Source organism: Micromonospora sp. WMMB235 (assembly GCF_001855515.1).
GTDB classification, from domain to species: Bacteria; Actinomycetota; Actinomycetes; order Mycobacteriales; family Micromonosporaceae; genus Micromonospora; species Micromonospora aurantiaca.
In genome coordinates, this window is the sequence record NZ_MDRX01000001.1 from 5,782,501 (window position 1) to 5,896,734 (window position 114,234).

The 114,234-nt window shown below is 72.6% G+C and carries 107 protein-coding genes, 2 rRNA genes and 1 riboswitch (2 of these 110 cut by a window edge); of the genes, 75 read left to right on the plus strand and 34 right to left on the minus strand.

What is annotated here, in order from left to right; genetic code table 11:
* Together BFV98_RS25750 and rrf are read left to right on the plus strand one after the other, a co-directional pair.
* A 23S ribosomal RNA gene (locus BFV98_RS25750) occupies positions 1–3,017 on the plus strand (it extends 93 nt beyond the left edge of the window).
* Positions 3,018–3,096: 79 nt separating this feature from the next.
* A 5S ribosomal RNA gene (gene rrf / locus BFV98_RS25755) occupies positions 3,097–3,213 on the plus strand.
* Between the two features lie 671 nt (positions 3,214–3,884).
* Here the strand turns inward: rrf and BFV98_RS25760 are convergent.
* On the minus strand, positions 3,885–4,562 hold the full coding sequence (locus BFV98_RS25760) for a hypothetical protein (RefSeq protein WP_013288028.1): 678 nt from the start codon (positions 4,560–4,562) through the stop codon (positions 3,885–3,887).
* Between the two features lie 69 nt (positions 4,563–4,631).
* Here BFV98_RS25760 and BFV98_RS25765 point away from each other — a divergent pair, with 69 nt between their 5' ends.
* The 3 genes from BFV98_RS25765 to BFV98_RS25775 are packed head-to-tail and all read left to right on the plus strand — an operon-like array spanning position 4,632 to position 9,173.
* Positions 4,632–7,250, plus strand: coding sequence for a valine--tRNA ligase (locus BFV98_RS25765; RefSeq protein ID WP_013288027.1), 2,619 nt, complete (start codon positions 4,632–4,634; stop codon positions 7,248–7,250).
* Between the two features lie 58 nt (positions 7,251–7,308).
* Positions 7,309–8,643 (plus strand): folylpolyglutamate synthase/dihydrofolate synthase family protein, encoded by a 1,335-nt coding sequence (locus BFV98_RS25770; protein ID WP_071098049.1) that lies wholly within the window; start codon positions 7,309–7,311, stop codon positions 8,641–8,643.
* The gene (locus tag BFV98_RS25775; protein WP_143025358.1) at positions 8,640–9,173 is read left to right on the plus strand and encodes a DUF4233 domain-containing protein; all 534 of its coding nucleotides are present in this window, start codon (positions 8,640–8,642) and stop codon (positions 9,171–9,173) included. Before BFV98_RS25770 ends, BFV98_RS25775 begins: the two co-directional genes overlap by 4 nt.
* A 71-nt stretch (positions 9,174–9,244) precedes the next feature.
* On the opposite strand, the gene BFV98_RS25780 is transcribed toward BFV98_RS25775, so the two are convergent.
* Positions 9,245–10,609, minus strand: coding sequence for a VOC family protein (locus BFV98_RS25780; RefSeq protein ID WP_071098051.1), 1,365 nt, complete (start codon positions 10,607–10,609; stop codon positions 9,245–9,247).
* 145 nt (positions 10,610–10,754) lie between these two features.
* Here BFV98_RS25780 and ndk point away from each other — a divergent pair, with 145 nt between their 5' ends.
* Positions 10,755–11,180, plus strand: coding sequence for a nucleoside-diphosphate kinase (gene ndk, locus BFV98_RS25785; RefSeq protein WP_013475497.1), 426 nt, complete (start codon positions 10,755–10,757; stop codon positions 11,178–11,180).
* A gap of 60 nt (positions 11,181–11,240) precedes the next feature.
* Here ndk and BFV98_RS25790 read toward each other — a convergent pair whose 3' ends face one another.
* Positions 11,241–11,681: a carboxymuconolactone decarboxylase family protein gene (locus tag BFV98_RS25790; RefSeq protein ID WP_013288022.1), complete on the minus strand. Its 441-nt coding sequence runs from the start codon at positions 11,679–11,681 to the stop codon at positions 11,241–11,243.
* 197 nt (positions 11,682–11,878) lie between these two features.
* Between BFV98_RS25790 and BFV98_RS25795 the strand changes: the two genes are divergently transcribed.
* From BFV98_RS25795 to BFV98_RS25805, 3 genes are all read left to right on the plus strand, one after another.
* Positions 11,879–13,438, plus strand: coding sequence for an alkaline phosphatase (locus BFV98_RS25795; RefSeq protein WP_071098053.1), 1,560 nt, complete (start codon positions 11,879–11,881; stop codon positions 13,436–13,438).
* A gap of 398 nt (positions 13,439–13,836) precedes the next feature.
* Positions 13,837–16,983, plus strand: a complete 3,147-nt coding sequence (gene ileS, locus BFV98_RS25800) for an isoleucine--tRNA ligase (RefSeq protein WP_013288020.1) — start codon at positions 13,837–13,839, stop codon at positions 16,981–16,983.
* 157 nt (positions 16,984–17,140) lie between these two features.
* A complete protein-coding gene (locus tag BFV98_RS25805) occupies positions 17,141–17,848 on the plus strand; it encodes a 1-acyl-sn-glycerol-3-phosphate acyltransferase (protein ID WP_013288019.1) in 708 nt (235 codons plus the stop codon).
* Between the two features lie 4 nt (positions 17,849–17,852).
* Here the strand turns inward: BFV98_RS25805 and BFV98_RS25810 are convergent, their stop codons facing one another.
* The gene (locus tag BFV98_RS25810; RefSeq protein ID WP_071098055.1) at positions 17,853–19,721 is read right to left on the minus strand and encodes a hypothetical protein; all 1,869 of its coding nucleotides are present in this window, start codon (positions 19,719–19,721) and stop codon (positions 17,853–17,855) included.
* A 205-nt stretch (positions 19,722–19,926) separates the two neighbouring features.
* Between BFV98_RS25810 and BFV98_RS25815 the strand changes: the two genes are divergently transcribed.
* From BFV98_RS25815 to BFV98_RS25860, 10 genes are all read left to right on the plus strand, one after another.
* A complete protein-coding gene (locus BFV98_RS25815) occupies positions 19,927–21,912 on the plus strand; it encodes a TIGR03960 family B12-binding radical SAM protein (RefSeq protein WP_013288017.1) in 1,986 nt (661 codons plus the stop codon).
* Positions 21,913–22,081: 169 nt separating this feature from the next.
* Positions 22,082–22,519, plus strand: a complete 438-nt coding sequence (locus tag BFV98_RS25820) for a hypothetical protein (protein WP_013288016.1) — start codon at positions 22,082–22,084, stop codon at positions 22,517–22,519.
* A gap of 13 nt (positions 22,520–22,532) precedes the next feature.
* Positions 22,533–24,008, plus strand: coding sequence for a hypothetical protein (locus BFV98_RS33015; RefSeq protein ID WP_071098057.1), 1,476 nt, complete (start codon positions 22,533–22,535; stop codon positions 24,006–24,008).
* A 10-nt stretch (positions 24,009–24,018) separates the two neighbouring features.
* Complete coding sequence (gene mycP, locus BFV98_RS25830) at positions 24,019–25,443, plus strand: type VII secretion-associated serine protease mycosin (RefSeq protein WP_030275354.1); 1,425 nt, start codon at positions 24,019–24,021, stop codon at positions 25,441–25,443.
* A 322-nt stretch (positions 25,444–25,765) separates the two neighbouring features.
* Positions 25,766–26,485: a TIGR03936 family radical SAM-associated protein gene (locus BFV98_RS25835; protein ID WP_083395316.1), complete on the plus strand. Its 720-nt coding sequence runs from the start codon at positions 25,766–25,768 to the stop codon at positions 26,483–26,485.
* A gap of 130 nt (positions 26,486–26,615) precedes the next feature.
* Entirely contained in the window at positions 26,616–29,885 is a 3,270-nt protein-coding gene (locus BFV98_RS25840; RefSeq protein WP_030274600.1) for an Rne/Rng family ribonuclease, read from the plus strand.
* A gap of 302 nt (positions 29,886–30,187) precedes the next feature.
* Positions 30,188–30,502 carry a 50S ribosomal protein L21 gene (gene rplU / locus BFV98_RS25845; protein ID WP_013288011.1) on the plus strand — a complete coding sequence of 105 codons (315 nt, stop codon included), beginning with the start codon at positions 30,188–30,190 and terminating at the stop codon, positions 30,500–30,502.
* Positions 30,503–30,513: 11 nt separating this feature from the next.
* Entirely contained in the window at positions 30,514–30,768 is a 255-nt protein-coding gene (gene rpmA / locus BFV98_RS25850; protein WP_013288010.1) for a 50S ribosomal protein L27, read from the plus strand.
* 90 nt (positions 30,769–30,858) lie between these two features.
* Positions 30,859–32,310, plus strand: a complete 1,452-nt coding sequence (gene obgE / locus BFV98_RS25855) for a GTPase ObgE (RefSeq protein WP_013288009.1) — start codon at positions 30,859–30,861, stop codon at positions 32,308–32,310.
* Between the two features lie 59 nt (positions 32,311–32,369).
* Positions 32,370–32,819: a GNAT family N-acetyltransferase gene (locus BFV98_RS25860; RefSeq protein ID WP_013475503.1), complete on the plus strand. Its 450-nt coding sequence runs from the start codon at positions 32,370–32,372 to the stop codon at positions 32,817–32,819.
* Positions 32,820–32,822: 3 nt separating this feature from the next.
* Here BFV98_RS25860 and BFV98_RS25865 read toward each other — a convergent pair whose 3' ends face one another.
* On the minus strand, positions 32,823–33,482 hold the full coding sequence (locus tag BFV98_RS25865) for a DUF6766 family protein (protein WP_030274605.1): 660 nt from the start codon (positions 33,480–33,482) through the stop codon (positions 32,823–32,825).
* A gap of 85 nt (positions 33,483–33,567) precedes the next feature.
* On the minus strand, positions 33,568–34,032 hold the full coding sequence (locus BFV98_RS25870; RefSeq protein ID WP_030274607.1) for a DUF4383 domain-containing protein: 465 nt from the start codon (positions 34,030–34,032) through the stop codon (positions 33,568–33,570).
* Positions 34,033–34,241: 209 nt separating this feature from the next.
* Here BFV98_RS25870 and BFV98_RS25875 point away from each other — a divergent pair, with 209 nt between their 5' ends.
* The 3 genes from BFV98_RS25875 to BFV98_RS25885 are packed head-to-tail and all read left to right on the plus strand — an operon-like array spanning position 34,242 to position 36,146.
* Complete coding sequence (locus BFV98_RS25875; RefSeq protein WP_013288005.1) at positions 34,242–35,027, plus strand: hypothetical protein; 786 nt, start codon at positions 34,242–34,244, stop codon at positions 35,025–35,027.
* 31 nt (positions 35,028–35,058) lie between these two features.
* Positions 35,059–35,511 (plus strand): phage holin family protein, encoded by a 453-nt coding sequence (locus BFV98_RS25880; protein WP_013288004.1) that lies wholly within the window; start codon positions 35,059–35,061, stop codon positions 35,509–35,511.
* Positions 35,508–36,146, plus strand: coding sequence for a DUF3618 domain-containing protein (locus BFV98_RS25885; RefSeq protein ID WP_013288003.1), 639 nt, complete (start codon positions 35,508–35,510; stop codon positions 36,144–36,146). Before BFV98_RS25880 ends, BFV98_RS25885 begins: the two co-directional genes overlap by 4 nt.
* 64 nt (positions 36,147–36,210) lie before the next feature.
* Here the strand turns inward: BFV98_RS25885 and BFV98_RS25890 are convergent, their stop codons facing one another.
* Positions 36,211–37,296 carry a glycosyltransferase family 2 protein gene (locus BFV98_RS25890; protein ID WP_071098059.1) on the minus strand — a complete coding sequence of 362 codons (1,086 nt, stop codon included), beginning with the start codon at positions 37,294–37,296 and terminating at the stop codon, positions 36,211–36,213.
* Between the two features lie 116 nt (positions 37,297–37,412).
* Positions 37,413–38,696 carry a cytochrome P450 gene (locus BFV98_RS25895; protein WP_013288001.1) on the minus strand — a complete coding sequence of 428 codons (1,284 nt, stop codon included), beginning with the start codon at positions 38,694–38,696 and terminating at the stop codon, positions 37,413–37,415.
* Positions 38,697–38,934: 238 nt separating this feature from the next.
* Between BFV98_RS25895 and BFV98_RS25900 the strand changes: the two genes are divergently transcribed.
* Positions 38,935–39,321 (plus strand): hypothetical protein, encoded by a 387-nt coding sequence (locus BFV98_RS25900; RefSeq protein ID WP_013288000.1) that lies wholly within the window; start codon positions 38,935–38,937, stop codon positions 39,319–39,321.
* 7 nt (positions 39,322–39,328) lie between these two features.
* On the opposite strand, the gene BFV98_RS25905 is transcribed toward BFV98_RS25900, so the two are convergent.
* Positions 39,329–39,547, minus strand: coding sequence for a DUF397 domain-containing protein (locus BFV98_RS25905; protein ID WP_013287999.1), 219 nt, complete (start codon positions 39,545–39,547; stop codon positions 39,329–39,331).
* Between the two features lie 66 nt (positions 39,548–39,613).
* On the opposite strand from BFV98_RS25905, the gene pepN reads away from it, so the two are divergent.
* The 10 genes from pepN to BFV98_RS25955 all read left to right on the plus strand — a co-directional run bounded on the left by pepN (position 39,614) and on the right by BFV98_RS25955 (position 51,083).
* Positions 39,614–42,130, plus strand: coding sequence for an aminopeptidase N (pepN, locus tag BFV98_RS25910; RefSeq protein WP_013287998.1), 2,517 nt, complete (start codon positions 39,614–39,616; stop codon positions 42,128–42,130).
* Positions 42,131–42,212: 82 nt separating this feature from the next.
* A complete protein-coding gene (nadD, locus tag BFV98_RS25915; RefSeq protein WP_013475510.1) occupies positions 42,213–42,809 on the plus strand; it encodes a nicotinate-nucleotide adenylyltransferase in 597 nt (198 codons plus the stop codon).
* 110 nt (positions 42,810–42,919) lie between these two features.
* Entirely contained in the window at positions 42,920–43,324 is a 405-nt protein-coding gene (gene rsfS / locus BFV98_RS25920) for a ribosome silencing factor (protein WP_013287996.1), read from the plus strand.
* Positions 43,321–43,968 (plus strand): histidine phosphatase family protein, encoded by a 648-nt coding sequence (locus BFV98_RS25925; RefSeq protein ID WP_013287995.1) that lies wholly within the window; start codon positions 43,321–43,323, stop codon positions 43,966–43,968. Before rsfS ends, BFV98_RS25925 begins: the two co-directional genes overlap by 4 nt.
* A gap of 48 nt (positions 43,969–44,016) precedes the next feature.
* On the plus strand, positions 44,017–44,871 hold the full coding sequence (locus BFV98_RS25930) for a DegV family protein (RefSeq protein ID WP_013287994.1): 855 nt from the start codon (positions 44,017–44,019) through the stop codon (positions 44,869–44,871).
* A gap of 9 nt (positions 44,872–44,880) precedes the next feature.
* Positions 44,881–45,657, plus strand: coding sequence for an SDR family NAD(P)-dependent oxidoreductase (locus BFV98_RS25935; protein ID WP_013287993.1), 777 nt, complete (start codon positions 44,881–44,883; stop codon positions 45,655–45,657).
* Positions 45,658–46,159: 502 nt separating this feature from the next.
* Positions 46,160–46,945 (plus strand): helix-hairpin-helix domain-containing protein, encoded by a 786-nt coding sequence (locus tag BFV98_RS31605; RefSeq protein WP_369830090.1) that lies wholly within the window; start codon positions 46,160–46,162, stop codon positions 46,943–46,945.
* A gap of 188 nt (positions 46,946–47,133) precedes the next feature.
* Positions 47,134–49,485 carry a ComEC/Rec2 family competence protein gene (locus BFV98_RS25945; RefSeq protein ID WP_071098999.1) on the plus strand — a complete coding sequence of 784 codons (2,352 nt, stop codon included), beginning with the start codon at positions 47,134–47,136 and terminating at the stop codon, positions 49,483–49,485.
* 123 nt (positions 49,486–49,608) lie between these two features.
* Positions 49,609–50,589 (plus strand): DNA polymerase III subunit delta, encoded by a 981-nt coding sequence (gene holA / locus BFV98_RS25950; protein WP_013287990.1) that lies wholly within the window; start codon positions 49,609–49,611, stop codon positions 50,587–50,589.
* Complete coding sequence (locus BFV98_RS25955) at positions 50,586–51,083, plus strand: hypothetical protein (RefSeq protein WP_071098061.1); 498 nt, start codon at positions 50,586–50,588, stop codon at positions 51,081–51,083. The genes holA and BFV98_RS25955 overlap by 4 nt, the downstream gene beginning before the upstream one ends.
* Before the next feature lie 480 nt (positions 51,084–51,563).
* Here BFV98_RS25955 and rpsT read toward each other — a convergent pair whose 3' ends face one another.
* The gene (rpsT, locus tag BFV98_RS25960; protein WP_013287988.1) at positions 51,564–51,830 is read right to left on the minus strand and encodes a 30S ribosomal protein S20; all 267 of its coding nucleotides are present in this window, start codon (positions 51,828–51,830) and stop codon (positions 51,564–51,566) included.
* A gap of 205 nt (positions 51,831–52,035) precedes the next feature.
* Complete coding sequence (locus BFV98_RS25965; protein ID WP_071099001.1) at positions 52,036–53,040, minus strand: phosphotransferase family protein; 1,005 nt, start codon at positions 53,038–53,040, stop codon at positions 52,036–52,038.
* Positions 53,041–53,179: 139 nt separating this feature from the next.
* On the opposite strand from BFV98_RS25965, the gene BFV98_RS25970 reads away from it, so the two are divergent.
* From BFV98_RS25970 to BFV98_RS26000, 7 genes are all read left to right on the plus strand, one after another.
* On the plus strand, positions 53,180–53,716 hold the full coding sequence (locus BFV98_RS25970; RefSeq protein ID WP_013287986.1) for a DUF4240 domain-containing protein: 537 nt from the start codon (positions 53,180–53,182) through the stop codon (positions 53,714–53,716).
* 126 nt (positions 53,717–53,842) lie between these two features.
* Positions 53,843–55,720 carry a translation elongation factor 4 gene (gene lepA, locus BFV98_RS25975; protein ID WP_013287985.1) on the plus strand — a complete coding sequence of 626 codons (1,878 nt, stop codon included), beginning with the start codon at positions 53,843–53,845 and terminating at the stop codon, positions 55,718–55,720.
* Positions 55,721–55,941: 221 nt separating this feature from the next.
* Positions 55,942–56,229, plus strand: a complete 288-nt coding sequence (locus BFV98_RS25980) for a GlsB/YeaQ/YmgE family stress response membrane protein (protein WP_013287984.1) — start codon at positions 55,942–55,944, stop codon at positions 56,227–56,229.
* A gap of 253 nt (positions 56,230–56,482) precedes the next feature.
* Complete coding sequence (locus tag BFV98_RS25985) at positions 56,483–56,767, plus strand: GlsB/YeaQ/YmgE family stress response membrane protein (RefSeq protein WP_013287983.1); 285 nt, start codon at positions 56,483–56,485, stop codon at positions 56,765–56,767.
* Positions 56,768–56,990: 223 nt separating this feature from the next.
* Positions 56,991–58,283, plus strand: coding sequence for a sugar ABC transporter substrate-binding protein (locus tag BFV98_RS25990; RefSeq protein ID WP_013287982.1), 1,293 nt, complete (start codon positions 56,991–56,993; stop codon positions 58,281–58,283).
* On the plus strand, positions 58,280–59,266 hold the full coding sequence (locus BFV98_RS25995; protein WP_071098063.1) for a carbohydrate ABC transporter permease: 987 nt from the start codon (positions 58,280–58,282) through the stop codon (positions 59,264–59,266). The genes BFV98_RS25990 and BFV98_RS25995 overlap by 4 nt, the downstream gene beginning before the upstream one ends.
* Entirely contained in the window at positions 59,263–60,096 is an 834-nt protein-coding gene (locus BFV98_RS26000) for a carbohydrate ABC transporter permease (protein WP_013287980.1), read from the plus strand. The genes BFV98_RS25995 and BFV98_RS26000 overlap by 4 nt, the downstream gene beginning before the upstream one ends.
* Positions 60,097–60,109: 13 nt before the next feature.
* Here the strand turns inward: BFV98_RS26000 and BFV98_RS26005 are convergent, their stop codons facing one another.
* Positions 60,110–60,970, minus strand: a complete 861-nt coding sequence (locus BFV98_RS26005) for a hypothetical protein (RefSeq protein ID WP_030274634.1) — start codon at positions 60,968–60,970, stop codon at positions 60,110–60,112.
* Positions 60,971–61,081: 111 nt separating this feature from the next.
* Positions 61,082–61,867, minus strand: coding sequence for an enoyl-CoA hydratase-related protein (locus BFV98_RS26010; RefSeq protein WP_013287978.1), 786 nt, complete (start codon positions 61,865–61,867; stop codon positions 61,082–61,084).
* Between the two features lie 19 nt (positions 61,868–61,886).
* Here BFV98_RS26010 and hemW point away from each other — a divergent pair, with 19 nt between their 5' ends.
* Complete coding sequence (gene hemW, locus BFV98_RS26015) at positions 61,887–63,110, plus strand: radical SAM family heme chaperone HemW (RefSeq protein WP_176921728.1); 1,224 nt, start codon at positions 61,887–61,889, stop codon at positions 63,108–63,110.
* A gap of 39 nt (positions 63,111–63,149) precedes the next feature.
* On the opposite strand, the gene BFV98_RS31610 is transcribed toward hemW, so the two are convergent.
* Positions 63,150–63,761, minus strand: coding sequence for a DUF4870 domain-containing protein (locus tag BFV98_RS31610; protein WP_083395317.1), 612 nt, complete (start codon positions 63,759–63,761; stop codon positions 63,150–63,152).
* A gap of 232 nt (positions 63,762–63,993) precedes the next feature.
* Between BFV98_RS31610 and hrcA the strand changes: the two genes are divergently transcribed.
* The 3 genes from hrcA (at position 63,994) to BFV98_RS26035 (ending at position 66,971) form a co-directional block, all read left to right on the plus strand.
* Entirely contained in the window at positions 63,994–65,016 is a 1,023-nt protein-coding gene (gene hrcA, locus BFV98_RS26025; RefSeq protein WP_013287975.1) for a heat-inducible transcriptional repressor HrcA, read from the plus strand.
* A gap of 73 nt (positions 65,017–65,089) precedes the next feature.
* Entirely contained in the window at positions 65,090–66,235 is a 1,146-nt protein-coding gene (dnaJ, locus tag BFV98_RS26030) for a molecular chaperone DnaJ (RefSeq protein WP_030274641.1), read from the plus strand.
* A gap of 1 nt (position 66,236) precedes the next feature.
* Entirely contained in the window at positions 66,237–66,971 is a 735-nt protein-coding gene (locus BFV98_RS26035) for a 16S rRNA (uracil(1498)-N(3))-methyltransferase (RefSeq protein WP_071098066.1), read from the plus strand.
* Positions 66,972–67,096: 125 nt separating this feature from the next.
* On the opposite strand, the gene BFV98_RS26040 is transcribed toward BFV98_RS26035, so the two are convergent.
* The gene (locus BFV98_RS26040; protein ID WP_013475523.1) at positions 67,097–67,858 is read right to left on the minus strand and encodes an SDR family NAD(P)-dependent oxidoreductase; all 762 of its coding nucleotides are present in this window, start codon (positions 67,856–67,858) and stop codon (positions 67,097–67,099) included.
* A gap of 93 nt (positions 67,859–67,951) precedes the next feature.
* Here BFV98_RS26040 and BFV98_RS26045 point away from each other — a divergent pair, with 93 nt between their 5' ends.
* The 8 genes from BFV98_RS26045 to BFV98_RS26080 all read left to right on the plus strand — a co-directional run bounded on the left by BFV98_RS26045 (position 67,952) and on the right by BFV98_RS26080 (position 75,358).
* The gene (locus BFV98_RS26045) at positions 67,952–68,296 is read left to right on the plus strand and encodes a histidine triad nucleotide-binding protein (protein ID WP_013475524.1); all 345 of its coding nucleotides are present in this window, start codon (positions 67,952–67,954) and stop codon (positions 68,294–68,296) included.
* Positions 68,293–69,669 carry a serine hydrolase gene (locus BFV98_RS26050; protein ID WP_013475525.1) on the plus strand — a complete coding sequence of 459 codons (1,377 nt, stop codon included), beginning with the start codon at positions 68,293–68,295 and terminating at the stop codon, positions 69,667–69,669. The genes BFV98_RS26045 and BFV98_RS26050 overlap by 4 nt, the downstream gene beginning before the upstream one ends.
* Before the next feature lie 134 nt (positions 69,670–69,803).
* Positions 69,804–70,862, plus strand: coding sequence for a PhoH family protein (locus tag BFV98_RS26055; protein ID WP_030274645.1), 1,059 nt, complete (start codon positions 69,804–69,806; stop codon positions 70,860–70,862).
* Between the two features lie 39 nt (positions 70,863–70,901).
* Positions 70,902–71,375 carry an rRNA maturation RNase YbeY gene (gene ybeY, locus BFV98_RS26060; protein WP_013287968.1) on the plus strand — a complete coding sequence of 158 codons (474 nt, stop codon included), beginning with the start codon at positions 70,902–70,904 and terminating at the stop codon, positions 71,373–71,375.
* Complete coding sequence (locus tag BFV98_RS26065; protein ID WP_174361814.1) at positions 71,351–72,760, plus strand: hemolysin family protein; 1,410 nt, start codon at positions 71,351–71,353, stop codon at positions 72,758–72,760. Before ybeY ends, BFV98_RS26065 begins: the two co-directional genes overlap by 25 nt.
* A complete protein-coding gene (locus BFV98_RS26070; protein WP_013287966.1) occupies positions 72,753–73,139 on the plus strand; it encodes a hypothetical protein in 387 nt (128 codons plus the stop codon). Before BFV98_RS26065 ends, BFV98_RS26070 begins: the two co-directional genes overlap by 8 nt.
* Entirely contained in the window at positions 73,136–74,032 is an 897-nt protein-coding gene (gene era, locus BFV98_RS26075; RefSeq protein ID WP_013287965.1) for a GTPase Era, read from the plus strand. The genes BFV98_RS26070 and era overlap by 4 nt, the downstream gene beginning before the upstream one ends.
* A 150-nt stretch (positions 74,033–74,182) precedes the next feature.
* Positions 74,183–75,358 (plus strand): acyltransferase, encoded by a 1,176-nt coding sequence (locus BFV98_RS26080; RefSeq protein WP_071098067.1) that lies wholly within the window; start codon positions 74,183–74,185, stop codon positions 75,356–75,358.
* A 65-nt stretch (positions 75,359–75,423) separates the two neighbouring features.
* Here the strand turns inward: BFV98_RS26080 and BFV98_RS26085 are convergent, their stop codons facing one another.
* Positions 75,424–76,257, minus strand: a complete 834-nt coding sequence (locus tag BFV98_RS26085; protein WP_255368249.1) for a DUF4097 family beta strand repeat-containing protein — start codon at positions 76,255–76,257, stop codon at positions 75,424–75,426.
* A gap of 102 nt (positions 76,258–76,359) precedes the next feature.
* Here BFV98_RS26085 and recO point away from each other — a divergent pair, with 102 nt between their 5' ends.
* From recO to BFV98_RS26105, 4 genes are all read left to right on the plus strand, one after another.
* Positions 76,360–77,232, plus strand: coding sequence for a DNA repair protein RecO (gene recO / locus BFV98_RS26090; RefSeq protein ID WP_030274647.1), 873 nt, complete (start codon positions 76,360–76,362; stop codon positions 77,230–77,232).
* A 32-nt stretch (positions 77,233–77,264) separates the two neighbouring features.
* Complete coding sequence (locus tag BFV98_RS26095) at positions 77,265–78,041, plus strand: isoprenyl transferase (RefSeq protein WP_030274649.1); 777 nt, start codon at positions 77,265–77,267, stop codon at positions 78,039–78,041.
* Positions 78,042–78,109: 68 nt separating this feature from the next.
* Positions 78,110–78,295: a hypothetical protein gene (locus BFV98_RS26100; RefSeq protein WP_013287960.1), complete on the plus strand. Its 186-nt coding sequence runs from the start codon at positions 78,110–78,112 to the stop codon at positions 78,293–78,295.
* Positions 78,296–78,416: 121 nt separating this feature from the next.
* Positions 78,417–78,641 (plus strand): hypothetical protein, encoded by a 225-nt coding sequence (locus tag BFV98_RS26105; RefSeq protein WP_013287959.1) that lies wholly within the window; start codon positions 78,417–78,419, stop codon positions 78,639–78,641.
* Between the two features lie 27 nt (positions 78,642–78,668).
* On the opposite strand, the gene gndA is transcribed toward BFV98_RS26105, so the two are convergent.
* Positions 78,669–80,111 carry an NADP-dependent phosphogluconate dehydrogenase gene (gndA, locus tag BFV98_RS26110; protein WP_013287958.1) on the minus strand — a complete coding sequence of 481 codons (1,443 nt, stop codon included), beginning with the start codon at positions 80,109–80,111 and terminating at the stop codon, positions 78,669–78,671.
* A 367-nt stretch (positions 80,112–80,478) separates the two neighbouring features.
* Here gndA and BFV98_RS26115 point away from each other — a divergent pair, with 367 nt between their 5' ends.
* Entirely contained in the window at positions 80,479–80,775 is a 297-nt protein-coding gene (locus BFV98_RS26115; protein ID WP_071098071.1) for a hypothetical protein, read from the plus strand.
* A 240-nt stretch (positions 80,776–81,015) separates the two neighbouring features.
* On the opposite strand, the gene BFV98_RS26120 is transcribed toward BFV98_RS26115, so the two are convergent.
* The 3 genes from BFV98_RS26120 to BFV98_RS26130 form a co-directional block, all read right to left on the minus strand.
* The gene (locus BFV98_RS26120; protein ID WP_030274655.1) at positions 81,016–81,816 is read right to left on the minus strand and encodes an energy-coupling factor transporter transmembrane protein EcfT; all 801 of its coding nucleotides are present in this window, start codon (positions 81,814–81,816) and stop codon (positions 81,016–81,018) included.
* Positions 81,813–83,246, minus strand: coding sequence for an ABC transporter ATP-binding protein (locus BFV98_RS26125; RefSeq protein ID WP_071098073.1), 1,434 nt, complete (start codon positions 83,244–83,246; stop codon positions 81,813–81,815). The genes BFV98_RS26120 and BFV98_RS26125 overlap by 4 nt, the downstream gene beginning before the upstream one ends.
* Before the next feature lie 96 nt (positions 83,247–83,342).
* Positions 83,343–83,933 (minus strand): ECF transporter S component, encoded by a 591-nt coding sequence (locus tag BFV98_RS26130; RefSeq protein ID WP_013287954.1) that lies wholly within the window; start codon positions 83,931–83,933, stop codon positions 83,343–83,345.
* Between the two features lie 75 nt (positions 83,934–84,008).
* Positions 84,009–84,115, minus strand: a riboswitch (TPP riboswitch).
* A 76-nt stretch (positions 84,116–84,191) separates the two neighbouring features.
* Between BFV98_RS26130 and BFV98_RS26135 the strand changes: the two genes are divergently transcribed.
* The 4 genes from BFV98_RS26135 (at position 84,192) to BFV98_RS26150 (ending at position 88,448) form a co-directional block, all read left to right on the plus strand.
* Entirely contained in the window at positions 84,192–85,028 is an 837-nt protein-coding gene (locus tag BFV98_RS26135) for an alpha/beta fold hydrolase (RefSeq protein ID WP_176921729.1), read from the plus strand.
* The gene (locus tag BFV98_RS26140; RefSeq protein WP_013287952.1) at positions 85,025–85,774 is read left to right on the plus strand and encodes a sugar isomerase domain-containing protein; all 750 of its coding nucleotides are present in this window, start codon (positions 85,025–85,027) and stop codon (positions 85,772–85,774) included. Before BFV98_RS26135 ends, BFV98_RS26140 begins: the two co-directional genes overlap by 4 nt.
* Before the next feature lie 91 nt (positions 85,775–85,865).
* Complete coding sequence (locus BFV98_RS26145; protein ID WP_013287951.1) at positions 85,866–86,366, plus strand: DUF6328 family protein; 501 nt, start codon at positions 85,866–85,868, stop codon at positions 86,364–86,366.
* Positions 86,367–86,474: 108 nt separating this feature from the next.
* Positions 86,475–88,448, plus strand: coding sequence for an acyl-CoA dehydrogenase family protein (locus tag BFV98_RS26150; RefSeq protein WP_071098076.1), 1,974 nt, complete (start codon positions 86,475–86,477; stop codon positions 88,446–88,448).
* Positions 88,449–88,505: 57 nt separating this feature from the next.
* Here BFV98_RS26150 and BFV98_RS32370 read toward each other — a convergent pair whose 3' ends face one another.
* The 7 genes from BFV98_RS32370 to BFV98_RS26180 all read right to left on the minus strand — a co-directional run bounded on the left by BFV98_RS32370 (position 88,506) and on the right by BFV98_RS26180 (position 92,624).
* The gene (locus BFV98_RS32370) at positions 88,506–88,673 is read right to left on the minus strand and encodes a hypothetical protein (protein ID WP_013287949.1); all 168 of its coding nucleotides are present in this window, start codon (positions 88,671–88,673) and stop codon (positions 88,506–88,508) included.
* 9 nt (positions 88,674–88,682) lie between these two features.
* A complete protein-coding gene (locus tag BFV98_RS26155) occupies positions 88,683–89,288 on the minus strand; it encodes a hypothetical protein (RefSeq protein ID WP_013287948.1) in 606 nt (201 codons plus the stop codon).
* A 52-nt stretch (positions 89,289–89,340) separates the two neighbouring features.
* Positions 89,341–89,643, minus strand: coding sequence for a metalloregulator ArsR/SmtB family transcription factor (locus BFV98_RS26160; RefSeq protein WP_013287947.1), 303 nt, complete (start codon positions 89,641–89,643; stop codon positions 89,341–89,343).
* A gap of 43 nt (positions 89,644–89,686) precedes the next feature.
* Positions 89,687–90,562 (minus strand): metal ABC transporter permease, encoded by an 876-nt coding sequence (locus BFV98_RS26165; protein ID WP_013287946.1) that lies wholly within the window; start codon positions 90,560–90,562, stop codon positions 89,687–89,689.
* Between the two features lies 1 nt (position 90,563).
* Positions 90,564–91,328, minus strand: coding sequence for a metal ABC transporter ATP-binding protein (locus BFV98_RS26170; protein ID WP_071098078.1), 765 nt, complete (start codon positions 91,326–91,328; stop codon positions 90,564–90,566).
* Complete coding sequence (locus tag BFV98_RS26175) at positions 91,325–92,272, minus strand: metal ABC transporter substrate-binding protein (RefSeq protein WP_071098080.1); 948 nt, start codon at positions 92,270–92,272, stop codon at positions 91,325–91,327. The genes BFV98_RS26170 and BFV98_RS26175 overlap by 4 nt, the downstream gene beginning before the upstream one ends.
* An 88-nt stretch (positions 92,273–92,360) precedes the next feature.
* Positions 92,361–92,624 carry a DUF6703 family protein gene (locus tag BFV98_RS26180; RefSeq protein WP_013287943.1) on the minus strand — a complete coding sequence of 88 codons (264 nt, stop codon included), beginning with the start codon at positions 92,622–92,624 and terminating at the stop codon, positions 92,361–92,363.
* Between the two features lie 27 nt (positions 92,625–92,651).
* Between BFV98_RS26180 and BFV98_RS26185 the strand changes: the two genes are divergently transcribed.
* The 3 genes from BFV98_RS26185 to BFV98_RS26195 all read left to right on the plus strand — a co-directional run bounded on the left by BFV98_RS26185 (position 92,652) and on the right by BFV98_RS26195 (position 95,054).
* A complete protein-coding gene (locus tag BFV98_RS26185) occupies positions 92,652–92,993 on the plus strand; it encodes an antibiotic biosynthesis monooxygenase (RefSeq protein WP_013287942.1) in 342 nt (113 codons plus the stop codon).
* Between the two features lie 94 nt (positions 92,994–93,087).
* Entirely contained in the window at positions 93,088–93,561 is a 474-nt protein-coding gene (locus BFV98_RS26190; RefSeq protein WP_013287941.1) for a hypothetical protein, read from the plus strand.
* A 113-nt stretch (positions 93,562–93,674) separates the two neighbouring features.
* On the plus strand, positions 93,675–95,054 hold the full coding sequence (locus BFV98_RS26195; protein ID WP_013475540.1) for a glycine--tRNA ligase: 1,380 nt from the start codon (positions 93,675–93,677) through the stop codon (positions 95,052–95,054).
* 65 nt (positions 95,055–95,119) lie between these two features.
* Here BFV98_RS26195 and BFV98_RS26200 read toward each other — a convergent pair whose 3' ends face one another.
* Positions 95,120–96,082: a type IV toxin-antitoxin system AbiEi family antitoxin domain-containing protein gene (locus tag BFV98_RS26200; protein ID WP_013287939.1), complete on the minus strand. Its 963-nt coding sequence runs from the start codon at positions 96,080–96,082 to the stop codon at positions 95,120–95,122.
* A gap of 178 nt (positions 96,083–96,260) precedes the next feature.
* Between BFV98_RS26200 and dusB the strand changes: the two genes are divergently transcribed.
* Complete coding sequence (gene dusB / locus BFV98_RS26205; RefSeq protein WP_071098082.1) at positions 96,261–97,424, plus strand: tRNA dihydrouridine synthase DusB; 1,164 nt, start codon at positions 96,261–96,263, stop codon at positions 97,422–97,424.
* 71 nt (positions 97,425–97,495) lie between these two features.
* Here dusB and BFV98_RS26210 read toward each other — a convergent pair whose 3' ends face one another.
* Both BFV98_RS26210 and BFV98_RS26215 read right to left on the minus strand, forming a co-directional pair.
* Entirely contained in the window at positions 97,496–98,143 is a 648-nt protein-coding gene (locus tag BFV98_RS26210) for a C39 family peptidase (RefSeq protein ID WP_013287937.1), read from the minus strand.
* Between the two features lie 859 nt (positions 98,144–99,002).
* Entirely contained in the window at positions 99,003–100,724 is a 1,722-nt protein-coding gene (locus tag BFV98_RS26215; protein ID WP_071098083.1) for a beta-N-acetylhexosaminidase, read from the minus strand.
* A 310-nt stretch (positions 100,725–101,034) separates the two neighbouring features.
* Here BFV98_RS26215 and ppdK point away from each other — a divergent pair, with 310 nt between their 5' ends.
* The 10 genes from ppdK to BFV98_RS26265 all read left to right on the plus strand — a co-directional run bounded on the left by ppdK (position 101,035) and on the right by BFV98_RS26265 (position 112,699).
* Entirely contained in the window at positions 101,035–103,743 is a 2,709-nt protein-coding gene (gene ppdK, locus BFV98_RS26220; RefSeq protein ID WP_071098085.1) for a pyruvate, phosphate dikinase, read from the plus strand.
* A gap of 115 nt (positions 103,744–103,858) precedes the next feature.
* Positions 103,859–104,212 (plus strand): VOC family protein, encoded by a 354-nt coding sequence (locus BFV98_RS26225; RefSeq protein WP_013287934.1) that lies wholly within the window; start codon positions 103,859–103,861, stop codon positions 104,210–104,212.
* 49 nt (positions 104,213–104,261) lie between these two features.
* The gene (locus BFV98_RS26230) at positions 104,262–105,488 is read left to right on the plus strand and encodes a deoxyguanosinetriphosphate triphosphohydrolase (protein WP_030271766.1); all 1,227 of its coding nucleotides are present in this window, start codon (positions 104,262–104,264) and stop codon (positions 105,486–105,488) included.
* 48 nt (positions 105,489–105,536) lie between these two features.
* The gene (locus BFV98_RS26235; protein WP_013475546.1) at positions 105,537–106,373 is read left to right on the plus strand and encodes a siderophore-interacting protein; all 837 of its coding nucleotides are present in this window, start codon (positions 105,537–105,539) and stop codon (positions 106,371–106,373) included.
* A 57-nt stretch (positions 106,374–106,430) separates the two neighbouring features.
* Entirely contained in the window at positions 106,431–108,065 is a 1,635-nt protein-coding gene (locus tag BFV98_RS26240) for a BCCT family transporter (protein WP_013475547.1), read from the plus strand.
* Positions 108,066–108,109: 44 nt separating this feature from the next.
* Entirely contained in the window at positions 108,110–109,084 is a 975-nt protein-coding gene (locus BFV98_RS26245) for an ABC transporter ATP-binding protein (RefSeq protein WP_013287930.1), read from the plus strand.
* A complete protein-coding gene (locus BFV98_RS26250; protein ID WP_013287929.1) occupies positions 109,081–109,932 on the plus strand; it encodes an ABC transporter permease in 852 nt (283 codons plus the stop codon). Before BFV98_RS26245 ends, BFV98_RS26250 begins: the two co-directional genes overlap by 4 nt.
* 10 nt (positions 109,933–109,942) lie before the next feature.
* On the plus strand, positions 109,943–110,188 hold the full coding sequence (locus BFV98_RS26255; RefSeq protein WP_013287928.1) for a helix-turn-helix transcriptional regulator: 246 nt from the start codon (positions 109,943–109,945) through the stop codon (positions 110,186–110,188).
* 73 nt (positions 110,189–110,261) lie between these two features.
* Entirely contained in the window at positions 110,262–112,157 is a 1,896-nt protein-coding gene (gene dnaG, locus BFV98_RS26260; protein WP_071098087.1) for a DNA primase, read from the plus strand.
* Entirely contained in the window at positions 112,157–112,699 is a 543-nt protein-coding gene (locus BFV98_RS26265) for a hypothetical protein (RefSeq protein ID WP_071098088.1), read from the plus strand. The genes dnaG and BFV98_RS26265 overlap by 1 nt, the downstream gene beginning before the upstream one ends.
* A 3-nt stretch (positions 112,700–112,702) precedes the next feature.
* On the opposite strand, the gene BFV98_RS26270 is transcribed toward BFV98_RS26265, so the two are convergent.
* The 4 genes in view from BFV98_RS26270 to BFV98_RS26285 are tightly spaced (at most 33 nt apart) and all read right to left on the minus strand, a layout consistent with a single transcriptional unit that may run on beyond the window.
* Complete coding sequence (locus BFV98_RS26270; RefSeq protein ID WP_013287925.1) at positions 112,703–113,077, minus strand: type II toxin-antitoxin system VapC family toxin; 375 nt, start codon at positions 113,075–113,077, stop codon at positions 112,703–112,705.
* Positions 113,074–113,328 (minus strand): type II toxin-antitoxin system Phd/YefM family antitoxin, encoded by a 255-nt coding sequence (locus tag BFV98_RS26275; protein ID WP_013287924.1) that lies wholly within the window; start codon positions 113,326–113,328, stop codon positions 113,074–113,076. Before BFV98_RS26275 ends, BFV98_RS26270 begins: the two co-directional genes overlap by 4 nt.
* 33 nt (positions 113,329–113,361) lie before the next feature.
* Entirely contained in the window at positions 113,362–113,919 is a 558-nt protein-coding gene (locus BFV98_RS26280; RefSeq protein WP_071098090.1) for a TetR/AcrR family transcriptional regulator, read from the minus strand.
* A protein-coding gene (locus BFV98_RS26285; RefSeq protein WP_071098092.1) for an ABC transporter permease crosses the window boundary here: on the minus strand, positions 113,916–114,234 show its end. Its footprint extends 473 nt past the window's final position; 319 of the gene's 792 nt are visible here — the last part of the coding sequence; its start codon lies beyond the right edge, outside the window — the gene reads right to left on this strand; it ends in the stop codon at positions 113,916–113,918. Before BFV98_RS26285 ends, BFV98_RS26280 begins: the two co-directional genes overlap by 4 nt.

Sequence of the window (114,234 nt, forward strand, 5' to 3'; positions counted from 1 at the left end):
CAAGCTGTGATCCCAGGGTGTCCGAATGGGGAAACCCGGCATCAGTCATGTGATGTCACCCGCACCTGAACACATAGGGTGTGTGGGGGGAACGCGGGGAAGTGAAACATCTCAGTACCCGTAGGAAGAGAAAACAAATAGTGATTCCGTGAGTAGTGGCGAGCGAAAGCGGATTGAGGCTAAACCGGCGGCGTGTGATACCTGTCAGGGGTTGCGTGGTCGGGGTTGTGGGACCCTGCTCAACAGACTGACATCTGTTGGAGAAGTTACAAAGCCAGTGGCTAGTCGAACAGTCTGGAATGGCTGACCGTAGACGGTGATAGTCCGGTAGGTGAAAGCTGCTGGTCTTCTGTGGGTGTTCCCGAGTAGCGGCGGACTCCTGAAATCTGCCGTGAATCTGCCAGGACCACCTGGTAAGCCTAAATACTTCCTGGTGACCGATAGCGGACAAGTACCGTGAGGGAATGGTGAAAAGTACCCCGGGAGGGGAGTGAAATAGTACCTGAAACCGTTCGCCTACAATCCGTCGGAGCCTTGCGGGGTGACGGCGTGCCTTTTGAAGAATGAGCCTGCGAGTTAGTGGCATGTGGCGAGGTTAACCCGTGTGGGGGAGCCGTAGCGAAAGCGAGTCTGAATAGGGCGTTTTCAGTCGCATGCTCTAGACCCGAAGCGGAGTGATCTAGCCATGGGCAGGCTGAAGCGCGGGTAAGACCGCGTGGAGGGCCGAACCCACCAACGTTGAAAAGTTGGGGGATGACCTGTGGTTAGGGGTGAAAGGCCAATCAAACTCCGTGATAGCTGGTTCTCCCCGAAATGCATTTAGGTGCAGCGTCGCGTGTTTCTTGCCGGAGGTAGAGCACTGGATGGTCTAGGGGGCCCACAAGCTTACCGAAATCAGCCAAACTCCGAATGCCGGTAAGTGAGAGCGCGGCAGTGAGACTGCGGGGGATAAGCTTCGTAGTCGAGAGGGAAACAGCCCAGATCACCAGCTAAGGCCCCTAAGCGTGTGCTAAGTGGAAAAGGATGTGGGGTCGCATAGACAACCAGGAGGTTGGCTTAGAAGCAGCCACCCTTTAAAGAGTGCGTAATAGCTCACTGGTCAAGTGGTTCCGCGCCGACAATGTAGCGGGGCTCAAGCACACCGCCGAAGCTGTGGCATTCACATTTTAACTTCGTGCCTCCTTGATGGGGTATGCAGGTGTGTGGATGGGTAGGGGAGCGTCGTGCCGGGGGTGAAGCAGCGGGGTGACCCAGTTGTGGACGCGGCACGAGTGAGAATGCAGGCATGAGTAGCGAAAGAAGGGTGAGAAACCCTTCCGCCGGATGACCAAGGGTTCCAGGGCCAGGCTAATCCGCCCTGGGTGAGTCGGGACCTAAGGCGAGGCCGAGAGGCGTAGTCGATGGACAACGGGTTGATATTCCCGTACCCGCGAAAGAGCGACCCTGACGAACCTCGTTGTGCTAACCACCCGAACTGCCGGCGGTCTTCGGACCAATGGTGGGGAGCGTGGGAACCTGGCGGGTAGTAGTCAAGCGATGGGGTGACGCAGGAAGGTAGCTGAGCCCGGCCGGTGGTTGTGCCGGGGTAAGCGTGTAGGCCGTGCCGTAGGCAAATCCGCGGCGCATATAGGCTGAGACGTGATGCCGAGCCGATTCAGGTGAAGTCAGTGATCCTATGCTGCCGAGAAAAGCCTCTAGCGAGTTCTTAGCGGCCCGTACCCCAAACCGACACAGGTGGTCAGGTAGAGAATACCGAGGCGATCGGGCGAACTGTGGTTAAGGAACTCGGCAAATTGCCCCCGTAACTTAGGGAGAAGGGGGGCCGGAGACGTGAAGCCCCGCGCGGGTGGAGCGTTGTATGGCCGCAGAGAGCAGGGGGAAGCGACTGTTTACTAAAAACACAGGTCCATGCGAAGAAGTAATTCGATGTATATGGACTGACGCCTGCCCGGTGCTGGAACGTTAAGGGGACCTGTTAGCTCTCACGAGCGAAGCGGAGAACTTAAGCGCCAGTAAACGGCGGTGGTAACTATAACCATCCTAAGGTAGCGAAATTCCTTGTCGGGTAAGTTCCGACCTGCACGAATGGCGTAACGACTTCCCCACTGTCTCAACCACAGGCCCGGCGAAATTGCATTACGAGTAAAGATGCTCGTTACGCGCGGCAGGACGGAAAGACCCCGGGACCTTTACTATAGCTTGACATTGGTATCTGAATTAGCTTGTGTAGGATAGGTGGGAGCCGGTGAAGTCCATACGCCAGTATGGGTGGAGGCAATCTTGAAATACCACTCTGGTTGATTTGGGTATCTAACTTCGGACCGTTATCCGGTTCAGGGACAGTGTCTGGTGGGTAGTTTAACTGGGGCGGTTGCCTCCTAAAGGGTAACGGAGGCGCCCAAAGGTTCCCTCAGCCTGGTTGGCAATCAGGTGTTGAGTGCAAGTGCACAAGGGAGCTTGACTGTGAGACTGACAGGTCGAGCAGGGACGAAAGTCGGGACTAGTGATCCGGCACTGGCATGTGGAAGCGGTGTCGCTCAACGGATAAAAGGTACCCCGGGGATAACAGGCTGATCTTCCCCAAGAGTCCATATCGACGGGATGGTTTGGCACCTCGATGTCGGCTCGTCGCATCCTGGGGCTGTAGCAGGTCCCAAGGGTTGGGCTGTTCGCCCATTAAAGCGGTACGCGAGCTGGGTTTAGAACGTCGTGAGACAGTTCGGTCCCTATCCGCCGTGCGCGTAGGATACTTGAGAAGGGCTGTCCCTAGTACGAGAGGACCGGGACGGACGAACCTCTGGTGTGCCAGTTGTCCCGCCAGGGGCACGGCTGGTTAGCTACGTTCGGAAGGGATAACCGCTGAAAGCATCTAAGCGGGAAGCTCGCTTCAAGATGAGGTATCCCACCCACATTTGTGGGGTAAGGCCCCCAGCTAGACGACTGGGTTGATAGGCCGGAAATGTAAGCCCGGTAACGGGTTCAGTTGACCGGTACTAATAGGCCGAGGACTTGACTACTAAGCTGCTACGCGTCCACTGTGCAACTCTGAACAAACCACCACCCATGTTGTTGGGTTGGTTGACATGTTCATAGAGTTACGGCGGTCATGGCGGAGGGGAAACGCCCGGTCACATTCCGAACCCGGAAGCTAAGCCCTCCAGCGCCGATGGTACTGCACTCGGGAGGGTGTGGGAGAGTAGGACACCGCCGGACAATCTTCCAATTCAGGGCCACCCCCAACCGGGGTGGCCCTGAATTGCGTTGCCCCCCGGAAAACACCACCGGACCGGCCGCAAAGCCGGCCCCGGACGCGCGTGAGCGATGGACTGCCCACCCCATTGCCGGCACTGCACCGGCTAGCCGTACCGCCCGCTACTTTCCGGAAACGCCGAACCAGGCCGCCACTTCCCCGAAGTAGCGGTGGCGAGGTGCCCCGGATCCAGCCAGTTCCCCGAGTTGGCGAACCGGCCCACCACTTCCCCGAAGTGGCGGCAACGGAACGCCCGGCATCCGGCTACCTCGCCGAGATGGCGAACCAGCAGCAGGTTCCCCCCAGCTGGCGTTAATGGAGTACCCCGGACCTAGCCACTTCGCCGAACTGGTGTGCCGGTCAGCACTACGCCGAAGTGGCGGCAACGGAACGCCCGGATCCAGCCACTACCCCGAGCTGGCGAACCGGCCCACCACTTCCCCGAAATGGCGGGACGGACTGCCCGGCATCCAGCCACCTCCCGCGAACAGGAGGGCTGGGAGCCATTACCCCGGAACTGGTGGCATGGGAGGGGACAGGGGGTCGCCGACACCGCGACGTGGCGGGGGCGGGGCAAGGCGTGAGTGGGCACCTCTTCGTACCGGCGTGGACGAGTGAGCGCCGAGGTCGCGGGTCAGCGGCTCTGGACGGACTCGCGGATGTCGCGGAACAGGGCCGCGGCGTCGTCGACCCGGCGGCCCGGGAACATGCCCATCACGACGCTGCCGTGGTCGGCCCACCCGCACACCGCGAAGTCGCCACCGTCGCCGCTCGTCGTACCGCACTTCATCACGCCGCCCAGGCGGCCCGCGTCCACCTCGCGCAGCCCTGCCACCCGGCCTGTCTCGTCGGCCATCAGGCCGAACAGGGTGTCCAGGTCACGCTCGGGCTGCCAGAGCAGCGTGGTGCCGCCGAACAGCAGCACCGAACGCTTGGCGTCCCCGCCGTCGGAGTAGACGGCGCCGTAGCCGCGGTCCAGCTCGATGTCGGCGGCCAGTCCGTCGCGCAGGTAGTCGGCGGTGCTGCGAGCCCGCTCGCTGTCGTCGCGTACCAGCCCGGCCACCTCGGCCGGCTGGCCGAGAGTCGTGTCCTTCTGCTGGAGCACCCGCCAGCCGCCCAGCCCGAGCGCGCCCGCGCCGGCGAGCCCGGCCGCGAGGAGAGCGGCCATGACGATCTTCCGGCGTCGGGAGACGGGACGGCGTTCGGGCTCCTGCGCGGGATCGCGGCGGCTCAGCTCGATCGGCTCTTCGGTCAGCTCGAACGGATCGGAACCCCCGTCGACCGGGCGCTCGGTGAGATGCGCGTCGGACATGACCGCCACCGTACGCGAATCACAGGTGGTGCACGCCGGGTCCCCGAAAGCGCTCCGTAGACTTTCAGGGTGACCGAGAGACTGGATGCCCGACGCCCCGACGCCCCGACCCTCGCCGGCCAGTACCAGCCCGGCGAGGTAGAGCAGCGACGGTACGAGCAGTGGGTAGCCGGCGGGCACTTCCGGGCGTCGGCGGACAGCGAGAAGCCGCCGTTCACCATCGTCATCCCGCCGCCGAACGTCACCGGCTCGCTGCACATGGGTCACGCGTTCGAGCACACCCTCATGGACGCGCTCACCCGGCGCAAGAAGATGCAGGGCTACGAGGCGCTCTGGCTGCCGGGCATGGACCACGCCGGCATCGCCACCCAGAACCTGGTCGAGCGGCAGCTCGCCGGTGAGGGGCTGTCCCGGCACGACCTCGGGCGGGAGAAGTTCGTCGAGCGGGTCTGGCAGTGGAAGGCCGAGTCCGGCGGCGCGATCCTCGGCCAGATGCGCCGGCTGGGCGACGCGGTCGACTGGGACCGCGAGCGGTTCACCATGGACGAGGGCCTGTCCCGGGCCGTGCAGACCATGTTCAAGAAGCTCTTCGACGACGGGCTGATCTACCGGGCCAACCGGATCATCAACTGGTGCCCGCGCTGCCTCACCGCGCTGTCCGACATCGAGGTGGAGCACACCGACGACGAGGGCGAGCTGGTCTCGATCCGCTACGGCGACGAGGTCGTGGTGGCGACCACCCGGGCGGAGACCATGCTCGGCGACACCGCGGTGGCGGTGCACCCGGACGACGAGCGCTACCGGCACCTGATCGGCACCGAGGTGGAGCTGCCGCTCACCGACCGGCGGATCCCGATCGTCGCCGACGAGCACGTCGACCCGAGCTTCGGCACCGGCATGGTCAAGGTGACCCCGGCGCACGACCCGAACGACTTCGAGATCGGCCAGCGGCACGACCTGCCGTCGCTGACGATCATGGACGAGCGCGGCGTCATCACCGCGCCCGGCCCGTTCCAGGGCCTGGACCGGTACGAGGCCCGCCCGGCGATCGTCGCGGCGCTGCGCGAGCAGGGCCGGATCGTGGCCGAGAAGCGGCCGTACCTGCACGCGGTGGGGCACTGCTCGCGGTGCAAGACGACTGTCGAGCCGCGGCTGTCGTTGCAGTGGTTCGTCAACACCGCCCCGCTCGCGAAGGCCGCCGGTGACGCGGTGCGCGACGGCCGGGTGAAGATCGAGCCGGCCGAGCTGGCCAAGCGTTACTTCGCCTGGGTCGACAACATGCACGACTGGTGCATCTCCCGCCAGCTGTGGTGGGGCCACCGCATCCCCGTCTGGTACGGCCCGGACGGCGAGATCGTCTGCGTCGGCCCGGACGAGGAGCCGCCGTCCGGCGAGGGCTGGCGGCAGGACGAGGACGTGCTGGACACCTGGTTCTCCAGCGGCCTGTGGCCGTTCTCCACGCTCGGCTGGCCCGAGCGCACCCCGGACCTGGCGAAGTTCTACCCGACCAGCGTGCTGGTCACTGGCTACGACATCCTGTTCTTCTGGGTCGCCCGGATGATGATGTTCGGCCTGTACGCGATGGACGGAGAGCAGCCGTTCGACGTGGTGGCGCTGCACGGCATGGTCCGCGACGAGCACGGCAAGAAGATGTCGAAGTCGTTCGGCAACGTGGTCGACCCGCTGGACTGGATCGACCGGTTCGGCGCCGACGCCACCCGGTTCACGCTGGCCCGGGGCGCCAACCCCGGCCAGGACGTGCCGGTCAGCGAGGAGTGGTGCCAGGGCTCCCGCAACTTCTGCAACAAGCTCTGGAACGCCACCCGGTTCGCGCTGCTCAACGGCGCGCACACCGACGGACCGCTGCCGGCCGCCGGTGACCTCTCCACCGTCGACAGGTGGATCCTGTCCCGGCTGGCGCACGTCACCGCCGAGGTCGACGAGCAGTTCGAGGCGTACGAGTTCGCGAAGGTCTGCGACCTGCTCTACCACTTCGCGTGGGACGACGTCTGCGACTGGTACGTGGAGCTGAGCAAGCCGGTGCTGGCCGAGGGTGGCCCCGCCGCCGACGCCACCCGCCGCGTGCTGGGCCACGTGCTGGACCAGCTCCTGCGGCTGCTCCACCCGGTCATCCCGTTCGTCACCGACGAGCTGTGGGCCGCGCTGAGCGGCGGCGAGACCGTACTGACGGCGTCCTGGCCGGTCGCCGACCGTACCCTGATCGACGACGCCGCGGAGGGCGAAGTCGGCACCCTCCAGCGGGTGGTGACCGAGGTCCGGCGGTTCCGGTCGGACCAGGGGCTGCGGCCGACCCAGCGGGTCGCCGCGCGCCTCGACGGCCTGGCCGGCGCGGGCATCGCGGCGCACGAGCCGCTGGTGCGCTCGCTGGCCCGGCTCGACGCGCCCGGCGACGACTTCCAGGCCGGCGCCACGCTGGCCATGCCCGGCGCGGTGAGCGTCGCGCTCGACACCCGCGGCTCGATCGACGTGGCCGCCGAGCGCGCCCGGCTCACCAAGGACCGGGCGGCGGCCGAGAAGGAGGCCACCCAGGCGCGGGCGAAGCTGGACAACCCGGCGTTCGTCGGCAAGGCGCCCGAGCCGGTGGTGGCGAAGATCCGCGAACGGCTGGCGGTGGCCGAGGCGGACCTGGTCCGGATCGACGCCGCCCTGGAGGCGTTGCCCTCGTGAGCGCGAGGAGTGAGCCGGGGTTGCGAGCCCCGCAGTCGCGAACGAAAGATGGCTCCGCATGACCGACCGCACCGAGTTCGCCGAGGTGGAGGCCGCGCTCAACGCGCGCGGCTTCACCCGCATGCACTTCGAGCTGGAGAAGATCGAGACCCTGCTCGACCTGCTGGGCAGCCCGCAGCGGGCGTACCCGTCGATCCACCTGACCGGCACCAACGGCAAGACCTCGACGGCCCGCATGATCGACTCGCTGCTGCGGGCGTTCGGGCTGCACACCGGCCGCTACACCAGCCCGCACCTGGAGACCGTCCGGGAGCGGATCAGCCTGGACGGCGAGCCGGTGGGCGAGGAGCGGTTCGTGTCCACGTACCGTGAGATCGCGCCGCTGGCCGAGCTGGTCGACCAGCGGTTCGCCGAGCCGCTGACGTACTTCGACATGACCACGGCGCTGGCGTTCGCCACGTTCGCCGACGCCCCGGTCGACGTGGCGGTGGTGGAGGTCGGGCTCGGCGGCGCGGAGGACGCGACGAACGTCATCCAGGCCGGCGTCGCCGTGATCACCCCGATCGGGCTGGACCACACCGAGTGGCTCGGCGACACGATCGAGGACATCGCGCTGCACAAGGCGGGCATCATCCACCCCGGCGCCACGGTGATCGCGGCGGCGCAGGAGGAGGAGGCGGCCCGACCGATCCTGGAACGCTGCGCCGAGGTCAACGCCACCGTCGCGCGCGAGGGCGCCGAGTTCGGCGTGCTGCGCCGCGCGGTCGCGGTCGGCGGCCAGGTGCTGACCATCCAGGGCCTGGGCGGGGTGTACGAGGAGATCTTCATCCCGCTGCACGGCGCGCACCAGGCGCAGAACGCGGCGGTGGCGCTTGCGGCGGTGGAGGCGTTCCTCGGTGCCGGCGCCCGGCGGCAGCTCGACATCGAGGCGGTCCGTGAGGGCTTCGCCGCGACCAGTTCGCCGGGCCGGCTGGAGCGGGTGCGTACCGCACCGACGGTGCTGCTCGACGGCGCGCACAACCCGCACGGGATGGCCGCGACAGTTGCCGCCGTGCAGGAGGAGTTCGCGTTCAGCAAGCTCGTCGGCGTGCTGGCGGTGCTCGGCGACAAGGACGCGGCGAGCCTGCTGGAACTGCTCGAACCGGTGCTCGACTCGATCGTGGTGGCGGAGAACAGCTCGGCCCGGGCGATGCCGGTGGACGAGCTGGCGGGGCTGGCGCGGGAGATCTTCGGGTCGGAGCGGGTGCAGGTGGCCCGGGACATGCCGGACGCCATCGAGGCGGCGGTGGCGGAGACCGAGTCGGACGTGCCGGGCGAACTGTCCGGGGTGGGCGTGCTGATCACCGGATCGGTGGTGACAGTGGCCGACGCCCGCCGGCTGCTCAAGCGATGACCGGCCCGCAGCAGCGCCCGACCGGCGCTGAGCGGCCGACCGGCGCTGAGCAGCCGACCGGCGCTGAGCAGCCGACGGGGCGGGAGCAGGCGGGCGGCGCTGAGCGGCCGGTCGGTCCGGAACAGGCGGCCGGTTCGGAGCAGGCGGCCGGTTCGGAGCAGGCAGGCGGCTCGGAGCCGGTGGGCGGCGTGCGGCGGTCCGGGCTGCGGAACCCGGACAAGGCAGTGCGCGGACTCGGCGCCGGTACGATGTCGCTGGAGGCGCTGGTGCTGCTGCTGGCCATCCAGCCGATCCGGGTGGTCGGCGGTGACCTGAGCGGCGCGGCGATCGGCGCGATCGTGGCGTTGGCGGTCGCCTGTGTGGTGCTCGCCGGCATGATGCGCCGCCCGTGGGCGTGGCACGCCGGCACCGTGATCCAGGGACTGCTGCTGCTCTCCGGGCTGCTGCACTGGTCGCTGTTCGCGCTGGGTGTGATGTTCGCGCTGGTGTGGGCGTACGCGCTGCACGTGCGGCGGGTCATCCTCGGCTGAGCGCCGTCGCGCGGTTGCGCGTGTTAAGAGGGCCCCTTCCTCTACCTGAGGCGTTAAGAAGGGGCCCTTCCTTACACCTGGGCGAGCGTGCGCCACTGCGTCAGCGCGACGCCGTGGCCGTCGGGGTCGCGGAAGGCAGCCGCCCACACCTCCAGCTTGGTGCCCCGGTTGACGACGCGCGGGGCGTACGTGAACCGGACGCCGGAGTCGCGCAACCGCTCGTACGCCCCCTGGATGTCGTCCACCTCCAGGTTCACGTGCACCAGGCGACGGCTGATCGGGGCGGCGCCGGTCACCCGGCGCAGCACCAGCCGGGTCGGCCCGGAGGAGAGCACGGCGTTGCCCTCGCCCCGGTCCAGCTCGTCGAAGCCGAGTTCCCGGTAGAAGTCGAGGGACCGGTCCAGGTCGGTGACGAGCAGCGTGATGCCGACGCCGCTGATCGGGCTGGCCAGCTCGTCCGGCTCGGCCGCGCCGGACGGGCCGAAGATCGCCTCGTCCAGCTCCTCGGCGGTCGGCGGCGCGTCGGAGCGCCGCGGCGCGTCCGAGGGGTCGTCCAGCGGCACGTCGATCGGGTCGGGTCCGGTGTCGGCCGGTCCGGATCCGGCCGGTCCGGTGTCGGACCGTCCGGGGTCGGACCGTCCGGAGTCGGCGAACACGGTCTCGACCGGCACGGTGTCGACCGGCTCCTCGGCCGGCGAGCGGGGGGCCGGGGCGCGGCGGGGGAGCGGGCCGGGGCCGGCCGCGCGCTCGGCCCGCTCGACGAGCTGCCCCTCCAGCACCACCGGGCCGCCGGGGCTCTGGTGCAGCACCACCGGCTCGCGTTCCTCGGCCCGGGGCGGGACGTCGTCCAGGTACGGGTCCGGCGCGGGCGGGTAGTCGTCGCGGAAGTCGTCCTCCGGCGCGCGCCCGGCCCACGGCGGCGCCTCCTGCGCGATCAGCGGCTCGTCCAGCGGGTCCGGTTCGGCGGCGTACTCGGGCGGCAGGTCGGCCACCGCGGCGGCGCTCTCCGCGTGCGTGGGCACCTCGTCCCAGAGCACCCGTACGTGCCGCTGGTCGTCCAGCGCCACCCGGACCGGCAGCGCCTGGCCCAGCGAGGGCCACTTGGCGACCGGCACCCGAGGCTCGATGATCTTCTTGGAGCGGGGCGGCAGCCCCGGCGCGTCGATGACCAGTTGCAGCTCGCACCGGCCGAACGCGTACTGGGTGGGCGGCTCGGAGGCGCTGTGCACGTGCCCGAGGCCGATCACCCAGGTGCGGCCGCCGCCGCGTACCGTGGCCAGGGCGATCGCCAGCACCAGCAGCGCGACGCCGAGGGCCACGATGGCCCAGCTGGTCATGCCGAGCCCGAACACGGTCACGAAGGTGGCGACGGTGCCCAGCACCGCGCCGATCAGTTTGCGTACCGGCGCGATCGTGCGGTTCCCGCCATTCGCCACAGTGGACCTCCCAGGGGTTCCAGGGCCAGGCTAGGCCGCCGCGGCGGGCCAGGGAAGACGCAGCCGCCGCGCCGGCGCCGGGACCGGGTCGCTACGCTGACCGTACCCAGCCGAACCCCGTTTGAGTGCGCAGGAGGAACCCAGCGTGTCCAGCAGCAGCCCGGACGAGCGGTCGCTCGTACTGATCAAGCCCGACGCGGTGCGCCGCGGTCTGGTGGGCGAGATCCTGTCCCGTTTCGAGCGCAAGGGCCTGCGGATCGACGCGATGGTGAGCCGGACCATGGACGGCGGCTTCGCCGACCAGCACTACGCCGAGCACGTCGACAAGCCGTTCTACCCGCCGCTGAAGACGTTCATGACCAGCGGCCCGCTGGTGGCGCTGGTGCTCTCCGGCGACCAGGTGGTCGAGGTGGTACGCGCGATGATCGGCAGCACCGACGGCCGCAAGGCCGCCGCCGGCACCATCCGCGGTGACCTGTCGCTGTCGAACCGGGAGAACCTGGTGCACGCCTCCGACTCGGCGGACAGCGCCAAGCGCGAGATCGCGCTCTGGTTCCCCGAGCTGGCCTGACCGACGCGCCGACGGCCCCGGCCCGCTCCTGGCGGGACCGGGGCCGTCGTGTGTCAGCGATCAGACCTGCGCCGGCGGCTGCGTCCGGCAGGTCACGGCGACGCGGTTCCACACGTTGATGGTGGCGATCGCCATCACCAGGTCCGCCAGCTCCTTCTCCGACCACACCTTCGCCGCGGCGTCCCAGACGTCGTCCGGCACGCCGTGCTCGCCGAGCCGGGTCACCGCGTCGGTGAGGGCCAGTGCGGCCCGCTCCCGCTCGTCGAAGAACGGCGCCTCGCGCCACGCCGCGACGGCGAACAGCCGGCGGCTGTCCTCCCCGGCCGCCAGCGCCTCGCGGCTGTGCATGTCGACGCAGAACGCGCAGCCGTTGCGCATCGACGCCCGCAGCTTCACCAGCTCCAGCACGGTGTGGTCCACGTTCGCCCGGACGTACTTCTCCAGGCCCAGCACGGCCTGGTACGCCTCGGGCGCCACCGCCGCCATGTCCATCCGGCTCATCGCCGCCTCCTTGAGGGTTCGGGTACGCGCACAGGACGGGGCACGGCGGGCGCGGTGTGACGGCCCGGCGGTGTGACGGTGGTCATGCCGGGGCGCTGGACAGCAGTCGTTGACGTGCCGGTCACCTCGACCGGAGTTCCCGGCCACCTGCGGCCGGTAGACCGGGGCCGGCGACACTGCCGAGACCGGGAGAACCCATGACGCACTTCGATCGACGTACCCTGCTCCGCGCCGGCCTGGTCGCCGGTGCCGGAGTCGCCGGCGGCGCGCTGCTCGGCGCGCCCGGCGCGCCCGCCGCACCCGGCCTGCGGCGCAGCGGCCGGCCGCTGCTCACCCACGGCGTGCAGAGCGGCGACGTGACCGCCGACTCGGCGCTGGTCTGGACCCGCGCGGACCGGCCCGGCCGGATGCTGGTCGAGGTCAGCCGCCGGCCGGACCTGCGCGGCGCCCGCCTGGTGCGCGGCCCGGTGGTCGACCCCACCGGCGACCTCACCGGCAAGGTCCGCCTGCGCGGCCTGCCCGCGGGGGAGCGGCTGCACTACCGGGTACGGGTGGAGAGCCTGGACCGGCACGGCCTGTGCAGCGAGCCGCTGACCGGTTCGTTCGCCACCGCCCCCGGGCGGCACCAGCGGCGTGACGTGCGGTTCGTGTGGACCGGCGACATCGTCGGGCAGGGCTGGGGGATCAGCCCTGACTTCGACGGCCTGGCGATCTTCCGGGCCATGCGGGAGCGCCGCCCGGACTTCTTCCTGTGCAGCGGCGACACCGTGTACGCCGACGGGCCGCTGACCGAGAGCGTGGTCCTGCCCGACGGCCGGACCTGGCGCAACCTGGTGACGCCGGAGAAGAGCAAGGTGGCCGAGACGCTCGCCGAGTACCGGGGGCAGTTCGCGTACAACCTGCTCGACGAGCACCTGCGGGCGTTCGCCGCCCAGGTGCCGCAGATCAACCAGTGGGACGACCACGAGGTGGTGAACAACTGGTACCCGGGGGAGATCCTGACCGACGAGCGGTACGGCGAGAAGCGCGTGGACGTGCTCGCCGCCCGGGCCCGGCAGGCGTTCCACGAGTGGCTGCCGGTGCCGTCGGGCGGGCCGATGTACCGCAAGCTGTCGTACGGGCCGCTGCTGGACGTGTTCGTGCTGGACATGCGCACCTACAAGGACCCCAACGACGGCAACACGTACGCCGACCGCAACCGGGGCCTGCTCGGCAAGGCGCAGCGGGAGTGGCTGATCCGGGAACTGCGCGCGTCCCGCGCCACCTGGAAGGTGATCGCCAACGACCTGCCGATCGGCCTGGTGGTGCCGGACGGGGCAGGCGCCCAGGAGGGCGTCGCGCAGGGCGACCACGGCGCGCCGGCCGGCCGGGAGCTGGAGTTCGCCGAGGTGCTGCGCGCCTCGCACCGGGCCGGGGTGACCGGGCTGGTGTTCCTCACCGCCGACGTGCACTACACCGCCGCCCACCACTACGACCCGGCGCGCGCCGCGGTGCGGGACTTCAGCCCGTTCTGGGAGTTCGTCTCCGGCCCGGCGCACGCCGGCGCGTTCGGCCCGAACGCGCTGGACGGCACGTTCGGCCCGAAGGCGGTCTTCGTGCACGCCCCGCCGCGCGCGAACACCTCCCCGGCCGAGGGCTTCCAGCACTTCGGCGAGGTGACCGTCGACGGCCCGTCGGCGGCCCTCACGGTCCACCTCCGCGACCGCACCGGCGCCTCCCTCTGGACCACCACCCTCCCCGCCCCCACCTCCCGCTGACCCCACCCCGCCCTGGATGCGTTGATCATGAAGTTGGCGGCGATGTGGATCTCGGATCTGGCCGTCAACTTCATGATCGACGGGGCAGGGGCGGGGCGGGGAGAGGCGGGGCGGGTGATACTCGGCGGCGCGGTGGGTGGGGGGTCGAGTACGCTTGACGGGCACAGGCGACGACCCGGCCATCACCGGCGAGCCTCCGGAAGAACGGCCGGGTCACCGGCTCAGTAGAACCGGACGGGACCGGCCCGTCACAGCCGGCCAACGAGCGGGCGGTCGCACCTCGGCCGCCAAGCGGGGTGGTACCGCGGGCCACACCCGGGCGCCGGTCACGGCGTACCGGATTCGGCTCGTCCTCGCAGACCACGGACGAGTGAGCTGCTGAGGGAGAGCGACAGGCGATGGCCTATCCGTTGCACGACCCGACCGGCGCCGGTGTACCGGCGAGCCCGGACCTGCCCGCGGTCGAGCGCCGGGTGCTGGAGCACTGGACGGCCGACAAGACCTTCGAGGCGTCAGTCGAGGCCCGCGACGCCGGCCGGGACGGCGAGAACGAGTACGTCTTCTACGACGGCCCGCCGTTCGCCAACGGCCTGCCGCACTACGGCCACCTGTTCACCGGCTACGTCAAGGACGTGGTGCCGCGCTACCAGACCATGCGTGGCAGGCACGTCGAGCGCCGGTTCGGCTGGGACTGCCACGGCCTGCCCGCCGAGGTGGTGGCCGAGAAGCAGCTCGGCATCACCACCAAGGCGGAGATCCTCGACCTCGGCGTGGCCCGGTTCAACGACGCCTGCCGCACGTCGGTGCTGGAGTTCACCCACGACTGGGAGCGGTACGTCACCCGGCAGGCCCGCTGGGTCGACTTCGCCAACGACTACAAGACGCTCGATCTGGACTACATGGAAAGCGTCATGTGGGCCTTCAAGACCCTGCACGACAAGGGTCTGGTCTACGAGGGCTTCCGGGTGCTCGCGTACTGCTGGCGGTGCGAGACGCCGCTGTCGAACACCGAGACCCGGATGGACGACGTCTACCGGGACCGGCACGACCCGACGCTCACCGTCTGGTTCGAGCTGACCGCCGACGAGAACGCGCCGGAGCCGCTGCGCGGGCCGGTCAAGCTGGGCGTCTGGACGACCACGCCGTGGACGCTGCCGTCGAACCTGGCGCTCGCCGTCGGCCCCGACATCGAGTACGCGCTGCTGGAACGCGACGGTGAGCGCTACGTCGTCGGCGCCGCGCGCCTCGGCGCGTACGCCAAGGAACTGGAGGGGTACGAGCAGGTCGGCACCGTGTACGGCCGCGACCTGGTCGGACGCCGCTACACGCCGCTGTACGACTTCCTCGTCGAGCCGGCCGGCCCGAACGCGTACCAGGTGCTCGGCGCGGACTTCGTGACCACCGAGGACGGCACCGGGATCGTCCACCTGGCGCCCGCCTTCGGTGAGGACGACCAGAACACCTGCAACGCCGCCGGCATCCCCACCGTCGTGACGGTGGACGACCACACCCGGTTCACCGCGCTGGTCCCGCCGTACCAGGGCGAGCAGGTCTTCGACGTGAACAAGCCGGTGATCCGGGAGCTGAAGGAGCGGGGGGTGGTGCTGCGGCAGGACACCTACACCCACTCCTACCCGCACTGCTGGCGCTGCGACACCCCGCTGGTCTACAAGGCGGTGTCGTCGTGGTTCGTCGCCGTGTCGACGTTCAAGGACCGGATGGTCGAGCTGAACCAGCAGATCAACTGGACCCCCGGGCACATCAAGGACGGCTCGTTCGGCAAGTGGCTGGCGAACGCCCGGGACTGGTCGATCAGCCGGAACCGGTTCTGGGGCTCGCCGATCCCGGTGTGGAAGTCCGACGACCCGAACCACCCGCGGGTGGACGTGTACGGCTCGCTGGAGCAGATCGAGCGGGACTTCGGCGTACGCCTGACCGACCTGCACCGGCCGGCGGTGGACGACCTGGTCCGCCCCAACCCGGACGACCCGACGGGCAAGTCGATGATGCGCCGGGTGCCGGAGGTGCTGGACTGCTGGTTCGAGTCCGGCTCGATGCCGTTCGCCCAGGTGCACTACCCGTTCGAGAACCGCGAGTGGTTCGAGCACCACTACCCGGGTGACTTCATCGTCGAGTACATCGGGCAGACCCGCGGCTGGTTCTACACCATGCACGTGCTGGCCACCGCGCTGTTCGACAGGCCGGCGTTCCGCAACTGCCTGAGCCACGGCATCCTGCTCGGCTCGGACGGGCGCAAGATGTCCAAGAGCCTGCGCAACTACCCGGACGTCTACCACGTGTTCGACTCCTACGGGTCGGACGCGATGCGGTGGATGCTGATGTCCTCGCCGGTGCTGCGCGGCGGCGACATGGCGGTCACCGAGTCGGGCATCCGGGACGCGGTGCGCCAGGTGCTGCTGCCGCTGTGGAACGTCTGGTACTTCTTCTCGCTGTACGCCAACGCCGACGGCCACACCGCGCGTCGTCGTACCGACTCCACGAACGTGCTCGACCGGTACGTGCTGGCGAAGACGAACGAGCTGGTGGCGACCGTCGGCGCGCAGATGGACGCGTACGACATCTCCGGTGCGTGCGCCACCGTGCGGTCCTACCTGGACGCGCTGACGAACTGGTACGTGCGCCGGTCCCGGGACCGCTTCTGGGCCGGCGACGCGGACGCGTTCGACACGCTCTGGACCGTGCTGGAGACGCTCTGCCGGGTGGTGGCGCCGCTGGCGCCGCTGACCGCCGAGGAGATCTGGCGCGGGCTGACCGGCGAGCGGTCGGTGCACCTGACCGACTGGCCGCAGGCGGAGGAGTTCCCGGCCGACCACGAGCTGGTCTCCGCGATGGACAACGTCCGGGCGGTCGCCTCGGCGGCGCTGTCGCTGCGCAAGGCCAAGGGCCTGCGGGTACGGCTGCCGCTGGCGAAGCTCACAGTGGCGTCGCCCGTCGCCGCCCAGCTGCGGCCCTTCGCCGACCTGGTCGCCGACGAGGTGAACGTCAAGGAGGTCGTGCTCACCGACGAGGTGTCCGCGTACTGCCAGCAGGTGCTCACCGTGGTGCCGCGGGCGCTCGGCCCGCGCGTCGGCAAGGCCGTCCAGCAGGTCATCAAGGCGGTCAAGGCGGGGGAGTGGGAGCTGCGCGACGGCGCCCCGGTCGCCGCCGGGGTCACGCTCGCCGAGGGCGAGTACGAGCTGCGCCTGGTCGCCGCCGACGCCGAGCACTCCGCGCCGCTGCCCGGCGGTGAGGGAGTGGTCGTGCTGGACACCGAGGTCACACCGGAACTCGCAGCCGAAGGGCTGGCCCGGGACGTGGTCCGGGTCGTGCAGCAGGCCCGCCGGGAGGCCGACCTCGACGTGTCCGACCGGATCACGGTGGCCGTCTCCGCCTCGGAGGAGGTGCGCGCGGCCGTCGCCGCGTACACCGGGTTCGTGGCCCGGGAGGTGCTCGCCGACAGCATCGACTTCGCCGAGGGCCTCGACGGCTTCGACGGTGAGGCCGGCGAGGGCGAGCGCGTGACAGTGACGGTCCGCAAGGTGTGATGTAAGGCGGGGGCCCTTCTTAACGCCTCAGGTAGAGGAGGGGCCCCTGCTTAACACCCGCACCCAGCGAGTGGACTGCGGACCACCCGCTCGGTGGCGGACGGCCGCGTCGGCTACCGTGACAGCGCCTGTTTCACGTACGACCGCCGGAGGACCCGTGCCCCTGCTCTACACCATCGGCAAGCTCACCGTGGCGCCCGCGCTCCGGTTGGCCTTCCGTCCGCACGTGGAGGGTTTGGAGCACATCCCGGCGACCGGCGGCGCGATCTTCGCCAGCAACCACCTCTCCGTCGCCGACGAACTGCTCCTCGGCACCGTGGTGCCCCGCCACCTGGCGTTCTGGGCCAAGTCGGAGTACTTCAAGGGCACCGGGCTCAAGGGCGGCTTCTCCAAGTTCGTGCTCACCGGGCTGGGCGCGATCCCGGTCGAGCGGGCCGGCGGCCGGGCCGCGCTGACCGCGTTCGACGCGGCGATCCCGGTGCTCAAGGCCGGTGACCTGGTCGCCGTCTACCCGGAGGGCACCCGCTCCCCGGACGGGCGTCTCTACCGCGGGCGCACCGGCACCGTCCGGCTGGCGATCGCCGCCGGCGTGCCGATCATCCCGGTCGGCGTGACCGGCACCGACAAGGCCCAGCCGATCGGTACGCGGATCCCGCGACCGGGCCGCGCCAAGATCACCATCAAGTTCGGCAAGCCGCTGGACTTCACCGGCCGCCCCGACGACCGCACCTCGCTGCGCGCGATGACCGACGAGATGATGGCCGAGATCCAGAAGCTCAGCGGCCAGGAGTACGTCCCGCGCTACGCCCCGAAGCGCGCCGACCAGACCGCAGGCGACCAGGCCGGCGGCGAGCAGACCGCCTGAGCGGTCAGGACTTCGGCACCACCACGCGCTGGCGCAGGTCGTTCAGCAGCCGCCCGCTGTCGTCCACCGACAGCCGGGTGAACACACCCGTGGTGAGGCTGCCGTGGTCGGCCGAGACGCAGACCACCACCGAGTCGCCGTCCGCCCGGCCCACGGCGCAGCGCTCGTGGCGCCCCCGTACGCCGGTGTCCACGGCCACCGACTCCTTCAGGGCGTAGTCCCCGGCGAGGCGGTCGAGTTCCGCCTTGGCGTCCGACTCCGGGCTGAACCGCAGCCCGGTGCTGCCGAACAACGTCACCCGCTTGCCGTCGTTCGTGCTGTAGATGCCGGCGAACGTGTCCTCGGCGAGCAGGTTCGCCTCGCGTACCTGGGATTTCAGCTCCTCGGCGGCGGTTCGGCTGCTCTCGTCCTGGCGCAGCCGCATCGAGTCGATCTGGTCCGGGAGGGTGGCGCTGGCCGGGTACTGGCTGGAGATCGGCTGGAACCACCAGAGCGGGAGGCCGCAGCAGCAGGCGACGGAGAGCAGCAGCACCCAGGGCCAGCGGCGCCGGCGGCGGGTCCGCTTGGGCGGCTGCTGCCAGCCCGGCGGCGGTGCGACAGGCGGGCCGGCCTTGCCCCGGCGCTGCTTCGGCGGCCGTCCGGGCTTCGCCGGCGGAGCGACGGGCGCCGCGGGCGGCAGCGGCCGGGCGGCGGGCGGACCGGGGTGGTGCGGCGGCGAGACCGGCCGGGCCGGTCCGGGGTACGGCGGGCTGTGCGGCGGTGGTGAGACCGGCCGGGCTGCGGGCGGCGCGGGACGGGCCGGTGGCGCCGGTTGCGGGGCGGGGTGGGCCGCCGGTGGCGCCGGATGGGCCGGGTGGGGGTTGTCCGGCGCGGCCCAGGGCGCGGTGTAGGGCAGCGTCGGCGTCGGCGGCGGCAGTTCGGGGGCGTGCAGCTCCCAGCCGGTGGTGTCCACCCCCGCCCACGGGTCGACCGGCGTGGCGTGCTCCGGCGATGCCAGCGGCGGCACCGGCGTGGGCTCGGCGGACTCGCCCCAGGCGGGCCGTCGCGGTGGCGGTGGCGGGACGGCGGCGGAACCGCTCCAGCGGGGCGCGGGCGCGTCGACCCGGGTCGGATCGGGGGTGTTCTCCACGCGGGTCGGGTCCGGCGTGTTCGCCGACGGCATGCGGTCTTGGGCGTTCTCGACCTTGGTGGGGTCAGGCGTGGCCGCGGCCCGGGGCGGCTGCGGCGCGACGTCGATCCGGGTCGGATCCGGCTGCCGCCCGGTCCGGGGAGTGGGTACGGGTGTGGTGCGGCCCGGAACCGCCGCGGATCCCCGAGCCCGGATGACCGGTACGGGCGGAGTGCCGCCCGGCGCTCCGGCGTCGGCAGTCGGAGCCTCGTCGCCGATAGGCGCGTCGGCCGGCGTTCCGGCGTTGCCGGAGAGGGCGTCGGCGGTCGTCGCGCTCGCCTGGGGGCCGGCCCTGCCGGTGGGGGCGGCGGCGTCGTCGGCCGGTGGGTGCGGGCTCGCGCTGTCGAGCGGGGCGGTGCTGGCCGGGTCCGCCGGTTCGGCTGCTTGGTCCCGCCGTGCCGGTTCAGCCTGCTCGGACGGTTCCGGGCGGTCGTCCCGCAGCGCCTGCTCGGCCGGCTCGTCCGGCCGCGCGGTTCCGGCCTGCTCCGACTGCTCGCTGGGCTCGCTGTCGGCGGCGCCGGACGGCTGGTCGGCCGCCGTCGCGCCGGAGGTCCGGTCGTCGGCGGCCTCCGGTGTGCCGGGCGGGGACGCCGGAGCCGAGGCGCCCGTGGCGTCCTCGGTGTCGGCGGCGGTCGCCGGCTCGGTGACGGACGGCATCTCGGCCCCGTCGGCCGGCCGGTCCGCCCCCGGCTGCGGCTGCGGCATCGCGGCAATCTCCTCTCGGCCCGTTGCGAGGTTAGTACCGCCCCGCCACCCGGGACGAATTCCGCCCCGGTCCCCGGCCCCACTCCGGTGATCAAGGAGTTCGTGCCCGTGGAAGCGCCGGACAGCACACAAACTCCTTGATCAACGCGGCGGACACGGGCGCGGGCGCGGGAGAAGGCGGGGGCACCGCGTACGCTTGGGCATCATGAGTGCCCCGTCCACGACCCCGCGTCCCGCCGCCGCCAACTCGGTCTGGCCCCGGCTGGAGCCGTTGCTGCCGCAGGTGACCAAGCCCATCCAGTACGTGGGTGGAGAGCTGGGAGCGGTGGTCAAGGACTGGGACGCCGCGACCGTCCGGTGGGCGCTGATGTACCCGGACGCGTACGAGGTGGGCCTGCCCAACCAGGGCGTGCAGATCCTGTACGAGGTGCTCAACGAGCTGCCCGACGTGCTGGCCGAGCGGACGTACGCGGTCTGGCCCGACCTGGAGAAGCTGATGCGCGCCCACGGCGTGCCGCAGTTCACCGTCGACGCCCACCGCCCGGTGCGTGACTTCGACGTGTTCGGCGTCTCGTTCTCCACCGAGCTGGGCTACACCAACCTGCTCACCGCGATCGACCTGGCCGGCATTCCGCTGCTCGCCGCCGACCGCACCGACGCCGACCCGGTGATCGTGGCCGGCGGGCACGCCGCGTTCAACCCGGAGCCGATCGCCGACTTCGTCGACGCCGCGGTGCTCGGCGACGGCGAGGAGGCGGTGCTGGAGATCACCGCCATCGTCCGGGAGTGGAAGACGGAGGGCTCCCCGGGCGGCCGCGACGAGCTGCTGCTGCGGCTGGCCCGCACCGAGAGCGTGTACGTGCCGCGCTTCTACGACGTCGACTACCTGCCCGACGGCCGGATCCAGCGGGTCGTGCCGAACCGGCCGGACGTGCCGTTCCGGGTGCACAAGCGCACCACCATGGACCTGGACGCCTGGCCGTACCCGAAGAAGCCCCTGGTGCCGCTCGCCGAAACGGTGCACGAGCGGTACGCGGTGGAGATCTTCCGGGGCTGCACCCGTGGCTGCCGGTTCTGCCAGGCCGGCATGATCACCCGCCCGGTGCGGGAGCGGTCGATCACCACCGTCGGCCAGATGGTCAAGGAAGGGCTGGAGTTCTCCGGTTTCCACGAGGTGGGCCTGCTGTCGCTGTCGTCGGCCGACCACTCCGAGATCGGCGACATGTGCTCCGGCCTGGCCGAGCAGTACGCGGGCACGAACGTCTCGCTGTCGCTGCCGTCGACCCGGGTGGACGCGTTCAACATCGACCTGGCCCAGGAGCTGTCCCGCAACGGGCGGCGGACCGGTCTGACCTTCGCGCCCGAGGGCGGGTCGGAGCGGATCCGCAAGGTGATCAACAAGATGGTGTCGAAGGAAGACCTCATCCGTACGGTGGTCACCGCGTACTCCAACGGCTGGCGGCAGGTGAAGCTCTACTTCATGTGCGGCCTGCCCACCGAGACCGACGAGGACGTCCTCGAGATCGCCGACATGGCGCACGAGGTGATCCGGGCCGGCCGCGCGGCCACCGGGTCGAAGGACATCCGCTGCACGGTCTCCATCGGCGGGTTCGTGCCGAAGCCGCACACCCCGTTCCAGTGGGCCTCGATGGAGCGGCCGGAGGTCATCGACGGCCGGCTCAAGCTGCTCAAGCAGGCGATCAACAGCGACCGGTCGCTGGGCCGGGCGATCGGCTTCCGCTACCACGACGGCGAGCCGTCGCTGATCGAGGGCCTGCTCTCCCGGGGCGACCGCCGGGTCGGCGCGGTGATCCGCAAGGTCTGGGAGAACGGCGGCCGGTTCGACGGCTGGAGCGAGCACTTCTCCTACCAGCGGTGGGTGGACGCCGCCACCGAGGTGCTGCCGGCGTACGGCGTGGACCTCGACTGGTACACCACCCGGCAGCGCGAGGAGCTGGAGGTCCTGCCCTGGGACCACCTCGACTCCGGCCTGGACAAGGACTGGCTCTGGCAGGACTGGCAGGACTCGCTGTCGGAGTACGAGCAGGACGACTGCCGCTGGACGCCCTGCTTCGACTGCGGCGTCTGCCCGTCCATGGACACCGAGATCCAGATCGGCCCGACCGGCCGCAAGCTGCTGCCGCTCACCCCGGTCAACGGGCTGAAGCTGCCCGCAGCAGCCCAGGGCTGACGCCGCCCGCACTCACCGGAGCGCGGGAACCCGACCGGGTTCCCGCGCTCCGTCGTCCTTCCCGGTGACCGTCGCGGTACGCGGGGTGGGGGTGCCCCGACTGGTCCTTCCTCGATACGCTGCGTCCGTAATGGACCGGCCGGGGCCGGCAGCGGGGAGGACAGGCAGCATGGGCATCAATCCGCCGGACACCGGCGATCTGCACGTCAGCGTCGAGGACCTGGATGCGGCGGCCGAGTACATCGAGCGCCTCAAGCAGTACGTCGAGGACACCATCTCCTGGGAGATGGAGCGCATCAAGGAGCGGATGAAGGGCGACAGCGGCAACGCGCAGACGGTGCCCAACGGCACCCCGTTCGGCGCGTACGAGGACGCCCGGATGCAGTGGCAGGCGCTGACCACGTCCACCGCCAGCATGGAGGCCCACCTCAAGGCCATCTCCATGAAGCTGGCCGGCCTGAAGCAGGGCACACAGGACATCGCCAAGGCGTTCCGCGACGCCGAGGCCCGCAACGCGGCCAACGGCAAGGACATCGAGCGTCTGCTGGAGTCCGCGGCCCCGCCGCCGGACGCCGGTCAGCAGCCCACCTACCCGTACACGGCCTGAGGGGGAGACGGTCATGGCAGGAGGCACCTGGGAGCGTTGCGTCCGTGAGGTGACGCTCTCGGCGGACCCGGAAACCGTCGGATCGGTCGGCGCGGGCTGGAAGAACCTCTCCACGGCGCTCGGCCACCTACGCGACTCGCTGGTGGGCCGTTCGTTCGTCGGCCCGATCGCGGCCGGCCAGGAGCGCCCGCACACCGGCGGCCTGCCCGGGATGCTCGCCGGCTGGAAGGGCAGCGGCGGCGACGCGTACCGCGAGCACCTGTCCGAGATCGGCAAGGACATCGAGGAACTCATCACGCACGCCAGCAACGTCAGCGGCGCGCTGTCGCGGATCGAGGGCGACATCCGTACGGCGGTGGCGAGCATCCCGATCCCGCTGATGGACAACTTCGGCTGGAACGAGTGGAGTCTGCCCGGCGGCACCGAGCTGGACGACGCGCGCGACGGTGAGAGCCAGTCCGGCTTCCTCGCCGCGCTGCGCAGCGACTACCAGGGCAACCAGGCGTTGTACGCCGACGGCGCGTTCCGCGACAAGGCCGACGACCTCGAAGCCACCATGAAGATCGACGGCAACGCCAGCGACCAGAAGCGGGGCGGCTGGTGGGACACCAAGTCGCACCTCGACAACTGGTACCGCGACAACCAGCAGGCGGCCAACAAGGCGATGTCGCCGCTGCCGGCAGCGGTCGAGGCCGAGCGCCCCAAGCTGGCCGTACCCCGTCCCACGGACAGCGAACTGGGCGACGGCTACCGCGGCGACCCGCGCGTTCCCCCGACGGGTGTGCCCGGCGGCGGCCTGCCGGGTGGCGGCGCGCCCGGCGGCGGCATGCCCGGCGGTGGCGGCCCCATGCCGTCCATCGGCAGCACCGGCATCGGTGGTGGCACGCCCGGCGGCGGTTCGTTCACGCCGCCCCCGGGTGGGCCCGGCGGCGGCATCCCCGGCGGCGGCTCCTACACCCCGCCGACCACCGGGGGGATCCCCGAGCTCGGTGGCGCGCCCGGCTCGGGCACCCCGGAGTACGGCAGTGGTCTGGCCGGCGCGGGCGGGCCCGGCACGATCACCGCAGGCGGGCCGGGCACGCTCGGTCTGGGCGGCGGTGGCGCGGGTGGACTGAGCGCCGGTGGCGGCGGCTTCGGCGGTGGTGGCGCCGGCCTGGGCTCGGCTGGCGGGATCGGCGGCGGTGGGATCGGCGCGGCCGGCGGCATGGCCATGGGCGGCCTGCCCGGCATGGTCGGCGGCGGCAACGGCAAGGTTCCGCCACTGACCAGCGCGGCCAGCGCGTTGAAGGCCGCGGCCGCGGCGGGACCGGGCGGCGCGGGCGGCGCGCGTGGCGGGATGGCCGGCGCCGGGATGATGGGCGGCGGAATGATGGGCGGTCACGGCGGCGCCGGTCACGGCGGCGACGCGGCGGGGCACTCGTCATGGTTGACTGAGGACGACGATCCGTGGGGTGCCGGTGACGGTGCGTCCCCGGGCATCCTGCGATGAGGACGGACGGATGAAGGTGCACGTCGGCGCGCTCCGGCCGGTGACGGCCGGTCTGCTTGCCGGACTGATGCTGCTGGGTGCCGCCCAGCCGGCGGTGGCCGCGCCGCGCCGCGCCGAGCAGTGGTATCTGGACGAGCTGCGGATCGACCGGGCGCATCAGATCTCCACCGGGCGGGGCGTCGTCGTCGGCGTGCTGGACACCGGTGTGGACGCCGGGCACCCCGACATGCGGGGCCGGGTCCTGGCCGGGGGCAGCACCCGTGACTCCGGCGACGGCCGGCGCGACCCGGACGGCCACGGCACCCACATGGCCGGGATCATCGCGGCCAACGGGACCGGGGTGGTCGGCATCGCGCCCGACGCCCGGATCCTGCCCATCCGGAAGCCCGTCGGCGCGGCGGCCACCAAGGACGACTCCGCGACCGGCATCCGGATGGCCGTCGACGGCGGTGCGAAGGTGCTCAACCTGTCGTACGGCGGCGCCGGGCCCGTGGAGGAGGTCGAGGAGGCCGCGATCCGGTACGCGCTGGAGCGCGACGTGGTCGTGGTGGCCGCCGCCGGCAACGTCCGGCAGGCCGGCCCGGACGTCGTCTCACCGGCCAAGATCCCCGGCGTGATCGCGGTGACCGGCACGGTCCGGGGCGGGGGTTTCTGGTCCGGATCGGCCCAGGGCCCGGAAGCGGTGATCGCCGCGCCCGGCGACGAGGTCTACAACATCGGCCCGGACCGGGGCTACGGCTGGGGGGACGGCACATCCGACGCCGCCGCCGTCGTCTCCGGTGTCGCGGCGCTGATCCGGTCGAAGCACCCGAAGCTCTCCGCGCCCGACGTGATCAACCGGATGATCCGTACCGCCCGGGACGCCGGGCCGCCCGGCCGCGACCCGCGGTTCGGCTTCGGCCGGATCGACCCGGTGGCGGCGCTCACCGCAGACGTGCCGTCGGTGTCGGCGAACCCGCTGCTCGGGGCCGCCGCGCCGAGCGCGTCCGCGCCACCGGCCGCCGCCGAGGACGACAACTTCGACGTGACGAAGTACGGCGACCGGGGCGGCCCCACCGACCAGCAGGTGATGGTGATCGGCATCGGCATCGCCGTGGCGCTCGTGGTGCTGCTGGCGCTCGTGGTGTTCCTGATCTGGAACCGCCGCCGTCACCGGCGTGAGCTGGCGAAGGTCGGCTCCATCCCGGACGAGGCACTGGACCGGATGGACGCCGGTGGGCAGGGCCCGCCGGTGCCCGCCGGTCACGCCGCCCCGCCGCCCGGCTACGGCCCACCCGGCGGCTACCCGCCACCCGGCGCGCACCCCCAGCCGGGCGGATACCCCCAGCCGGGTGGGTACCCCCAGCCCGGCGCGGGCGCCTACCCGCCCCAGGGCCAGGCCCACACCCCACCCGGCCAGAGCCCGTACGCCCCACCCGGCAACCCCCGCCCCTGACCGACCCTGCACCCGACCCGCCCCACAAGCCCCCACCCCCACCCCCGCACCGCCCAACCCGACGATCATGAAGTTGACGCCGAAGTTGATCTCCGATTTCGCCGTCAACTTCATGATCGACCGGGTGGAGATGGGGTGGGGTGGGGTGGGGGCGGGGGGCGGGGTTTGTGGGGGTTTGGGGTGGGTGGGGTGGCCCCGGGTGTGGGGCGCGGTGGGCGCTGCGTCAGGATGAGACCGATACGCAGGCACAGCCGAGGAGCTCACGATCGCCAGAAAGCCTCAACCCGAGGGCGGCCAGGCCCCCGTCGTCCAGCGGGTCCGTATCCGGTACGCCAAGCGTGGGCCGCTGCGGTTCACCTCGCACCGGGACTTCGCCCGGGCCTTCGAGCGCGCGCTGCGCCGGGCCGGCGTGCCGATCGCCTTCTCTCAGGGGTTCACCCCGCACCCGAAGATCTCGTACGCCTCGGCCGCCCCGACGGGAGTGGCGAGCGAGGCCGAGTACCTGGAGATCGGGCTCCGTGAGCCGGTCGACCCGGCACGGCTGCGTGAGGCGCTCGACGCCGCTCTCTCGCCCGGGCTCGACGTGATCGACGCGGTGGAGGCCGTCGGTGGCAGCCTGGCGGACCGGATCGAGGCGTCGTACTGGCGGATCGAACTGCCCGAGGTCGACCCGAAGGTGCTCGCGGAGGCCGTGGCTGCCTTCACGGCTGCCGAGGAGATCCAGGTCGAGCGGATGACCAAGCAGGGGCGGCGTACCTTCGACGCCCGTGCGGCAGTGGTGTCGATCGATGCCATGGCTCCGGCTGAGACGCCTTCCGGGGCGGCGGCCGTACCGTGTGCGATACTCGAACTGGTCGTGCGGCAGGTCACCCCGTCCGTTCGGCCCGATGACGTCCTGTCCGGCCTCCGTGCGGTGGCCGCCCTGGAGCCGCCGGTCACCCCGAAGGTGATCCGGCTGGCGCAGGGCACGCTGACCGCGCAGGGCGAGATCGTCGATCCGTTGGAAGCGGATCGCGACGGGGCAACCATCGGAGAGCGCTGACCGTCGGTCAACGCTCTGGCAGGCAGACTTCGGCGGTCGCGCGTTTGCGCGCCCGGCGGAAACACCTTTGCGGCAACCCTGCGTGGCAGCGCTCACCCGCGCCCGGGGCGGCCAGAACTGGAGAACGTCCATGCTCGAGAACGAGCCCGAGGGCGGCGAACGGACCGGCGCAGAGCCGGCCGGGACGACCGCCGACAGCGCCACCACCGCCTCCGGCAGCGCCGCGAGCGCGACCTCTGCCGGCGCCGGGGGAGCCACCACGGAAGGCACCGTGGAGGGCGTCGCGGAGACCAAGCCGCCCGCCCGTAAGCGGGCCAGCCGCCGCAAGGCCGCTCCGCTGAACCAGCCGGAGCAGACCGACGCGCCGGTCGAGGCGTCCACAACGGTGACCGGCAGCGGCGAGTCGCCGCAGGCCGAGGTGCTCGCGCCGGTGGCCGGTGAGTTGGACACCGCGCCGAAGACCACCCGGCGGCGTCGTAAGGCGACGCCGGCGAAGGCGGTCGAGGAGCCGGTGGCCGCGGCCGGTGTGGAGGCCGCCTCGGAGGAGGTCGTGCCGCCGGTCAAGGTGACCCGGACCCGCCGTCGCAAGGCCACGCCGGCTGCCGAGACCGTCGCGCCGGACGAGACCACCGCCGCGGGGCAGGCGCCCGCGGACGGCGTGATCGACGGACCGGTCTCCGCGCCCGGTGGCGACCTGATCGCCGAGGGACGCGCCGACATCGACGGCGGCGAGACCGCCGCACCGGGCGAGGCCGTCACCGCGGGTACCGCCGCCGAGACTGCACCGCAGGCCCCCACCGGCCGGCGCAGGGCCACCACCAGCAGGACCAAGGCCGCCGGCGCCGGCAAGGCGAGCACCGGCGGCATCGGTGAGACCACCGGCGAGGACGTCGAGGACGCCGAGGCCGAGGCCGTGGCAGACGCGAGCGCCGCGGCTGCGCGTACCGAAGAGGTGAACCTGGCCCGCAGCGGCGGCCCGGCCGACGCGACGGGCGTCGTGTCGACGGGTGCCGCCGTGCCGCGCGCGGCCGAGGAGCCGGCCGAGACGCCGCCGGCCACCAGCCGCCGGCGTCGTGCCGCGCTCTCCGCGCCGACCGTCCTGTTCATGGCGCCGCAGCCCGACGAGGCGCCGGCCGTCCAGGTGACGTACCCGGCCGCCGAGGAGCCGATCGAGGAAGCGGTCGAGACCGGCCGGCGCCGCCGTCGCGGCCGCCGTGAGGTCGAGCCGGTCGAGGCCGAGGTCGAGCCGGAGGTCGCCGAGGAGGAGCTCGCCGCCGAGGCCGAGGAGACCGCCGAGGGGGACGAGGACGACGAGACGGCCGCGGGCCGGCGTCGCCGCCGCCGGGGCCGCCGGGGTCGTGGCCGGGGCAAGGGCGGCGCGGACGAGGCCGACGACGAGGACGTCGAGGAGCCCGCCGCGGCCGAGGCCGAGGGTGAGGCCGAGGAGCCGGCGGAGGACGAGGAGGCCGAGGGCGAGGGGATGACCCGTCGCCGTCGCCGTCGTCGCCGCCGGGGCGCCGGCGAGGCGGACACCGCCGCCGAGGACGGCGTGCCGACCGTCGTCAAGATCCGTGAGCCGCGCAAGCCGGTCGACGAGGTGCAGGGTGTCTCCGGCTCGACCCGGCTGGAGGCCAAGCGGCAACGCCGGCGGGACGGCCGCGAGCAGCGGCGTACGCGGCCGCCGATCCTGAGCGAGTCGGAGTTCCTGGCCCGCCGCGAGGCGGTGGACCGGGTGATGGTGGTCCGCCAGCGCGGCGACCGCACCCAGATCGCGGTGCTCGAGGACGGCGTGCTCGTGGAGCACTACGTCACGCGGAACTCGTCCGGCACGATGGCCGGAAACGTCTACCTGGGCAAGGTCCAGAACGTTCTGCCGAGCATGGAGGCGGCCTTCGTCGACATCGGGCGCGGGCGCAACGCGGTCCTGTACGCCGGTGAGGTCAACTGGGACGCCACCGGCCTGGAGGGCCGGGCCCGCTCGATCGAGCAGGCGCTGCGCTCCGGCGACTCGGTCCTGGTGCAGGTGACCAAGGACCCGATCGGGCACAAGGGCGCGCGGCTGACCAGCCACATCGCGCTCTCCGGCCGGCACCTAGTCTACGTGCCCAACGGCAACGCCTCCGGGATCAGCCGCAAGCTGCCCGACACCGAGCGCAAGCGGCTGCGGGACGTGCTGAAGAAGCTGGTGCCGGACGGCGCCGGGGTGATCGTCCGGACCGCGGCCGAGGGTGCCAGCGAGGACGAGCTGGCGCGCGACGTCAAGCGGCTCCAGGCGCAGTGGGAGGACATCCAGGCCAAGGCGACCGAGGGCGGCGCTCCGGTGCTGCTCTACGAGGAGCCGGACCTGGTCATCCGCGTGGTCCGGGACCTCTTCAACGAGGACTTCCGCGAGCTGGTCATCGAGGGCGAGCCCGCGTACGACCTGGTCGAGTCGTACCTGTCGCACGTGTCGCCGGACCTGGTGGCGCGGCTGCGCCGGCATGCCGGGGTGGCGGACGTGTTCGCCGAGTACCGGATCGACGAGCAGATCCTCAAGGGGCTGGACCGGAAGGTCTTCCTCCCCTCGGGCGGCTCGCTGGTGATCGACCGCACCGAGGCGATGACTGTCGTCGACGTCAACACCGGCAAGTACACCGGCTCCGGTGGCAACCTGGAGGAGACGGTCACCCGCAACAACCTGGAGGCGGCCGAGGAGATCGTGCGCCAGCTGCGGCTGCGCGACCTCGGCGGCATCGTGGTGATCGACTTCATCGACATGGTGCTGGAGTCGAACCGGGAGCTGGTGCTGCGCCGGCTCACCGAGTGCCTCGGCCGGGACCGTACGAAGCACCAGGTCACCGAGATCACCTCGCTCGGCCTGGTGCAGATGACCCGTAAGCGCATCGGCGCGGGCCTGCTGGAGGCGTTCAGCGAGACCTGCGAGTGCTGCAAGGGCCGGGGCGTGATCATCCACACCGAGCCGGTGCCGGAGAAGCCGCGCGGCGGGGCGGGGGAGAAGGTCAAGGCGGTCGCCTCGGCGGTCGCCGCGCCGGCCGAGGAGAAGGGCCGCCGCCGGGGCCGCAAGGCCGCCGCGGAGAAGCCCGCGGTGGAGGCCGCGCCGGAGCAGCCCTCCGCGCAGCCGCAGGCAGTCACCGAGACGCCGGCCGGCCCGGAGCGGACCGTCGCCGAGGTGGTCGAGACCGACGACGACTACTACGACACCCAGGGCTACGACCTGTCCCGGTTCGAGACGGACACGCCCGCCGCCCCGGCGATCGCGGACAGCCAGGAGGGCGACTCGGCCCGGCTGGCCGCCGCCGACGACCCGGACGCGATCGGTGACGGAGACAACGACGACGACAGCGGCGCCCCGCGTCGGCGGGCGCGCCGTGGTGGTGCCCGGCGGCGTACGCGGCCGTGAGGCTTTAGCGCGCTGACCTGCGCGAACAGGGCCCCCGATCCGCCGGGAAGAGGCGGGGCGGGGGCCCTGTCGTGTCCGCCGAGCAGGGCGGAGAGGCACCGACCGGCAGCCCGGTTTGGGGGGCGGGCCGGGTATGGCGTACGCTTGCCTGCGGCGCACTTTGGTGTGCCGAGTTCCCGCGTGCCCGCGCCGCCGGTGTCACGGCTCCCGGCGAGACGCCGTGGGAACGACCGTCGACGGTGTGACAGCCGGCAACGGTGCAATAGACGCCAGCAGCCTCAACGACAGGGAGTCCGCCTCCGATGTACGCGATCGTCAAGACCGGCGGCAAGCAGTACAAGGTCGCCGAGGGCGACGTGATCGAGGTCGAGAAGCTCGCCGGTGCCCCCGGCGACGCGGTGAAGCTCACCGCGGTGCTCCTCGTCGACGGTGACGACCTGGTGACCGAAGCGGCGAAGCTCGCCAAGGTCGCGGTGTCCGGCGAGATCGCCGCGCACACCAAGGGCCCGAAGATCCGGATCCACAAGTTCAAGAACAAGACCGGCTACCACAAGCGCCAGGGTCACCGCCAGCCGCTGACCCAGGTCAAGGTGACCGGCATCTCCAGCGGGAAGTAGGTCGTCCTCCAATGGCTCACAAAAAGGGTGCGTCCAGCTCGCGTAACGGCCGTGACTCCGCGGCCCAGCGGCTCGGCGTGAAGCGCTTCGGTGGTCAGGTCGTCAGCGCGGGTGAGATCCTCATCCGTCAGCGTGGCACCAAGTTCCACCCCGGTGACCTGGTCGGCCGTGGCGGCGACGACACGCTGTTCGCGCTGGCCGCCGGCTCGGTGCAGTTCGGCACCAAGCGCGGTCGCAAGACCGTCAGCATCGTGCCTCAGCAGTAGTTCTGTAAGCGTTGCGGGCCGCGGACCTCGAGTCCCGGCCCGCTTCGCTTTTCCCCGTGCGGGGCGGACCCCGCTGGAAGGATTGGCGTCGTGACGACGTTCGTTGACCGGGTCGTCCTGCACATGCAGGCCGGCGACGGCGGGCACGGCTGTGTCTCGATCCACCGGGAGAAGTTCAAGCCGTTCGGCGGGCCGGACGGCGGCAACGGCGGCCACGGCGGCAGCGTGTCGCTGGTGGTCGACCCGCAGGTCACCACGCTGCTCGACTTCCACTTCCGGCCGCACCTGAAGGCCGAGAACGGCAAGGGCGGCGCCGGCTCGAACCGGGACGGCGCCAACGGCCGTGACCTGGTCATCAAGGTGCCGAACGGCACCGTCGTGCAGAGCCTCGACGGCGAGGTGCTGGCCGACCTGGTCGGCGTCGGCACCACGTTCGAGGCGGCCCGGGGCGGCCGGGGCGGGCGCGGCAACGCCTCGCTGGCGAACGCCCGCCGCAAGGCGCCGGGCTTCGCCGAGCTGGGTGAGCCCGGCGACCGGCTGGACGTCGTGCTGGAGCTCAAGAGCGTCGCCGACGTGGGCCTGGTCGGCTTCCCGTCGGCGGGCAAGTCGTCGCTGATCTCGGTGATCTCCGCGGCCAAGCCGAAGATCGCCGACTACCCCTTCACCACGCTGGTGCCCAACCTGGGCGTGGTGCGGGTGGACAACCACACCTTCACCGTCGCCGACGTGCCGGGCCTGATCCCGGGCGCGGCCAGCGGCAAGGGCCTGGGCCTGGAGTTCCTCCGCCACGTCGAGCGCTGCGCCGTGCTGGTGCACGTGATCGACACCGCGACGCTGGAGCCCGGCCGCGACCCGCTCGCCGACATCGACGCCATCGAGTCGGAGCTGTCCCAGTACGGCGGCCTGGCCGACCGGCCCCGGCTGGTCGCGCTCAACAAGGTCGACGTGCCGGACGGCAAGGACCTCGCCGACATCGTCCGCCCCGACCTGGAGGCGCGCGGCCTGCGCGTGTTCGACGTCTCGGCCGCCACCCGGGAGGGCCTGCGGGAGCTGACGTACGCGATGGCGGAGCTGGTCGACCAGGGCCGCCGGGCCGCCCCACCGGCCGAGCCGACCCGGATCGTGATCCGCCCGAAGGCGGTCGACGACGCCGGCTTCACCATCGAGGCCGAGCCGGACGGCTCGTACACGGTGCGCGGCAGCCGGCCGGAGCGCTGGGTGAAGCAGACCAACTTCGACAACGACGAGGCAGTGGGTTACCTGGCCGACCGGCTGGCCCGCCTCGGCGTCGAGGAGAAGCTCGCGAAGGCCGGCGCGCAGGCCGGTGACCTGGTGCGCATCGGCGACCGGGAGTTCGACTGGCAGCCGACGCTCTACGCCGGTGTCGACTTCGTGCCCGGTAACCGGGGCACCGACGTACGGCTGGAGGAGAAGTCGAACCGTCCGTCGGCGTCCGACCGGCTGGCGGCCCGCAAGGCCCGCCGGGTCCGGCCGGAGGACGAGGTCGAGGCCGCGCCCGCGGCGGAAGCGGACGCCGAGTAGCCGTTTGCGGGTCGGTGGCGGGAAACCTGCGCGAAATCCGGCCGATCTAGCGTACGGACATGTTGATCGAGTCCCGTCCCGCCACCGATCCGGAGATCGCCGCGCTCGTCGTCGCCCAGCAGCGTGAGCTGCGCGACGCGGACGGCGGGCTGGACGGGCAGGTCACAGTCGTGCACACCGACATCCACTACCTGGCCGCCGTGGTGGGCGGCCGGGCGGTCGGCTGCGGCGGCCTCCAGGCGCTCGACGCCGACACCGGCGAGCTGAAGCGGATGTACGTACGGCCGGCGTACCGGGGGCGGGGCATTGCCCGGCAGCTGCTCGTGGCGCTGGAGGAGCTGGCGTTCCAGCAGGGGCACCGCACTGTGTGCCTGGAGACGGGCACCTACCTGCCGGCCGCAATCGGGCTCTACCGGTCCAGCGGTTACGAGCCGATCCCGGTCTACGGCGAGTACGTGGACAACCCGTACAGCGTCTGCTTCGCGAAGCGGCTGCCGGTGGCGGCCTGACGCTCAGGCGCTCGTCTGCGCGTGCGGCGCGGTGACCGGCTTCGACTCGGGGCTGGCGTGCTGGCGCAGCACGATGCTGAGCAGGATCAGCACGCCCACGGCGAGGAACTCGCTCTGCCAGTTCTGCATCGACTGGAACCAGAAGTCGCTGGTGCCGAGGAACTGCCACGCGCTGATCGGGGCGGCGCCGCTCTCCAGCGCCTGCTCCTGGTTGTAGGCGGCCACACCGCCGAACAGGTGCCCCAGGAACGCGCCGCCGAAGATCATCAGCAGTGCGACGGCGAGGCTGTTGCGGTAGACCACGAGCGGCAGCCCGCCGGCGCGTACCGGCCAGGGCGAATCGGGGCGGGCGTGGTCGCGGTTGTCCTCCGGCCGGTCCGTCTGGTCCTCCGGCTTCGACTCGGCCGAGCCCTTCTGCACCAGGTACGCGGTGAGCAGCACGTAGCCGCCCATCTGGAGGAACTCCGACTCCCAGTTCTCGAACACCGCCTCGGCGAAGTGCCCGGTGCCGAGATAGGCCCACCAGCTCAGCGGCTCGGCGCCGTACCGGCTCAGCTCCTCGTTGTGCACCTGCCAGCCGAACACGCTCTGGAGCAGCAGGAAGACCAGGAACGCGCCGAGCATGGCGACCGAGAGCATGTTGTCGCGCAACCACCGTGGCATCGCCGGACCTCCTCGACCCGCTCGCGGTTGCCCTCCTGCCCGGCGTCGGGCCGGGGCAAACGCCGCACCGGCGTGTCGCGCCTGGTCAGGGGCGGTCGAAGGGGGCCTCCACCCGAGTGCCGGTGCCGAGGTTGTTGTTCAGCAGCAGGCCGGCGGCGAGCATGCCGAAGCCGAGGACCAGGTGCAGCCAGTTGTCGGCGTCGTTCACCGGTACGAAGTTGACCGACGTGTCCCGGTCGATGGCGAAGCCGTACAGCCACAGCACCAGGTAGAGCGCGCCGCCACCGGCCAGGAACACCCGTGCCCCGGCCAGCCGCCGGGCCATCACCAGACCGACCAGGCCGAACAGCAGGTGCACCAGGTTGTGCAGCACCGAGACCTGGAACACCCCGAGCAGCTTCGCCTCGGAGTGGTGCCCGGCGAACGTCATCTCGCCGTAGTGCGTGGTGATGCCGGGCACGAAGCCGAGCACGCCGATCAGCGCGAAGAGAGCCGCCGCCGCGAGGGCTACCTTCTGCACCGCAGGCCGGGCGGACGCGTGTTCGCGCACGTCACGTGCCATCCCTGTCACCCCCGTGGAACTCGCCGCCGCCCCGGGCGGGCAGGCACCTCATTGTCTGACCGGGGCGGGCCGGTCCCGCAGAGAATTCACGAATCAGGCATGGAGCCACCGACCTGGGGTAGGGCACTTGTCACGCGGAAACAAATCCGCGTACCCCCCGAAGACACCCGCTGGGAAGTACGAGCGGAAGGGACACCATGACTCAGGATCTTTCCCCCAGTTCGGCCACGTACCAGTCGACGAACGGTGGTGGCGGTGTGCGTGACCAGGCCCGCCAGGTCGGCTCCGACGCCGCGAACGCGGGCGGCGCCGTCGCGCAGACCGCCAAGGAGCAGGGCCGGGAGGTGGTGGGCGAGGCCAAGCGGCAGGCCCGCGACCTCTACGGCGAGACCCGCAGCCAGGTCACCGCGCAGGCCGGTCAGCAGCAGCAGCGCGCCGCCAGCGGACTGCGGTCGCTCGCCGACGAGATGCGCACCATGGCGCAGCAGGGTGGCGGCTCCGGGCCGGTCACCGAGCTGGCCCACCAGGCGGCCGAGCGCGTGCACGGCGTGGCCGGCTGGCTGGAGCAGCGCGAGCCGGGCGACCTGCTCAACGAGGTGAAGACCTACGCCCGCCGCAACCCCGGCACGTTCCTCGTCGGTGCGGCGCTGCTCGGCGTGGTCGCCGGTCGGCTCACCCGCAACATCGCCGCGATCGGCGACGACAGCACGGCGCGGCCGGCGTACGACCCGGACCGCACCGCCGTCATCCCGACCGCGCGTGAGGTGCCGGACCAGGTGCCGCCGGGCGGCTACCTCGACCCGACGCCGGGCAGCTACGCCGAGCCGGACCCGGGCTACTCCGCGCCGGGCGCGACCTACCCGGCCGGCGGCGCCCCGAACACCTGGGCCGACCCGGCGGGTGGCACCGGTCAGCCGCTGCCGCCGCCGGAGCGCACCGACCCGCTGCCGGGTGTCCCGTCGACCGGCGCTCCCCGCCCGTGACCGGCCGCACCGGCAGAAGGGAGGCGACGGCATGACCGTACCCACGCAGGACCCCGGCTATCAGGCGGCTGGTGCCCCGCCTCACGCCGACGAGGTGCGCGGCAGCTCGCTCGGCGACCTGATGCGCCAGGTCACCACCGACCTGTCCACGCTGATGCGCCAGGAGGTCGAGCTGGCCAAGGCGGAGATCCGCCAGGAGGGCAAGAAGGCGGGCAAGGCCGCCGGACTGTTCGGCGGCGCCGGCTTCGGCGGCTACATGGTGGCGCTCTTCGTCTCGATCGCGATCTGGCAGTTCCTCGACAACGTCATGGACTCCGGGCTGGCCGCGCTGATCGTGGCCGTCATCTGGGCCGCTGTCGCGGCGGTCCTGTACTCGATGGGCAAGAAGAACGCCGAGCGGATCCGCGGCCTGAAGCAGACAAACGACAGCGTGCAGCGCATCCCCGACGCGCTCAAGCCGCACCCGGAGGGAGTCATCCGATGAGCACCGATCCCGAGCAGATCCGCCGCGAGATCGAAGCCACCCGCAACAACCTCAGCTCGGACGTGGACGCCCTGGCGTACAAGGTCAGCCCGAGCCGCATCGTCGACGACCGCAAGCAGCGTGTGCGCAGCGCGCTGACGAACGTGAAGGACAAGGTGATGGGAACCGCTTCGGACCTCGGCCACAGCACCGGCCACGCCGCCCACTCGGTGGGCGACCACGCCTCCTCAATGGCCTCCTCCGTGGGCGACAAGGCGCAGTCCGCCGCCGCCACGGTGAGCGACGCCGCCCACCGGGCGCCGCAGGTGGTGCGGCGCAAGTCCGAGGGCAACCCGATCGCCGCCGGCGTGATCGCCTTCGGCGTCGGCATGCTGGTCTCCTCGCTGATCCCGGCCACTCGCCGCGAGCAGCAGGTCGCCGCGCAGGTCAAGGAGAAGGCCGCCGAGCACGGCGGGGTGGTGAAGGAGAAGCTGGGCGAGGTCGCCGGTGAGCTGAAGGAGGAGCTGCGCGAGCCGGCGCAGCACGCCGCCGAGTCGGTGAAGGCCACCGCGCAGGACGCCGCGCACACCGTCAAGGACGACGGCCGCGCCGCCGCCCACGACGTCCGGCACAGCGCCGAGCAGGTGCGGTCCTGAAGGTCCGCGCCCTCGGTAAGGAAGGGCCCCTTCTTATCGCCAGGCGATAAGAAGGGGCCCTTCCTTACACCTCGGCGCGCAACGGTGGGGGCAGCGCCCCGGTCTCCACCCAGAGCACCAGATCGTCGGGGCGGCGCCGCGTCATCCGCCGGCGCAGGACACGTGTGGGGTGGGCCGCCGTCCGCATCCGGGCGCCCGCGTAGGGCACCCCGCCGCGCAGCCGCCGGCCCACCGCCAGCCACGCGCACAGGCCGCGTTCCAGCACCCAGGCGGGAGCCGCCAGGCTGGTGTGCGCCGGGAAGACCCGGGCGCCGCCGGCCCGTCGCCGGCCCAGCTCCGCCACGGCCACCGTCGCCAGCCCGGCGCGCAGCAGCAGCCCGGGCCGGCGGGTGGCGAGCGCGACAGCCGTCGCCGGCAGCACCGCCAGCGCGGCGAGCAGCCACACCGGCCGGGCCGTCTCGTCGTACGCCTGGCGGACGCGCTGCCCGAGGAAGTGCGCGGCGGCGGGCGGTAGCCGCCGCACGTACAGCCACGCCGGGGTGGCGGTGCTGCCGCCGTACGCGCGCACGGTGCGGACCAGCTCCAGGTTCTCGAAGAGCACGTCGGGGTCGTAGCCGCCCATCGCCAGGAACGTGCTCCGCCGCACCCCGAGCGTGCCCGGCCAGTCCCCGCCGAACACGCGGGCGAGCAGCGTCCGGCCGGTGTCCCACCAGGCGTGCCAGGGCAGCGGGTCGAAGTGGTTCTGCGGCCGGACCAGGTCCACCCCGTCCAGCAGCTGGTGCACCGCGCACAGGGCCGCCCGGTCGTACCGGACGTCGTCGTCGGCGATCACCACGTGCTCGTGCCGGGCCAGCGCGACGCCGGTGAGCACGCCGAGCACCTTGCCGTTGCGCCCGCGCAGCGCCGGGTCCGGCGGCACGTGCCGGACCAGCCCGCGCCAGGCTTCGGCGTGCCGGGCGAACAGCTCCGGCGCCGATCCGTCGACCACCACCACGTCGACCCACCGGCTCAGCTCGCGCAGGTACCCGGTCAGCTCGTCCAGGCCGCCGTCGTCGTGGGCGCGCAGCGGCAGGACGTACGCCATCGGCAGCCGGACCGGCGCGGACGCGGCGCCCTCGTCGCGTGGCTGCGCGGCGGTCGGTCGGGTCATGTCGTCTCCCCTCGTGCCGGGTGACGCGACTTGCCCGGAATGCGGCTGCTGAAACCGTTTCGGCCGGGCTGTGTCGGGTATCGCGGCCGGCGAGATCGACCCCGGCTTGGCCCGGTTCAGCGCGGCGGGCGTACCCCACCGGCCGGGCGTGCGCCGTCGGCCGGGCGCACCCCGTCGAGCACCAGCCCGGCGGGCGGCAACGCCGGCATGGAGCCGAGGTCGAGCGCCAGGTCCTGCGGCGGTACGCGGTAGCTCATCGCGCCGGTCAGGTTCGTCACCGCCCGCTTCATCAGCTCGATCGTGATCCACTCACCGGCGCAGCGATGGCCGGTGTAGTGGTCGCCGCCGCCCTGCGGGACCAGGCCGAACGGGTCGTCGCGCCAGCCGGCGAAACGCTCCGGGCGGAACCGTTCCGGCTCGGGCCACACGCCGGGGTGGTGGTTGGTGCCGTACAGGTCGAGCAGCACCCGCCGGCCCTGCGGGAACGCGTACCCCCGCCACTGGAACGAGCGGCGGACCCGGGCCGCGGCGACCGGGAAGAACGGGTAGTAGCGGCGTACCTCCTGCACGAACTGCTCGGTCGCGGCGTCGTCGCCTGGTAGCCGGTCCCGCCAGTGCGGGTGGTCGTGCAGCGCCAGCGCGGCGAAGACCACGTACCGGTCGACCGCGACGGTGGGGCGCAGCACGTTCAGCAGTTCCACGGCGGCGATCCGGCGGGGCAGCGGCAGCCCTCGTTCGTCCCGGTGCCCGGCCACGACCGCCAGCGCGCTGCCCTCCGGTGCGGGCACCGCGCCCGCGCGTACCCGCTCGATCAGGTCGCCGGCCCAGCGTTGCGCGTGCCGGCGGCCGAGCCGTCCGCGCCAGTGCCGGGGGCCCAGCGCGGCCGGCGCCTCGATCATCGCGTGCATCTCGGCGGTACGGCGCGGCACGTCGGCCTCGGCCAGCAGTACCCCGGCCCAGGCCCAGACCGTACGGGTCAGGATCTTTCCCACCTCGTCGTAGAGCGCCACCGGGCCGTCCTGTGCCCAGACCGGGATCCGGGCCCGCCACTGCTCGTCGAAGATCTCCCCGAGGCGGCGGATCGCGGCCGGCGTCATGATCGACATGAACATCGCCTTGCGGACCAGGTGGGCCTGCCCGTCGAGGCCCTGCACGCCGCCGACGCCGGTGAGCGTGCGCTGCCCGCGCATCGGCATGGCGCCGCGCCGGACGAACCGCTCCTCGTCGTAGAACAGCTCGGCGGCCTCCCGGCCGCGCAGGCAGATCGTCGGCTCCAGCAGCAGCCGGGTCTGGAAGACGTCGGTGCCGAGGCGGTCGCAGCGGTCGCCGACGAAGCGGTAGCCCTCCCGGAGGAACGCCAGCGTGCTGTCCGGGCTCCGGTCGCTCGGCATGGTACTCATCTCGGCTGCTCCTGACGCGGTTCGGCGGCGCTGCCTACCTACCCGGGTCGGCGCGGCCGAACCCTCCATTCCAGCAGCTCCGGCCCCGTGGGGGAGGGGCCGGCCACGCGAGCCGGTGCTGGCCCCTCCCCGGGCACGGAAAAGCTGGTTGGCTCGGGTTCGCGGACCGGCGGCGACCGGCCCGCCGCCCGCCGCCGCGACGTCCGGCGGGCGTCACCGACCACGGGGGAGGGCACCGATGCGTGACGACAGGGCGGCACGACGGCACCGCGAGGCACCGGCCCGGCTGCGCGGCGACGGCCGCGACGGGCCGCTGATCGGCACGCCCCGGCGCGCCGCCGGCCGCCCGCCGCGTTACTTCACCGTGCACCTGGGCTTCGCCGCCACCGATCCCGCCGTCGCGCGGGAGCACGCCGTGGCGTACGCCGAAGCACTCGGCCTGCTCCGCCCGGAGCTGGCGCTCGGCGCGGCGGCGCTGTCCCCGGCGGACGCCTGGCACCGCGCCGAGCGGCTGTTCTGCGACGCCGCCGGGCCCGACGGCGAGCGCTGCGCCGACGTGGCCGGTCACCCCGGCTTCCACCACGCGCCCGGTCCGGGCGGCCTCGGCTGGGGCGACGGTGACTGAGGCGCGCTCAGTCCAGGTCGAACTCGCCGTCCTGGGCGCCCGCGACGAACGCGTCCCACTCGGCCTGCGTGAAGACCAGCACCGGCCCGTCCGGCTCGGCGGAGTTGCGCATACCGATCAGGTCGTCGACGAAGGCCACTTCGACCGCTCCCTCGGAGGTGTCGCCCTCAGCCCGCTGCCAAACCGCCCGGGAGAGGTCGAAATCGCCCTTGGGGTGCTGACCCATCGCTGTTCCTCCATCGCCATGCGTAACGAGACGGCCCGAGCGGACCTCATCGGGCAGGATAAGCGGATGCCGAGCCTCACCCGTGCAGAGGCGACCGCGCGCCGCGCGTCGATCACCGTCGAGTCCTACGATGTGGACCTCGATCTGACCGGCGACGCCGAGCGGTTCCGCTCCGCCGTCACCATCCGGTTCCGGGCCACCCCCGGAGCCGAGACCTTCGTCGACGTCAAGCCGCGCCGACTCCTCGCCGCCCGCCTCAACGGCCGCGCCATCGACCCGGCCCTGCTGGCCGGCGACCGGCTGCCGCTGACCGGCCTGGCCGCGACGAACACGCTCACAGTCGAGGCCGAGATGGCCTACTCCAACACCGGCGAAGGGCTGCACCGTTTCGTCGACCCGGCCGACGGCGAGACCTACCTCTACGCGATGTCCTTCCTGGACGACGGGCCGCGCATCTTCGCCGCGTTCGACCAGCCCGACCTGAAGGCGCCGGTGACGCTGACGGTCACCGCGCCGCCGGAGTGGACTGTCGCCGCCAACGGGCCGCTCGCCGACCGCCCCGCGCCCGGGCGCTGGGAGTTCGCCACCACCGAGCCGCTGGCCACCTACTTCGTCTCGCTGATCGCCGGGCCCTGGCACGTGCTGCGCGCGGAGCACGACGGCATCCCGCTCGGCCTCTACTGCCGGCGTTCGCTCGCGGCCCACCTGGACGCCGACGCCGAGGAGATCTTCACCGTCACCCGGCAGTGCTTCGACCGCTTCCACGAGCTGTTCGCCGAGCGCTACCCGTTCGGCAAGTACGACCAGGCGTTCGTGCCCGAGTTCAACGCCGGCGCGATGGAGAACCCGGGCCTGGTCACGATCCGCGACGACTACGTCTTCCGCTCCGCCGTCACGGACACCCAGCGGGAGCTGCGCGCCACCACCATCGCCCACGAGATGGCGCACATGTGGTTCGGCGACCTGGTCACCATGAGCTGGTGGGACGACCTCTGGCTCAACGAGTCCTTCGCCGAATACCTGGGCACCCGGGTGACCGCCGAGGCGACCCGGTTCGACCGGGCGTGGACCACGTTCGCGAGCCGCCGCAAGGCGTGGGGCTACACCGCCGACCAGCGTCCCTCCACCCACCCGGTGGCACCGGAGGAGGTGGCCGACGCCGCCCAGGCGCTGCTCAACTTCGACGGCATCTCGTACGCCAAGGGCGCCAGCGTGCTGCGCCAGCTCGTCGCCTGGCTCGGTGACGAGGCGTTCCTGGCCGGGCTGAACGCACACTTCGCGGCGCACCGGTTCGGCAACGCCACGCTCGCCGACCTGCTGGCCGCCCTGGGTACGGCGAGCGGCCGTGACCTGGACGGCTGGGCGGAACGCTGGCTGCGCCGCGCGCAGGTGAACACGCTGCGGGTCGACACCGCTGTGGACGCCGACGGGCGGTGGACCGAGGTGGCGATCGTGCAGACCGCCCCGGCGAGCCACCCGGTGCAGCGGCCGCACCGCATCGGGGTGGCCCACCACACCGCCGACGGCCCGGCGTACCGGTTCGAGGTCGACCTCGACCCCGACGCCGACGGCGGTCGCACGCCGCTGCCGGAGCTGGTCGGGCGGCCCGCCACCGGGCTCGTGCTGCCGAACGCCGGTGACCTGACGTTCGCCAAGATCCGCCTCGACCCGGCCTCGGCGGACGCGGTGCCGCTGCTGCTGCCGGGGCTCGACGACCCGCTGGCCCGGGCGCTGCTCTGGGCCGAGACGCTGGACGCGGTCACCGACGGGGAACGGCCGGCCGGCGCGCTCGCCGGGCTGATCGCGGCGGCGCTGCCCGCCGAGACCGAGGTGACGATCGTCGAGGACGTGCTGCTGCTCAGCCGCCGGCTGATCGACCGCTACCTCGGCCCGCTCGCCCGGGACGCGGCGCTGCTGCGGGTGGCGACCGCCTGCGGGGCGCTGCTCGACTCGGCGCCCGCTGGCGGCTCCCTGCAACTGGCGGCGGTGCGGGGTCTGATCGGCGCCACCACCGACACGGCCATGCTGACCGGCTGGCTCGCCGGCAAGGACGTGCCGCCGGGGCTCGCGGTCGACGCCGACCTGCGCTGGGCGGTGCTGCGCCGGCTCGTGGTGCTCGGCGCCGCCGGTGCGCCGGAGATCGACGCCGAGGCGGACGGCGACCGCAGCGCCACCGGCGCCGAGCAGGCCGCCGCGTGCCGGGCCGCGCTGCCCGACGCCGACGCGAAACGTGCCGCCTGGGAGATCGTCACCCGCAGCACCGAGCTGTCCAACCGGCTCGTCGAGGCGACCGCCGAGGGCTTCTGGCAGCCCGAGCAGGCCGAGCTGACCGCCGGGTACGTGGAGCGCTACTTCACCGACATGCCGGGGGCGGCGCGTCTGCGTACCGCGTGGGTGGCCGACGCGGTCACGGTGGCCGCGTACCCCCGCTACGCCGTGTCGCAACCCACCCGGGAGATGGCCGCGGCGCTGCTGGCCCGCGACGACCTCACGCCCGGCCTGCGGCGATGGGTGACCGACCTGGACGACGACATGCGCCGGGCGCTCGTGGCCCGGACGGCTGTGGCCGCCGCGTCGGCCTGACCGGGGCACGCCGGGCGGGCTGATCCGCCCGGCGTGGCCGACCCCGCCCGGGCCCGTCCGGCGCGCGGCCTACGATCGCTGGGTGGAGGAAGACATCCGGCGGGTCGGCATCATGGGCGGCACGTTCGACCCGATCCACCACGGGCACCTGGTGGCGGCGAGCGAGGTGGCCGACCGGTTCGGCCTGGACGAGGTCGTCTTCGTGCCGACCGGGCAACCGTGGCAGAAGGCGGAGGAAGCGGTCACCCCGGCCGAGGACCGCTACCTCATGACAGTGATCGCCACCGCCTCCAACCCGCGTTTCCAGGTGAGCCGGGTCGACATCGACCGGGGCGGTCCCACCTACACCGTCGACACGCTGCGCGACCTGCACGCCGAGTACGGCCCGAAGGCGCAGCTGTTCTTCATCACCGGCGCGGACGCCCTGGAGCGCATCCTCTCCTGGAAGGACCTGGACGAGGCGCTCGAACTGGCCCACTTCATCGGCGTGACCCGGCCCGGCTTCGAACTCACCGACAAGCACCTCCCCGCCGACTCGGTGAGCCTGGTGCAGGTGCCCGCGATGGCCATCTCCTCGACCGACTGCCGCGCGCGCGTCGCCCGCGGGGAGCCGGTGTGGTACCTGGTGCCCGACGGTGTGGTGCAGTACATCGCGAAACGGCGCCTCTACCAGCGATGATTCGCCCCCTTACATCCCGGTTCATGCCTGAAATCGACCAGAACTGACAAGTCGCCGCACCGCCGGGTGTGAGAGGCTTGGAGGGTCGCACGGTTGATCGAAGGAGAACGGTGACAGTTTCCGAACGCGCGCACGAGCTGGCGATGGCCGCCGCCCAGGCCGCGGCCGACAAGAAGGCACAGGACATCGTCATCATCGACGTGGGCGACCAGCTCGCGATCACCGACGCGTTCCTGCTGGCCGCCGCTCCGAACGAGCGTCAGGTGCTCGCCATCGTCGACGCCATCGAGGAGCGCCTGCTGGAGCTGCCGGAGAAGGCCAAGCCGGTGCGCCGCGAGGGCGAGCGGGGTGGCCGCTGGGTGCTGCTCGACTACGTCGACATCGTGGTCCACGTCCAGCACACCGAGGAGCGCGAGTTCTACGCGCTCGACCGGCTCTGGAAGGACTGCCCGCAGATCCCGTTCACCGATCGCGACCTGGCCGACTCGGCCGCCGGCACCGCCACCGCGGAATGACCCGCCTGATCATCTGGCGGCACGGCAACACCGACTGGAACGCCGCGAGCCGGGTCCAGGGTCAGACCGACGTGCCGCTCAACGACCTCGGCCGGGAGCAGGCCCGCGCCGCGGCGCCGGTGCTGGCCGCGCTGCGCCCGGACGCGATCGTCGCCAGCGACCTGCGCCGGGCCGCCGACACCGCCGCCGCGCTCGCGGCGCTGACCGGGCTGCCGGTCCGCTCCGACGCCCGGCTGCGCGAACGGCACTTCGGCCAGTGGCAGGGCCTCACCCTGACCGAGGTGGCCGAGCGGTTCCCCGACGAGTACGCCCGCTGGCGGGCCGGCGACCCCGACCCCGGCGCCGGCATCGAGCCCCTGGGCGACCTGGGCGCCCGACTCGGCGCCGGGTTCCAGGACGCGGCCGACCTCGCCACCGGCGGCACCGTCGTGGTGACCACCCACGGCGGCGGCGCCCGGCAGGGCGTCGGGCACCTGCTCGGCTGGGACCACACGGTGCTGCGCAGCCTCGGCTCGCTGGCGAACTGCCACTGGACCGAGCTGCGCCACAACGACGGCGTGGAGCGGCGCACCCGCCCGGGCTGGCACCTGCGCGCACACAACGTCGGCCTGATCACCCAGCCGGCGCTCACCGACGCGGTCTGACACCTCCGGCCCCGGCACGTCACAGCGCCATCGGCTAGCGTGCCGGTCATGCCCGTCGCGGTCGTCACCGACTCCACCGCCTACCTGCCCCCCGACCTGGTCCGCGCACGCGGGCTCACAGTCGTCCCGCTCACAGTCGTCCTCAACGGCGCAGAAGGGCTGGAGGGCGTCGAGACCTCCCCGGCCGACGCCACCCGCGCGCTGAGCGGCCGGCGGGTCTCGGTGAGCACGTCCCGGCCCGCGCCCGAACAGTTCGCGCAGGTCTACCGCGCGCTGCTCGCCGAGGGCGCCGACGGCGTGGTGTCGGTGCACCTGTCCGCCGAACTGTCCGGCACCGTCGAAGCCGCCCGGCTGGCCGCCGCCGAGGTCGGCGACGACCGCGTCACAGTCGTGGACAGCCGATCCACAGGCATGGGCCTCGGCTTCCCGGCGCTCGCCGCCGCCGCGGCCGCCGCGCGGGGCGCCGACCTGACCGGGGTACGCGACGCGGCGCTCGACGCGGTCGCCCGGACCACCATCTACTTCTACGTCGACACCCTGGAGTTCCTGCGCCGGGGCGGCCGGATCAACGCGGCCGAGGCGCTGCTCGGCACCGCCCTCTCGGTCAAGCCGATCATGCACATGCCGGACGGCGCGATCGTGGTCAAGGACAAGGTCCGTACCGCCAGCCGGGGCGTGGCACGCCTGGTCGACCTCGCAGTCGAGGCGGCAGGGGACGCCCCTGTGGACATCGCGGTGCACCACCTCGCCGCGCCGCAGCGGGCCGAGCAGTTGCTGGCGGCGCTGACCGAGCGGCTGGGCGACCGCCTGCGCGACACGTACGTCACCGAGGCCGGAGCCGTCGTCGCCGCCCACGCCGGACCTGGGCTGGCCTGCGTGGTGGTTCACCGCCGCACGCCCTAGGGTGGCCGGATGAGCCTGCTGTCGTACGTCGTCACCGGCGGCGGGCGCGGCGTCGGGCGGGCCGTCGTCGAACGGCTGGCCGCCGACGGTGGCACAGTGGTCGTGGTCGAGCGGGACACCGGCGCGCTGGACTGGCTGGCCCGGCATCCGCTCGCCGACCGGCTGCACGCCGTCACCGGGGACGCCGGCGACGAGACGGTCACCGGCCGGGCCGCCGACCGCGCCGAGGCGTACGCGCCGCTGGCCGGCTGGGTCAACAACGCCGCCGTCTTCCGCAACGCCGACCTGCACCGTGCGCCCGCGGGCGAGGTCGTCGACCTGATCGCGCTCAACCTGCGCCCCGCCGTGGCCGGGGCCGCCACCGCCGTACGCCGGTTCCTTGCGGCTGGGACCGGCGGCGCGATCGTCAACGTCTCCTCCCACCAGGCCCGCCGGGCGGTGCCGGGCGCCCTGCCGTACGCCACCGCGAAGGCCGCGCTGGAGGGGCTGACCCGGGCGCTCGCCGTCGACTACGCTCCCCGCGGAATCCGCGCCAACGCGGTCGCGCTCGGCTCCATCCACACCGAACGGCACGCCGCCTACCTCGCCGGACTCGACCCGGAGGAGGCGGCGCACGTCGACGCGGAGGTGGCCCGGCTGCACCCGGCCGGCCGGATCGGGCGTACCGACGAGGTGGCCGAGGTGGTCGCGTTCCTGCTCTCCGACCGCGCCTCGTTCGTCAACGGCGCGACGGTGCCGGTCGACGGAGGACGGGCGGTGCTCGGGCTGGACCCGGAGGCACGTTGACATGACCACGCCCGCCGCCGGCGATCCGTCACCCGGGCACACCTAGCAGAGCCGGGGCTTGATCGGGTGCCTGTCCACAGTGCCCGTGCTGTCCACAGGCGAGGACTCACCGGCCGATGCGGGGCGAGCCGTCGCCGTAGCGTCCCGAGCCGTGCCAGACGACGAGGAGACGACGGTACGGCGGCGGCTCGCCCGGCTGTTCGGGTTCACGGATGCCGCTGCTGTTCCGCCGATCCCCGCTGACCGCTTGGGCGAGTCGGGCAGGGCGGAGCGGTCCTCGCGGCGGCCGGGGCCGTCCCTGTCCGGGCCCGGCACCGTGTCCGGGTCCGGCAGCGTGTCCGGTCTCGGCCGCGTCTCCGGGCCCGGTCGCGTGTCCGGTCTCGGGGAAGCCGGGCCGGTCTTCGGGGCCGGTGCCGGTGCCGGGCCCGCCCTCGGCGTCCCCTGGCCCGATCTCCGAGCTCGGCCCGGGCCTGCTACGGACGAGATCGAGCCGGTTCCCGGCCTGCGCCCCGGCTTTCCAGAGCACGACAGCGGGCGGGAGCATTCGTTCGGGTCGGAGCCAGCCTCCGCCGATCCGGACGCCGACGGCATAGGCGACGCTCCGGCGACCGAGCGTGGGCTCGCGTCGCGGCTGCCCGGCCCCGGGGCGTTCGATCCCGGCCGCCGGGGCGTACGCGCGCTCGCGGCGGTGGCCGCAGTGGTGGTCGTGGTGGCTGCCGTCTGGGCGTGGCGCGCGCGTCCCAGCGCCGAGCCCGTCCAGCCGGTCGCGGCGTCCTCCGAGGCGCCGGTGAGTGCCACGACCGGCGCGGTGCCCGGAGCGCCGATGTCGGCGGGCTCACCCGGTCAGGTGGTCGTCGCGCTCGCCGGCAAGGTCCGGCGTCCCGGCCTCGTCCGCCTCCCGGCCGGCGCGCGGGTGGCCGACGCGATCGAGGCGGCGGGCGGCGCGCTGCCCGGCGTCGACGTGGCGCTGCTCAATCCCGCCCGCAAGGTCACGGACGGGGAGCTGATCCTGGTCGGCGTCACCGCCCCACCCGGGCAGGCCGCACCCGGCCCGGCGGCGGGCGGCGGTGCGCCGGGCGGCTCGGCGGCACCCGCCGGCCCGGTCAACCTCAACACCGCGACGCTGGCCCAGCTCGACGCGCTACCGGGCGTCGGCCCGGTGCTCGCCCAGCGGATCCTCGACCACCGGGACCGCAACGGCGGGTTCCGGTCCGTGTCCGACCTGCGGCAGGTCGACGGCATCGGCGACGCCCGGTACGAGCAGCTCAAGGAACTGGTGACGGTGTGACCGCCCGTCGCGGACCGCGCCGGGCACCGGATCGCCCCGGCCTCGCCGGTGAGAGCGTCCCGAATCGAGTGGGTGCTGCGGCGATCGGCGCGGAGCGGGTGTTGCCCGGCGCTGCGGCGGGTGGTGAGCGTGGCCCGGGCGCTTCCGCAGCCTCCGGCACCACCGACGGTAAGGCGCCGGACCGCGACGTGCCCGACCTGCGGCTGGCCGGACTGGCGGTGGCTGCGTGGCTCGCCGCGTTGGCCGGGCTGCACCTGAGTGTCCGGTCGACCGTGTGGGTGGCCGCTGTCGCCACCGCGCTGGCTCTGCTCACGGGCCTGCACCTGGGCGGCGTGCTGGGGCGGCCGAGCGCGACTGCCCGCCGCTACGGCTGGATCGCGGTCGCCGTACTGCTCGGTGTGCTCTGCGGCGCGGCGGCCACCGGCGCGCGGGTCGCGGTCCGCGACGCCGCCCCGATCCGCGCGCTCGTCACCGACCGTGCCCCGGTCACCGCCGAGCTGGTGCTGCGCGACGATCCCCGCCCGGTACGCGGCGCGCCCGGCCGCCCGCCGATGCTGCTGGTCCGAGTGGATCTGATCCGGCTCACCGGACCCGACGGCGTCCGGGTCACCGGCCCCGTACGCGCGCTGGTGCTCGCCACCGACCCGGCCTGGCGTCCACTGCTTCCCGGGCAGCGGGTCACCAGCCGGGGGAGGTTGGCCGCCCCGCGCGGCGGCGACCTGACTGCCGCCGTGCTCTCCACCGCCGACCCGCCCACGCTGCGCGGCGACGCATCGTGGCCGCAACGAGCGGCAGGGGTACTGCGGGCCGGGCTGCAACGGGCCTGCGAGCCGCTGCCCGATGCGCCGGGCGGGCTGCTGCCGGGTCTGGTGGTGGGCGACACCAGCCGGCTGCTGCCGGAGGTGGAGGAGGACTTCCGGGCCACCGGGATGACGCATCTCAACGCGGTGTCCGGCTCCAACGTGGCGATCGTCGTCGGGGCGGTGCTGCTGCTGGCCCGCTGGGCGCGCGCCGGTCCGCGTACCGCCGCCGTGCTCTGCGTCCTCGCGCTCGTCGGGTTCGTCATCCTGGTGCGGCCCTCGCCGAGCGTGGTGCGTGCCGCCGCGATGGGCGCGATCGGGCTCGCCGCGCTCGCCGCCGGGCGGTCCCGGTCGGCGCTGCCTGCGCTCGCCACCGCTGTCACCGGGCTGGTCCTGTACGACCCCGACCTCGCGGGCGACCCGGGTTTCGCGTTGTCGGTCTGCGCCACCGGTGGACTGCTGCTGCTCGCGCCGGGATGGCGGGACGCGTTGCGGCGCCGGGGCGTACCGGCCGGGCTCGCCGAGGCGCTCGCGGTGCCGGCCGCCGCGCAACTGGCCTGCGGCCCGGTGATCGCCGGACTGTCCGCGACGGTGAGCCTGGTGGCGGTACCGGCGAACCTGCTCGCGGTGCCGGCCGTCGCGCCGGCCACCGTGCTCGGCGTGCTGGCGGCGGTGCTGTCGCCGCTGTGGCCACGCGGCGCGGAGTTCCTCGCCTGGCTGGCGAGCTGGCCGGCGCGCTGGCTGGTGGCGGTGGCCGCGTACGGCGCGGACCTGCCGGCCGGGAACCTACCGTGGGCGGGTGGGGTGGCAGGGGCCCTGCTGCTGGCGGCGGTGAGCGTGGCGCTGCTGCTCGCCTTCCGGCGACGCCGGGCGCGGCGGCTGATCGCTGTCGTCGTGGTGGCGGTGGTGCTCGGCGCGGTGCCGGTGCGGCTGCTCGCCTCGGGCTGGCCGCCGCGCGGCTGGGTGGTGGTGGCGTGCGCGGTGGGGCAGGGGGACGCGGTGGTGCTGTCGGTCGCCGCCGGCCGGGCCGTGGTGGTGGACGCCGGCCCGGAGCCGTCCGGCGTGGACGCCTGCCTGCGCCGACTTCGCGTACGCGAGGTGCCGTTGCTGGTGGTCAGCCACTTCCACGTCGACCACGTCGGCGGCGTGGCCGGGGTGTTCCGGGGCCGGCGGGTGGGCGCGGTGGTGGGTCCGTCCTGGTCCGAGCCAACCTACGGCGCCGCCCAGGTACGCGAGGCGGCCCGCCGGGCCGGTGCGCCGCTGGCCCCGGTGCAGGCGGGCTGGCGGTGGCGGGCGGGCGCGGTGGACCTGGTCGCGGTCGGGCCGCCGTACCCGCTGCGGGGCAGCCGGTCGGATCCGAACAACAACTCGCTGGTTCTGGCCGCCACCGTGGGCGGGGTACGGATCCTGCTCACCGGTGACGCCGAGACGGAGGAGCAGCGGGCGATGCTGGAAACGACGCCGGCCGCCGCGATCCGCGCCGACGTGCTGAAGGTCGCCCACCACGGGTCGGCGTACCAAGCGCCGGAGTTCCTGGCCGCGGTACGCCCGGCGGTGGCTCTCGTGTGCGTGGGCGTCGACAACGACTACGGGCACCCCAACGCCGGGCTGCTGGACCGGCTGACCCGGGGCGGTGCGCGGGTGCTGCGTACCGACACCGACGGGGACGTGGCGGCGGTCCGGACGGGCACCCGCCTCGCGGTGGTGAGGCGCGGCGCCGAGTCGGCAGCGCAACGCTGAACCAGGGGGATCTTGTTGCGGTAGATGGGGAATCAAGTCAAATGTCTGGATTTGCGCTGTGTGCGGGCTGCGCCGTCACAGTCCCCGATGAGCAGGCCCGGCCGGGTCGGAGGGCGTGCGAGTATGGGCGACGTGACCCCCGCCGACCTGCCTCCTATTGTGCTCGTCCTCGGCGACGAGGAGCTGCTCGCCACGCGAGCGGTCACCGAAGCCGTCGCCCGGGCCCGCGAGGTCGACCCCGACGTGGACGTGCGGGAATACCAGGCCGGGACGCTCACCGTCGGCGAGATCGCCGAGATGCTCAGCCCGTCGCTGTTCGGCGGTCGCCGGGTGCTCGTGCTCCGCTCCGGCCAGGACGCCCGCAAGGACCTGTCCACCGCGCTGCTGGCGTACGCGAAGAATCCCGACCCGGACGTCCAGCTCGTGGTGCTGCACCTGGGCGGGGCCAAGGGCAAGGCGTTCGCCGACGGTCTGCGGGCGGCGGGCGCCACTGTGGTGCCGGCGGTGAAGCTCAAGGGTGACCGCGAGCGGGCCGCCTTCGTGCGGGACGAGATCCGCCGCATCGGCGGCAAGTGCACGCCCGACGCGGCCGACGCCCTGGTCGCGGCCGTCGGGAACGACATGCGTGAGCTGGCCGCCGCCTGCTCGCAGCTGGTCGCCGACACCGACGGGCGGATCGGCGCTGACACTGTCGCCCGCTACTACCGGGGACGGGCCGAGGTGACAGGCTTCACCGTCGCCGACGCGACGATGGTCGGTGACGTGCCGGGCGCGCTGGAGGCGCTGCGGTGGGCGCTGCACGTCGGCGTGGACCCGGTGCCGATCGCCGATGCGCTGGCCGACGGCGTACGGACCGTCGCCCGGGTCGCCGCCGCCGGCCGGGGCAGCGCGTTCCAGCTGGCCAAGACGCTCGGCATGCCGGCCTGGAAGATCGAGAAGGCCCAGGTGCGCGCCCGGGGCTGGACGCCGGAGGGCCTGGTCGAGGCGATGCGGGTGGCAGCCGAGTGCAACGCGGCGGTCAAGGGTGGCGCCGACGACCGGGCGTACGCGCTGGAGCGGGCCGTGTTCTCGGTGGCCGCGGCCCGGCAGGGCGGCGCCCGGTGACCCGAGCGTGGTCGACTGTGGCCACGGACGAGGAGCGGTACCGTCCGCTCTACGCCCGGGTGCTGGGACTGCGCTTCGTCAACCCGGGTGGGGTGCTCTGCTTCCTCTTCTTCGAGGGCGCGGTGGCGCTGGCCGTGCTGCTCGCGCTCGCCGAACTGGTGAGCTGGTGGGCGGTGCTGGTGCTGCCGATCGCGGTGGCGGCGATGGTCAAGCTCAACGACGTGGTGGCCGAGATGGTCGTCCGCACCGCCGCGCAGGTGCCCGAGCAGGAACGGGACCGCTTCCGCCGCCAGATGGAGCCGGTGATCGGGCGAGCCCGGGTGCCCACGAGCGCCCGCGCACTCCCGGGCGGCGCGACGAGCGTCGGGTCGCTGCCGCACGGCGCGGCGCCGACGAGCGCCCGCGCATGGCCGGGCGGCGCGACCACCGACTCCCGGGGCGTCCGCTACCACCACCCGCAACGCGCGACATTCGACCACCCGAACGAGCAGTAGCGGCCCCCCGCGCTGCGCCCTCCCGACGCCCCGCGCTCCCGACGCCCCGCACTCCCGACGCCCCGCGCTCCCGACGCCCCGCGTTGCGCCCTCCGGAGGACGCCCGGCGCTGCGCCTCCCGACACCGCGCCCCGCGCTGGGTCTCCCGACACCGCGCCCCGCGCTCTCCCGGATGCCTCGCGTCGCGCCTTGCCCCGCAGGGTGCAGCTTTCGCACCTCGTCGCCCGACACCGCGCACCGCGCCCTCCGGACGCCCCGTGCTGTCCTGTCCCGCCGGAGCGACCGACGGCCGAAGACGCCGCCGGGGCCGGATCACCCCGAGATCTTGGTACGAAATGGCCCCCAGAGGGGCCGAAATCGTCCAAGATCTCCGGGCACCGCGCGCGGTGCCGCAGCACCGCGCGCTGCGGGAGAGTGCGGACAGGCGGAAGCCCCGTGGGCTCGTGGCCCCGGGGCTTCCGGTGAAATCTGTAGCGCTGGTCAGGCAGAGAACGAGGCGACGCGCTTGGCGATCGCCGACTTCCGGTTGGCCGCCTGGTTCGAGTGGATGACACCCTTGCTGGCAGCCTTGTCCAGCTTGCGGGTGGCCTCACGCATGAGCACGGTGGCCTTCTCGGTGTCGCCCGCCTCGGCAGCCTCGTGGAACTTCCGGATGGCGGTCTTCAGCGACGACTTGACCGACTTGTTACGCAGCCGGCGCTTCTCGTTCTGCCGGTTGCGCTTGATCTGGGACTTGATGTTCGCCACGCGACAGCCTCGTCTTGATAGCTCGGGTTGGTCTGCTTACGCGCACGACGAGCATGCGTCATCGCCGCGCGAAAAGCCAGGCTACCAGGTCGGCCCCGGACGAGCCAAAACGCCTCCGCCCAGCCTGGTCGAGCGGCGCGCCACGTCGGGGAGGTGGTGGGGTCAGGGCCCGTGGGATGCCGCCACCTCGCCGAACTGGTGTGGATCAAGGGGTAGCGGTGGGGCGTGTCCAGGACCAGCCCCGGCGCTCGGCCAGCCAGCCGAGCGCCTGCTCCCCGCTCCAGCGCTGGTGGGCGCGCAGGTGCGGGGAGGCGGTGGACGGTCCGGCGGCGGCGCCGGTGAGGAAGTAGCCGGCCAGCGCGGCGAGCGTCACGTCCAGCGCATCAGCGGGCGCACCTGCCGCCGCCGGGTGGCCGGCGAACGCGGCGTCCGCGTCCAGGCCGCCGGCGTACGCGGTGAGCAGCAGCCCGGCCAGGTCGAACCAGGCCGGCCCGTGGCAGAGCCAGGGCCAGTCGCACAGCCACGCCCGCCCGTCGGAGTCGATCAGGAGGTTGTCCACCCGCAGGTCGCCGTGGGCCAGTCCGGGGGCGGCGTCGGCGTACCCGGGCAGGCGCGACTCCAGCGCGACCAGCTCGGCCAGCGGGGCGCCGGCGGCCTGCTCGGGCAACGGCTCGCGCCGGGCGGCCACCTCGCCCCACCAGAGGATGTCGTCGCGGGCCAGGTCCGCGAGGCGGGGGAGCCGGAGCGCGGCCAGCTCCGCGGGCGGTTCGGCGAGCGCGGCGGCCACCTGGGCGTACGTGGCGAGGGCGGCGTCCAGCTCGGCCGGCGCCCAGGGCAGCCGGGGGGTGTGACCGTCGATCGCGTCGAGCGCGAGTGCGTACCAGCCGGACTCGGTGAGCGCCCAGCGCGGCCGGGGCACCGGCAGGCCGGCCGGGAGCCGGGCCAGGATCGCTGCCTCGTGGGCGTACCAGTCGACCAGGTGCCGCTGCCCGTCGAGTGCCGCCGCCTTGACGAACACGCTCTCCCCGGCAGGGCCGGTCAGCACGGCGGCGAAGCCGCTGGTGAACCCGCCACCGGCCACCCGGACCGCCGCCGGCGGGCCGCCGATCCGGGCGGCCAGCGCGTCCCGCAGCCCGGCCGGCAGGTCGGCCCAGCCGGGCCGTACGGCCGTCGACCCGTACGGAACGGGCGGTAGGGAGATCGCGCGCACCGCATCATGCTGCCGCACCGCCGCACCGCCGCACCGCCGCACCGCCGCACCGCCGCACCGCCGCACCGCCGCACCGCCGCACCGCCGCACCGCCGCACGTCGCACCGGCACGTCGGTGGGCTCTGCCAGACTGCCCACCATGAGGACCGACGAGTTCTGGCAGTTGATCGACGAGGCCCGCGCCGGCGCCGGGGGAGAGCCCGACGCGGTCGCCGCCCGGGCGGTCGCGCTGCTGGCCGAGTGCGACCCGGAGGAGATCGTCGGATACGCCCACCACCAGCGGCGGGTGCTCGCCGCCTCCTACAAGGTCGACCTGTGGGGCGCGGCCTACCTGATCAACGGGGGCGCCTCGGACGACGGCTTCGAGTACTTCCGGGGCTGGCTGATGACCCAGGGCCGGGCGGTGTTCGCGCGGGCGGTCGGCGACCCGGACGCGCTGGCCGAGCTGCCGCAGGTCCGGGCCGCCGCGCTCAGCGGCGAGGAGTTCGAGTGCGAGCAGATGCTGGCGGTGCCGTGGGACGCGTACCGGAAGGCCACCGCGTCCGACCTGCCGGCCGAGCGTGACCCGGTCCCGGTGCCCGATCTGAACGACTTCTGGGACTTCGACGACGAGGAGGAGGCCCGCCGCCGCCTGCCGAGGCTGGCCGCCCTCTTCGTCGAGCCACCCGCGGAATAGTCGGGCCACCCCTGGAATAGCGGTGGAGTGAAGGGGGAGCCCGGGCGCGCCCCGGGCGACGTGGGACCATGGAGGGGGCCGGCGGCGCGCCGGCCCGCTCACGTCAGCCGACCAGAACGGACCGCTGTGCCACCGACGCTCGATCCCGGCGCGAACGCTCCTGGTGCCACCGACCCGGCGCGCATCCGGAACTTCTGCATCATCGCCCACATCGACCACGGGAAGTCGACCCTGGCCGACCGGATGTTGCAGCTCACCGGTGTGGTCGACCCGCGGCAGATGCGCGCCCAGTACCTGGACCGGATGGACATCGAGCGCGAGCGCGGCATCACCATCAAGAGCCAGGCCGTGCGGATGCCGTGGACGATCCGCGAGGGCGACCGGGCCGGTGAGACCGCCGTGCTCAACATGATCGACACCCCGGGCCACGTGGACTTCACCTACGAGGTGTCCCGTTCGCTCGCCGCCTGCGAGGGCGCGATCCTGCTCGTCGACGCCGCGCAGGGCATCGAGGCGCAGACGCTCGCCAACCTCTACCTGGCGCTCGAGAACGACCTGCACATCATCCCGGTGCTCAACAAGATCGACCTGCCGGCCGCCCAGCCGGAGAAGTACGCCGAGGAGCTGGCCCACCTGATCGGCGGCGACCCGGCGGACTGCATCAGGGTCTCCGGCAAGACCGGCGAGGGCGTGCCCTACCTCCTGGACGAGATCGTCAGGCAGTTCGTGCCGCCGGTGGGCGAGGCCGAGTCGCCGGCCCGCGCGATGATCTTCGACTCGGTGTACGACGTCTACCGGGGCGTGGTCACGTACGTCCGGGTGATCGACGGCCGGATCTCGGCCCGGGACCGGATCAAGATGATGTCCACCGGCGCCGTCCACGAGCTGCTGGAGATCGGCGTCATCTCGCCGGAGATGGTGAAGGCCGACGCGCTCGGCGTCGGCGAGGTGGGCTACCTGATCACCGGCGTGAAGGACGTGCGCCAGTCCCGGGTCGGTGACACGGTCACCATCAACAACAACCCGGCCAAGGAGGCCCTCGGCGGTTACAAGGACCCGAAGCCGATGGTCTACTCGGGGCTCTACCCGATCGACGGCTCGGACTACCCGAACCTGCGTGAGGCGCTGGACAAGCTCAAGCTCAACGACGCCGCGCTGGTCTACGAGCCGGAGACCTCCGGCGCGCTGGGCTTCGGCTTCCGCTGCGGCTTCCTCGGCCTGCTGCACCTGGAGATCATCCGGGAGCGGCTGGAGCGGGAGTTCAACCTCGACCTGATCTCCACCGCGCCGAACGTGGTCTACCGGGCCATCCAGGAGGACGGCGAGGAGATCGTGGTCACCAACCCGAGCGAGTACCCGACCGGCAAGATCGCCGAGGTGTACGAGCCGACGGTGCGGGCCACGGTGCTGACGCCGAACGACTACGTCGGCGCGGTGATGGAGCTGTGCCAGGGTCGCCGGGGCAGCCTGCTCGGCATGGACTACCTCTCCGCCGACCGGGTGGAGCTGCGCTACACGCTGCCGCTGGCCGAGATCATCTTCGACTTCTTCGACCAGCTCAAGAGCCGCACCAAGGGTTACGCCTCGCTCGACTACGAGCCCTCCGGCGAGCAGGCGTCCGACCTGGTGAAGGTCGACATCCTGCTGCACGGTGAGCCGGTCGACGCGTTCAGCGCGATCGTGCACAAGGACAAGGCGTACACGTACGGCACGACGATCGCGGCGAAGCTGCGCACGCTGATCCCGCGCCAGCAGTTCGAGGTGCCGATCCAGGCGGCCATCGGCAGCCGGGTGATCGCCCGGGAGACCATCCGCGCGATCCGCAAGGACGTGCTCGCCAAGTGCTACGGCGGTGACATCAGCCGGAAGCGCAAGCTGCTGGAGAAGCAGAAGGAGGGCAAGAAGCGGATGAAGATGGTGGGCCGGGTGGAGGTCCCTCAGGAGGCGTTCATCGCGGCGCTCTCGTCCGACTCCGGCGACGGCAAGCCCGCCGGCAAGAAGTAGCCGCCAGAGCCCACGAACCGGCCGGCGTCCCCTCGCAGGGGCGCCGGCCGTTCGCGTACCCAGGAAATTTTCAGCTGCTGGCAGCGCTCCCACCTGCGGGTTCGTTCCGGCCGGGGGAGTGGCGGCCGATGCCGCCGGTTTCGGTTTTCGATGCGTCGGGCACTTAGCGGGCACGACAGCAAACGCACAGAACGTGCGAAATCGCTTTAGGAGGACCGACCGTGGAGTTCACCGTCTGGGGCATCATCACCGCGCTCGTCGTGGGTCTGATCGTCGGCGCGCTGGGCCGGCTGGTCGTGCCGGGCCGTCAGAACATGCCGATGTGGCTGCACATGGTGATCGGTGTCGGCGCGGCGCTGCTGGGCACCGTCCTGGCCCGCGCGCTCGGCATCGCCACGCAGACCGCCGGCATCGACTGGGCCGAGCTGGCCGTGCAGGTCGTGCTCGCCGCCATCGCTGTGGCCCTGGTGGCCGGCGTCGGCCGCCGCCGCAGCGTCTCGCGTTACTGATCGACGCACCACGCGCCTCGACGGGCGCCCGGCCTCACCGGCCGGGCGCCCGTCGGCGTATTCGGGGCATTGAACCCCGTCGGTGTGCCGGGACCGCCCGCCGCGCCGGGTTTCGGGGAGAAGCAGCAGGTCAGGGTACGTCTGCACAATTCGTCATCGGAGTCGGTTTGGATTTCCGGGCGGTCGGGAACTTAGCGATCACGACAGTGAACACACAAAAACGTGTGACCGGATCTTAAGGAGGAGGGCGACCATGGAGCTCACCGTTTGGGGCATCATCACCGCGCTGGTCGTTGGTCTGATCGTCGGCGCGCTGGGCCGGCTGGTCGTGCCGGGCCGTCAGAACATGCCGATCTGGCTGCACATGCTGATCGGTGTCGGCGCCGCGCTTCTGGGCACGATCGTGGCCCGGGCCTCCGGCTTCGCCGAGACCGCCGGTATCGACTGGCGCGAGCTGATGCTGCAGGTGCTCTTCGCCGCGATCGGCGTGGCCCTGGTGGCCGGCGTCGGCCGTCGCCGCGGCGTCTCGCGCTACTGACCCCGCACCACGCGCCTCGACGGGCGCCCGGCCTCACCGGCCGGGCGCCCGTCGGCGTATGTGAGCCCTGAACTGCCCGGACGGCATCGATGTCGGCCGGGCCTCCGGCTGCGATACGGTCGCCTGTGCCCTCCGTCACGAACACCCCCTGTTGTAAAGGAAATTTTCCTACTAAGGTGCGGCGGAGAAGGTTAGTGCCAAACGGCCCTGAGGGAGATATGGCGTGAACAGGTGGAAGCGGCTGGCTCCGGTCACCGCCATCGTGGCGTCGGCCGCGTTGGTGCTGACCGCATGCGGTGGCTCCGGCGACGACGACAAGGCCGCCGACAACAGCAAGCTCACTGTGTGGATGATGGGTGAGGGCGGCGACGCCCAGACCAAGTTCCTCGACAGCGTCGAGGCGGAGTTCAAGAAGAAGCACCCCGAGACCGACGTCGTGGTGCAGTACATCCCCTGGCTCGAGGCGCCGAAGAAGTTCCAGGCCGCGCTCGCCGGCGGGGAGGGCCCGGACGTCACCGAGCTGGGCAACACCGAGACCCAGGGCTGGGCCGCGCAGGAGGCCCTGGCCGACGTCTCGGACAAGTTCAACGGCTGGTCCGAGGGTAAGGACATCCTGCCCGACCTGGTCAAGAACGCCCAGCTCGACGGCAAGCAGTACGGCGTGCCGTGGTATGCCGGCGTGCGCGCCGTCTACTACCGCACCGACTGGTTCGCCGAGGCGGGCGTGAAGACGCCGACGAACTGGGACGAGATGGTCGCCGCCGCGAAGGCCGTGCAGGCCAAGAAGCCGGGCACCTACGGCATCGCCCTGCCCGGCAACTCCGAGCTGCCGTTCTACTCCTTCCTCTGGGGTGCCGGCGGGGAGATCGCGACCAAGGAGGGCGACAGCTGGAAGTCCGGCTACAACACCCCCGAGGCGCAGAAGGCGGTCAAGTTCTGGACCGACCTGGTGACAGTGCACAAGGTCGCCCCGCCGGCCGCCGCCGGGTGGAACGAGGTCGACGCCCGTACCCAGTTCGCCACCGGCAAGGCCGCCATGGCGTTCGCCGGTAGCTGGCAGGGCGGCGCGATGAAGAAGGACAACCCCGACATCGAGAAGGTGTGGGGCACGTTCCCGATCCCCGGCCCGGACGGCAAGCCCGCCCCGGCGTTCGCCGGCGGCTCCGACATCGCCATCTGGAAGGACAGCGAGCGGCAGGCGCTGGCCTGGGACTACATGACCGTGCTGCTGAGCAAGCAGAAGGACAAGGAGTTCGCCAGCAGCCTCGGCTTCTTCCCGGTCTACCAGGATCTGGTGAGCAGCGGCGACTACGCCAGTGACAAGGTGATGGCCGCGTTCGCCACCGCCATCCAGAACACCAAGCTGACCCCGCTCACCCCGAAGTGGGTCGAGGTCAGCCGGACCAAGACGGTGACCCAGGCGATGAACAGCTCGGTCATCAAGGGCCAGAAGACGGTCGAGAAGGCCACCGCCGACGCGGCCACCGAGATGGAAAGCATCCTCAACGCCAAGTGACCACGCTGACCGAGGCCACCGGCGAGGCCGCCGCGCGGGAGACCCCCGCGCGGCGGCGCCGTCGCCAGGTGGACCACCTTCCGTACCTGCTCCTCCTGCCCTGCCTGGCGATCATCGCCGTGCTGCTGCTCTGGCCGCTCGGCCAGGTCGTGTGGATGTCCTTCCACAAGCTGGACAGCGTCCGGCAGCTGCGCGGCGACCGCGAGTGGCCGTGGGTCGGCCTGGCCAACTACGCGCAGATCCTCGGCGACCCGTTCTTCCGTACGGTGCTGCGCAACACGGTGCTGTTCGCGCTCGCCAACGTGGCGCTCACGATGATCCTCGGCACGCTGGTCGGGCTGCTGCTCAACCGCCTGGGCAAGAAGATGGCCACGTTCGTGGCGAGCTGCGTGATGCTCGCCTGGGCCACCCCGGCGCTGACCGGCACCATCGTCTGGAAGTGGATCTTCGACGACACGAGCGGCCTGGTCACCTGGCTGTTCAACAAGCTCCCGGACGGGCTCTCGACGGCGCTGTTCGGGCGCAGCGACTGGACCGGGTACGGCTGGTTCAACGACCCGCTGCTGTTCTTCGCCATCCTGACGCTCGTGGTGGTCTGGCACTCGTTCCCGTTCATCGCGGTGAGCGTCCTGGCCGGGCTCAAGAGCGTGCCGACGGAGTTGCAGGAGGCGGCCCGGGTCGACGGCGCCGGGCCGTGGAAGGTCTTCTGGTCGGTGACGTTCCCGGTCCTGCGGCCGGTCTTCGGCATCCTCGTGGTGCTCTCCACGATCTGGGACTTCAAGGTCTTCACCCAGCAGTTCGTGCTGGCCGGCGGCACCCAGGACCGGTCCACGTTCATGCTGTCGATCTACTCGTACGCGGAGGCGTTCTCACCACCGCCCAAGTACGGCCTCGGCTCGGCCATCGCGGTCATCCTCACCGTGATCCTGCTCGTGGTGACCGCCCTGTACGTCCGCATGGTGCTGCGGCAGGAGGACGAATGATGAAGAAGATCGCCCTCAACGGCGCGGGCCTGCTGGTCGCGCTCTTCGCCGCGTTCCCGGTCTACTGGATGGTGGCGACCTCGCTGAAGCCCAACCGGGAGATCTTCTCGTCCACCCCCCGGCCGGTGCCGGCGGAGCCGACGCTGGAGCACTACCGGGAGATCCTCACCGGCAACCTGATCCCGGGCGTCACGTTCGCCGACTTCTTCCTCAACAGCGCGCTCGTCGCGCTGGCGACGGTGCTGCTGAGCGGGCTGGTCGCGCTGCTCGCCGCGACCGCTGTGGCCCGGTTCCGGTTCAAGCTGCGCACCACGTTCCTGATCATGCTGCTGGTGGTGCAGATGATCCCGCTGGAGGCGCTGGTCATCCCGCTGTTCCTGATGATCCAGCGGCTCGGCCTCTACAACACGCTGCCCAGCCTGATCCTCACGTACCTCGGCTTCTCGCTGCCGTTCGCGGTCTGGATGCTGCGCGGCTTCGTCGCCGCGGTGCCGAAGGAACTGGAGGAGGCCGCCGCCATCGACGGCGCGAGCCGGGCCCAGACGTTCCGCAAGGTGCTGTTCCCGCTCGTTGCGCCCGGCCTGGTCGCCACCAGCATCTTCTCGTTCATCACCGCGTGGAACGAGCTGATCTTCGCGCTGACCTTCATCAACGACCAGCAGAAGTACACGCTGCCGGTGGCCATGACGTTCTTCTTCGGCCGGGACGACACCGCCTGGGGCTCGGTGATGGCGGCGTCCACGCTGTTCACCCTGCCGGTGATCGTCTTCTTCCTGCTGGTGCAGCGCCGGATGGTCTCCGGCCTCGTCGCGGGAGCCGTGAAGGGCTGACCCGGCGGGCCGGTCAGGCCGCGGCGAACACCTCGGCCCGCACCTCGGTGGCCGGGTCGCCCTTCACCCGGGCCCAGGAGCCCTGCGCGGCGGTCCACTCCAGGTTGCCGAAGCGGACCTTCTTCACGCCGTGATCGTCGGCGTGCGAGACCAGCCAGTGCGCGTACCGCCAGCCGTTGCGGTCGTCGCCCGCCGGCACGGTGAGCGCGGTCAGGTCCGTCGCAGTGGCCAGCCGGGGCAGCCCCCAGTCCAGCGACAGGCTCTCCAGCACGGCGCTGGCGGCAGCCGGCCCGCGCATCGTCGGCGGCGAGCTGACCGTGCAGGCCACCGCGCCGGTCGCGTGGCCGAGCAACGCGCGGGTGAGGACCTCCGACTCGTCCGCCCACTTCTGGTACGCCTCGGGGAACGCCGACCGCTGCACCCGCTGGGCGGCGTCGGTGATCCGCATCCGCTCCCAGCCCTTGACCTTCTTCAGCGCGGCGTAGAACTTGTTCGCCGCGTACCGCGGGTCCTGGATCTCCTCCGGGCTGCCCCAGCCCTGGCTCGGGCGCTGCTGGAACAGGCCGAGCGAGTCGCGGTCGCCGTGGGCGATGTTGCGCAGGTGCGACTCCTGGTAGGCGGTCGCCAGCGCCACCACCACCGCCCGCTCGGGCATCCGGCGCTGCATCCCGATGGCCGCGATGGTGGCCGCGTTCGCCATCTGGTCGGCGCCGAGCACCACCTCGCCGTCGGCCTTCACGGTGCAGGTCCGGCTGGCCAGGGGGAGCCGCAGGTGCTCGCCGAACTGCTTGGTCACGACGTAGACCGCGAGCAGTGCCAGCACGCACACCGCCACCCCAGATGCCACGATCGCCGCTCGCGTCCGCACCCGCACCCCCTGTCCCGACAGTCCGACAAGCGTACGTCCCACCCGCCACGGCGGGTCTCGGCCGACCGGCGGGCCCCACCTCGGCCGCAATGGCTCCCGCGGGGCCCGCCGCGAACCTCAGTCTCCGGCGGGCACCCAGGCGGCGGGACGCTTCTCCCGGAACGCCATGACGCCCTCGCGTCCCTCGTCGGAGAGGAAGTACCCGGTCGACAGCGCGGCCAACTCGGCGATCTCGGCCCGCAGGTCGGGACCGGCGGGCCGGCGCAGCAGCTCCTTCGCCCCGGCCAGCGCCCCCGGGGCGCCCTTCACCAGCGAGGCGCAGTAGCGCTCGACGGCGGCGTCCAGCTCGTCGGCCGGCACCGCTGCGGTGACCAGGCCGATCTCGGCGGCGCGGCGGCCGTCGAACGTGTCGCCGGTCAGGTACAGCTCGGCGGCGGCCCGCTGGCCCAGCCGGGGCAGCACGGTCGCCGAGATCACCGCCGGGATCACGCCGATCCGCACCTCGGTGAACGCGAACGTCGCCTCCTGCGCGCAGACCGCCAGGTCGGCGGCGGCGATCAGGCCCAGCCCGCCGGCCCGGGCCGGCCCGGCCACCTTCGCCACCACCGGCTTCGGGCACTCCCGCACCGCGACCAGCACGTCGCCGAGCATCCCGGCGGGCACCGTGCCGCTGGCGTACGCGGCGGCTGTCTCCTTCAGGTCGGCGCCGGAGCAGAAGACCGGGCCGGTGTGGTCGAGCACGATCGCGCGTACCGCGTCGTCGGCGACCGCGTCGGCCAGCCCGGCCAGCAGCTGGGTCATCAGGGGCGTGGAGAGCGCGTTGCGATTGTGCGGGCTGTCCAGGGTGAGGGTGGTCACCCCACGGGCCGTGGCGACTCGCACGAGAGCGTCCGGAGAGGTCATGCCGGGCACACTAGTGGCCATGCCCGGCGTCCTTCCAGAAGGCGAACCCGTCCCGCGCGACGGATCGCTGCCCGCCACCGCCCGTCGCGCCGTCGGTGCGCGCGGCTTCGGCGTGTACGTCCACGTCCCGTTCTGCGCCAGCCGGTGCGGTTACTGCGACTTCAACACGTACACCGCCTCGGAGCTGGGCGGCGGGGCGAGCCGGGAGACGTACGCCGACTCGGTGCTGGCCGAACTGGCGCTGGCCGCCCGGGTGCTGGGCGACTCGCCGCCGCCCCGGGTCGACACGGTCTTCGTCGGCGGCGGCACGCCCACCCTGCTGCCCGCCGACGACCTGGCCCGGATCCTCGACGGCATCGACCGCGTCTGGGGGCTGGCCGCCGACGCCGAGGTGACCACCGAGGCCAACCCCGAGTCGGTGAGCCCGGAGTCGCTCAAGACGCTGCGGGCCGCCGGCTACACCCGGATCTCGCTCGGCATGCAGTCCGCCGCGCCGGGGGTGCTCGCGGTGCTGGACCGGCGGCACAGCGCGGGCCGGGCCACCGCCGCCGCGCTGGAGGCGCGCGACGCCGGGTTCGAGCACGTGAACCTGGACCTGATCTACGGCACGCCGGGCGAGACCGCCGAGGACTTCGTCGCCTCGCTGGCCCAGGTGGTCGACGCGGGCGTGGACCACGTCAGCGCGTACGCCCTGATCGTTGAGGACGGCACCCGGCTGGCCGCGCGGATGCGCCGCGGCGAGCTGCCGTACCCCTCCGACGACGTGGCGGCGGACCGCTACCTGGCTGCGGAGGCCGCGCTCGGCGAGGCCGGATTCTCCTGGTACGAGGTGTCGAACTGGGCCCGGTCGGCGGCGGCCCGGTGCCGGCACAACCTGCTCTACTGGACCGGCGCCGACTGGTGGGGCCTGGGCCCGGGGGCGCACAGCCACGTCGGCGGCGTGCGGTGGTGGAACGTCAAGCACCCGAGCGCGTACGCGGCGCGGCTGGCCGAGGGCGCCTCGCCCGCGCTGGCCCGGGAGCAGCTCACCCCGGACGAGCAGCACATGGAGGACGTGATGCTGCGGGTGCGGCTCGCCTCCGGGCTGCCGCTGGACGTGCTGGACGAGCCCGGCCGGGCGGGCGCCGAGCGGGCCCGGGACGCCGGGCTGCTCGACGCCGGGGCGTACGCGCGAGGGCTTGTGGTGCTGACGCTGCGCGGCCGGCTGCTGGCCGACGCGGTGGTACGCGACCTGCTGCCGTGACCGGCACCGGCCGGCCGCCCCCTCGGCCGGCCGGCGGTGTCACTTGATGAAGTTGTAGGTCATCGGGTAGCGGTAGAGCACACCCTCGTTGGCCTTGACCCCGCCGATGATTCCGAAGATCAGCGGCACCAGCCAGACCAGCATCGGGACGAAGAACAGGATCCCGCAGGTGATGACCGTGATCACCCAGGCGAGCACGCTGGCGATGGTCCAGGTGATCTGGAAGTTCAGCGCCGCGACCGCGTGGGCGCGGACCGTCGGGGACTGCTGACCGCGGGTCATCATCGCGATCAGCGGGGCGACCCAGCCGAGCAGACCGCCGCCGACGATGACACCCGCGGCGCCACCGAAGTGCGCCACCAGGGCCCACGTCTTCTCGTCGTTGTTGGCGTACGCGGCGGGGCCGTACCCGCCACCGGCGGGGTAGCCGGCGCCGTAGCCGGGCGTGCCGCCCGGCGGAGGGTAACCACCGGGGGGCGGGTAGCCGCCCGGAGGCGGATAGTCACCGGGCGGGGGATAGCCGCCGGTGCCCGGCGCCCCGGACAGTGGAGCGGTGGGCGGTTCGCTGCCCGGCGACGAGCCGTAGGGCGCCGACGGGTCGGGCTGGGGGCCGGAGTCCCCTGCCCCTGGAGGGCGAGGAGGTTCTGTCATGGTCGCCACGGTAGGGGCACCGGTCAACTCGCACCAGAGCGACACAGACCGACGATGACCGGCTGTTCGGCCCTGGTGGGCGGCGCTGTGTGGTGGGCCGCACCGCAGGTCCGTCGGGCGATCATCGCGCCGGCGGGGGTGCCGACGTAGACTGGCACTCGCTACAGTCGAGTGCCAGCCGCCCGGCGGATGCCGCGTGCCGGCCCGGCCGAGGTGCGTCAGGAGGTGGGGAATGGGTCTCGACGACCGCAAACTCGCCGTGCTGCGCGCGATCGTCGAGGACTACGTCGCCACGCAGGAACCGGTCGGCAGCAAGGCCCTGGTCGAGCGGCACCAGCTCGGCGTCTCGCCGGCCACCGTGCGCAACGACATGGCGGTGCTGGAGGAGGAGGGCTACATCCGGCAGCCGCACACCAGTGCCGGCCGGGTGCCCACCGACCGCGGCTACCGCCTCTTCGTCGACCGGCTGTCCCGGGTCAAGCCGCTCAGCCCGGCCGAGCGCCGGGCGATCGAGCGCTTCCTGGTCGGCGCCGTCGACCTGGACGACGTGGTGCACCGCACGGTCCGGCTGCTCGCCCAGCTCACCCGGCAGGTGGCAGTGGTGCAGTACCCGAGCCTGGCCCGCTCCAAGGTGCGCCACCTGGAGCTGGTGCCGATCTCCACCACCCGGCTCATGGTCGTCATGATCGCCGACACCGGCCGGGTCGAGCAGCGGCTGGTCGAGCTGCCCGCCCCGGTGCCCGCCGACGACGTGACCGACCTGCGCCGGCTGGTGAACGAGAAACTCGTCGGCAGCCAGCTCGCCGAGACGCCGCCGCTGGTGCAGGCGCTCGTCGAGGAGTCCGCGCCGCATCTGCGCCCGGCCATGACCACGCTCTCCACCGTGCTGCTGGAGACGCTCGTGGAACGGCACGAGGAGCGCCTCGCGCTGGCCGGACAGGCCAACCTCACCCGGGGCGGCCTGCTCGACTTCCAGGGCTCGCTGCGGCCCATCCTGGAAGCGCTCGAAGAAGAGGTCGTGCTGCTCAAGCTGATCGGTGAGACGGAGCCGAGCACCACCCGGGTGCTCATCGGCGACGAGAACGAATTCGACAACCTGCGGGCCGCCTCGGTGGTCAGCACCGGCTACGGACCGGGCAGCACGATCGTCGGTGGACTCGGCGTGCTCGGGCCGACCCGGATGGACTACCCCGGCAATATCGCCATGGTGAGGGCCGTGGCACGCTACGTGGGCGAACTGCTGGCCCAGAACTGACCAGTCAGGGCCGACGGCCGGTTCCGGCCGACGACCGGAGCGACGCGAGACGAACATGAGGACACCTAACGCAGTGGCCAGGGACTACTACGGCATTCTCGGCGTGAGCCGGGACGCCTCCGACGACGAGATCAAGCGCGCCTACCGCAAGCTGGCGCGGCAGTTCCACCCGGACGTCAATCCGGACCCGGAGGCCCAGGAGAAGTTCAAGGACATCAACGCCGCGTACGAGGTCCTCTCGGACGACCGGAAGCGGCAGATCGTCGACCTGGGTGGCGACCCGCTCGCCCCGGGCGGCGGCGGCATGGGCGGTCCCGGCGGCCCGGGCGGCGCCGGTCCGTTCGTCGGCTTCCAGGACATCATGGACGCGTTCTTCGGCGGCGCCGCGGGCGGCAGCCGGGGGCCGCGTCCGCGTACCCGCCCCGGTGCGGACGCGATCCTGCGCCTGGAGCTGGACCTCAACGAGACCGCGTTCGGCGTCGAGGCGCCGATCACCGTCGACACCGCCGTGCTCTGCACCACCTGCTCCGGCGCCGGCACCGCCGCCGGCACCCACCTGGCCACCTGCGAGGCGTGCGGCGGCCGGGGCGAGGTGCAGTCGGTGCAGCGGACGTTCCTCGGTCAGGTGGTCTCCGCCCGGCCGTGCACCGTCTGCCAGGGCTACGGCACCACCATCCCGCACCCCTGCCCGACCTGCGCCGGTGACGGCCGGGTGCGCACCCGCCGCTCACTCACCGTGAAGATCCCGGCCGGGGTCGAGGACGGCATGCGGATCCGCCTGGCCCAGCAGGGCGAGGTCGGGCCGGGTGGCGGCACCGCCGGTGACCTCTACGTCGAGATCCACGAGCGGCCGCACGACGTCTACTCCCGCAAGGGCGACGACCTGCACTGCCGGGTCACCGTGCCGATGACCGCGGCCGCGCTGGGCACCCGGCTGACCATCAAGACGCTGGACAGCGAGGAGACGGTCGACGTCAAGCCCGGCACCCAGCCCGGAAGCACGATGCGGCTGCGCGCCCGGGGCGTACCGCACCTGCGCGGCACCGGCCGGGGCGACCTCTACGTGCACCTGGACGTGCGTACCCCGACCAAGCTCGACGCCGACCAGGAGCGGATGCTGCGCGACTTCGCCAAGACCCGCGGCGAGGAGGTCGCCGAGCTGACCAAGCAGGGCGGCTTCTTCTCCCGGATGCGCGACGCCTTCAACGGGCACGCCTGAGGTGTCCGCCCCGCTGTTCCTGGTCGAGGCGCTGCCCACCGGTGACACGCTGACGCTGGACGGCCCGGAGGGCCACCACGCGGCCACCGTGCAGCGGCTGCGCGCCGGCGAGGAACTGGTGCTCGCCGACGGCCGGGGCGGCACCGCCGCCGCGGTGGTCACCGCCGTCGGCCGCGGCACGCTCGACCTGCGGGTCACCAGCCGGGGGTACGCGGACGCGCCGGTACCCCGGCTCGTCGTGGTGCAGGGCATCGCCAAGGGCGACCGGGGTGAACTCGCCGTGCAGGCGATGACCGAGGTCGGCGTGGACGAGATCGTGCCCTGGGCGGCGTCCCGCTCGGTGGCGCAGTGGCGCGGCGACCGGGGCGGACGGGCCCGGCAGAAGTGGGTCGCGACCGCCCGGGAAGCGGCCAAGCAGGCCCGCCGCCCGTGGCTGCCGGTGGTGGCCGGCGCCCCGGACGAGTCGACCGCGACGGTGGCCCGCCGGATCGCGGGTGCGGCCGGCGCGTACGTGCTGCACGAGGGCGCGCAGGACCGGCTGACCACAGTCGACCTGCCGACGGCCGGGGAGATCGTGCTGGTGGTCGGCCCGGAGGGCGGCATCGCCGACCACGAGCTGGCCGCGTTCGCCGACGCGGGCGCCCGTACGGTCCGCCTGGGCCCGTCGGTCCTGCGCACGTCCACGGCTGGCGTGGCAGCCCTGACGGTCCTGGCCACCCGCCTGACCCACTGGTAAACCCGCGCCCTCGTTCCCCGCCCGCGTTCTCCCGGCGCGCTGATCTTGCAGTTTCGGCCCGCCTTGCGCCCCTTTTTCGACGCTTTGTGGGGGCCGAAAGTGCAAGATCGCGGAGGGCGTGGGGGTCAGGAGCGGAGGTAGGAGGCGCCGTTCATGTCGATGATGGTGCCTGCGGCCCACTCGGCCTCGGGGCTCGCCAGCCAGTGCACCGCCGCCGCGATCTCCTCCGGCCGGGCCACCCGGTGGAACGGGGACTGGGCGCGTACCGCCTCGCCCCGCTCGCTCTTCAGGTGCTCGTTCGTCATGTCGGTCTCGACGAAGCCGGGCGCCACGCACGCCACAGCGATGCCGTACGGCGCCAGGGCCACCGCCAGCGACTGGGCCATCGCGTTCATCCCGGCCTTGCTGGCCCCGTACGCCGGGTTGGCCGGCTCGCCCCGGAACGCGCCCCGGGACGAGACGTTCACGATCCGGCCCCCGCGTTCGCGCATGTGCTGCGCGGCGCACCAGGCGGCGTTCGCGGCGCCGACGAGGTTGGTGTCGAGCACCTCACGCCAGCGCGCCCGCCACTGCTCGTAGCTGCTCTCGAAGACCGGGTGCGGGGGATCGGCCGGCCCGAACACCCCGGCGTTGTTCACGAGTACGTCGAGGCCGCCGAGCCGCTGGGCCGCCTCGTCCACCATGGTCCGTACCGCGTCGGCGTCGGCCAGGTCGGCGCGGACCACAACGTGCCCGTCACCCGGCAACTCGGCGCGCAGCCGCTCGGCCAGCTCGGCCGAGTCCCGGTGGTGGATCGCCACCCGGTCTCCACCTGCGGCGAACGCCCGCGCCACCGCCCGCCCGATGCCCCGCGAGGCCCCCGTCACCAGCACCGCCCGTCCCGACATGGCGGCCATCCTGCCGCACCGGGCCAGACTGTTAAAAAGGGCCCCTTCCCATACCGGAGGCGTTAAGCAGGGGCCCCTCCTTACACTGCTGCGATGGACTGCCTCTTCTGCCGGATCGTCGCCGGGGAGATTCCGGCCACCATCGTCCGCGAGACCGCCACCACCCTGGCCTTCCGGGACATCGACCCGAAGGCGCCCACCCACGTGCTGGTGATCCCCAAGGAGCACTACGCGGACGTGGCCACGCTGGCCCAGGGTGCGCCCGAGCTGGCCGGCGAGGTGCTCCAGACCGCCGCCGTGGTCGCCGAGGAGGAGGGCCTGACCGTGGACGGGTTCCGGCTGATGTTCAACACCGGCCCGTACGGCGGCCAGGAGGTCTTCCACGTGCACGCCCACCTGCTCGGCGGCGCGCCGCTCGGCCCGATGCTCTGCCGATGACCGACGTCTCCGACCGGCTCGGCCGGATGGTGCGCCAGGCGCAGGCCACCGGGCGGATCCCGGCGGTGTCGGCCGCCCTGCACCGGGCCGACCGGCCGCTATGGACCTGCGCCGTGGGCGACACCGGCAACGACACCCCGCTGGGGCCGGAGACGGTGTTCCGGATCGGCTCGGTCACCAAGACCTTCACCGCGGTGCTCGTCATGCAGTGCCGCGACGAGGGCCTGCTCGACCTGGACGACCCGATCGGGCGGCACCTCGACCTGCCCGCGCACGGCGACGCGACAGTACGCCGGCTGCTGTCGCACACCGCCGGCCTGCAACGCGAGCCGCACGGCGACGTGTGGGACAGCCTGCGCGCCCCGGCCGTCGACGAACTGCTGGCCGACCTGGCCCGGGTCGAGCGGGTGCTGCCCACCGGCCGGCGCTTCCACTACTCCAACCTCGGCCTGGCGCTGCTCGGCGAGGCGGTCGCCCGGCTGCGTGGCGGCACCTGGGCCGAGGTGCTGGCCGACCGGGTGCTCACCCCACTCGGGCTGACCGCCACCGGCCCGTACCCGACCGAGCGGGCCGCGACCGGGTTCCTGGTCGACGCGTACTCCGACGAGGCCCACCCGGAACCACCCGCCGACTTCGGCGCGGTGGCCCCCGCCGCGCAGCTCTGGAGCACCGCGACGGACATGGCCCGGTGGGCCGCGTTCCTGGCCGACCCGGCGGCGGTGGACCCGGACGGCGCGGTGCTCGCCGCGACGACTGTCGAGGAGATGCGCTGGCCGCTCACGCCCACCGACGAGTCGGTCTGGTCGGCCGGCTTCGGGCTGGGGCTGATCCTGATCCCGCAGCCGGAGCGGGTGATCCACGTGGGCCACGACGGCGCGATGCCCGGATTCCTCGCCGCTGTCTACGGGCGGCGCGGCGGGCAGGGCACCGCCGGGGCGATGGGCGTCGCGGTGCTCGGCTCGTCCGGCACCGGCGTGGAGGTGTTCGACCTGTCACACCGGCTGCTCGCCGCCGCCGCCGAGCACGACCCGGCGGAGATCGAGCCGTGGCGTCCCGGCCCGCCCGCGCCGGACCACCTGCGTGGCGTGCCGGGCCGCTGGTGGGGTGAGGGCTTCGAGTACGTCTTCTCCTGGCACGACGGGACGCTGCGGGCGCGTGGCGCGGACGATCCGGCCGGGAAGCCGCCGGCGGTGTTCGCGCCGCTGCCGGACCGGCCGGACGTGTTCCGCACGGTCTCCGGCCGCGAGGTGGGGGAGCTGCTGCGGCTGACCCGCGACGAACGGGGCGTGGTGGTCCGGATGCACTGGGCGACCTACCGTTTCACCCGCACCCAGGAGACCTTCGACGGGTACGACTTCCGCGCCGGCGACTGACCGCCGGCCACCGGAAATGGGCGCGGTGCGTACGGTGCCGACCCGATACGATGGAGGTAACCGAACGCCGCGCCGGCAGGGCCCGGCGCCCGAGAAGCGGAGAGCAGGTGGCGCAGGGCCCGACGGCCCGACCTATGACCGGCACCCCACCTCCCGGCACGCCGCGTGTGCAGACCAGGATCACGGTCCCCGACCAGAAGATCATGGTGAACCTGCTCGGCGCGGGCGACGAGATCCTGCGGCTCGTCGAGCGCTCGATCGACAGCGACGTCCACGTCCGCGGCAACGAGATCACCATCACCGGCGCCCCCGCCGACAACGCCCTCGCCGAGCGTCTCTTCAGTGAGCTGCTCGAACTGATCGAGAAAGGCGAGACCCTGACCACAGACGCGGTACGGCGTACCGTCGGCATGCTCGAACAGGGCGGCGCCGAGCGGCCTGCCGAGGTCCTGACACTCAACATCCTCTCCCGGCGCGGCCGCACCATCCGTCCCAAGACGCTGGGGCAGAAGAAGTACGTCGACGCGATCGACGCCCACACCATCGTCTTCGGCATCGGCCCGGCGGGTACCGGCAAGACGTACCTGGCCATGGCGAAGGCCGTGCAGGCGCTCCAGGCCAAGCAGGTCAACCGGATCATCCTGACCCGGCCGGCGGTCGAGGCGGGGGAGCGGCTGGGCTTCCTGCCCGGCACCCTGAACGAGAAGATCGACCCTTACCTGCGCCCGCTCTACGACGCGCTGCACGACATGCTCGACCCGGAGACCATCCCCAAGCTGATGGCCGCCGGCACGATCGAGGTGGCGCCGCTGGCATACATGAGGGGCCGCACGCTTAATGACGCGTTCATCATCCTGGACGAGGCGCAGAACACCACGCCCGAGCAGATGAAGATGTTCCTCACCCGGCTCGGCTTCGGCTCCAAGATCGTCGTCACCGGTGACGTCACCCAGGTGGACCTTCCCGGCGGGACGACCAGCGGCCTGCGGGTGGTCCGGGAGATCCTGAACAACGTCGAGGACGTGCACTTCGCCCAGCTCTCCAGCTCCGACGTGGTGCGTCACAAGCTGGTGGGCGACATCGTCGACGCGTACGCCCGCTGGGACGCCGAGCGGGAGACCCAGCAGGCGCAGAGCGTGCACGCCGTACCTGGGCGGACCGCCCAGGGCGGCCGGGCCGGCCGGCGCCGCTGACCCACCGGCGGAAGCCGTCACATCATCAGAGGAAGACAGTTGTCCATCGAGATCGCCAACGAGTCGGGTGTCGACGTCGACACCGACGCCGTGCTCGCCGTCGCGCGGCACGCCCTCGACGAGATGGGGGTCAACCCCCTCGCCGAGCTGTCCGTGCTGCTCGTCGACATCGAATACATGTCGGAGCTGAACCACCGCTGGATGGGTGGCGACGGCCCGACCGACGTGCTCGCCTTCCCCATGGACGAGGGCAGCGTCGACCACGGCCCGGGGGAGAGCAACCCGGCCGGCGGCGAGCCCGCCCTGCTCGGCGACATCGTGCTCTGCCCGGAGGTGGCGGCCAAGCAGGCCGCCGTGGCCGGGCACTCGGCCGCCGACGAGCTGCACCTGCTCACCGTGCACGGCGTGCTGCACCTGCTGGGCTACGACCACGCCGAGCCCGAGGAGGAGCGGGAGATGTTCGGTCTCCAGGCCCGGCTGCTGGCCAGCTGGCGGTCGACCCGGTCGCGGTGATGGACACCTTGGCGGCGGTCCGCACCCCCGCCGGTCTGCCTGATCTTCAACTCCTGGTCTTCGCCGCCGGGCTGGTGGTGCTCGCCGGCCTGATCGCGATGACCGAGGCGGCGCTCGCAGCGGTCTCGCCGGCCCGTGCCGCGGAGCTGACCCGGGACGGTGCCCGCGGCGGGCGTGCTCTCCAGGCGGTCGCCGGTGACGTGGTCCGCCATCTGAACCTGCTGCTCCTGCTGCGTCTGCTGGCCGAGCTGACCGCCACCACGCTCGTCGCGCTGGTGGCTGTCGACACGTTCGGCGCGGGCTGGCGGGCGGCGCTGGTGACCGCCGGCGCGATGACAGTGGTGAGCTTCGTCGTGGTCGGTGTCGGCCCGCGGACGATCGGCCGCCAGCACGCGTACGCGGTCGGCCGCGCGGTCGCGCCGCTGGTGCGCTGGCTGGGCCGCGCGCTCAACCCGCTGGCCTCGCTGCTGATCCTGATCGGCAACGCGGTCACCCCCGGCAAGGGCTTCCGTGAGGGGCCGTTCGCGACCCAGGTGGAGCTGCGGGAGCTGGTCGACCTGGCCGAGCAGCGCGGCGTGGTGGAGCACGGCGAGCGTCAGATGATCCACTCGGTCTTCGCGCTCGGCGACACCATCGCCCGCGAGGTGATGGTTCCGCGTACCGAGATGGTGTGGATCGAGGAACGCAAGACGCTCGCGCAGGCGCTGGCGTTGTTCCTGCGCTCCGGGTTCTCCCGCATCCCGGTGATCGGCGAGAACGTCGACGACGTGCTCGGTGTGCTCTACCTCAAGGACCTGATCCGGCGGGTGCAGGGCGACCAGGCCGCCCGGCAGATGCCGGTGGCCGAGCTGATGCGCCCGGCCACGTTCGTGCCGGAGTCCAAGCCGGTGGACGACCTGCTCTCCGAGATGCAGGCGGCCCGCAACCACCTGGTCATCGTGGTCGACGAGTACGGCGGCACCGGCGGGCTGGTCACCATCGAGGACATCCTGGAGGAGATCGTCGGGGAGATCACCGACGAGTACGATGTCGAGCGCCCGCCGGTCGAGCACCTGCCGGACGGGGCCGTGCGGGTGACCGCGCGGCTGCCGGTGGAGAATCTGGGCGAGCTGTTCGACACCGAGCTGCCCACCGACGAGGTGGAGACGGTCGGTGGCCTGCTCGCCCAGGCGCTCGGCCGGGTGCCCATCCCGGGCGCCGAGGCCGAGGTGGCCGGCCTGCGGCTGGTGGCCGAGGGCACGACCGGCCGGCGCAACCGGATAGACACGGTTCTGGTGAGCCGGGTCGACCGGGGTGACGCGCCGGAGGGCACCAACCGAAGCGATCCGCCCGATTCCCGTGGCGACAACAACCGTTCCGAGGAGAGGCAACCCGCCGATGCCTGAGTCACCCGCCGTACCGGCCGCCATGCCCACCCCCGCCGACCCGGCCGAGCTGAGCGCCGAGGACGCCAAGCTGGTCGTCCTGGCCCGGGGGGCGCGGAGCCGGGTGGCGGCCGTGGAGGGCGCCGCGGTCCGCGACCAGGACGGCCGGACGTACGCGGCGGCGAGCGTGGCGCTGCCGTCGCTGACCCTGACCGCGCTCCAGCTCGCTGTCGCCTCGGCGGTGGCGGCGGGCGCGAGCCGGCTGGAGGCCGCTGTGGTGGTGACCGAGGCGTCGACGCTGGACGGGGCCGGGCACGCCGCGGTGCGTGACCTCTCCGCCGACGCGCCGGTCCACGTGGCCGCGCCGGACGGCACCGTCCTCGGCACGGTGGTCGAGTGACCACGCCCGAGGCGCGCCCCTACCGGGCCGGTTTCGCCTGTTTCGTCGGGCGGCCGAACGCCGGCAAGTCGACGCTCACCAACGCGATCGTCGGCACCAAGATCGCGATCACCTCGAACAAGCCGCAGACCACCCGGCACATCATCCGGGCGGTGCTGCACCGGCCGGACTCGCAGCTCGTGCTCGTCGACACCCCGGGTCTGCACCGGCCCCGCACGCTGCTCGGCGAGCGCCTCAACGACCTGGTCCGGGAGACCTGGAGCGAGGTCGACGTGATCGGCCTGTGCGTACCGGCGAACGAGCCGGTCGGCCGGGGCGACCGCTTCATCACCGGCGAGCTGGCCAGCCTCAAGGCGACAGTGCTGGCGGTGGTCACCAAGACCGACCTGGTCGACAAGAAGAGGCTGGCCGAGCAGTTGCTCGCGGTGAGCGAGCTGGGCGAGTTCGCCGACGTGGTGCCGGTCAGCGCGGTCTCCGGCCATCAGGTCGACACGCTCGTCGACGTGATGACCGGCTACCTGCCGCCCTCGCCGCAGCTCTATCCGGACGACATGCTCACCGACGACCCGGAGCAGGTGCTCGTGGCGGAGCTGGTCCGCGAGGCGGCGCTGGAGGGCGTACGCGACGAGCTGCCGCACTCCATCGCCGTGGTGGTCGAGGAGATGATCCCGGAGGGCAACCTCACCAAGATCTACGCCGACGTGTACGTGGAGCGTTCGAGCCAGAAGGCCATCGTCATCGGCCACCGGGGCAGCCGCCTCAAGCACGTGGGCACCACCGCCCGGCGGCAGATCGAGGAGTTGCTCGGCACCCGGGTCTACCTCGACCTGCACGTACGCGTGGCGAAGGACTGGCAGCGCGACCCGAAGCAGTTGCGCAAGCTGGGCTTCTGACAGGCGGCCGGGGCGGGCTCCGGGGTCGGTGATCAGGATCAGCCAGACCTATGGGACATCTCACTTTCCATAGGTGTTCTTGGCTGTTTCACAGCGTCCCGGAGCAGGGTAGGGACCATTGTCTCTGCCCCCGGACCCCGCCGTGAGCTGATGCGAAACCGCTATCTGGACCTGCTCCGCTTCCTGGCCATCCTGCGAGTCGTCACCTACCACGTCACCGGCTACGCCACGCTCACGCTGGTGTTTCCGGCGATGTCGGTGATGTTCGCCCTGGCCGGGTCGCTGATGGCGGCGTCACTCGACCGCAGCGGGGTACGCGCGGTCGGGCGCCGGCTGCGCCGCCTCCTGCCGTCGCTGTGGGTGGTGGCCGCGGTCTTCGTGCCGGCCATGCTGCTCACCGGGCTGACGTTCAGCCCGAAGGTGCTGCTCTGGCTCTTCCCGATCAGCGACCCGCCGGCCAACTACTGGGGTGGGCTGGCGCTCAGCCCCATCTGGTACCTGCGGGACTACCTGTGGTTCGTGCTCGCCTCGCCGTTCGTGCTCTGGCTGTTCCGCCGGGCGCCGCTGCCCACGCTCGCCGCTCCGTACCTGCTGCTGGTCGCGATCGAGATCGGCGTCCTGGCGAACCCGCCGACGGTGCTGCGCGAGTTCGGCCTCTACTTCGGCGCCTGGCTGCTCGGCTTCGCCCACCACGACGGGCTGCTGCGCCGGATGCGCAACCGGGTGCTGCTGCCGGTGGCCGCCGTGGTCGGCGCCGCCGGGCTGGTCTGGATCGTCACCCATCCGGGTCCGCGCGGATTCGACATCAACGACATCCCGCTGGGCAACGCGCTCTGGTCGGCCGCGTTCATCCTGGTGGCGATCGGCCGGGCACCGGCCGGGGTGACCTGGGTCGACCGCGTGCCGGCGATCGGCCGGGCGGTGACGGTGGTGAACCGGCGTGCGCTGACGATCTACCTCTGGCACATGCCGTTCGTGGTGCTCCTCACCCCGCTCGTCGGCCTGGTCGGCTGGTCGCCGCGCGACCCGGTGGGCCTGTGGCTGCGGGTGGGGCTGGTCTTCGCGCTCGTCGGCGTGGTGACGCTTCTGGTCGGCTGGGTCGAGGACGTCGCAGCCCGGCGTACCCCCGAACTGGTCCCCGGCAAGCCGCGGGGGACCGTGGCCGACCGGGCGGCGGCCGCCCCGGCCAGCCCGGCCCCCGCCGGGGCGGAGGACGCGCTGGTGAGCGTCGGGGCGCGGGTGCCGGCGCCGCGCCGCCCGGCCGAGGACCCCGGCCGGGGCGACGGCGTCCGGGCGGCCCGGCGGGACACGCCCGGCGGCGACTGAGCGGCCACCGGGCGCGGCCCGACTGAGCGGCCACCGGGCGCGGCCCGCCCAGGTGCGCCGTCCGCTCAGCGGGTGCTGACCGTGACGTTGCCGCTGGTGGCGGACGCTTCGAGCTGCACCGACGCGGTCGGGTCGTCGGTGACGCGCACGTCGGTGTCGCCGGACGTCGCGGTGGCGCGCACCCGGTAGCGGCCCGCCGGCACGGCCAGGTCCACGTCTCCGCTCGTGGCGTGCACCCGGGCCGGTGCCGGCTGGTCCAGCTCGACGACGATGTTGCCGGACGTGGTCTCGGCGTCGATCGCGGAGGCGAGCCGGCGGGCCTCGATGTCACCGGAGCGGGCACGCAGCCGCACCGGGCCGGCCGCCTCGACGACCCGGATGTTGCCCGACGTGGTGGAGGCGCGGACCTCGCCGGTGGCGCCCCTGATGGTCAGGTCGCCGGAGCTGAGCGTGAACTCCACCGCGCCGACGTCGCTGAGGTCGACGTTGCCCGAGCCGGTGCCGCCGCGCACCACCACGCCGGGCGGCGCGGTCACCTCCCAGGAGATGCTGCACCGGTGCCCGCAGTCGGTGGGCAGGACGAGTTCGTCTCCCTTGATCTCGTACCGGCTGGTCGGCTCGTCGCCCTGGTAGCGGACCACGCGCTTGATGCGTACCTGGTCGGCGGGGCCGTTCGCCCGGACCACGACGTCGCCGGCGCCGTCGTCGTCCACCGTGATCTTCGTGATCTTCGTCCGCTCGGTCTGGTCGAAGTCGAGGCGGCGGAACGAGAGGGTGTCACACCCGGCGAGGACGATGAGGGCGGTGGCCGCGGTGGCGGCCACCACGCCACGTAGCCGGAAAGCGCCACGTAGCCGGAAAACGCTGCGTAGCCGGGGAACGGTGCGGAGCGAAGCCATGGCCAGCACACTAGGTCCGGCCCGACGCCCGGCACATCGGGGATCGCCCGACCGTCCACCCCGAGCCGACCCTGAGATCGCACCCGGAGGGAGAATGGCCTGATGGCCGGGTACCGCCGACAGCTCTACCGCGACGACGCGGTGGTGCTGCGTGTGCAGAAGCTGGGCGAGTCCGACCGCATCATCACGCTGTTCACCCGCCGGCACGGGCGGCTGCGCGCGGTGGCCCGGGGCGTGCGGCGCACCACGAGCCGGTTCGGCGCGCGGCTGGAGCCGTTCGGGCATGTCGACCTCCAGCTCGCCGGTGATCCCAAGGGCAACCAGGGCAGCTCGCTGCACACCGTCAGCCAGGTCGAGGCGATCGAGCTGTACGGCAAGCGGTTCCTCGGCGACTACCCCCGCTACACGGCGGCCAGTGCGATCGCCGAGACCGCCGAGCGACTCACCCCGGTCGAGCGCGAGCCGTCGCTGCGGCTGTTCCAGCTCACCCTCGGCGCGATGAAGTCGCTGGCCCGGGGCGAGCACGCCACCACGCTGGTGCTCGACGCGTACCTGCTGCGCGGCATGGCGTTCGCCGGCTGGGCGCCGGCGCTCGTCGCCTGCGCGGTGTGCGGCGAGCCGGGCCGGCACCGCGCGTTCTCCGTACCGGCCGGCGGCGCCGTCTGCCCGGACTGCCGGCCCCCCGGCGCCGCCCACCCCGCGCCCGCCACGCTGGAGCTGATGTCCGCGCTGACCTCCGGCGACTGGGGGTACGCCGACGCCGCAGAGACCGGCGTACGCCGGGAGTGCAGCGGACTGGTCGCGGCGCACCTCCAGTGGCATCTGGAGCGCGCGCTACGCTCGCTGCCGCTGGTCGACCGGGGTGCCCCGGCGGCCGGCGCGGTCCCGTCGCCCGGCGGCGCGGGGCCGGATGTGGTCCCGCCGCGCTCCGGCGCCGGGCCCGTCGCCGGAGTGAACAGGGAGATGACCGAGTGATCCGATCGACGAGGGCGACCCGCCGCGAGCCGGTGCCGCCGACCCCGCACCCCTCCGGCGCCCGTCCGCCGGCGCTGCCGCCCGCCGCGGTGCCCCGGCACGTCGCCATCGTGATGGACGGCAACGGCCGCTGGGCCAAGGAGCGCGGGCTGCCCCGCACCAAGGGGCACGAGCAGGGCGAGCACAGCCTGTTCGACGCCGTCGAGGGCGCGATCGAGATGGGGATCCCCTACCTGTCGGCGTACGCGTTCTCCACCGAGAACTGGCGGCGCTCGCCGGACGAGGTCCGCTTCCTGATGGGCTTCAACAGGGACGTCATCCGCCGCCGCCGCGACCAGCTCGTCGACCTGGGCGTCCGGGTGGTCTGGTCGGGCCGTGCCGGCCGGCTGTGGAAGAGCGTCATCTCCGAGTTGCAGACCGCCGAGGAGATGTCGCGCGGCAACTCGACGCTGACGCTGCAGTTCTGCGTCAACTACGGCGGCCAGGCGGAGATCGCCGACGCCGCCGCCGGGATCGCCCGCGACGTCGCGGCCGGCAGGCTCGACCCGGCCAAGGTGAACGAGAAGACGGTGGCGCGCTACCTCTACCACCCCGAGGTGCCCGAGGTCGACCTGTTCCTGCGCCCCTCCGGCGAGCAGCGCATCTCCAACTTCCTGCTCTGGCAGACCGCGTACGCCGAGCTGGTCTACCTGGACACGCTCTGGCCCGACTTCGACCGCCGCCACCTCTGGTACGCCTGCGAGCTGTACGCCCAGCGCGACCGCCGCTTCGGCGGTGCCCTGCCCAACCCGGTCGCCCCGGGCGCCTGAGGTCACGCTTACCGACGGGCCGCGCTGGGTACCGATACCTCCAGACAGCAAACGCGGAGGTGAACCACATGATTCAGAAGCGGATCGCGCAGTGGGCGGTCATGGCGGTCGCCGTGCCGCTGGCGGCGGCCGGCGCGCGCCGGCTCAGCCACACCCTGGAGGCCCGTCGTGGCCCGTCCGGGGTGAGCCGTCTGCTGACCAAGGGCGCCGACTTGATCCGGCCGCAGAAGGCCAGGCGTCGCCGGTTCTTCTGACCGCGACGTCCGGCCCGACCGTGACGCCCCGCATCCGGCTTTCCCGCCGGGCGCGGGGCGTTCCGCTCTACGATCGGCGCAGGGCGCGCCGCCGGGTGCGCGCCCGCCACGGGGGTGGAGGATGCGCGATCTCCGGTACGAGATGACTGCTGCCCTGGCCGCCGCCGACCTGGTGGAGCCGGCCCGCCGGGACGCGGTGGCCGCACTGTGCGCCGACGTCGCCCAGCGGTGGTGCGCCGACCTCGGGCACACCCCGGCGGTCCGCTCCGGTGAGATCGGCGAACTGGCGTCGGGTGAGCCGGCCGCCGGCTGGGCGCCCGACCCGGACGGTCAGCGGGCCTGGTGAACCGTCCGGCGGGGCTGTCTGCGCGGCTCACGCCTCCACTTCGGAGCGGTCGCCCGCCCAGAGGGTGTGAAACGAGCCGGCCCGGTCCACCCGGTGGTAGGTGTGCGCGCCGAAGTCGTCCCGCAGGCCCTGGATCAGCGCGGCCGGCAGCCGCTGCGCCCGCAGCGCGTCGAAGTAGGCCAGCGACGACCCGAAGGCCGGGGCCGGCACGCCCGCCCGGGCCGCGTCGGCCACCACCCGTCGCCAGGCCGGTACGCCGTCGCTGACCCGCTCGGCGAACCACGGCGCGACGAGCAACGTCGACAGGTCCGGCTCCGCGTCGTACGCCTCCCGGATCCGGTCCAGGAAACCGGCCCGGATGATGCAGCCGCCCCGCCAGATGGTGGCCGTGCCGCCCAGGTCGATGTCCCAGTCGTACTCCCGGCTGCCGGCCCGGATGTGGTCGAACCCTTGCGCGTACGCGACGATCTTGCTGGCGAGCAGTGCGCGGCGCACGTCCTCGACGAACGCGTCCCGGTCGTCCACCTGCCACTTCTCACCCGCGTCGGCGAACACCCGGCGGGCTGCCTCGCGCTGGTCGGCGTGCCCGGACAGCGACCGCGCGAATGTGGCCTCGGCGATGCCGGTGATCGGGATGCCGAGGTCGAGCGCGCTCTGCACGGTCCAGCGGCCGGTGCCCTTCTGCTCGGCCTGGTCGAGCACGATGTCCACGAACGCCTGGCCGGTGGCCGCGTCGGTGTGGCCGAGCACGTCGGCGGTGATCTCGATGAGGAACGACCCCAGCTCGCCGCCGTTCCACTCCCGGAAGATCTCCGCGATCTCCGCCGGGCTCGCCGACAGACCGGCCCGCAACAGGTCGTACGCCTCGGCGATGAGCTGCATGTCGGCGTACTCGATGCCGTTGTGGACCATCTTCACGAAGTGGCCCGCGCCGTCCGGCCCGATGTGCCGGCAGCAGGGCTCACCATCCACCTGCGCGGCGATCTTCTCGAAGATCGGCCCGAGCTTGCGGTACGACTCGGCCGACCCGCCGGGCATGATGCTCGGACCGAGCAGCGCGCCCTCCTCGCCGCCGGACACTCCGGTGCCGACGAAGTGCAGCCCGTGCGCGCGCAGCGCCTCCTCCCGGCGGCGGGTGTCGGCGAAGTGCGCGTTGCCGCAGTCGACGACGATGTCGCCCTCCTCCAGCAGCGGGACCAGTTCGTCGATCACCGCGTCGGTGGGCGCGCCGGCCTTCACCATCACGATCACCGCGCGGGGCCGCTCCAGCGAGCCGACGAAGTCCGCGAGCGACTCCGACGGCACGAACGTGCCCTCGTCGCCGTGCTCGGCGACCAGGCTGCGGGTACGTTCCGGCGACCGGTTGTGCACCGCCACGGCGAAGCCGTTGCGGGCCAGGTTCCGGGCCAGGTTGCGGCCCATCACCGCCAGACCGGTGACCCCGATCTGCGCCGTCGCCTGCTCTGCCATGCGTACCGCCACCTCTCGTTCGTGCTGCCGTTCTGCGACCGTATCGCGGTCGCCGGGGGAGCGGGCGGGGACGTCGACAGGGCGTGATCGCCGGGTGGCTGTGCGTCTCGCGCGGGCGCGTTCGCGTTCTCTCCCGGTAAATCGGGTGCGGGGTCTCCGGGCGGCGGGATAGCGTTGCCGCATGCGTAAGTGACGCCCCACCTCCGAGCCCGGTCCACCGCCGCCAGTGCCGTGGACCCGTCCTGCTCCGGGCGTCCGCATTCCTTCCCCGCCACCGTCGGTCGCGGTGTCTGTCGTGATCGGAACGCACCGGAGCCCCCGCTCGGCGCGTCCCGGTCGGCGCGCCCGCACGACAGGAGGCCCGCGAATGCCCGCGAAGCGCAATCCGAAGAAGTCCCGCAAGCAGTCGTCGCCGCAGGTGACCCCGCCGAAGCTCGACGCGCTCACGGTGACGCCACCCGCGGTGGTGCTCCCCACGGAGCCGGTGGCGTCCGCCGCGTCCCCGGACACGGTGCCGCCCTCGGAGTCCCTGGAGACCCCGGTCCTGCCGGGCGCATCCGCGACGCCGCCCCGGTCCGGCCCACCGGCAGGGCGGCAGGCCCGGTTCACCGGGCGTAGTCAGCGCGCCGGCCAGACCCGGTTCTACGCCTTCCGCCGCAGCTGACCGACAGCCCTTTCCCGGTCAGCCGCTCACCGGGCAGGCCCCTCATCGGGGGCCTGCCCGGGCGTCCCCCCGGAGATCTTGGACGATTCCGGCCCCTAGAGGCGCCATCCCGTACCAAGATCTACCCCAGCCCCGTCGATCATGAAGTTGGCGGCGACAAAACGGGCAACCGGTGCCGTCAACTTCATGATCAACGGGGCGAGGGTGGGCGGGGTGAGGGCGGGCGGGGCGGGCCCGGGGTCAGCCGATCAAGGGGCGGAAGGTGCCCAGGGCGATGCTTGTGGCCAGGGCACCGCCGGCCAGCAGCGCGGCGCCCGCCACGAGCAGGGCGTCGGCGCGGGTGAAGCGCTGCGGGCGGGCCACGGTGCGCGGCGTACCCGCGTCGAAGCCCCGGGCGTCCATCGCCACGGCCAGCCGGGTACCGCGCCGGATCGCGCCCACCAGCAGCGTGAACGCGGTGGACGCGAACAGCCGCAGCTTCGCCACCGGGTTGCGGCCGGCGTCCACGCCGCGGGCCCGGCGGGCCATGCTGATCATCCGCCACTCCTGTTCCAGCAGCGGCACCATCCGGAACGCGGCGAGCGCCCCGATGGCGAACCGGGCGGGCGTCTTCGCGTTCTGGATCAACGCGTCGGCCAGGTCCGTCGGGTCGGTGGTGGCGAACACGACGATGCCGGGCAGCGCCACGGCGAGCATCCGCAGCACCAGGCCCAGCGCGGTGACGAGGACGCCCTCGGTGACCAGGACCGGGCCGGCCTCGACCAGCACCCGGCCGGAGCGGTCGGCCGCGAAGAGCACCAGCGTGATCAGGATGCCGGCGGCACCGGCGAGCAGCGGCCAGGCCCGGCGGGCCAGCACCCGGTAGCGGACCCCGAACAGCGGCAGCACCGCGAGTTCGACGGCGATGGCGATGGCCGGTGCGACCGGGTCGAGCGTCGCCACCAGGATCAGCGTGAAGACCACAGCGGCGGCCAGCTTCGCCACCGGGTTGCGCCGGGCCAGCGGGGCGCCGGGTGCGGCGACCGGTTCGAGGCCGATCACGTGGCCACCCCGGCGGGGGAGCGGTGCAGGGTGAGCGTCGTGTCGGCCAGCGCGGCGACGAAGTCCTCGTCGTGGGTCACCGCGACCACGCCGTGCCCGGCGTCGCGCAGCTCGGCGAGCAGGTCGACCAGCTCCAGCCAGGTCCGCCGGTCCTGGCCGAACGTGGGCTCGTCGCAGATCAGCAGGCGGGGCGCGGTGGCCAGGGCCGTCGCCACACTCAGCCGCCGCGCCTCCCCACCCGAGAGGGTGTACGGGTTGGCGCCGGCCAGCCGGTCCAGCCGCAACCGGTGCAGCAGCTCGTCGACGGTGGCGGTCACCGCCGACTCGGGCCGGCCGGTGCGGCGCGGGCCGAGCGCCAGCTCGTCGCGGACCGTGGCGGTGACGAACTGGTGTTCCGGGTCCTGGAACACCGAACCGATCCGGCGTACCAGCGCGGGTGCCCGCCAGCGGTGCGGGGGAGTACGCGCGTCCCGCCCGGCGAGTGCCGCCGACGCGGTGACGGCGCCCGTGCCGGGCTTCAGCAGGCCGCCCAGGAGCAGCGCCAGTGTGGACTTGCCGGCGCCGTTGGGGCCGAGGACGGCGAGCGCCTCGCCGGCGCGTACCCGGAGATCGGTGGGGTCTAGCCGGGGCGACAGGCCGAGCCGCTCCGCGGTGAGCAGCACGTCGCCGGGCGGCGTGGTGGCGTGCCGGGGTGGCGCGACGTGGCCGGGTACCCAGACCCCGGCGGCGGCCAGCGCGTCGCCGTGCGCGGCGAAGACCGCCTCGGGCGGCCCGTCGGCGCGCACCCCGCCGCCGGGTTCCAGCACCACGACGCGGTCGACCAGCGGCAGTGCCTCGGTGACCCGGTGCTCGACCAGGACCATCGTGGTGTCCGGGTCGAGCGCGTTCGCGACGGCCCGGCGGATCAGGGTGGCACCGGCCGGGTCGAGGTTGGCGGTGGGCTCGTCGAGCAGCAGCAGCCCGGGACGCAGCGCGAGCGTGCCGGCCAGCGCCAGCCGCTGCTGCTCGCCGCCGCTGAGCGCTGCGGTGGGGCGGTCCCTGTCGTACGGGAAACCGACCCGGTGCAGCGCCTCGTCGACGCGGGGCCAGATCTCCCCGGCGGGTACGCCACGGTTCTCCAGCCCGAACGCCACGTCGTCGCCGGAGCGGGCCATCACGAGCTGGGTCTCCGGGTCCTGGAAGACGATGCCGACGCGCTCGCGGGCCTTGCGCGGGTCCAGCCCGTCGATCTCGACGGTGCCCTCCTGCTCGCCGGAGTCCTCCGGCAGCAGCCCGGCCAGCGCGGCCAGCAGCGTGCTCTTACCGGCGCCGGAGGGTCCGAGCAGCAGCACCCGCTCGCCGCTCTCCACGCGCAGATCCACCCCGCGCAGAGCCCAGCGTTTCCGTCCCCCGTGCCGCCACCCGAACCCCCGCAGCACCACCCCGCTCACCGCCCACCCACCCCCTCTTCTCCGTCGATCATGAGGTTGACGGCGATGACGGGTGCCGAAACGGCCGCCAACTTCATGATCGACACGATGGAGGCGTCAGACCAGGGCTCGGTCGCGGCCGGCGGGGAAGCGGTCCAGGACGCCGGTGTTCGCCAGCGCGCGGGTGAGGACGTGCGCGCCGAAACCGGCGACGATCGTGGCGCTGACGATCGTGATCAGCGCGTACGGGAGGCGGTAGGAGGCGAAGTCGAACGCCTTGTTCCAGTAGACGAAGTCGAAGATCGCCGCGCCGAGGCCGGTCAGCGCGCCGGCCAGCACCGCCACCGGCAGTCGGAACGAGCGGTACCGGAACGCGGCGAAGGCCAGCTCGGCGCCGATGCCCTGCATCAGGCCCTGGAGGATCACGATGCTCGCCCACTGGCTGCCCAGCAGGGCGGAGATGATCGCGGCCACCGTCTCGCAGTACAGCGCGGCGCCCGGCTTGCGGATGATCAGGCCGGCGAGCACCGCCGGGATCAGCCACACGCCGTAGAGCACGGCCTGCGCCGGCGGGAAGAACGCGAACGCCGCGTCGGTGGCGCTCCAGAGCAGGCCCCAGGCCCAGAAGACGACGCCGAAGGCGACGGCGATGACCGAGGCGACGACGATGTCGACGGTACGCCAGCGGTTGCTGTCGGTGTGGTTCACGGTTGGCTCCCAGTTCGTCGAGGTGAACCAGGAGAAGACGCACGCCGCGCCCGGTGGTCACCGGACGGCGACGCGGCTGGAGGTCGACCGAACTCCCTGCGCTGGCATTACCCAGATCAGGTTCGAGGGTCTGCGGGCACCGGCCCGCACTCTCAGCGCTGTGCGCTCCCCTGTCGGATGTGAAGTTGTCTCGTCGCAGACGCTAGCACCGACCACAGGCCCCGGCCCAGCAGGGCGAGTGTCGGTATGGTGGCGATCATGCTGGTGGATGCGCGGGGACTGACGTTCGAGGTACGCGCCGGCGGCCCCGAGGACGGTGACCCGGTCCTGTTGCTGCACGGCTTCCCGCAGCACTCCGGTGAGTGGGACGCGGTCACGCCCGCGCTGCACGCCGCCGGGCTGCGCACGTACGCGCTCGACCAGCGCGGCTACTCACCCGGCGCGCGTCCGGCCGACGTCGGGGCGTACCGGATTCCGGAGCTGGTGGCCGACGCGGCTGCGGTGCTGGACGCACTCGGGGTGACCGGCGCCCACGTGGTCGGCCACGACTGGGGCGCGATCGTGGCGTGGGGGCTGGCGGCGGCGCACCCGGAGCGGGTGCGGACGCTGACCGCGGTGTCGGTGCCGCACCCGGCCGCGATGGGCCACGCGCTCGCCACCGACCCGCGGCAGAAGGTCAAGTCCGCCTACATCGCGTTGTTCCGCAAGCCCGGTACGGCGGAGAAGGTGCTGCTGGCGTGGAACGGCGCCACGCTGCGCAAGCTGCTGAGCGGAGTGGGCGACGCCGACGTGGTGGCCCGGTACGCCGAGCCGATGCGCGAGCCGGGCGCGTTGACGGCGGCGCTGAACTGGTACCGCGCGATGACCGGTGCGGACATGAAGGCGGTCGCCCCGGTCGGGGTGCCGACCACGTTCGTGTGGAGCGACAAGGACGTGGCGATCGGCCGGACGGCCGCGCAGGCGTGCGCCGCGCACGTCACCGGTGACTACCGGTTCGTGACGCTGCCCGGCGTCAGCCACTGGATCCCGGACGAGGCGCCCGGCCCGCTGGCCGAGGCGATCCTCGCCCGGTGCGCGGGAACGGAGGAGGCATGACGGTGAGCGCCGAGGCGTACCTGGCGGTGGTGACCGAGACGATCGGCCGGGTCGCCGCCGAGCAGCGGCAGAACGTGGCCGACGCGGCCGACCTGATCGCGGCGGCGCTGCGCGCCGACGGTGTGGTGCACGCGTTCGGCACCGGGCACTCCGAGGCGCTGGCCATGGAGATCGCCGGCCGGGCCGGCGGGCTGGTGCCCACCAACCGGATCGCGCTGCGTGACCTGGTGCTGATCGGCGGCGACCCGGCCGACGTGCTCGGCCCGAAGCTGGAACGCGACCCGGCCGTGGCGCACCGCCTCTACGAGCTGGCGCCGATCCGGCCGCAGGACGTGTTCGTGCTGGCCTCGAACTCGGGCGTGAACGGGGCGATGGTCGAGTTCGCGTCCATCGTGAAGGAACGCGGGCACGGCCTGGTGGCGATCACGTCGGCACAGCACTCGGCGCGGATGACCTCGCGGCACCCGTCCGGCCGCAAGCTGGCCGACTTCGCCGACGTGGTGCTGGACAACGGCGCCCCGTACGGCGACGCCACGCTGCCGCTGCCGGGCGGCGGCGCGGTCGGCGCGGTCTCCTCGATCACCGCGGCGCTGCTCGCCCAGCAGATCGTTGCCGAGGTGGTGGCCCGGCTGGTCGCGGCGGGGCAGCGCCCGCCGGTCTACCTGTCCGCGAACATCACCGGCGGCGACGAGCACAACGCCGAACTGGAGGCACGGTACGCGGGCCGGATCCGCCGCGGTTCCTGAACCGGTTTCGTGATCATCCGTACGGGGCACAGGCGGTCCTGCCGGTGGGCGTTCACCCGCCGGCCGTGCCGTCTCCCGGGGAGGTCCGCGAGTGTCCAAGGAATCCGAGAAGCAGCGCTGGCAGCGCAACTTCGCCGATCTGTTGCAGGAGCTGCGGGTCGCGCAGACCGGCGTGCAGATCCTCTTCGCCTTCCTGCTGACGCTGCCGTTCAGCAACGGGTTCGGCCGGACCACGGAGTTCCAGCGCGACGTCTACATCGTGGCGCTGCTGACCGCCGCCGCGTCCGCCGCGATGATCATTTCTCCGGTCGCGTTCCACCGGGCGCTGTTCCGGCAGGGGCGTAAGCCGGAGCTGGTCCGGTTCGCCCACCGGATGGCCACCGGCGGCCTGTTCTTCATGCTGATCGCGATGGTCAGCTCGGTCCTGCTGGTCACCGACTTCGTGCTGGACCGGCCGATCGCGTTCCTGCTCAGCGCGCTCACCGGCCTCTGGTTCCTGATCTTCTGGGCCATCCTGCCGTTCAGCCGGCGCAACTGGGGTGAGGACGACATCGACGACGAGGACGACAACCCGCAGACGCTCACCGACTGACCGTCCGCCAAATCGGACGTGCACGCAGCGCTACCCCTGGGTAACACCCGGGGGTAGCGTCGTTTTCGTCGAACGCGTCGACGCAGCCGGACCGACGAGGAGGCAGCCGTGACCACGACACAGAACAGCCGGCCCGAGTCACCAGACGGCGCGGGGCCGCTGCCCGCCGAGGCGGGCCAGGTCTCCGAGAAGGAGGCCCGGCAGGTCGCCGAGGCCGCCCGCGAGTCGGCCTGGGACCGGCCCAGCTTCGGCAAGGAACTGTTCCTCGGCCGCTTCCGGCTCGACCTGATCGACCCGTGGCCCCGCCCCGATCCGGCCGAGGTGGCCCGCGCCGACGAGTTCCTCGGCTCGCTGCGCGCGTACCTGACGTCCGAGGTGGACGGCGAGGCGATCGAGCGGGACGCGCGCATCCCCGACGAGGTGTTCCACGGCCTGGCCGGGCTCGGCACGTTCGGCATGAAGATCGACCGTAAGTACGGCGGGCTGGGGCTGAGCAACCTGCACTACTGCCGGGCGCTGATGCTCGTCGGCTCGGTGAACCCGGCGGTCAGCGCGCTGCTCTCCGCGCACCAGTCGATCGGCGTGCCGCAGCCGCTGAAGATGTTCGGCACGCCCGAGCAGAAGGAACGGTTCCTGCCCCGGCTCGCCGCCGGTGAGGTCTCCGCGTTCCTGCTCACCGAGCCGGACGTCGGCTCCGACCCGGCCCGGCTCGCCACCACCGCCGAGCCGACCGCCGACGGCACCGGCTACCGGCTCAACGGGGTGAAGCTCTGGGCCACGAACGGCACGCTCGCCACGCTGCTGGTGGTGATGGCCCGGGTGCCGGCCGGTGCGGGGCGGCGCGGCGGCATCACCGCGTTCGTGGTGGAGGGCGACAGCGACGGCATCACCGTGGAGCGGCGCAACTCCTTCGTCGGGTTGCGCGGCCTGGAGAACAGCCTCACCCGGTTCCACGACGTGTTCGTGCCGAAGGAGAACGTGATCGGCGGTGAGGGCAAGGGCCTCAAGATCGCGCTGACCACGTTGAACACCGGCCGGCTCTCGCTGCCTGCCATGTGCGTCGGCGCCGGGAAGTGGGCGCTCAACGTGGCCCGCGAGTGGGCGGCGGACCGGGTCCAGTGGGGCCGCCCGGTGGGCGAGCACGAGGCGGTGGCGAAGAAGCTGGCCTTCATCGCCGCCACCACGTACGGCATGGAGTCCATGCTCGACCTGTCCTGCATGCTCGCCGACGACGACCGCAACGACATCCGGATCGAGGCGGCGCTGGTCAAGCTCTACGCCAGCGAGATGGCCTGGCGGATCGCCGACGAGCTGATCCAGATCCGCGGTGGCCGCGGCTACGAGACGGCCGACTCGCTCGCCGCCCGGGGGGAACGGCCGGCCGCCGTCGAGCAGCTCCTGCGCGACCTGCGGATCAACCGGATCTTCGAGGGCTCCACCGAGATCATGCACCTGCTGATCGCCCGCGAGGCGGTCGACGCGCACCTGTCCGTCGCGGGCGACATCATCGACCCCGACGCCGGGCTGGGCCGCAAGGCGAAGGCGGGCGCGCGGGCCGGCGCCTTCTACGCGAGGTGGCTGCCCACGCTCGCCGTCGGCAAGGGGCAGACGCCCGGGGCGTACCAGGAGTTCGGGCCGCTGGCCGGGCACCTGCGCCACGTCGAGCGGACGTCCCGCAAGCTGGCCCGGTCGACGTTCTACGCGATGTCGCGGTGGCAGGGGAAGATGGAGCGCAAGCAGGCGTTCCTCGGCCGGGTGGTCGACATCGGCGCGGAGCTGTTCGCGATGAGCGCGGTCTGCGTCCGGGCCTACGCCGAGCGGGACGCGCACCCGGAGAACGTCGAGCTGGCCGACCTGTTCTGCCGGCAGGCGCGGCTGCGCGTCGACGAGCTGTTCACCGGCCTGTGGTCGAACACCGACTCGGTCGACGTGGCCGCCGCCAAGCGGATCGTCGCCGGCCGGTACGCCTCGGTGGAGGAGGATGTCGTCACCCCGCCCGCCGACCTGCCATGGGTGGCCCGCTGGGAGCCGGGGCCGTCCACCGAGCAGGACGTACGCCGTCGCATCCCGCCCGCCGGCTGACCGGACCACCAGGCGGCCGTGCCGCCCGGACGGCCGCCGAGCGCGGCCGCCGGGCGGTCAGCGCGCGATCGCCCAGGCCAGGATGCCGGCCAGGATCAGGCCGTTGAGGCCGGCCAGCACCAGGTACGCCGACGGCGGGATCTTGCGGCCCTTGCGGACGAAACTCACCAGCACGCCGGCGTACCCCAGCAGCAGCACGGCGACGACGATCAGGAAGTACAGCACCGGCACACCTTACCGGCCGCCGCGCAGCCCCAGTTCGCGCAGCTCCAGCGCGGCGAGCGCGTCGACAGTCGCGTCGTCGCCGCGCCGCCACGCCTCGGCGACGTCGGGCGCGATCCGGGTCAGCTTCGACAGCGGCTGACCGGCCAGCGCGCGCAGCGCCAGCAGGTCCCGGCCGGCCGGGACACCCGCCAGTGCCTTCGCCGCGCCGGCCCGGCGCATCCAGCGCAGGCGCAGCGGCAGCCAGCCGAACAGCACCAGGCCGAGCGGGAACACCAGCACCGCGACGGTCAGCCCGAGCGCGAGCTGCCCGACCAGCTCCTGCTGGTCGCGGCCCGCCTCGGCGACCGAGCGGGCGGCGTCGGCGGCCCGGGTGAACGGCGCGGTCAGCTCGTCGCCGACGATCGGCACCCGGCCGACCTTGCCGCCGGCGTCGGCCAGGTTGTCGGCGAGTCCGCCGCCGGCCCCCTCCAGCTTCTGCCCCGGTACGGCGAGCTTCTCGACCACGTCGTGCAGCCACAGCGCGAAGCGGATCGCCGCGTACACCCAGACGACCACGAGCAGGTCGGTGAGGAACTGGCGGACGGCGGTGGGAAAACGGTCGGCGTAGATCTTCACGCCGGACAGCGTCCCACGGCGCGGGCGCGTCGGCACGTGGCCGATTTCCCGCTCAGTGCGACCCTTCACCGGCGTGACTGACCGCGTCCGCCACGATGTGCGCGACGTGGTCGTCGACCAGCGCGTACGCGATCTCCCGGCCGCGCCGCGACCCGCGCACCACCCCGGCGCCCCGCAGCACCCGCAGGTGCTGGGAGACCAGCGGCTGCGGCGCGCCGAGCTTCTCGACCAGCTCGTGCACGCAGCGTTCGCCCTCGGCCAGCTCGCTGACGATCGCGAGCCGGATCGGGGCCGAGAGCGCGCGCAGCAGGTCACCCGCACCCTCGAAGGCGTCGTACCCGTTCGTGCCGGTCACCCTGTAACGGTAACCAATCCCAGCTGCGCCGGCGGGCAGGGCCTCACCGCAGCAGCACCTCGTGCTCGACCGGCTCGGGCGGCGGCGTGGCCCGGTCGGCCCGCACCCGCCGCCGCAGCGCCCGCACACCGGCCGCCGCCAGCGCGACCAGCAGGAACGAGCCGATCGCCACGAGCACCACCGACGCGCCGGGCGCGGTGTCGGCGGTGGCGGCCACCCAGACCCCGGTGCCAGCCGCGAACAGGCCCAGCGCCATGGCCGCCGTCATGGTCGAGCGGAAGCCCCGGGTCACCTGCTGCGCGGTCGCCACCGGCACCACCATCAGCGCGCTGATCAGCAGCACCCCGACCGCCCGCATGGCGATGGTCACCGTGACCGCGGTGCCGACCGCGATGAGCAGGTTCAGCGCCCGTACCGGCAGGCCGGACACCCGGGCGTACTCCTCGTCGTGGCAGACCGCGAACAGCGCCGGGCGCAGCACCAGCATGGTCACCAGCAGCACCACGCCGAGCACCCCGATGGTGATCAGGTCGGTGCGGGAGGTGGTGGTCAGCGACCCGAACAGGTACGCGTTGAGCGACCCGCTGCTGGCGTCGGACAGCCCGACCAGCATCACGCCACCGGCGATGCCGCCGTAGAACAGCAACGCCAGCGCCAGGTCGCCGGAGGTGCGCCCGTACGCGCGGACCAGCTCGATCACGACCGCGCCGAGCGTCGCGGCGATCACCGCCACCAGCACGGGGGAGCGGTTGAGCAGCAGTCCCGCACCGACGCCGGTGAGCGCCACGTGCCCGAGCCCGTCGCCGATCAACGCCAGCCGGCGCTGCACCAGGTAGATGCCGAGCGCCGGGGCGGCCAGCCCGATGATCAGCGCGCCGACCAGGGCGCGGAGCATGAAGTCGTACTGGAAGAGATCCATCTCAGATGCCTGTCCAGAGCCGGGCGGGCTCCTCGTCGCAGTGCGGGTGCACGTGCTCGTGGTCCGGGTCGGCGTGGTGGCCGGCCGGTTCGGGCACCGCGCCGTCGTGGGCGATCCCGCCCTGGTGCACCACCACGGCCCGGCTGATCAGCGGGCGCAGCGGGCCCAGCTCGTGCGCGACGAGCAGGACCGTGCCGCCGCCGTCGCGGAACGCGCGCAGCGCCCCGGCGAACGCCTCCTGGCTCGCAGCGTCCACCCCGGCGGTCGGCTCGTCCAGCACCAGCAGCTCCGGCCCGCCGGCCAGCGCGCGGGCGATCAGGGTGCGCTGCTGCTGGCCGCCGGAGAGCGTGGACACCGGGTCACCGGCCCGGTCGGCGAGCTCGACCGCGTCCAGTGCCGCCGCCACCGCCTCCCGGTCCGCCCGCCCGGCCGGACGCAGCACGCCCCGGCGGGCCAGCCGCCCGGACGCCACCACCTCGCGCACGGTGGCTGGTACTCCGCTGCCCGCGCCGAGCCGCTGCGGCACGTACCCGATGCGGTGCCACTGCCGGAAGCGGCGCTGCGGCGTGCCGAACAGGGCGACCGACCCGGCGCCGACCGGCACCAGGCCGAGCGCGGCGCGCACGAGCGTCGACTTGCCGGAGCCGTTGGCGCCGAGCACGGCGACCACCTCGCCGGCGGTCACTGTCAACGAGACGTCCCGCAGCACCGGGCGGCCGTCGTAGCCGACGGTGGCGTGCGCGATCTCGATCACGGGTGAGGTCATGAACAGTCCAGAGCGGTTCGCAGGGTCTGCAGGTTGGTGCGCATCGCGGAGAGGTAGTCGCCGTCGGCGGGCGGGCCCTCCAGCGGGTCCAGGACGGCCGTCTTCGCCCCGACCTCACGCGCGATCGTCTCGGCGACCTTCGGGCTGACCAGGGTCTCGAAGAAGATCGTGCCGGCCTGGTGCTCCCGGGCCTCCTCGGCGACCTCGGCGAGGCGCTTCGGGGACGGCTCGGACTCCGGGGTGAGCCCGCTGATGCCGATCTGTTCCAGCTGGTAGCGCTCGGTCAGGTAGCCGAACGCGGTGTGGCTGGTGACGATCTCCCGGCGCTGGCAGGTGCGCAGGCCGTCGGCGTACTCGGTGTCCAGCGTCGTCAGCTCGGTGCGCAGCGCGCCGGCGCGGGCGGTGTAGTCGGCGGCGTGGTCCGGGTCGGCCTTGCCGAGGCGCTCGGCGAGCTTGTCGCCGATGGTGGCCAGCCGGGTCGGGTCGAGCCAGACGTGCGGGTCCTTGCCGCCGCCCTCCTCGGCGTGCCCGGCCTCGCCCTCGTGATCGTGGTCGTGGCCACCGGCGGCCGCGTCCCGCAGCGGCGTCACGCCCGCCACGTCGAACGCGCGGTCGCCGCCGTTCTGCTCCACCGCCTCGTCCACCGCCGGCTGGAAGCCGCTGAGGTAGACGACCACGTCGGCGTCGACGACCTGGCCGACCTGCCGCGGGTTGAGTTCCAGGTCGTGCGGCTCGGCGCCGGGCTTGGTCAGGTTGCTGACCGCGACCGTGTCGCCGCCGATCCGCTCGGCCAGGAACTGGAGCGGGTAGAACGCGGCCACCACGTCGACCCTGCCCGGCGCGCTCGCGCCGCCTGTGCCGTCCGCGCAGGCGGTCAGGCCGGCGGCGGCGAGCAGGGCGGTGGCTGCGGTGGTCAGGATACGGCGAGGTGCACGAACGGTCATGGGCTCAACTGTCCGCGACAACGAAAACTATTGTCAAAAACGCATGATTGCATGTCAGCGCAGGTCAGCTCGGTTCTGCTTTCCCGAGTCAGCCGACCATGAGCTTCGCCAGCGCCACCGCGATCAACAAGGTGAGCATCACCAGCCGGAGCATCCGGGTCGCCGGGGCCTGCACCGGCCAGGTGACCGACATCAGCCAGACCAGCACGCCGGCCAGCACGAGCAGCAGGACGCCGCCCGCCGGGCCGGGCGCGAAGAGGCCGACAAGCACCAGGGCCAGCGCGGCCAGGAACACCGCCGTCGGGTTGAGCCGTGCCAACCGGGACAGCACAGGACTCTGCGTACGCTGCATGCCACAAACTCTACGAGGAGGAACCCCGTGCTGGTCACCAACCGCTTCGTGGTGGAAGCCGAAACGGTGGACGAGTTCACCCGTGCGGCGCACGCCGCGCTGGCCGCGCTCGCCGCCCGCCCCGGCTACCTGCGCGGTGAACTGCTGCGGGCGCTCGACGACCCGGACCACTGGGTCCTGATCACCGAGTGGGAGTCGGTCGGTGCGTACCGGCGGGCGCTCGGCGGATTCGACGTCAAGGTCACCGCCGTGCCGCTGCTCGCCCGATCGGTGGACGAGCCGTCGGCGTACGAGACGCTCGCCAGCGCCGCCCCCGAGGGTGAGATCGTCGTCGTCGCCAGCGATCGCGCCGCAGGTCCGTATCGCTGAGTGCCGGGGCACTACCCTGGCGCGTATGACCGCTCCCGGACCGGCCGCGCCACCCCCGTCATCCGTTCCGCCCGCGCTGCCGGCGGAACACGGGGTGCCCGCGCCGCCGCAGGGGCCCGGCGCCGCGCCGCCGTTCGCCGCCCCGCCCACCGAGGGCGGGCGGACCCGGCTCTGGCTCGGCCTCGGCGCGGGCGCGCTCGCAGTGCTGATCTGCTGCGGTGGGGGCGGGGCGGCAGTGGTCGGCCTGGCGGTGAGCAACGCCCAGGCGATCGGTGAGCAGGGCCGGGCGGTCACGAACGACTACTACCAGGCGCTCGTGGCCCGGGAGTGGTCCAAGGCGTACGACACGCTCTGCGACGACATCCGGCGACGCGAGCCCCGACGCGAGTTCGAGCGCCGGGTGGCGACCGAGCCGCAGATCTCCGGCTACCGGGTGGGCGAGGTCGACCTCACCACGCTCACCGTGCCGGTGGACGTCACGCTCGCCGGCGGCCGGCGGGAGGCGCAGACCGTGACGCTCGCACCGGACCAGCAGACGGGCGGCGTGGAGGTCTGCGGGGTGAGCTGACCGGCCCCCGGTATTCTGCTGGGCTCGGGACGGACACGGTCGTACCGTTGTCCCGAACAGCCCGGTTCCATCCATCTCAACCGCGCCGACCGCCAGCCGGCGTAGGAGGAAACATGCCAGCCGACCGTATCGACGCCGTCACCAGCCTCGCCAAGCGCCGGGGCTTCGTCTTTCCCTCCAGCGAGATCTACGGGGGCACCCGGTCGGCGTGGGACTACGGTCCGCTCGGCGTCGAGCTGAAGGAGAACGTCCGCCGGCAGTGGTGGCGGACCATGGTGCAGCAGCGCGACGACGTCGTCGGCCTCGACTCGGCGGTCATCCTGGCCCGCAAGGTCTGGGAGGCCAGCGGCCACATCGCCGAGTTCGTCGACCCGCTGACCGAGTGCCAGTCCTGCCACAAGCGGTTCCGGGCCGACCACCTGGAAGAGGCGTACGAGGCCAAGCACGGCAAGCCGCTGACCTCGCTGACGGAGCTGAACTGCCCCAACTGCGGCAACAAGGGCACCTTCACCGAGCCGAAGATGTTCAACGGCCTGATGAAGACCTACCTGGGCCCGGTGGAGAGCGACGAGGGCATGCACTACCTGCGCCCGGAGACCGCCCAGGGCATCTTCGTCAACTACAAGAACGTGGAGACGGTCGCCCGCAAGAAGCCGCCGTTCGGCATCGCGCAGACCGGCAAGTCGTTCCGCAACGAGATCACCCCCGGCAACTTCATCTTCCGGACCCGTGAGTTCGAGCAGATGGAGATGGAGTTCTTCGTCGAGCCGGGCACCGACGAGCAGTGGCACGAGTACTGGCTCTCCGAGCGCTGGAACTGGTACCTCGACCTGGGCCTGTCCGAGGAGAACCTGCGCTTCTACGAGCACCCCAAGGAGAAGCTCTCCCACTACTCGAAGCGCACCGTCGACATCGAGTACCGGTTCCGGTTCGGCGGCAGCGAGTTCGCCGAGCTGGAGGGCATCGCCAACCGCACCGACTTCGACCTGTCCACGCACAGCAAGCACTCCGGCGTCGACCTGTCGTACTTCGACCAGGGCAAGGGCGAGCGCTGGATGCCGTACGTGATCGAGCCGGCCGCCGGCCTCACCCGCGCGGTGCTGGCGTTCCTGCTCGAGGCGTACGACGAGGACGAAGCGCCGAACACCAAGGGCGGCGTGGACAAGCGCACCGTCATGCGGTTCGACCCGCGCCTGGCCCCGGTCAAGGTCGCCGTGCTGCCGCTGTCGCGCAACGAGGCGCTGTCGCCGAAGGCCAAGCAGCTCGCCACCGACCTGCGCAAGCGCTGGGTGGTCGAGTTCGACGACTCGCAGGCGATCGGCCGCCGCTACCGCCGGCAGGACGAGATCGGCACGCCGTTCTGCGTCACAGTCGACTTCGACACGCTCGACGACAACGCGGTCACGGTCCGGAACCGGGACACGATGGCCCAGGAGCGCGTCTCGCTGGACCAGGTCGAGCGCTACCTGATCGAGCGCCTGCCCGGCTGCTGACCCGATGTAAGGAAGGGCCCCTTCTTAACGCCTCGCGTAGAGAAGGGGCCCCTTCTTAACACCCCTCATCCGGGGGAGATCGGCTCCGCCCGTACGCCGGTCCCGGCGCCCAGCCCGCGCCGGGCCGCGTACGCGTCCTCCACCATCCGCCGCACACGGCCCGGCTCCCGGCGGATCTGCGCCGGCGTGAAGTGCAGGATGAGCACCCCGTACCGGCTCAGCTCGTTGTGCCGGTCCAGCGTCCGCGCCCAGTCGTTCGGGCTGAGGTGGTACTCCCGCGAGTCGACCTCCAGCGCCACCGCGCAGTCGGCGAGGTAGCCGTCCGGCGTCGGCAGGCGGGTGCCGTCGGCCGCCGACAGCCGCGGGTTCCACAGGATCCCGCCGAGCACGCCGCTGCCGCCCAGGCACTCCCGCAGTTCCGTTTCCGGCGCCGAGCGGACCCCGTCGGTGATCTCCGCGAACGCCTTCCGGATCAGGGCGGTGCGGCTGCGCCGGGCCCGGCGGATCTCCGCGTCCAGGCTGTCCAGGTCGGTGAAACCGCGCTGCACGGCCTCGGCCACCGTCGCCCGTACCGGCCGCAGCCGGCGCAGGTCGCGGGCCGCGTCCACGACCGCCCTGGCCGGCGAGCACACCGGGTACAGCGCGGTCCGCCGGGCCCGCGGATCAAGCTCCAGGGCCCGCGCGATCACCGCGTGACCGGCCGAGCGGCGCCGCACGTGGTGCGGCAGGATCAGGTGTACGTCAGCGGTGCGCGGACTGTGCCGGAAGCCGTACCAGATCAGGGCGGCCAGGCCGGTGAGCTGGGCGTCGGCGCCCGCGTAGAGCGCCGCCGAGATTCGTCGTTGCTCGTCGGTGAGGGTGCCGGTGACGAGCGCGTACGTGGCCGGCAGCACGCGCTGCCACAGGCCGCGCCGGGTCTGCCGGTACAGGTACATGTCGTCGTATCCGACGCCGAGCAGCTGCGTCCGGGTGACGATCTGCTGCTGGCGCTCGGCCAGGTCGCTGAGTTCGGGTGGCTGTTCGCGCATGCCCGGCAGCGTGCGGGCTCGACCGCTGCTCCTCCGGCCCGTGGGCTCGGCCTGTGGACAGCCGCCCCGGTTGTGGAGAACGCCCGCCGGGCTGGCCGGCTGTGATATGTGCCCTGTTAACAAGGGGCCCCTGCTCTACCGGAGACGTTAAGAGGGGGCCCTTCCTTACACTTGTGCGGTGACTGCCCCGACCCTGCCCGCGTTGACCATCGGCCCGCACCGGGTGTGGCCGCCGGTGGTGCTCGCGCCGATGGCCGGGATCACCAACGTCGGCTTCCGCCGGCTCTGCCGTGAGCAGGGCGGCGGCATCTACGTCTGCGAGATGATCACCACTCGTGCGCTCGTCGAGCGGAACCCCAAGACGCTGCGCATGATCGCCTTCGGCGCCGAGGAGAAGCCCCGCAGCCTCCAGCTCTACGGCACCGACCCGGAGATCACCGCCGCCGCCGTGCGGATCGTGGTCGAGCGAGACCTGGCCGACCACATCGACCTGAACTTCGGCTGCCCGGTGCCCAAGGTGACCCGCCGGGGCGGCGGCTCGGCCCTGCCGTGGCGCCGCCGGCTGTTCGCCCGGCTGGTCAGGGCCGCGGTGGACGCCGCGTCACCCGCCGGGGTACCGGTCACCGTCAAGATGCGCAAGGGCATCGACGACGACCACCTGACGTACGTCGAGGCGGGGCTGGCGGCCCAGGACGCGGGCGTCGCGGCGGTCGCCCTGCACGGGCGTACGGCCGCGCAGCGCTACTCCGGCACCGCCGACTGGGATGCGATCGCCACGCTCAAGTCGGCGCTCGACGTGCCGGTGCTCGGCAACGGCGATATCTGGGAGGCCGACGACGCGCTGCGGATGGTCGCGCACACCGGCGTCGACGGCGTGGTGATCGGGCGCGGCTGCCTGGGCCGGCCGTGGCTGTTCGCCGACCTGGAGGCCGCGTTCAACGGGAGCGCCGAGCGGCGGCTACCGAGCCTCGGCGAGGTGGCGGTGACCATGCGGCGGCACGCCGAACTGCTGGTGGAGCAGTTCGTGGCGGGCGCGCGCAACCCGGCCCGCGGCGAGCGGGACGGCTGCACCGACTTCCGCAAGCACGTCGCCTGGTACCTGAAGGGCTTCCCGATCGGCAGCGAACTGCGCCGCTCGCTCGCCATGATCGAGAGCCTGGCGCAGCTCGACGACCTGCTCGGCAAGCTCGACCCTGTCGTACCGTTCCCGGTGGAGAACCTCGGCCAGCCGCGCGGCCGCACCAACTCCCCGGGCAAGGTCTTCCTGCCCGACGGCTGGCTGGCCAGCCGCGACGACGACACCCCGCCCGACGGCGCGGAGCTGGACGACTCCGGCGGCTGACCGCTGACCCCGGACACGCCGAAGGGCCCGACCCCCGTTCCGGGGTCGGGCCCTTCGCCATGGTCACTCGGTCAGGAGCTGTAGCCGCGGCTGGCGATCCAGCGGGCGAGCTCGTCCACGTCGATCCGGTAGGAGGCCTGGTCCGGGTTCGCCGAGTCGGCGATCGTCACGACCTTGCCGCCGTCGCGGTAGCCGACCACGCTGATGTAGTGGCCACCCTCGAACGAGTGGGTGGTGCCGTCGGTGTCGGTCGCGGTGCCGGCGATGTTCGCCACCACGGCCCGGCCGTCGTCCACAGTGCGCACCACGTCGGCACGCAGCTTCTCCACCTTGTCACCGACCTTGTCCACCGGGATCTCGGTCGACTTGTAGACGTCCTTACCGGTCTCCTTGTTGAGCACCGGCGTGATGTCGTTGATGGAGTTGGTGCCGGCCTCGGTGGTGCCCATCTCCTTGGCCATGGCGTCCACGTCGATGTTCTTGCCCTGCACGCTCAGCGCGTTACGGGCCGCGGCGGGGCCACAGAAGTAGAAGTTGGGCTGCGCCTCGTAGCGCACGTCCAGCTCACGCTCGCCGTGCTTGCGGTCGGTGGTGACGACCTGAGCGGCGCGCTCGGCCGGGGTGGCCTGGGCGGCGATGGCGGGGCCGGCGATGCCACCGGCGGTGGCGGCGATACCGGCGACGGTCAGAGCGGTCTTGCGCAGCAGAGTGGTAGCCATGATCAGTTGCCTCTCTGTCGGGGGTACGCGGCGATGGGGGATGCCGCGAATAAAGATCAGGTGGCCCGGTATGTGCGTCGGGCCGGTGGCTCGCTCGGGCGACCAGGGGGGGTGGCCTGCTCCGGCGGCTCGGGGATGTAACGACCGGGGGCCCGGGGTCATTCCCGGGGGTGCTGCCCGGCGGTGGGGCCGGCTCGACAGGCGCTGTCGGCCTGCTCGGCGGCCCCGGGGATGTAACGACCGGCGTCCCGGCCTGATTCCCGGCCCGAGGGGGCGGGCGGTCGGCGGGTGCGGCGCGGTCTGCCATGTACAACGCCCCGCACCCACCCCCGATTCCACCCCACCGGTGACCCCGACCACCCCGAATCCGGACACCGAGCTCATCAGGGCTGCCGCCGACACCGAACCCCGCCCGCCCTCGCCGCAGTCACCCCGCCCCGGCCACCTCAAGGGCTCCCCCCACCCCCCACCCCGTTGATCAAGGAGTTTGTGTCCGTCTGAGGCCGTGCACCGGGCACAAACTCCTTGATCACCGATCCGATGGGGGGGAGTCGCCTTGGTGCCCGATGTCGGGCTCTGGGCGGGTGAGCTTCGAGATCTTGGTAGATCGGCGCCCCTCCGAGGGCCGTTCCGTACCAAGATCTTCGGGGCGCGCGGGGCGCTCGGGGTGCTCGGGGTGCTCGGGGTGCTCGGGGCGCTCGGGAGGGAGTGCGCGACGGCGAGGGGCGGCTGGATGTCGCCGGCCCGGGGATGAGGGCGTCGATCATGAAGTTGACGGCGTTTTGTGTCCGGTTTGTCGCCGTCAACTTCATGATCGACGGGGTTCGGCGTCGACGGGGTTCGGCGCCCCCGTGTGCGGTCAGGGGGTGGTGGGGGTGGGGGTGGGCTGGGTGGGGACCTGGGCTGGGGTGGTGGGCCAGGGGATCTCGGGGGAGGGGTGGAAGGCGATGCCGGCTGTGGACCAGCGCGGGCCGTGTGCGGCCAGCCGGCTGCGGAACCGGGACCAGTCGTGCGTCTCGCGCGGTGACCAGCCGAGTTCGGCGACGGCGGGCAGGCGCGGGAAGAGCATGAACTCGACCTCGGCCGGCGTCGTGATCGACTCGGTCCACAGCGGCGCCTCCACACCCAGCACCGCCTCGGCCGGTACGCCCCGCACGTGGCTGCCCGGATCCCACTCGTACGCCCGGCGCACGTCGATCAGACCGGCCCAGTCGTGTCCGATCGGGGTGTCCGGGGCGTACTTCATGTCCAGGTACGCGTGGTTGCCGGGGGAGAGGATCAGCCGGGCGCCCCGGCGTACCGCGTCGGCGGTCTCCGGGTCGTCACCGTTCGTGCCCCACCACTGCAGGACGCGTCCGTCGACGTGTGCGGCCGGGGCGAGCTGGTGCCAGCCGACGACGGTCTTGCCGGTGGCGGCCACCAGCCGCTGCGCCCGCTCCACGAAGGAGCGGTAGCTGTCGGCCGGCACCTTGAACGCCTCGTCGCCGCCGAGGTGCAGCCACGGCCCGGGCGTCGACGCGGCCACCTCGCCGACCACGTCCGCGACGAAGGCGTACGTCCGCTCGTCGGCGGGGTCGACGAAGCTGAAGCCGACCTCGGTGCCGGTGTACGGCGGTGGCGCGATCTTGCCGGGCGCCAGTTCGGGGTACGCGACGAGCGCCGCGTTGGTGTGGCCCGGGAGGTCGATCTCGGGCACCACTGTGACGTGGCGGCGGGCGGCGTACGCGACGATGCGGCGGTAGTCGTCACGTGTGTACCAGCCGCCGGGGCCGCCGCCGACCGCTGTCGCACCGCCGACCTCGGCGAGCCGTGGCCAGGAGTCGACGGCGATCCGCCAGCCCTGGTCGTCGGTGAGGTGCAGGTGCAGGTGGTTGAGCTTGTAGCGGGCCAGGTGGTCGACCACCCGCAGCACGTCCTCGACCGCGAAGAAGTGGCGGGCGACGTCGAGCATCGCGCCCCGGTAGGGGAAGCGCGGCCGGTCGACGATCGTGCCGCCGGGTACCGCCCAGCGCGCGGCGACGGCGGTCGGGCTCTCGATCGGCGCGGGTAGCAGCTGCCGCAGCGTCTGCGCGCCGTGGAACAGCCCGGCCGGGGTGGCGGCGGTGATCCGGACGCCGCCGGTGGTCACGTCGAGGCGGTAGCCCTCGTCTCCGAGCCGCGCGTCGTCCGGCTCGCCGGGCCGGGCGGGAACCGCCGCGGACAGCGTGAGCGTCAGCGGGCCGTCCTCGCCGGTGTCGGCGACCGGGAGCGGGAAGCCGGTGGCCGGGCGCAGCCAGCCGGCGAGCTGTTCGGCCACGTCCCGCCCGGCGGGGCTGACCCGCAGCACCGCGTCCGCGCTCAGCGTGAAGTCGCCGGCCGGGTCCGGGCGCACGTGCTCGGGTGCCGGCACCACGTCGCCGAGCCGGACCGGCGCCGGTCCGGCGAGCGCCTCGGCGGCCCGGCCCGCGGCGTCGCGGGCCAGCTCGGCCGCGGGTGCCGGCACACCGGGCAGCGGCACAGCGGGTACGTCGCTGGAAGGGCTGGTGGGACGGGTGTCGGTCGGCTCCGGCCCGGTCTCCGGGGCGGCGGGGTTGGTCGGCACGGCGACGGCTCCGAGGGTGTATTCGCGCGGGATATGGCAAAGGTCAGGTTCCGCGAGATGCAGTGACGTCAAGAGTACGAGGGGGATCGGAATTGCGTGATCGTGCTCGTGGAAGCGTTCCCAAAAACCCGTACGAACGCGGATTGTGGTGACCGTTGTGCCGAAAGTCACCGAACGCTCCCAGGTTTCTCGAAACTCGCCTAGCCTTCGCCCCACCGACGCTGACGAGCCGGGATTACCGGTGGTCACTACCGGGGTATGTCCGAACTGAACCTTCGTTAAGTGTCAATGGCGCGCGTGGGAGGCTCTGGTGGCAGCGCACGATCCGGTCGAGCAGAAGTACGTCTACGACTTCGCCGAGGGCAACAAGGATCTCAAGGATCTGCTCGGCGGCAAGGGGGCCAACCTGGCCGAGATGACGAATCTCGGCCTGCCGGTTCCGCCCGGCTTCACGATCACCACCGAGGCCTGCAAGGCGTACCTGACCACCGGGCGCGAGCCGGACGGCCTGGCCGCCCAGATCGAGGCGCACCTGGAGTCCCTGGAGCGCGAGATGGGCCGGCGCCTCGGCGACCCGGACGACCCGCTGCTGGTCTCGGTACGCTCCGGCGCCAAGTTCTCCATGCCGGGCATGATGGAGACGGTTCTCAACGTCGGCCTCAACGACCGCAGCGTGGTCGGCCTGAGCAACCAGGCGGGCGGGAACGACCGGTTCGCCTGGGACTCGTACCGCCGGCTGATCCAGATGTTCGGCAAGACCGTCTGCGAGGTGCCGGGCGAGGAGTTCGAGCACGCGCTCGACGAGATCAAGCGCGCCAAGGGCACGCACAACGACCTCGACCTGGACGCCGACGACCTGCGCGGGCTTGTCGACGCGTACAAGCAGATCTTCGCCAAGCATACCGGCCGCGAGTTCCCGCAGGAGCCGCGCGAGCAGCTCGACCTCGCCATCCGCGCGGTCTTCGACTCGTGGAACGCGGAGCGGGCGATCCTCTACCGCCGCCAGGAGCGCATCCCGGCCGACCTGGGCACCGCCGTCAACGTGGTGACGATGGTCTTCGGCAACCTCGGTCCCGACTCCGGTACCGGCGTCGCGTTCACCCGCGACCCGGGCAGCGGCGCGCAGGGCATCTACGGCGACTACCTCGCCAACGCCCAGGGCGAGGACGTGGTCGCCGGCATCCGCAACACGGTGCCGTTGCAGGAGCTGGAGCAGCTCGACAAGACCTCCTACGACCAGCTGCTCGGCATCATGGCCCGGCTGGAGGAGCACTACAAGGACCTCTGCGACATCGAGTTCACCATCGAGCGCGGCAAGCTCTGGATGCTCCAGACCCGCGTCGGCAAGCGCACCGCCGCCGCTGCGTTCGTCATCGCCGGGCAGCTCGTCGACGAGGGTCTGATCGACCTGGACGAGGCGCTGCACCGGGTCAACGGCGCGCAGCTCGCCCAGTTGATGTTCCCGCGTTTCCAGCTCGACCACGAGTTCGAGCCGGTGGCCAAGGGCATCGGCGCCTCCCCGGGTGCCGCGTCCGGCAAGGTCGTCTTCACCTCGGCCCGGGCGGTCGAGCTGGCCGCCGAGGGGGAGTCGGTGATCCTGGTCCGCCGGGAGACCAACCCGGACGACCTCAACGGCATGATCGCCGCCAAGGGCATCCTCACCTCCCGGGGCGGCAAGACCAGCCACGCCGCCGTGGTGGCCCGCGGCATGGGCAAGACCTGCGTCTCCGGCGCGGACGAGCTGGAAGTGAACGTACCGGCGAAGAAGTTCACTGTGGGCGACCACGTGGTGAGCGAGGGCGACGTGGTCTCGATCGACGGCACCACCGGCAAGGTCTACCTCGGCGAGGTGCCGGTCATGCCGTCCGAGGTGGTGCAGTACTTCGAGGGCGAGCTCGACCCGGAGAACACCGACGACGCGCTGGTCCGCTCCGTACACCGGATCATGACGCACGCCGACGCCGCGCGGCGGCTGCGGGTGCGCACGAACGCCGACACCGGCGCGGACGCGGCCCGGGCGCGGCGCTTCGGCGCCGAGGGCATCGGCCTGTGCCGCACCGAGCACATGTTCCTCGGCGACCGGCGCGAGCTGGTCGAGCGGCTCATCCTGGCCTCCGGCGAGCGGGACCGGGAGGACGCGCTCGCCGCGCTGCTGCCGCTGCAGCGGGCCGACTTCATCGAGATCTTCCGCGAGATGGACGGCCTGCCGGTCACCGTGCGGCTGATCGACCCGCCGCTGCACGAGTTCCTGCCCCCGCTGGAACAGCTCGCGGTCAACGTCGCGGTGGCACAGGAGCGCGGCGAGGACGTCGCCAAGGAGGAGGCGCTGCTCGCCGCCGTACGGCGGATGCACGAGGAGAACCCGATGCTGGGCCTGCGCGGCGTCCGGCTCGGCCTGGTCATCCCCGGCCTGTTCGCCATGCAGGTCCGCGCGATCGCGGAGGCCGCCGTCGCGGTCGTCCGCGACGGCGGCAAGGCCTGCCCGGAGATCATGGTGCCGCTGGTCGGGGCCGTGCAGGAGCTGGAGACGGTACGCGCCGAGGCCGAGCGGATCATCGCCGAGGTGGTCGGGGACAGCGGCGTCGAGGTGCTGATCGGCACGATGATCGAGGTGCCCCGGGCGGCGCTGACCGCCGGGCAGATCGCCGAGGCGGCCGAGTTCTTCTCCTTCGGCACCAACGACCTGACCCAGATGGGCTGGGGCTTCTCCCGCGACGACGTGGAGGGCGCGTTCTTCTGGCGCTACCTGGAGCTGGGCATCTTCGGTATCTCGCCGTTCGAGTCGATCGACACCGACGGCGTCGGCCGGCTGATTCGCATCGCCGCCGAGGAGGGCCGGGCGGCCCGTCCGGGCCTGAAGCTCGGCGTCTGCGGCGAGCACGGCGGCGACCCGGACTCGGTGCACTTCTTCCACGAGGTCGGCCTGGACTACGTCTCCTGCTCGCCGTTCCGGGTGCCGGTGGCCCGGCTGGAGGCAGGCCGCGCGTCCATCACCACCACCGGTTCGGACTCCCGCTGACGCGGCGCGGGGCCGCCGGTGCTCGCCGGCGGCCCCGCGTACGCCCGGCGCGCCTTTCCGGCCTCCTCGGCGTAGCCTGAGCTTCCGCCACGTGTCGATCAGGAGGGGTGGCCGCATGACCGCCGTCTGGGAGAACCTGACCATCGACGCCCGGGATCCGTCCCGGCTCGCCAGTTGGTGGGCGGAGGCCCTCGGCTATCAGGTGATCACCGACAAGCCGGACGAGGTGGAGATCCGCCGGACCCCCGACACGACGCCCGGTCTCGTCTTCGTCCCGGTCTCCGGGCCGAAGGAGGGGAAGAACCGGCTGCACATCGACCTGCGCCCGGCCGACATGGAGGCCGAGGTGGAGCGCCTCGTCGACATGGGCGCCCGGCACGTCGACATCGGCCAGGGGGACGTGGAGTGGACGGTGCTCGCCGACCCGGAGGGCAACGAGTTCTGCGTGCTCCGGGAGCGCGAGGAGTGAGCCGGTCTTGCGAGCCCCGCAGTCGCGACCCTCTGCCAGTCCGGGAGAAATGATCGACGCGGCGCGGCTGGTCGACGAGGCGCCCAAGGACACCGGGTACGGCCGGTCGCCGTTCGAGCGGGACCGCGCCCGCGTGCTGCACTCGGCGGCGTTCCGCCGGCTCGCCGCGAAGACCCAGGTGCACACCGCCGGGACGAACGACTTCCTGCGTACCCGGCTGACCCACTCGCTGGAGGTCGCGCAGATCGCCCGCGAGATGGGCGCCCGGCTGGGCTGCGACCCGGACGTGGTGGACACCGCCGGGCTGGCGCACGACCTGGGCCACCCGCCGTTCGGGCACAACGGCGAGTACGCCCTGGACGAGCTGGCCGCCGACTGCGGCGGCTTCGAGGGCAACGCGCAGACGCTGCGGGTGCTCACCCGGCTGGAGGCGAAGGTGCTCGCCCCGGACGGGCGCTCGGCCGGGCTGAACCTGACCCGGGCCGCGCTGGACGCGGTGAGCAAGTACCCGTGGCCGCGCCGCCCCGGCGAGCGCAAGTTCGGCGTGTACGCCGACGACCGCCCGGTCTTCGACTGGCTGCGCGAAGGCGCCCCGCCGGGCGACCGGCGCTGCCTGGAGGCCCAGGTGATGGACTGGGCCGACGACGTGGCGTACTCGGTGCACGACGTCGAGGACGGCATCCACGGCGGGTACGTCGACCTGCGCCCGCTGCTGGCCGACGCGGACGAGCGGCGGGCGCTCTGCGCCGACGTGGCCGCCGCCTACTCGGGTGAGGCGCCGGAGGATCTGGGCGAGGTGCTCGCCGGCCTGCTGGCCGATCCGGTGCTCGCCCCGCTTGCCGCGTACGACGGCAGCCACCGCGCGCTCGCCGCGTTGAAGGCCACCACGAGCGTGCTCACCGGCCGGTTCGTCGCCGGCGTGGTGGCCGCGACCGAGCAGCGCCACGGTCCCGGCCCGCACCGCCGCTACGACGCCGACCTGGAGGTGCCGCGCCGGATCCGGGCGCAGTGCGCGCTGCTCAAGGGCATCGCGCTGCGGTACGTGATGCGCCGCCCCGGCGCGGGGGACCGCTACGCGCGGCAGCGCGACGTCCTGACCGGGCTGGTCGCGGCGCTGCTGGACCGGGCGCCGGATGCGCTCGACCCGGTGTTCGCGCCGCTGTGGCGTGACGCGGCGGACGACGCCGCGCGGCTGCGCGTGGTGATCGACCAGGTCGCCTCGCTCACCGATCCGGCCGCGCTGGCCTGGCACGCCCGCCTGGTGTCGCCGAGCTGACCGCATCGTGCCCGGGGCGAGCCATCGAACTTAGGCTAGCCTAAGCGCATGACGGATCGCCCGAAGAAGCTCACCGCCGCCACGGTCGTCCGGACCACGCGGCCCACCCCACACCTGATCCGCCTGGTCCTGGGCGGCGCCGAGCTGGCCGGGCTGCCGGTGGGCGCGTACACCGACCACTACGTGAAGTTCGTCTTCCCGCCGGCCGGGGTGACCTACCCGGACCCGGTCGACCTGGCCACGATCAAGCGGGAGTTCCCGGCGGAGCAGTGGCCGCGCCTGCGCGCGTACACGGTCCGGGCCTGGGACGCCGCGGCCGGTGAGATGACTGTCGACGTGGTGCACCACGGCGACGAGGGTCTGGCCGGGCCGTGGGCGGCGGCGCTGCGTCCCGGCGACCGGGTGTTGTTCACCGGGCCGGGCGGCGCGTACGCGCCGGACCCGGCTGCCGACTGGCACCTGCTGGCGGGCGACGAGAGCGCGCTGCCGGCCATCGCCGCCGCCCTGGAACGGCTGCCGGTGGGCGCGCCCGCGAAGGTGTACGTCGAGGTCGGCGGCCCGGCCGACGAGCTGCCCCTGACCAGCGCGGGTGAGGTCGAGGTGTGCTGGTTGCACCGCGACGGGCGTCCGTACGGCGAGCCGCTGGTCGAGGCGGTCCGGGCGCTGGCGTTCCCGCCCGGCCGGGTGCACGCGTTCGTGCACGGTGAGGCCGGGGCGATGAAGGAGCTGCGGCGGCTGCTGCGCGTCGAGCGCGGCGTGCCCCGGGGTGACCTGTCCATCTCCGGCTACTGGCGGCGTGGCATGGACGACGAGGGCTGGCGGTCCACCAAGCCGGCCTGGAACGCCGCAGTGGAGGCCGAGGAGGCCGCCGCCGTCGTGTCCTGACGTGGTTCCTGCGGCATTCCGGCGCGGCGGTGCGCCCGGCCCGCCGACGATGGAGGCATGACGGGACAATCGGGGCGGCGGGCCGTTGCCCAGCGGGTAGACCGGGTGGTGCTCGGCGCCGGTGTAGCCGGTGTGCTCGCGGTGGTGCTGTGGGGCGTGTTCGCCCGGGGTTCACTGGCCCGGTTCGGTGAGTCCGGCCTGGCCTGGGCCGTGAGCACGTTCGGCTGGTTCTTCGTGGTCGCGGCCGACGCCTTTCTGGTGCTGGCGGTCGTCGTGGCCGCCTCCCGGTTCGGCCGGATCCGGCTGGGCGCCGACGACGACGAGCCGGAGTTCAACACCCTGGCCTGGGTCGCCATGATGTTCAGCGCCGGCATGGGCATCGGCCTGGTGTTCTTCGCCGTCGCGGAACCGATGCAGCACTACGCCACGCCGCCGCCGGCCTCCGGAGTCGAGCCGCAGACCGGCGCCGCCGCCTCGGCGGCCATGCAGTACACGCTCTTCCACTGGACGCTGCACCCGTGGGGCATCTACGCGATCGCGGCGCTGGCCCTGGCGTACTCGACGTTCCGCAAGGGGCGGGGCAACCGGATCTCGTCCGCGTTCGCGCCGCTGCTCGGGGACCGGACCGACGGCCCGCTCGGCCGCGGGATCGACCTGCTCGCCGTCTTCGCCACCGTGTTCGGCTCCGCGACCAGTCTCGGGCTGGGTGCGCTCCAGGTGGCGGCCGGCCTCGACCTGGTGGCCGGGGTGCCGGACAGCCGGGCCGTCGAGTTGACGATCATCGGAGCGCTCACGCTCGCCTTCGTCGTGTCCGCCTTCTCCGGACTGCACCGGGGCGTCAAGTGGCTGTCCACCACGAACGTGCTGATCGCCGTCGCGCTGATGCTGTTCGTGTTCGTGGTCGGTCCGACCGTCTACACGCTGGAGGTGCTGCCGGCCTCGGTCGGTGACTATCTGAGCGGCCTGGTGCGCATGTCGACGCGTACCGGGGCGTTCTCCGACCCGGCCTGGCTGGGCTCGTGGACCGTCTTCTACTGGGCGTGGTGGATCTCCTGGGCGCCGTTCGTGGGCACGTTCATCGCCCGCATCTCGCGCGGCCGTACGGTCCGTCAGTTCCTGATCGGGGTGCTGCTGATACCCAGCGGCGCGAGCACCGTCTGGTTCGCGGTGATGGGCGGGACCGCCCTGCGTACGCAGACCACTGGCACCCGGGACCTGGTGGCGGACGTGGGCGCCGGTTCCGAGCAGGCGCTGTTCGGGCTGCTCGACGCGCTGCCCCTGGCCACGCTGACGAGCGTGCTCGCCATGGTGCTGATCGCGCTCTACTTCGTCACCAGCGCGGACTCCGCGTCGCTGGTGCTCGGCTCGCTCAGCTCGCGCGGCGCGCTGCGGCCACATCGCGGGGTGGTGGTGCTCTGGGGCGTGCTGATCGGCGCGGTCGCGGCGGCGTTGCTGCTGGCCGGTGGCCTGGCCGCGCTGCAGCAGGCGACCATCCTGGTCGCGTTGCCGTTCGTCGTGGTGATGCTGGGCCTGGCCGTCGCGGTGCTCCGGGAGATGGCCGCCGATCCGATGCTGCGCGCCGGGCCCCGGCCCCGCCGTTCCGGCCTGGCCGCCGCGGTGAACGCGGCCCGGTCGTACGAGGAGGAGGATCCGGCTCCCGTCACGCGCTGGTTCCATCGCCCCCGCCCCTGAGTGGGGGTACCTCGTCTTGTAGTAGGGATGCTACATTCCGGGGCATGACTGCGGTCGAACTCCCGGGGGCCGTCGCGTCCCCCCGACCTCCCGACGAGGATCTCGTCCTCGACGTGCGGGATCTGCGCATGCGCTACGGCGCCGTCGACGTGCTGCACGGCGTCGACCTGACCGCCCGGCGGGGCGAGGTGGTGGCGCTGCTCGGGCCCAACGGCGCGGGCAAGACCACCACCATCGAGATCCTCGAAGGCTTCCGGCTGCCCTCGGCCGGCACGGTGCGCGTGCTCGGCACCGACCCGGCCCGCGGCGACGAACGGTGGCGCGCGCGGCTCGGCGTGGTGCTCCAGTCCTGGCGCGACCACGGCAAGTGGCGGGTGCGGGAGCTGCTCGCACACCTCGGCGACTTCTACGCGCCGTACGCCACCGACCGGATCCCGCGCCCGTGGCCGGTCGACGAGCTGCTGGAGACCGTGGGCCTGAGCGCGCACGCCGGCAGCCGGGTGGCCCGGCTCTCCGGTGGTCAGCGCCGTCGGCTCGACGTCGCTGTCGGCATCGTCGGCCGCCCCGAACTGCTGTTCCTGGACGAGCCGACGGTCGGGTTCGACCCGGCCGCCCGGCGCGAGTTCCACGAGCTGGTGCACCGCCTGGCCGACCTGGACGAGACCACCATCGTGCTGACCACGCACGACCTGGCCGAGGCGGAGAAGCTGGCCGACCGCATCCTCATCCTGGCCGGCGGCCGGATCATCGCCGAGGGGTCGCCCGACCAGCTCGCCCGGCGCGTCGCGGGGGACGCCGAGGTGCGCTGGACCCGCGACGGCGAGCGGTACGTGCACGCCACCGGCGACGCCACCGCGTTCCTGCGCGACCTGCTCCGCGAGCACGGCGACCGGGTACGCGAGCTGGAGGTGCGCCGGGCCAGTCTGGAGGACGCGTACCTGGCGCTGGTGCACGAGGAGGAGACCGGCATCCGTACCGGCCGGGCCGAGCGGGTGTGGCAGCAGGAGGCGAACCGATGAACCCGACCACCAACGCGCTGCGGGCCGGGCTGCGGCGCGGCGTGATCGAGCTGCGCGCCACGTTCACCAACGGCCAGGATCTCTGGACCTACTTCTTCCCCACAGTGGTGCTGCTGGTCGCCGTGTTCTGGATGCGCGGCTCGACGGTGCCCGGCACCGACTTCTCCCTCGGCGCCCGTACGCTGCCCAGCGCGCTCGGCATGGGCCTGCTCTTCGGCGGCCTGCTCGGGCTGGCCAACCAGCTCGTCATCGACCGGGAGGACGGCACGCTGCTGCGCGCCAAGGCCATCCCGGACGGCATGCTCGGCTACCTGGTCGGCAAGATCGTGCTGGTGTCGGCGGTCGCGCTGATCGGCGTCGTCATCCAGCTCACGCCCGGCCTGTTCTTCCTCGACGGGCTGCGGCTCGGCGACCCCGGCGCCTGGCTCACGCTGGCCTGGGTGGTGCCGCTCGGGCTGGTGGCGACGCTGCCGCTGGGCGCGGTGATCGGCTCGCTGGTCGAGAACCCGCGCAACATGGGCCTGGTGGTGATGCCGATCTTCGGTCTCATCGCGTTGTCCGGCATCTTCTACCCGATCAACGGCCTGCCCGGCTGGCTCCAGGGCGTCGCCCAGGTCTTCCCGCTCTACTGGCTAGGCTTGGGCATGCGCTCGGCGCTGCTCCCGGGCGACCTGGCGGCTGTCGAACTCGGCGGCTCCTGGCGGCACCTGGAGACGGTCGGCGTGCTCGGCGCCTGGGCGGTGCTCGGGCTCGTGCTGGCCCCGGTGGTGCTGCGCCGGATGGCCCGCCGGGAGTCCGGCTCGCGGGTCGCGGCCCGGCGGGAACGGGCCATGCAGCGGGTCGGATGAGAGGGCGTCGATGAGCGAGACCGTGCACAACCGGATCGCGGTGCTGCGCGCCGAACGGGGCATCTCCCGCCGGCAACTGGCCGACGCGCTCGGTGTGCACTACCAGACCGTCGGTTACCTGGAGCGCGGCGAGTTCCGGCCCAGCCTGCACCTGGCGCTGCGCATCGCCGCGTACTTCGAGGTGCCGGTCGAGGTGGTCTTCTCCATCGAGCCGTTCCCGCGCATCGGCGACCCCGCGGCGGCCCGCTCGGCCTGAGCCGGCGGGGACGGGCGTGGCCGGCCACACGCCCGTCCCCCCGGCCGCCGGAACGTCGGTCCGGCAGGGCAGGATGTACGCCGAGGGGGTGACGGTCATGGCGGGGCGGATCCGGGACGAGGACATCGCGCTCGTCCGCGAGCGCACCGCCATCGCGGACGTCATCTCCGAGGTGGTGACGCTCAAGTCGGCCGGCGGCGGCAACCTCAAGGGGCTCTGCCCGTTCCACGACGAGAAGAGCCCGTCGTTCAACGTCTCGCCCGCCCGCAACGTGTTCTACTGCTTCGGCTGCGGGGTCGGCGGCGACGCGATCAAGTTCCTGATGGACGCCGAGCACCTCAGCTTCGTCGAGTCCGTCGAGCGGCTCGCCGCCCGCGCCGGCATCCAGTTGCGCTACGTCGAGGACGACCGGTCCACGCCGCGTACCCGCCCGCAGCAGGGGCAGCGGCAGCGTCTGGTGGCCGCGCACGCCGCCGCCGTCGAGTTCTACCGGGCCCAGCTCACCACCGCCGGCGCGCGCCCGGCCCGCGAGTTCCTCGCCGGGCGCGGCTTCGACCGGGCCGCCGCCGAGCGGTACGGCTGCGGCTTCGCCCCCGACGGGTGGGACCTGCTCACCAAGCACCTGCGCCAGCAGGGCTTCACCCACGACGAGCTGGTCACCGGCGGCCTGTCCCGCCCGGCCCGCTCCGGCTCGCTGATCGACCGGTTCCGCCGCCGCCTGATGTGGCCCATCCGGGACATCACCGGCGACGTGATCGGCTTCGGCGCCCGCAAGCTCTTCGACGACGACGACGGCCCGAAATACCTCAACACGCCCGAGACGCCGATCTACAAGAAGTCGCACGTGCTCTACGGCATCGACCAGGCCAAGCGGGAGATCGCCAAGCAGGGCAAGGTGGTGGTGGTCGAGGGCTACACCGACGTGATGGCCTGCCACCTCGCCGACGTGCCGACAGCGGTCGCGACCTGCGGCACCGCGTTCGGCGGCGACCACATCTCGGTGCTGCGCCGGGTGCTGTTCGACAGCGACGAACGGGCCGGGGAGATCATCTTCACATTCGACGGTGACGCCGCCGGCCAGAAGGCGGCGCTGCGCGCCTTCGAGGACGACCAGCGCTTCGTCGGGCGTACCTTCATCGCGGTCAGCCCCGACAACATGGACCCGTGCGAGCTGCGCCTGGCAAAGGGCGACCTGGCCGTGCGTGACCTGGTGGCCCGCCGTGAGCCGCTCGTCGACTTCGCCCTCCGGCACGTGATCAGCCGGTTCGACCTCGACACCGTCGACGGCCGGGTCGAGGCCATGCGCCGCGCCGCGCCGCTGGTGGCGAAGATCAAGGACCGGGAGAAGCGCCCGGAGTACGTGCGCAAGCTCGCCGGTGACCTCGGCATGGAGATCGAGCCGGTGCAGCGTGCGGTGCTCACCGCCGCGAACGGGCAACCGGCGCCCGGTACGCCCGCCGCACCCGCGCGCCCCCGCCCGGGGGCGCCCAGCGTGGACAGTCCCCGGTCCATGGTGGAGCGGGAGGCGCTGAAGCTGGCGTTGCAGGAGCCGGTCCTGGCCGGCCCGATGTTCGACGCGGTCGAGGCGACCGACTACCAGCACCCGGTGCACGTCGCGGTACGCGCCGCAGTCGCAGCGGCCGGCGGCGCGTCCGGCGCCACCGGCGGCGCCGTCTGGATCGAGCGGGTCCGCGACGCCTGCGACGACCTGGCCGGGCAGGCGCTGATCGGTGAGCTGGCGGTGGAGCCGCTGCGCATCGACGGCGAGCCCGACCCGCGGTACGTCTCGATCACCATGGCCCGGCTCCAGTGGAGTTCGGTCACGGGCCGCATCCGCGACCTGAAGTCGAAGATCCAGCGAGTCAACCCGGTGAGCAACAAGGACGAGTACTTCGCCCTGTTCGGAGAACTGCTCTCGCTGGAACAGCACGCACGGGCACTGCGCGAGCAGGCCGCCGGAGGTTTGTGATGGGTCTGTTCAACCGCCGGCCGAAACTGCCCTCGGCCGACCGGCCGCCGCTGGCCGCCGACGAGCGGGTGCTCGCCTGGGCCGCCGCCGGCACCGGCGAGGGCGGCAACGACGGCGTGCTGGTCGCCAGCAACCGCGGGCTCTGGCTGCCCGGCCGCGTGGATCGCCTCGGCTGGCACGACATCCTCAAGGCGGTCTGGTCCGGCCGCGAGCTGACAGTCACCCCGGCCGAGCCGGTCGCCGAGCGCGACGGCTACCTGGTGGTCGCGGACGGCCTCCCCGAGACGTACCTGCTCGTCGACCCGGGCGACCTGCCGCACCAGGTCCGGGCCCGGGTCACCGGCTCGGTGGCGTACACCTCGCACCACGAGGTGCCCGGCGGCTCCGGGCGGATCGCGGCCCGGCGGGTGCCCGGGGTCGACGGCCTGACCTGGACGGTCCGCTACGACCCGGGGACGCCGACCGACGACCAGGCGGTGACCGACGAGACCGTCCGGCTGGTCGCGGCGGCGCGGGCCGCCACCACCCCCGCCGACGCCTGACACCTACACCTTGAGGACGTCGACCTCGTAGAGCGGGATGGAAGCGTCGCGCGTGGCCAGGGTCAGATTCTCCGTGATCGCCTGAGCCACCAGCATGCGGTCGAAGGGATCACGGTGATGCGGCGGGAGGCGGCCCGCGGTGATGGCGTGGTCGTGGGTCACCGGTAGTTCACGGAAACCCATGTCGCGTACCCGTTCGGCCAGATCGGGCGGGCCGGAGAGCTTCCCCGCCTGCTGCTTGATGGTGATCTCCCAGAGGCTGACCGGGGAGAGGAAGACATCTGGGTCGTGGCGTAGCCGGTCGAGGAACTCGACACCGAGGGTGGCGTCGCCGGTGATGGCCCAGAGCGCGACGTGGGTGTCCAGCAGCAGGGTCATGCGCCGATTCCGAAGTCGGCGGCGATCTCGGCGTTGGTCTGTGGCGAGTCCCAGTCACCGGAGAGGTCCACCTGCCCGGCGAGGGAGCCGACCGCCGTGCGGTTGGCGCGGCGCACGAGCGGCACGACCTTCGCCACGGGGGTGCCCGCCCGGTCGATGATGATCTCTTCGCCGCGTTCCACCCGCTCGATGATGCGCGACAGGTGGGTCTTGGCGTCATGCATGTTGTAGTGCACAGCCTCAGCCGACATTGCGCGACCTCCTCGGTTAGCTAAGTCCTTAGTTTAGGCACGTGGGCGGGCGCCGTCGAGGAAGAGCGCGACGATCCGGGCGGGTCCGGTCTCGTCGGTGAGGTCGGCGGCGCGGGCCAGGTGCAGGAACGCGTTCATCAGGAACTCCGGTTCGCCGGTGACGACGCCCTCGGACCGGGCGTCGGCGAAGAACCGGGTCACCGGCGCCAGCATCAGGGCGACGTAGAGGCCCGAGACGTGCTCGCTGGTCGCGGCGGAGACGAGCGGCAGCGTGTCGTAGATGCGCTGCTCGAACGTGACGGCGTCGCCGTGCTGACCGGCGGCGACGGTGGCGAGCGCGTGCAGCCGGTGCGGCACGTCGCCGGGGCCGGCCAGCGCCGCCGAGATCCGGGCGCCGACGTCCCGGATGTACCGCTCCGCCACCGCGATGTAGAGATCCTCCTTGCCGCCGGGGAAGTGGTGGTAGATGGACGGCTTCTGGATGCCGACGCTGCGGCCCACGCCGACCAGGGAGATGCCCCGGTAGCCGGTCGCCGCGAGCTGCTCGGCGAAGGCGTCCATGATCTGGGTGCGGGTGTCGGCTGGGCTCATCGGTTCTTCCTCGCGTGGTGGAGGGCGAGGGCGCAGGCCGCGGTCCCAGCGACGGCGAGGGTGACGATCGCCGCCACGCCGATCGGGGCCGCGGTGAGCGCCGCGTCGCCGCCGAGCTGGCGGGCGGTGTCGACGATATAGGTGAGCGGGTTGACCACGGCGATCACCCGCATCCAGCCGGCGAGTTCGTCGACCGGCGCGAACACGCCGGTGAAGAACGACAGGCCGAACACGGCGAGCGTGACCAGGTTGGTGGCCGACGCCGAGGCCGACCGGATCGCGAGCGCCGTGCTCAGCAGCGCGACACCGACGCCC

Coding starts and splice junctions, on each gene's coding strand:
- BFV98_RS25840 (WP_030274600.1), top strand. CDS start 26,616: ATGCTCGAGAACGAGCCCGAGGGCGGCGAACGGACCGGCGCAGAGCCG.
- BFV98_RS25900 (WP_013288000.1), top strand. CDS start 38,935: ATGCGTGACGACAGGGCGGCACGACGGCACCGCGAGGCACCGGCCCGG.
- BFV98_RS26250 (WP_013287929.1), top strand. CDS start 109,081: ATGAACCCGACCACCAACGCGCTGCGGGCCGGGCTGCGGCGCGGCGTG.
- BFV98_RS33015 (WP_071098057.1), top strand. CDS start 22,533: ATGGCAGGAGGCACCTGGGAGCGTTGCGTCCGTGAGGTGACGCTCTCG.
- BFV98_RS26010 (WP_013287978.1), bottom strand. CDS start 61,867: ATGACCTCTCCGGACGCTCTCGTGCGAGTCGCCACGGCCCGTGGGGTG.
- BFV98_RS25815 (WP_013288017.1), top strand. CDS start 19,927: ATGAGTGCCCCGTCCACGACCCCGCGTCCCGCCGCCGCCAACTCGGTC.
- recO (WP_030274647.1), top strand. CDS start 76,360: ATGGCCGGGTACCGCCGACAGCTCTACCGCGACGACGCGGTGGTGCTG.
- BFV98_RS25810 (WP_071098055.1), bottom strand. CDS start 19,721: ATGCCGCAGCCGCAGCCGGGGGCGGACCGGCCGGCCGACGGGGCCGAG.
- BFV98_RS26080 (WP_071098067.1), top strand. CDS start 74,183: ATGCGAAACCGCTATCTGGACCTGCTCCGCTTCCTGGCCATCCTGCGA.
- mycP (WP_030275354.1), top strand. CDS start 24,019: ATGAAGGTGCACGTCGGCGCGCTCCGGCCGGTGACGGCCGGTCTGCTT.
- BFV98_RS26200 (WP_013287939.1), bottom strand. CDS start 96,082: ATGCGCGAACAGCCACCCGAACTCAGCGACCTGGCCGAGCGCCAGCAG.
- BFV98_RS26055 (WP_030274645.1), top strand. CDS start 69,804: ATGACCGGCACCCCACCTCCCGGCACGCCGCGTGTGCAGACCAGGATC.
- BFV98_RS26225 (WP_013287934.1), top strand. CDS start 103,859: ATGACCGCCGTCTGGGAGAACCTGACCATCGACGCCCGGGATCCGTCC.
- BFV98_RS26235 (WP_013475546.1), top strand. CDS start 105,537: ATGACGGATCGCCCGAAGAAGCTCACCGCCGCCACGGTCGTCCGGACC.
- BFV98_RS26135 (WP_176921729.1), top strand. CDS start 84,192: ATGCTGGTGGATGCGCGGGGACTGACGTTCGAGGTACGCGCCGGCGGC.
- BFV98_RS31610 (WP_083395317.1), bottom strand. CDS start 63,761: ATGACAGAACCTCCTCGCCCTCCAGGGGCAGGGGACTCCGGCCCCCAG.
- BFV98_RS26045 (WP_013475524.1), top strand. CDS start 67,952: ATGGACTGCCTCTTCTGCCGGATCGTCGCCGGGGAGATTCCGGCCACC.
- hrcA (WP_013287975.1), top strand. CDS start 63,994: ATGGGTCTCGACGACCGCAAACTCGCCGTGCTGCGCGCGATCGTCGAG.
- BFV98_RS25885 (WP_013288003.1), top strand. CDS start 35,508: ATGAGCACCGATCCCGAGCAGATCCGCCGCGAGATCGAAGCCACCCGC.
- BFV98_RS25985 (WP_013287983.1), top strand. CDS start 56,483: ATGGAGCTCACCGTTTGGGGCATCATCACCGCGCTGGTCGTTGGTCTG.
- BFV98_RS25895 (WP_013288001.1), bottom strand. CDS start 38,696: ATGAGTACCATGCCGAGCGACCGGAGCCCGGACAGCACGCTGGCGTTC.
- BFV98_RS26195 (WP_013475540.1), top strand. CDS start 93,675: ATGCCAGCCGACCGTATCGACGCCGTCACCAGCCTCGCCAAGCGCCGG.
- BFV98_RS25905 (WP_013287999.1), bottom strand. CDS start 39,547: ATGGGTCAGCACCCCAAGGGCGATTTCGACCTCTCCCGGGCGGTTTGG.
- BFV98_RS26170 (WP_071098078.1), bottom strand. CDS start 91,328: ATGACCTCACCCGTGATCGAGATCGCGCACGCCACCGTCGGCTACGAC.
- BFV98_RS26180 (WP_013287943.1), bottom strand. CDS start 92,624: ATGCAGCGTACGCAGAGTCCTGTGCTGTCCCGGTTGGCACGGCTCAAC.
- ileS (WP_013288020.1), top strand. CDS start 13,837: ATGGCCTATCCGTTGCACGACCCGACCGGCGCCGGTGTACCGGCGAGC.
- BFV98_RS26070 (WP_013287966.1), top strand. CDS start 72,753: ATGCCTGAGTCACCCGCCGTACCGGCCGCCATGCCCACCCCCGCCGAC.
- BFV98_RS25935 (WP_013287993.1), top strand. CDS start 44,881: ATGAGCCTGCTGTCGTACGTCGTCACCGGCGGCGGGCGCGGCGTCGGG.
- BFV98_RS26255 (WP_013287928.1), top strand. CDS start 109,943: ATGAGCGAGACCGTGCACAACCGGATCGCGGTGCTGCGCGCCGAACGG.
- BFV98_RS26040 (WP_013475523.1), bottom strand. CDS start 67,858: ATGTCGGGACGGGCGGTGCTGGTGACGGGGGCCTCGCGGGGCATCGGG.
- BFV98_RS25925 (WP_013287995.1), top strand. CDS start 43,321: ATGACCCGCCTGATCATCTGGCGGCACGGCAACACCGACTGGAACGCC.
- BFV98_RS26050 (WP_013475525.1), top strand. CDS start 68,293: ATGACCGACGTCTCCGACCGGCTCGGCCGGATGGTGCGCCAGGCGCAG.
- BFV98_RS26270 (WP_013287925.1), bottom strand. CDS start 113,077: ATGACCCTGCTGCTGGACACCCACGTCGCGCTCTGGGCCATCACCGGC.
- BFV98_RS26115 (WP_071098071.1), top strand. CDS start 80,479: ATGCCCGCGAAGCGCAATCCGAAGAAGTCCCGCAAGCAGTCGTCGCCG.
- rplU (WP_013288011.1), top strand. CDS start 30,188: ATGTACGCGATCGTCAAGACCGGCGGCAAGCAGTACAAGGTCGCCGAG.
- holA (WP_013287990.1), top strand. CDS start 49,609: ATGGGCGACGTGACCCCCGCCGACCTGCCTCCTATTGTGCTCGTCCTC.
- BFV98_RS26085 (WP_255368249.1), bottom strand. CDS start 76,257: ATGGCTTCGCTCCGCACCGTTCCCCGGCTACGCAGCGTTTTCCGGCTA.
- dnaG (WP_071098087.1), top strand. CDS start 110,262: ATGTACGCCGAGGGGGTGACGGTCATGGCGGGGCGGATCCGGGACGAG.
- BFV98_RS26175 (WP_071098080.1), bottom strand. CDS start 92,272: ATGACCGTTCGTGCACCTCGCCGTATCCTGACCACCGCAGCCACCGCC.
- BFV98_RS25880 (WP_013288004.1), top strand. CDS start 35,059: ATGACCGTACCCACGCAGGACCCCGGCTATCAGGCGGCTGGTGCCCCG.
- BFV98_RS25820 (WP_013288016.1), top strand. CDS start 22,082: ATGGGCATCAATCCGCCGGACACCGGCGATCTGCACGTCAGCGTCGAG.
- BFV98_RS26275 (WP_013287924.1), bottom strand. CDS start 113,328: ATGTCGGCTGAGGCTGTGCACTACAACATGCATGACGCCAAGACCCAC.
- gndA (WP_013287958.1), bottom strand. CDS start 80,111: ATGGCAGAGCAGGCGACGGCGCAGATCGGGGTCACCGGTCTGGCGGTG.
- BFV98_RS25865 (WP_030274605.1), bottom strand. CDS start 33,482: ATGCCACGGTGGTTGCGCGACAACATGCTCTCGGTCGCCATGCTCGGC.
- BFV98_RS26105 (WP_013287959.1), top strand. CDS start 78,417: ATGCGCGATCTCCGGTACGAGATGACTGCTGCCCTGGCCGCCGCCGAC.
- BFV98_RS26240 (WP_013475547.1), top strand. CDS start 106,431: ATGACGGGACAATCGGGGCGGCGGGCCGTTGCCCAGCGGGTAGACCGG.
- BFV98_RS25930 (WP_013287994.1), top strand. CDS start 44,017: ATGCCCGTCGCGGTCGTCACCGACTCCACCGCCTACCTGCCCCCCGAC.
- BFV98_RS25795 (WP_071098053.1), top strand. CDS start 11,879: ATGACGCACTTCGATCGACGTACCCTGCTCCGCGCCGGCCTGGTCGCC.
- BFV98_RS26210 (WP_013287937.1), bottom strand. CDS start 98,143: ATGGCTACCACTCTGCTGCGCAAGACCGCTCTGACCGTCGCCGGTATC.
- BFV98_RS26230 (WP_030271766.1), top strand. CDS start 104,262: ATGATCGACGCGGCGCGGCTGGTCGACGAGGCGCCCAAGGACACCGGG.
- BFV98_RS26245 (WP_013287930.1), top strand. CDS start 108,110: ATGACTGCGGTCGAACTCCCGGGGGCCGTCGCGTCCCCCCGACCTCCC.
- BFV98_RS26140 (WP_013287952.1), top strand. CDS start 85,025: ATGACGGTGAGCGCCGAGGCGTACCTGGCGGTGGTGACCGAGACGATC.
- BFV98_RS26280 (WP_071098090.1), bottom strand. CDS start 113,919: ATGAGCCCAGCCGACACCCGCACCCAGATCATGGACGCCTTCGCCGAG.
- BFV98_RS25770 (WP_071098049.1), top strand. CDS start 7,309: ATGACCGACCGCACCGAGTTCGCCGAGGTGGAGGCCGCGCTCAACGCG.
- BFV98_RS25970 (WP_013287986.1), top strand. CDS start 53,180: ATGAGGACCGACGAGTTCTGGCAGTTGATCGACGAGGCCCGCGCCGGC.
- BFV98_RS25860 (WP_013475503.1), top strand. CDS start 32,370: ATGTTGATCGAGTCCCGTCCCGCCACCGATCCGGAGATCGCCGCGCTC.
- BFV98_RS26100 (WP_013287960.1), top strand. CDS start 78,110: ATGATTCAGAAGCGGATCGCGCAGTGGGCGGTCATGGCGGTCGCCGTG.
- pepN (WP_013287998.1), top strand. CDS start 39,614: ATGCCGAGCCTCACCCGTGCAGAGGCGACCGCGCGCCGCGCGTCGATC.
- BFV98_RS25760 (WP_013288028.1), bottom strand. CDS start 4,562: ATGTCCGACGCGCATCTCACCGAGCGCCCGGTCGACGGGGGTTCCGAT.
- BFV98_RS25790 (WP_013288022.1), bottom strand. CDS start 11,681: ATGAGCCGGATGGACATGGCGGCGGTGGCGCCCGAGGCGTACCAGGCC.
- BFV98_RS26265 (WP_071098088.1), top strand. CDS start 112,157: ATGGGTCTGTTCAACCGCCGGCCGAAACTGCCCTCGGCCGACCGGCCG.
- BFV98_RS25890 (WP_071098059.1), bottom strand. CDS start 37,296: ATGACCCGACCGACCGCCGCGCAGCCACGCGACGAGGGCGCCGCGTCC.
- hemW (WP_176921728.1), top strand. CDS start 61,887: ATGCCCGGCGTCCTTCCAGAAGGCGAACCCGTCCCGCGCGACGGATCG.
- BFV98_RS25775 (WP_143025358.1), top strand. CDS start 8,640: ATGACCGGCCCGCAGCAGCGCCCGACCGGCGCTGAGCGGCCGACCGGC.
- BFV98_RS26165 (WP_013287946.1), bottom strand. CDS start 90,562: ATGGATCTCTTCCAGTACGACTTCATGCTCCGCGCCCTGGTCGGCGCG.
- BFV98_RS25875 (WP_013288005.1), top strand. CDS start 34,242: ATGACTCAGGATCTTTCCCCCAGTTCGGCCACGTACCAGTCGACGAAC.
- BFV98_RS26000 (WP_013287980.1), top strand. CDS start 59,263: ATGATGAAGAAGATCGCCCTCAACGGCGCGGGCCTGCTGGTCGCGCTC.
- rpmA (WP_013288010.1), top strand. CDS start 30,514: ATGGCTCACAAAAAGGGTGCGTCCAGCTCGCGTAACGGCCGTGACTCC.